Source organism: Streptomyces sp. NPDC050147 (assembly GCF_040660195.1).
Lineage (GTDB): Bacteria > Actinomycetota > Actinomycetes > Streptomycetales > Streptomycetaceae > Streptomyces.
The window spans coordinates 56352-141679 of record NZ_JBFALJ010000027.1 but is presented as its reverse complement, the minus strand read 5'-3'; the positions used below and the strand labels follow the sequence as shown (position 1 = coordinate 141679).

General features: G+C 71.1%; 55 protein-coding genes and 1 rRNA gene (1 of these 56 only partly in view). 32 read left to right on the top strand and 24 right to left on the bottom strand.

Features of this window, described 5'->3' with window-relative positions; translation table 11 throughout:
- Window positions 1–164 precede the first annotated feature (164 nt).
- Window positions 165–281 (top strand): 5S ribosomal RNA (gene rrf, locus AB0I94_RS33445).
- A gap of 95 nt (window positions 282–376) precedes the next feature.
- Here the strand turns inward: rrf and AB0I94_RS33440 are convergent.
- From AB0I94_RS33440 to AB0I94_RS33420, 5 genes are all read right to left on the bottom strand, one after another.
- Window positions 377–1687: a DUF58 domain-containing protein gene (locus AB0I94_RS33440; protein ID WP_363313474.1), complete on the bottom strand. Its 1311-nt coding sequence runs from the start codon at window positions 1685–1687 to the stop codon at window positions 377–379.
- The gene (locus AB0I94_RS33435) at window positions 1687–2667 is read right to left on the bottom strand and encodes a MoxR family ATPase (RefSeq protein WP_363313473.1); all 981 of its coding nucleotides are present in this window, start codon (window positions 2665–2667) and stop codon (window positions 1687–1689) included. Before AB0I94_RS33435 ends, AB0I94_RS33440 begins: the two co-directional genes overlap by 1 nt.
- Window positions 2667–3791: a DUF4350 domain-containing protein gene (locus AB0I94_RS33430; protein WP_363313486.1), complete on the bottom strand. Its 1125-nt coding sequence runs from the start codon at window positions 3789–3791 to the stop codon at window positions 2667–2669. Before AB0I94_RS33430 ends, AB0I94_RS33435 begins: the two co-directional genes overlap by 1 nt.
- 464 nt (window positions 3792–4255) lie before the next feature.
- Entirely contained in the window at window positions 4256–4948 is a 693-nt protein-coding gene (locus AB0I94_RS33425) for a DUF4129 domain-containing protein (RefSeq protein WP_363313472.1), read from the bottom strand.
- A gap of 4 nt (window positions 4949–4952) precedes the next feature.
- On the bottom strand, window positions 4953–6254 hold the full coding sequence (locus tag AB0I94_RS33420) for a glycerophosphoryl diester phosphodiesterase membrane domain-containing protein (protein WP_363313471.1): 1302 nt from the start codon (window positions 6252–6254) through the stop codon (window positions 4953–4955).
- A 140-nt stretch (window positions 6255–6394) separates the two neighbouring features.
- On the opposite strand from AB0I94_RS33420, the gene mtnA reads away from it, so the two are divergent.
- From mtnA to AB0I94_RS33385, 7 genes are all read left to right on the top strand, one after another.
- The gene (gene mtnA, locus AB0I94_RS33415; protein WP_363313470.1) at window positions 6395–7579 is read left to right on the top strand and encodes an S-methyl-5-thioribose-1-phosphate isomerase; all 1185 of its coding nucleotides are present in this window, start codon (window positions 6395–6397) and stop codon (window positions 7577–7579) included.
- A gap of 4 nt (window positions 7580–7583) precedes the next feature.
- Entirely contained in the window at window positions 7584–8273 is a 690-nt protein-coding gene (gene mtrA, locus AB0I94_RS33410; RefSeq protein WP_190080121.1) for a two-component system response regulator MtrA, read from the top strand.
- Between the two features lies 1 nt (window position 8274).
- On the top strand, window positions 8275–10509 hold the full coding sequence (gene mtrB, locus AB0I94_RS33405; RefSeq protein WP_363313469.1) for an MtrAB system histidine kinase MtrB: 2235 nt from the start codon (window positions 8275–8277) through the stop codon (window positions 10507–10509).
- A gap of 85 nt (window positions 10510–10594) precedes the next feature.
- The gene (locus AB0I94_RS33400) at window positions 10595–12352 is read left to right on the top strand and encodes an LpqB family beta-propeller domain-containing protein (protein WP_363313485.1); all 1758 of its coding nucleotides are present in this window, start codon (window positions 10595–10597) and stop codon (window positions 12350–12352) included.
- 228 nt (window positions 12353–12580) lie between these two features.
- Complete coding sequence (locus AB0I94_RS33395) at window positions 12581–13378, top strand: phosphoribosyltransferase family protein (protein ID WP_363313468.1); 798 nt, start codon at window positions 12581–12583, stop codon at window positions 13376–13378.
- 282 nt (window positions 13379–13660) lie between these two features.
- Window positions 13661–14386, top strand: a complete 726-nt coding sequence (raiA, locus tag AB0I94_RS33390) for a ribosome-associated translation inhibitor RaiA (protein ID WP_363313484.1) — start codon at window positions 13661–13663, stop codon at window positions 14384–14386.
- 196 nt (window positions 14387–14582) lie between these two features.
- A complete protein-coding gene (locus tag AB0I94_RS33385) occupies window positions 14583–15326 on the top strand; it encodes a response regulator transcription factor (protein WP_160505372.1) in 744 nt (247 codons plus the stop codon).
- Window positions 15327–15342: 16 nt separating this feature from the next.
- On the opposite strand, the gene AB0I94_RS33380 is transcribed toward AB0I94_RS33385, so the two are convergent.
- On the bottom strand, window positions 15343–16530 hold the full coding sequence (locus tag AB0I94_RS33380) for a crosslink repair DNA glycosylase YcaQ family protein (RefSeq protein ID WP_363313467.1): 1188 nt from the start codon (window positions 16528–16530) through the stop codon (window positions 15343–15345).
- 120 nt (window positions 16531–16650) lie between these two features.
- Window positions 16651–17223 (bottom strand): GNAT family N-acetyltransferase, encoded by a 573-nt coding sequence (locus tag AB0I94_RS33375; protein WP_363313466.1) that lies wholly within the window; start codon window positions 17221–17223, stop codon window positions 16651–16653.
- A 223-nt stretch (window positions 17224–17446) separates the two neighbouring features.
- On the opposite strand from AB0I94_RS33375, the gene secA reads away from it, so the two are divergent.
- The gene (gene secA, locus AB0I94_RS33370; protein WP_363313465.1) at window positions 17447–20290 is read left to right on the top strand and encodes a preprotein translocase subunit SecA; all 2844 of its coding nucleotides are present in this window, start codon (window positions 17447–17449) and stop codon (window positions 20288–20290) included.
- A 179-nt stretch (window positions 20291–20469) separates the two neighbouring features.
- Here secA and AB0I94_RS33365 read toward each other — a convergent pair whose 3' ends face one another.
- Window positions 20470–20955, bottom strand: a complete 486-nt coding sequence (locus tag AB0I94_RS33365; RefSeq protein WP_363313463.1) for an Rv3235 family protein — start codon at window positions 20953–20955, stop codon at window positions 20470–20472.
- A 372-nt stretch (window positions 20956–21327) separates the two neighbouring features.
- On the opposite strand from AB0I94_RS33365, the gene AB0I94_RS33360 reads away from it, so the two are divergent.
- From AB0I94_RS33360 to AB0I94_RS33350, 3 genes are all read left to right on the top strand, one after another.
- The gene (locus AB0I94_RS33360) at window positions 21328–21843 is read left to right on the top strand and encodes a hypothetical protein (RefSeq protein WP_363313462.1); all 516 of its coding nucleotides are present in this window, start codon (window positions 21328–21330) and stop codon (window positions 21841–21843) included.
- Between the two features lie 450 nt (window positions 21844–22293).
- Window positions 22294–22971 carry an HAD family hydrolase gene (locus AB0I94_RS33355; protein ID WP_363313461.1) on the top strand — a complete coding sequence of 226 codons (678 nt, stop codon included), beginning with the start codon at window positions 22294–22296 and terminating at the stop codon, window positions 22969–22971.
- A 76-nt stretch (window positions 22972–23047) separates the two neighbouring features.
- Window positions 23048–25363, top strand: a complete 2316-nt coding sequence (locus AB0I94_RS33350) for a LuxR C-terminal-related transcriptional regulator (RefSeq protein ID WP_363313460.1) — start codon at window positions 23048–23050, stop codon at window positions 25361–25363.
- 267 nt (window positions 25364–25630) lie between these two features.
- On the opposite strand, the gene AB0I94_RS33345 is transcribed toward AB0I94_RS33350, so the two are convergent.
- Window positions 25631–26197 carry a DJ-1/PfpI family protein gene (locus AB0I94_RS33345; RefSeq protein WP_363313459.1) on the bottom strand — a complete coding sequence of 189 codons (567 nt, stop codon included), beginning with the start codon at window positions 26195–26197 and terminating at the stop codon, window positions 25631–25633.
- 540 nt (window positions 26198–26737) lie between these two features.
- On the opposite strand from AB0I94_RS33345, the gene AB0I94_RS33340 reads away from it, so the two are divergent.
- The 3 genes from AB0I94_RS33340 to AB0I94_RS33330 all read left to right on the top strand — a co-directional run bounded on the left by AB0I94_RS33340 (window position 26738) and on the right by AB0I94_RS33330 (window position 35945).
- Window positions 26738–31687, top strand: a complete 4950-nt coding sequence (locus tag AB0I94_RS33340; protein WP_363313458.1) for an NAD-glutamate dehydrogenase — start codon at window positions 26738–26740, stop codon at window positions 31685–31687.
- A gap of 194 nt (window positions 31688–31881) precedes the next feature.
- Window positions 31882–34770 (top strand): bifunctional glycosyltransferase family 2 protein/CDP-glycerol:glycerophosphate glycerophosphotransferase, encoded by a 2889-nt coding sequence (locus tag AB0I94_RS33335; protein WP_363313457.1) that lies wholly within the window; start codon window positions 31882–31884, stop codon window positions 34768–34770.
- Window positions 34767–35945 carry a glycosyltransferase gene (locus AB0I94_RS33330; RefSeq protein WP_363313456.1) on the top strand — a complete coding sequence of 393 codons (1179 nt, stop codon included), beginning with the start codon at window positions 34767–34769 and terminating at the stop codon, window positions 35943–35945. Before AB0I94_RS33335 ends, AB0I94_RS33330 begins: the two co-directional genes overlap by 4 nt.
- A gap of 25 nt (window positions 35946–35970) precedes the next feature.
- Here the strand turns inward: AB0I94_RS33330 and AB0I94_RS33325 are convergent, their stop codons facing one another.
- Window positions 35971–36759 carry an ABC transporter ATP-binding protein gene (locus AB0I94_RS33325; RefSeq protein ID WP_363313455.1) on the bottom strand — a complete coding sequence of 263 codons (789 nt, stop codon included), beginning with the start codon at window positions 36757–36759 and terminating at the stop codon, window positions 35971–35973.
- The gene (locus tag AB0I94_RS33320; protein ID WP_363313454.1) at window positions 36752–37663 is read right to left on the bottom strand and encodes an ABC transporter permease; all 912 of its coding nucleotides are present in this window, start codon (window positions 37661–37663) and stop codon (window positions 36752–36754) included. Before AB0I94_RS33320 ends, AB0I94_RS33325 begins: the two co-directional genes overlap by 8 nt.
- Before the next feature lie 115 nt (window positions 37664–37778).
- Here AB0I94_RS33320 and AB0I94_RS33315 point away from each other — a divergent pair, with 115 nt between their 5' ends.
- Window positions 37779–38399, top strand: a complete 621-nt coding sequence (locus AB0I94_RS33315) for a TetR/AcrR family transcriptional regulator (protein WP_363313453.1) — start codon at window positions 37779–37781, stop codon at window positions 38397–38399.
- A gap of 84 nt (window positions 38400–38483) precedes the next feature.
- On the opposite strand, the gene galE is transcribed toward AB0I94_RS33315, so the two are convergent.
- The 4 genes from galE to AB0I94_RS33295 form a co-directional block, all read right to left on the bottom strand.
- Window positions 38484–39506 (bottom strand): UDP-glucose 4-epimerase GalE, encoded by a 1023-nt coding sequence (gene galE, locus AB0I94_RS33310; RefSeq protein ID WP_363313452.1) that lies wholly within the window; start codon window positions 39504–39506, stop codon window positions 38484–38486.
- 64 nt (window positions 39507–39570) lie between these two features.
- Entirely contained in the window at window positions 39571–41217 is a 1647-nt protein-coding gene (locus tag AB0I94_RS33305) for a glycosyltransferase family 2 protein (RefSeq protein ID WP_363313451.1), read from the bottom strand.
- A gap of 35 nt (window positions 41218–41252) precedes the next feature.
- On the bottom strand, window positions 41253–42842 hold the full coding sequence (locus tag AB0I94_RS33300) for a hypothetical protein (RefSeq protein ID WP_363313482.1): 1590 nt from the start codon (window positions 42840–42842) through the stop codon (window positions 41253–41255).
- Between the two features lie 2 nt (window positions 42843–42844).
- The gene (locus AB0I94_RS33295) at window positions 42845–46336 is read right to left on the bottom strand and encodes a CDP-glycerol glycerophosphotransferase family protein (protein WP_363313450.1); all 3492 of its coding nucleotides are present in this window, start codon (window positions 46334–46336) and stop codon (window positions 42845–42847) included.
- A 168-nt stretch (window positions 46337–46504) separates the two neighbouring features.
- Between AB0I94_RS33295 and AB0I94_RS33290 the strand changes: the two genes are divergently transcribed.
- On the top strand, window positions 46505–48601 hold the full coding sequence (locus AB0I94_RS33290; protein WP_363313449.1) for a bifunctional glycosyltransferase family 2 protein/CDP-glycerol:glycerophosphate glycerophosphotransferase: 2097 nt from the start codon (window positions 46505–46507) through the stop codon (window positions 48599–48601).
- On the opposite strand, the gene AB0I94_RS33285 is transcribed toward AB0I94_RS33290, so the two are convergent.
- Both AB0I94_RS33285 and AB0I94_RS33280 read right to left on the bottom strand, forming a co-directional pair.
- The gene (locus AB0I94_RS33285) at window positions 48586–51438 is read right to left on the bottom strand and encodes a stealth conserved region 3 domain-containing protein (RefSeq protein ID WP_363313448.1); all 2853 of its coding nucleotides are present in this window, start codon (window positions 51436–51438) and stop codon (window positions 48586–48588) included. The genes AB0I94_RS33290 and AB0I94_RS33285 overlap by 16 nt on opposite strands.
- Before the next feature lie 87 nt (window positions 51439–51525).
- Window positions 51526–52572 (bottom strand): hypothetical protein, encoded by a 1047-nt coding sequence (locus AB0I94_RS33280; RefSeq protein ID WP_363313447.1) that lies wholly within the window; start codon window positions 52570–52572, stop codon window positions 51526–51528.
- A gap of 330 nt (window positions 52573–52902) precedes the next feature.
- Here AB0I94_RS33280 and AB0I94_RS33275 point away from each other — a divergent pair, with 330 nt between their 5' ends.
- The 7 genes from AB0I94_RS33275 (at window position 52903) to AB0I94_RS33245 (ending at window position 65068) form a co-directional block, all read left to right on the top strand.
- Window positions 52903–54513, top strand: coding sequence for a hypothetical protein (locus AB0I94_RS33275; RefSeq protein ID WP_363313446.1), 1611 nt, complete (start codon window positions 52903–52905; stop codon window positions 54511–54513).
- The gene (locus AB0I94_RS33270; protein WP_363313445.1) at window positions 54510–55682 is read left to right on the top strand and encodes an acyltransferase; all 1173 of its coding nucleotides are present in this window, start codon (window positions 54510–54512) and stop codon (window positions 55680–55682) included. The genes AB0I94_RS33275 and AB0I94_RS33270 overlap by 4 nt, the downstream gene beginning before the upstream one ends.
- A 78-nt stretch (window positions 55683–55760) precedes the next feature.
- Complete coding sequence (locus AB0I94_RS33265) at window positions 55761–56501, top strand: methyltransferase domain-containing protein (RefSeq protein WP_363313444.1); 741 nt, start codon at window positions 55761–55763, stop codon at window positions 56499–56501.
- Window positions 56502–56556: 55 nt separating this feature from the next.
- Complete coding sequence (locus AB0I94_RS33260; protein ID WP_363313443.1) at window positions 56557–57381, top strand: TylF/MycF/NovP-related O-methyltransferase; 825 nt, start codon at window positions 56557–56559, stop codon at window positions 57379–57381.
- Window positions 57382–57570: 189 nt separating this feature from the next.
- Window positions 57571–61065, top strand: a complete 3495-nt coding sequence (locus AB0I94_RS33255) for a CDP-glycerol glycerophosphotransferase family protein (RefSeq protein ID WP_363313442.1) — start codon at window positions 57571–57573, stop codon at window positions 61063–61065.
- The gene (locus AB0I94_RS33250) at window positions 61062–63890 is read left to right on the top strand and encodes a CDP-glycerol glycerophosphotransferase family protein (protein ID WP_363313441.1); all 2829 of its coding nucleotides are present in this window, start codon (window positions 61062–61064) and stop codon (window positions 63888–63890) included. The genes AB0I94_RS33255 and AB0I94_RS33250 overlap by 4 nt, the downstream gene beginning before the upstream one ends.
- Window positions 63887–65068 (top strand): glycosyltransferase, encoded by a 1182-nt coding sequence (locus AB0I94_RS33245; protein WP_363313440.1) that lies wholly within the window; start codon window positions 63887–63889, stop codon window positions 65066–65068. The genes AB0I94_RS33250 and AB0I94_RS33245 overlap by 4 nt, the downstream gene beginning before the upstream one ends.
- A gap of 15 nt (window positions 65069–65083) precedes the next feature.
- Here the strand turns inward: AB0I94_RS33245 and AB0I94_RS33240 are convergent, their stop codons facing one another.
- From AB0I94_RS33240 to AB0I94_RS33215, 6 genes are all read right to left on the bottom strand, one after another.
- Complete coding sequence (locus AB0I94_RS33240) at window positions 65084–65992, bottom strand: class I SAM-dependent methyltransferase (RefSeq protein WP_363313439.1); 909 nt, start codon at window positions 65990–65992, stop codon at window positions 65084–65086.
- Window positions 65993–66031: 39 nt separating this feature from the next.
- Window positions 66032–68287, bottom strand: a complete 2256-nt coding sequence (locus AB0I94_RS33235; protein WP_363313438.1) for a bifunctional glycosyltransferase family 2 protein/CDP-glycerol:glycerophosphate glycerophosphotransferase — start codon at window positions 68285–68287, stop codon at window positions 66032–66034.
- 171 nt (window positions 68288–68458) lie between these two features.
- On the bottom strand, window positions 68459–69340 hold the full coding sequence (locus AB0I94_RS33230; RefSeq protein WP_363313437.1) for a carbohydrate ABC transporter permease: 882 nt from the start codon (window positions 69338–69340) through the stop codon (window positions 68459–68461).
- A gap of 88 nt (window positions 69341–69428) precedes the next feature.
- A complete protein-coding gene (locus tag AB0I94_RS33225; RefSeq protein WP_363313481.1) occupies window positions 69429–70709 on the bottom strand; it encodes a sugar ABC transporter permease in 1281 nt (426 codons plus the stop codon).
- A gap of 73 nt (window positions 70710–70782) precedes the next feature.
- Window positions 70783–72177, bottom strand: a complete 1395-nt coding sequence (locus AB0I94_RS33220; RefSeq protein ID WP_363313436.1) for an ABC transporter substrate-binding protein — start codon at window positions 72175–72177, stop codon at window positions 70783–70785.
- A gap of 173 nt (window positions 72178–72350) precedes the next feature.
- The gene (locus AB0I94_RS33215) at window positions 72351–75524 is read right to left on the bottom strand and encodes an FHA domain-containing protein (protein ID WP_363313434.1); all 3174 of its coding nucleotides are present in this window, start codon (window positions 75522–75524) and stop codon (window positions 72351–72353) included.
- 419 nt (window positions 75525–75943) lie between these two features.
- Between AB0I94_RS33215 and AB0I94_RS33210 the strand changes: the two genes are divergently transcribed.
- The 4 genes from AB0I94_RS33210 (at window position 75944) to AB0I94_RS33195 (ending at window position 81738) form a co-directional block, all read left to right on the top strand.
- Window positions 75944–77569, top strand: a complete 1626-nt coding sequence (locus tag AB0I94_RS33210) for a serine/threonine-protein kinase (RefSeq protein ID WP_363313433.1) — start codon at window positions 75944–75946, stop codon at window positions 77567–77569.
- Between the two features lie 142 nt (window positions 77570–77711).
- Window positions 77712–78947, top strand: a complete 1236-nt coding sequence (locus tag AB0I94_RS33205; protein ID WP_363313432.1) for a serine/threonine-protein kinase — start codon at window positions 77712–77714, stop codon at window positions 78945–78947.
- 734 nt (window positions 78948–79681) lie between these two features.
- A complete protein-coding gene (gene prfB / locus AB0I94_RS33200; protein ID WP_363313431.1) occupies window positions 79682–80788 on the top strand; it encodes a peptide chain release factor 2 in 1107 nt (368 codons plus the stop codon).
- Between the two features lie 269 nt (window positions 80789–81057).
- Window positions 81058–81738 (top strand): hypothetical protein, encoded by a 681-nt coding sequence (locus AB0I94_RS33195; RefSeq protein WP_363313430.1) that lies wholly within the window; start codon window positions 81058–81060, stop codon window positions 81736–81738.
- Between the two features lie 105 nt (window positions 81739–81843).
- Here AB0I94_RS33195 and AB0I94_RS33190 read toward each other — a convergent pair whose 3' ends face one another.
- On the bottom strand, window positions 81844–82035 hold the full coding sequence (locus tag AB0I94_RS33190) for a hypothetical protein (protein WP_363313429.1): 192 nt from the start codon (window positions 82033–82035) through the stop codon (window positions 81844–81846).
- A gap of 240 nt (window positions 82036–82275) precedes the next feature.
- On the opposite strand from AB0I94_RS33190, the gene ftsE reads away from it, so the two are divergent.
- The 4 genes from ftsE to smpB form a co-directional block, all read left to right on the top strand.
- Window positions 82276–82965, top strand: a complete 690-nt coding sequence (ftsE, locus tag AB0I94_RS33185; protein WP_030788113.1) for a cell division ATP-binding protein FtsE — start codon at window positions 82276–82278, stop codon at window positions 82963–82965.
- A gap of 43 nt (window positions 82966–83008) precedes the next feature.
- Window positions 83009–83926: a permease-like cell division protein FtsX gene (gene ftsX, locus AB0I94_RS33180; protein ID WP_363313428.1), complete on the top strand. Its 918-nt coding sequence runs from the start codon at window positions 83009–83011 to the stop codon at window positions 83924–83926.
- A 78-nt stretch (window positions 83927–84004) separates the two neighbouring features.
- The gene (locus AB0I94_RS33175; protein WP_363313427.1) at window positions 84005–85186 is read left to right on the top strand and encodes a S41 family peptidase; all 1182 of its coding nucleotides are present in this window, start codon (window positions 84005–84007) and stop codon (window positions 85184–85186) included.
- Window positions 85187–85204: 18 nt separating this feature from the next.
- Window positions 85205–85328, top strand: partial view of an SsrA-binding protein SmpB gene (gene smpB, locus AB0I94_RS33170; protein WP_363313426.1) — the 5' portion only. Its footprint extends 398 nt past the window's final position; the window shows 124 of its 522 coding nt (coding positions 1–124); its start codon is at window positions 85205–85207; its stop codon lies off the right edge, out of view.

Sequence of the window (85328 nt, the reverse complement as noted above, 5' to 3'; positions counted from 1 at the left end):
GTTGATAGGCCAGATCTGGAAGCCCGGCAACGGGTGGAGGTGACTGGTACTAATAGGCCGAGGGCTTGTCCTCAGTTGCTCGCGTCCACTGTGTTGGTTCTGAAACCACGAACAACCCCGTATGTCGGGCCACGACTACGGTGCGGTTGACAGTTTCATAGTGTTTCGGTGGTCATAGCGTGAGGGAAACGCCCGGTTACATTCCGAACCCGGAAGCTAAGCCTCACAGCGCCGATGGTACTGCAGGGGGGACCCTGTGGGAGAGTAGGACGCCGCCGAACTATTATTGACGGGAAACCCCCGCACCCTCTGGGTGCGGGGGTTTTCTGCGTTCCAGACCCCCAACCGAGGGCCTTTTTTGTTTCCTCGGCATTCTTCAGAGGCGGCCGGCCGCCTTTAGGGACAGGTATGCGTCTGCCAATGCGGGGGCCAGGTCCGTGGGAGTTGCGTCTACGACTGTGACGCCGTGGCGGGTGAGTTGTTCTGCCGTGCGGTGGCGTTCTGCGTGTGCTTGGGCGGCAGCTGCGGCGTCGTACACGGCTTCTGTGGTTCCTCGGGCCTTGGACATCCGCTCTATGTGCGGGTCCGCGACCGAGGCCAAGAGGACTGTGTGGCGTTGGGTGAGGCGGGAGAGCACGGGAAGCAGGCCCTCTTCGATGGGGGCTGCGTCCAGGCTCGTCAGCAGCACGATCAAGGAGCTGCGGGTCGCCGTGCGGAGGGCCGTTGAGGTCAGGCCTCTGGCGTCCGTTTCCACGAGTTCCGGTTCGAGCGTGGCCAGGGCGTTGACGACCGAGGGAAGTACCTCGCCTGCCGCCTTGCCCTGCACCAGGGCTCGTACGCGTCGGTCGTAGGCGAGGAGGTCTACGCGGTCGCCTGCCCGGGAGGCCAGGGCCGCGAGGAGCAAGGCCGCGTCCATCGAGGCGTCGAGGCGCGGGGCGTCACCGACCCGGCCCGCGGATGTGCGGCCGGTGTCGAGGACCAGCAGGATGTGGCGGTCGCGTTCGGGGCGCCAGGTGCGGATGGCGACGGTGGACTGGCGGGCGGTGGCGCGCCAGTCGATGGAACGGGTGTCGTCGCCGGGTACGTAGTCGCGGAGGCTGTCGAATTCCGTGCCCTGGCCGCGGGTCAGCACGCTGGTGCGGCCGTCGAGTTCGCGGAGGCGGGCCAGCTTGGACGGGAGGTGCTTGCGGCTGGTGAAGGGGGGCAGGACCCGGAGCGTCCACGGGACCTCGTGGCTGCCCTGGCGGGTGAGGAGGCCCAGGGGGCCGTACGAGCGGATGGTGACGCGGTCGGCCTGGTGGTCGCCTCGGCGGGTGGGGTGTAGGCGGGTGGTGAGGCGGCGGCGCTCTCCGGGAGGGATCGTCAGGCGGTGACGGGAGGCCTCGATTTCGGTGCCGGGGTGCCAGCTGCTCGGGGGCCAGGCGTCGCGGAGTTGGGCGCGCAGGGGCCGGCCGGAGGGGTTGGTGACGGTCAGCTCGACGTCCGCGGATTGCCCGAGCCGTACGGAGGTGTCGCCCGCGCGGGTCAGGCCGAGGCGGCGTACGGGAGCGGCCAGGGCGAAGTCACAGGCGCAGGCCAGGGCCAGCGGGGCGTTCACGGCGAGGATGCCTGTCCAGCTGGGGTCCCAGATGCCCACGGGGAGGCTGCCGAGGGCCGCCAGGAGCGCTGTGCGGCCGGTGAGGGCCATCAGCGGGGGACCGGGACGTGGGCGAGGATCGCGTTGATCACGGAATCCGCTGTCACGCCCTCCATCTCGGCCTCCGGGCGGAGTTGGACGCGGTGGCGGAGGGTGGGGAGGGCGAGGGCCTTGACGTCGTCGGGAATGACGTAGTCGCGGCCTGTGAGCCAGGCCCAGGCGCGGGCCGTGGAGAGGAGCGCTGTGGCGCCTCGGGGGGAGGCGCCCAGGGTCAGGGACGGGGAATCGCGCGTGGCTCGGCAGATATCCACGACGTAGGCGGTGATCTCGGGGGAGATCGACGTCTTCGCGACCGCGGCGCGGGCCGCCTCCAGGTCGGCGGGGCCTGCCACCGGGCGGATGCCGGCGGCGGCGAGGTCGCGGGGGTTGAAGCCTTCCGCGTGGCGGGTGAGGACGTTGATCTCGTCCTGGCGGGAGGGGAGGGGGACGGTGAGCTTGAGGAGGAAACGGTCCAGCTGCGCTTCGGGGAGCGGGTACGTGCCTTCGTACTCGACCGGGTTCTGGGTGGCCGCTACGAGGAAGGGCTCGGGGAGTGGGCGGGGGGTGCCGTCCACTGTGACCTGGCGCTCCTCCATCGCTTCGAGGAGGGAGGACTGGGTCTTGGGAGGGGTGCGGTTGATCTCGTCGGCCAGGAGGAGGTTGGTGAAGACGGGGCCCGGCTGGAACGAGAACTCGGTGGTGCGGGCGTCGTAGATGAGGGAGCCGGTGACGTCGCTCGGCATCAGGTCCGGGGTGAACTGGACGCGCTTCGTGTCGAGTTCGAGGGATGCGGCGAGGGCGCGGACCAGCAGGGTCTTCGCCACTCCGGGTACGCCTTCGAGGAGGACGTGGCCGCGGCAGAGGAGGGCCACGACGAGGCCCGTCACCGCGGGGTCCTGGCCGACCACGGCCTTCGAGATCTCCGTGCGCAGGGACTCCAGGGAGGAGCGGGCGCTGCCGGAGCTCCCGGCGTTGTCAGTGGTCGGGTCCATCATGAAGTACGTACCTCTCTTTCGAGGGCGTCGAGTTGGTCGGCGAGGGTGATGAGTGCTGCGTCGTTGGCGGGAGGTGGGCCGAAGAGGAGGGGGGGCAGGTCCTGGCCTGGGGTGCGGAGCCGGGCGGACAGGGCGGGGAGCAGGGTCTCGGGGGCGTGCGCCTGGGTGGGGGACACGCCGATGAGGGGGGCGATGCGGGTGCGGGTGGCCGAGCGGAGGGCGGCGGCGGCGCGGTCGCGGGCGTTGGCCTTGCGGTAGAGGCGGGCTCGGCCTTCGACGGTTTCGGAGGCGCGGATGGCCACGGGGAGGCGTTCTGGGACCAGCGGGCCGAGGCGGCGGGCGCGCCACAGGGCGGCGAGTGCGGCGGCGATGGCGAGTTGCAGGGTGCCCCAGAGCCAGCCGTCGGGGATGAGGTCGAAGAAGTCGCGGTCGGCGGTGTCGCCTTCGCTTGCCGCGTCGTCGGAGAGCGAGGGGAGGTACCAGACCAAGTGGGGGCGGGATCCGAGGAGTTGCAGGGCCAGTGAGGCGTTGCCCTGCTCGTCGAGGCGGTCGTTGAAGAGGATGTCGGGGGCGCCGAGCACGACGGTGTCGCCGGGGCCGTCGGCGGCCGGGAGGCTCAGCAGGCTGGGGAGGCCGTCGCTGAGGTAGCAGGCGTCGGCGTCCGGAGCGAGGGTGTCGTAGCGCAGGCCGCCCACATCGGCGGAGCCCGCGCGTTCTGCGGCGGGCAGGTCGCAGCGGGGGGAGAGCGTCGAGTCGAGGCTGGGGGTGGCGTCCGCGGTGACCCCCGGGGCGAGGGTGCTGACCGAGGGGGTGCCGGGGGCGAGGAGCACGGTGCGGCCTCGGGAGTCCTCGGTGGCCGCGCGGAGGCGGGACTGCTGGCGCTCGGTGAGGCGGTCGGGGGCGGCCACCAGGAGCGTGGTGTCCGGGCCTGCCGCTGACCTGGCCTCTTCGGAGGTGGTGACCACGCGGGTGGTTACGCCGCGGTCGGCGAGGAGTTCGGCGACGGCGCGACTGCCGTAGGGGTCGGCTGAGCGCGGGTCGAGGCGACCGTGCTGGGCGCCGGAGCGGACGGCCGCGATGACGATGGCGGTTGCCAGGAGGAGCACCAGGGCGAGGAGGATGCCGCGGGTTTTGGTCCAGAGCTGGCGGGGGGTGGGGGCTGTGGAGGTGGTGGAGGTGGTCGGGGTGGTTCTGGGGTTGGTGCCGGGGGTGGTCTTGGGGGTGAGGTTGGGCTTGGTCGCGAGTCCGGAGTTGGGGGTGGGGCTGGGGCTGGTCGTGAGGGCAGGTCCGGGTGTGGTTTTGACCCCGGGGCCGGGTGTGGGTGGGGTCTTGAGCCGGGGGCCGGGTGTGGATGCGGCCTTGGGGCCGGGGGCGGGGTCGGGTGCAGGTCCGTCCCAGAGCCCGGGTTCGGGGCCGTTTCCGGGTGCGGCTCCGAGCCCAGGTTCGGGTTCGGACCCGGGGTGGGGTTCGGCCCCGAGTCCAGGTCCGGGTTCTGACCCGTGTCCGGGTTTGGGTTCTGACCCGTGTCCAGGTTCGGGTTCTGACCCGTGTCCGGGTTTGGGTTCTGTTGGGTCCTGGGGGGCCGTCAATTGGGGGCTCCCTGGGGGGTGTTGCTCAGGGTTGGTTTTGTTTGCGTGAGGGCTTTGTCCAGGGTGGTCAGGCGGGTGTACGTCGGCTCTGTGGCTGTGCGGGCGCCGTACGTGACGGCGTCGAAGGACTGGGCTGCCGCGTGGAGTTCCGTGGCGTGGGCCGGGAGCGTCCGGGAGGCCTCCGCTGCCGCTTCGTCGGCTGTGCGGCCGGGGCGGGGGTCCAGGAGGGCGCGTTCCTCCAGGGCGCGGACGATCGCCCGCATGCGTTCCTGGACGGCTTGGTTCCAGTGGCCCTGGGCGGCGTGTGCCTCGGCGGCGGCGCGATGTTCCGCGGCGGTGCGCGGGCGGTCGTCGAAGAGGGCGGGGGACGAGGTGGGGGCGCGGTGCGGGGTGCCGAGCCGCCACCAGAGGGCCGCGATCAGGGCCAGTACGGCGATGACGATGACCAGGAGGCCCAGGCCGCCGCCCGGGGTGACCCCCGAGGCGGCGGAGAACAGGCCGTCCACCCACTCCCAGAAGCGGTCCAGGGCGCGTTGCAGGAGGCTGGGGTCGTTCTCGCGGTAGGCGGGGTCGGACAGTTCGCGCTCGGCCGCCTCTCGCGCGGGGGCGCGCGGGATCGTCACCGGTGGGTCGTCGTCGCCCGTGCGGAGAACGACCGCCGTTGCTCCGTGCAGCACTGCCCCCGTCACCGCATCAGCTCCCGGGGATTCCGGGGGCGTTGGGGCCGTTGTCGCCCTGGAGGCCCGCCGCGCGCGCCAGTTCGAGGTCGAGGGCCTCGCGGCGGATCCGCTGGTCGATGTAGAGGAGCACGGTGACTCCGGCGGTGATCGGGAACGTGAGCATCGAGCCGATGATCGAGCCGACGCCGCTGACGATCAGGAAGGTCCAGCCGAGGTCGCCGCTGCCGCTGTCGAGGAAGCCGGTGACGCCGTCGCCGCTCAGCGCGCCCGCGATGAGGGCGAAGGGGATGACGATGATCGACGCGATGACGTTGGCGATGATCGCGGCGAGCAACTGGATGCCGAACACCCGCCACCAGGAGCCGCGGACGAGCTTCGCCGAGCGGGTCATCGACTTCTTCACGCCCTGCTTCTCCAGCATCAGGGCGGGCGAGGCGAGCGAGAAGCGGACGAGCAGCCAGATGGCGACGACAAGGGCGGCGAATCCGCCGAGTACGGCGAGGCTGACGCCCGCGTCCGACGCACCGGCCGTCGCGATCAGTACGCCGGGCAGGCTGCCGGCGGCGACGACCGCCATGCCGATGAGCGGGAGCAGCAGCGTCAGGCCGATCAGCCTCGGCAGCTGCGGCTTGGCGTCCTGCCAGGCCTCGGCCGTGGTGACCGACTTACCGAGGACGGCGCGGCTGGTGACCATCGTGAGCAGGGCGGTCGCGACGATCGTGCCGAGCAGGGTGATCAGCAGGATCACGCCGGAGCTCAGCAGGGTGTCGCCCAGGGCACGGGTCAGTTCGCCGACGGTCGCGCTCGGGTCGTCGAGGGCGTCCGTGGAAGCGCTGTCGTCGAGGACGAGCCCCTGGAGCAGGATGACGACGATCTCCGTGAACACGGCCACGGCGAGAGAGATGCCGAGCACCGTGCGCCAGTACGTACGCATCGTGGAGACCGCGCCGTCCAGGATCTCGCCGACGCCGAGGGGCCGCAGCGGAATGACGCCGGGCTTGGCGGCGGGCGGCGGTCCCTGCCACGCGCCCCAGCCGGGGTAGTGGCCAGGACCGCCGGGGCCACCGGGACCGGGGCCGCCGGGCCGTCCGCCACCCCAGCCACCGCCGGGCGGAGGCGGCGGCGGAGGCGGGGTCTGACCGGGGGCCGGTGGGGCGGGGGCGGACCACTGGGCGGGTGGCGGCTGCTCCTTGGACCACTTCGAGGCCGGAACGTCGGGCTGGTCCGCGGGCTCGGCGGGTCCGGGCTTGCCGGAGTCCTTGCCGTCGTCGGAGGGGGCAGATCCGGGCGAAGCCCAGCCCGGAGTGTCGTTCATCGTCGCTCCTTCACGGTGCCCGACCGCGGTCGCGGCGGCAGGTTGCCAGCCATCGTGCCACGGCGCACCCGTGCGGGGACCGGGCAGCGTATGGGCTGCACACCTTCAATTGTCCGTCAGGTACGGGGCAGACTGGACGGATGGCTGATCAGTACGCGCAATCAGGCGAGGAAACACGGCCGAACCAGACCCCGAAGAATCCGGTGGAGGAGGCGAACCCGGCGATCTCCGTGATCCGCTGGGCCGAGCCGCCCGAGGGCCCCGTACTGGTCCTCCTCGACCAGACCAGGCTGCCCGGCGAGGAGACCGAGCTGGTGTGCACGGACGCGCCCGCCCTGGTGCAGGCGATCCGTACGCTGGCCGTGCGCGGGGCACCGCTGCTCGGCATCGCCGGTGCGTACGGGGTCGCGCTGGCCGCCGTACGCGGCTTCGACGTGGAGGAGGCGGCGGGCGCGATCGCGGGGGCCCGGCCCACCGCGGTGAACCTCGAACACGGCGTACGCAGGGCCCTGACGGCATACCGCGCGGCGGTCGCGGGCGGGGACGGTCAGGAGCTCGCGGGCGCCGCGGCGCTGGCGGCGGCGCGGGCGCTGCACCGGGAAGACGCCGAGGCCAGTGCGAGGATGGCGGTGCACGGCCTGGCGCTGCTCGACGAGATGCTGCCGGGCGGCAGTCATCGGATCCTGACCCACTGCAATACGGGGGCGCTGGTGTCCGGCGGTGAGGGCACGGCGTTCGCCGTGGCCCTTGCCGCGCACCGGATGGGACGTCTTCGCAGGCTGTGGGTGGACGAGACGCGGCCCTTGCTGCAGGGTTCGAGGCTGACCGCGTATGAGGCGGCGCGGGCCGGAATGGCGTACACCTTGCTTACGGACAACGCGGCGGGGTCGCTGTTCGCGGCGGGTGAGGTGGATGCCGTGGTGATCGGCGCCGACCGCATCGCGGCCGACGGTTCGGTCGCCAACAAGGTGGGGAGCTATCCGCTCGCGGTGCTCGCCCGCTACCACCACGTGCCGTTCATCGTGGTGGCGCCGGTCACGACCGTGGACCCGGACACCCCGGACGGAGCGTCCATCGAGGTGGAGCAGCGGTCGAGTCATGAAGTGACGGAGGTCACGGCGCCGTATGTGCCGATGGCCGGATTTGAAGCGGGAGGCGGGATCGCGGTGGCACCTCTGGGGACCCAGGCGTACAACCCCGCGTTCGATGTGACACCTCCGGAACTGGTGACGGCGATCGTCACCGAGGAGGGCGTCGTTTCGCCCGTGACAGCAGGGGGCCTGGACGAGCTGTGTGCCAGGTCACGCCAGGTAACGATGAGCTAATGGGATGATGTCAGGCATGAAGGGACGAGTCCTTGTCGTCGACGACGACACCGCACTGGCCGAGATGCTCGGGATTGTGCTGCGTGGTGAAGGGTTTGAGCCGTCGTTCGTAGCTGATGGCGACAAGGCGCTGGCCGCTTTCAGGGAGGCAAAGCCGGATCTTGTACTGCTGGATTTGATGTTGCCGGGCCGTGATGGCATCGAGGTGTGCCGCCTGATCAGGGCGGAGTCCGGGGTGCCGATCGTCATGCTCACGGCCAAGAGCGACACCGTGGACGTCGTGGTGGGCCTCGAGTCCGGCGCCGACGACTACATCGTGAAGCCCTTCAAGCCGAAGGAGCTCGTGGCCCGCATCCGGGCGCGGCTGCGGAGGTCCGAGGAGCCCGCGCCGGAGCAGCTCGCCATAGGTGACCTGGTCATCGACGTGGCGGGGCACTCCGTGAAGCGGGAGGGACAGTCGATCGCGCTGACGCCGCTGGAGTTCGACCTGCTGGTCGCGCTGGCCCGCAAGCCGTGGCAGGTGTTCACGCGTGAGGTGCTGCTCGAACAGGTCTGGGGTTACCGCCACGCGGCCGACACCCGTCTTGTGAACGTGCACGTGCAGCGGTTGCGCTCGAAGGTCGAGAAGGACCCCGAGCGCCCGGAGATCGTGGTGACCGTCCGTGGTGTCGGTTACAAGGCCGGACCGAGCTGACATGTCCCGGGACAGTTCCCCCGCACCGCCCGGGGCACCGGGTGGCCGCTCGGGGCGGACTGGAGGGGCCCGGACCGGAGGGGCCCGCGGCTCTGGACCGACGCGGCGCGGCTCGACGTTCGGGCGGCTCCTCGACGGCGGTCTGCTGTTGCAGGACGGGGTGCAGGGCAGCCCCGTCCTGAGGCTCTTCGTGCGCTGGGTGCGGCGTCCGCTGCTGCCCGCCGTGCGACTGTGGCGGCGCAACATCCAGCTCAAGGTCGTCGTCACGACGCTGCTCATGTCGCTCGGCGTGGTCCTGATGCTGGGCTTCGCCGTCCTCAGCTCCGTAAACAACGGCCTGCTCAAGGCCAAGGTGAAGGCCTCGCAGAGCCAGGCCGACGGCGGGTTCAGGGCGGCTCAGGACGAGGCGAACTCCGCTCGTCCGCGCTCCGGGCAGGACAGTGGCACGCCTGACGGAAGGGCCACGCCGCCCACCGCCGTGTGGATGTCCGACCTGGTGGAGCAGCTTTCCAGCGGCGGCCAGAGCGCGTTCAACGTGGTGACGCTGAGTCCGACGTCCACGGCGAGCAGCGGCAGCGTGCGCGGGCCGCGTGCCTCCGGGGGCGTGGACCCGATCCAGAGTGTGCCCGAGGCGCTGCGCGACAGTGTCGACAAGGGCACCAGGGCGTATCAGAGCAATACGCGGATCGTCTTCAACGACGGCCGTGAGGCCCAGCCGGGCCTGGTCATCGGCAAGCGTCTGAACGACCTGAACGGCGATCCCTACCAGCTGTACTACCTCTTCCCGCTGACGCAGGAGGAGGAGTCCCTCGGCGTCGTCAGGACGACGCTTGCCACCGCGGGTCTGTTCGTCGTGGTGCTGCTGGGCGCCATCGCCTGGCTGGTGGTGCGCCAGGTCGTCACGCCGGTACGGATGGCCGCGGGCATCGCCGAGCGATTGTCCGCCGGGCGCCTTCAGGAACGTATGAAGGTCACCGGCGAGGACGACATCGCGCGCCTCGGCGAGGCCTTCAACAAGATGGCGCAGAACCTCCAGCTGAAGATCCAGCAGTTGGAGGAGCTTTCGCGGATGCAGCGGCGATTCGTCTCGGACGTCTCGCACGAGCTGCGTACGCCGCTGACGACCGTACGGATGGCGGCCGATGTCATCCACGACGCGCGCGTGGACTTCGATCCGGTGACCGCGCGGTCGGCCGAGCTGCTCGCCGATCAGCTGGACCGTTTCGAGACGCTGCTCGCGGACCTCCTCGAGATCAGCCGGTTCGACGCGGGGGCGGCGGCCCTTGAGGCCGAGCCGATAGACCTGCGAGAGGTCGTACGACGGGTCGTGGGCGGCGCGGAGCCGCTCGCGGAGCGCAAGGGAACGCACATACGGATCGTCGGGGACAAGCAGCCCGTGGTCGCCGAGGCCGACGCGCGCCGTGTGGAGCGGGTCCTTCGCAACCTCGTGGTCAACGCCGTGGAGCACGGCGAGGGCCGGGACGTCGTGGTGCGGCTCGCGGTGGCGGGCGGTGCGGTCGCGGTCGCGGTGCGGGACTACGGAGTGGGGCTCAAGCCGGGTGAGGCGACCCGGGTGTTCAGCCGCTTCTGGCGGGCCGACCCGGCACGCGCGCGTACCACCGGTGGTACGGGCCTCGGGCTGTCCATCGCGCTCGAGGACGCGCGGCTGCACGGCGGCTGGCTCCAGGCGTGGGGCGAGCCGGGCGGCGGTTCGCAGTTCCGTCTGACGCTGCCGCGCACGGCGGACGAGGCGCTGCGGGGCTCGCCGATACCGCTGGAGCCCGACGATTCGCGGCGCCACCGCGGCCTGAACGACGCGGGGCTCCCGCTGGGTGGCGGGAACAAGCTCGCCACGGTGCCGGCGCAGCCTTCGGCGTCGGTGCGGGTGCCGCCGCCCGTCCCGGCGAGGGCGCCGATCGCGCCGCGGTTCGCACAGGCGGCCACGACGGTGGACCCCACCGCGTTGCCGGGCAGCGGGGCGCGGGTGGTGCCGCGGCGGCCGCCGGACGACGAGATTCCGTCGAACGGCGGGCCCGATGGCTCCGTACGTGAGACGGACCGGGGTTCCGGCTCCGGTGAACCGGCGACAGAGGCCGCGACGGACCTCGCGACGGGCGCCGTCACCGACCCGGATCACGTGAGCGAGACGGATCACGTGAGCGAGACGGAAACGGATTCCGCCAGGGAAACGGTCACGGATTCCGCCAGGGAAGGGGAGGCCTCTCGTGGGCGCTGACCACGATCGCCGCGCTCGTCGGCGTCCGCTGCGGGCCGGTGTGCTGTTCGGCTCCTGCGGGGTGCTGCTCGCGGGATGCGCCTCGATGCCCGACAGCGGGAACCTCAAGGCGGTCGACGCCTCCCAGCGCCCGGACTCGCAGTCGCAGGTCCGGGTCTACGCGATGCCGCCCGGTGAGAACGCCGGCCCCTCGGAGATAGTCCAGGGCTTCCTCGAAGCGCTGACCAGCGACGACCCCGAGTTCGCGATGGCGCGCAAGTACCTGACCAAGGAAGCGTCCAAGAGCTGGAACCCCGATGTGCAGACCACGGTGCTGGAGAGCGGGCCGAGCACGGGTTCCGGCAGTGTCGGGGACGGTGGCGACACAGGTCGTACGTTCCCGCTGACCGGACGCAAGGTCGCCACCGTGGACGGCGAGCACGCTTATCAGCTCGACAACGCCGCGTACAACCAGAGCGTTCACCTCACCCAGCAGGACGGGCCGAACGGCAAGGAGTGGCGGATAGACCGGGTGCCGCAGGGCGTCGTGCTCGGACAGTCCGACTTCCAGCGCATCTACTGGTCCGTCAACAAGTACTACTTCGCTACGCGTTCGTCCGGCGCGACCGGTCGCGGCCAGGAAGGACTCGTCGCCGACCCGGTCTACATACGTCAGCGAATAGACCCCGTGACGGAGACCGTCAAGGCGCTGCTCGACGGCCCCACCACGTGGCTCAAGCAGGTCGTCGGCACGCGTTTCCCGACGGGTACGCGGCTCAAGGCGGGCACCAAGACGCTGGCCCCCGACGACCAGGGCAAACTGACGGTGCCGCTGAACGCGAAGGCCGATTCCATGGGCCAGGAGCGGTGCACGGAGATGGCCGCACAACTGCTCTTCACGCTCCAGGACCTGACGTCGTCCGGCGTCGAGGAGGTGGAGCTGCAGCGTCGCAACGGCTCGCAGCTGTGCGTCCTGAGCAAGGAACGGGCCGAGTCCGTCGCCTCGCGCCGCACCGCGGAACACCCCGACTTCCAGTACCTCATCGACGACAAGCGGCGCCTCGTGCGGATGTCGGCCAACATTGACGGCAAGGCCGATCCGCAGCCCGTGCAGGGGAAGTTGGGCAGTGGCGAGCAGCCGCTGCGTTCCGCCGCCGTGTCGCGGGACGAGGAGCGGGCGGCCGGGGTGTCGCTCGACGGACGCTCGCTCTACATGGGTTCGCTGGTCTCGGCGGCGGCGCTCGGCAAGCCGGAGGTGCGCAGCAAGGCCAAGTCGGAACAGGACGGTCTCTCGACGCCCAGTTGGGACGGCCGCGGTGACCTCTGGGTGGCCGACCGCGACCCGAAGCGGCCGCGGCTGCTCTGGCTCGAGCAGGGCGCGGGCGAGCCGCTTCCGGTCAAGATCGCGAACCTTGACGGGCGGATCGAGGCGGTGCGGGTGGCGGCCGACGGCGTACGGATCGCGCTCCTCGTGAAGAAGGACGGCAAGACGAGCCTGCAGATAGGCCGCGTCGAGCGGACGGGCGCCAAGGGCGAGCAGCCGCAGATCTCGGTGGACGGACTACGCCGGGCGGCGCCGCAGATGGAGGAGGTCACCGCCATGTCATGGGCGGGCGGCAGCCGCCTCGTGGTGGTCGGGCGGGAGTCCGGCGGCGTGCAGCAGATGCGGTACGTCCAGAGCGACGGCTCGGTGCCAGCGGGGGCCACGCTGCCCGGTCTCACCGGCGTGGAGGAGATCGCGGCGTCCGAGGACGAGCGGCAGCCGCTGGTGGCGCACTCGGACGACGGGATAGTGCGGCTGCCGACGGGTGCGCAGTGGCAGACGGTGGTCGAGAAGGGGTCGGCGCCGGTCTATCCGGGGTGATTGTGCCGGTCCGTCCGGGGTGATGGCGCCGGTCCGTCCGGGCTGGCCGGGTCGTGCTCTTCGGGGTGGCCGCGCGGTGTTGTCCGGTGTGATTGCGCCGTGCTCTTCGAGGTGTCCGTGCCGGAGTAACGCCTCGTTCGGGCCGCGCAGTTGTCTGCGGGTGGTTGTCCACAGGCCGTTGTCCACAGGGGTGGTCAGCGGCGCTCGTGCCTTGGCACAGTGGTGGGCATGCCGGGGTGGTGGCAGGACCTCACCGATCTGGTGCTGCCGGCTGAGTGCGGAGGCTGTGGCAGGCCTCGTGCGGCGCTCTGCGCGCAGTGCCGCGACGCCTTGTACGGGGCCGTGCCGTGCCGGGTGAGCCCCTGCCCCCGGCCGCGGGAGCTGCCGGTGGTGCACGCGGGGGCTGTCTACGGAGACTCGGTGCGGGCGGTGCTGCTCGCCCACAAGGAGCGGGGCGCTCTGGGGCTGGCGGGGCCGCTGGGCGCGGGGCTCGCGGGGGCGGTGCGGGCCGGGCTGCGGGAGGCCGCTCGGCAGGGCACCGGCCTGCGGGAGGGTGCCGCTGGGGCGGGTGGTGACGCTCCGGTACTGCTGGTGCCGGTGCCGTCGGCTCGCGGGGCCGTGCGGGCGCGTGGCCATGATCCGGTACGGCGGATCGCGCTGGCCGCCGCGGGTGAGCTGCGGCGGGGCGGGACGCGGGCCCGGGTGCTCGGCGTGCTGCGCCAGCGGCGTGCCGTGAAAGACCAGGCGGGGCTCAACTCCCGTCAGCGGCAGGCGAATCTGCGGGGTGCCCTGGAGGTGACCGCGGGTGGCGGGCGGCTGCTCGCCGGTGGGCGGGTCGTGATCGTGGACGACGTGATGACCACCGGCGCGTCTCTGGCCGAGGCGGCGCGCGCAATACGTGACATAGACACGGAAAGTAGAGGGTCGGCCCCGGTGGTAACAGCCCGTGAAATTACCTGCGAGAACAGGGTCATCGCGGCTGTTGTCGCCTCCTCGCCGGATTCTTTCGGAGTAAACCGGAACTGACTGGGAACTTGCATCGTTGCAGGTAGTGAGAGGGTCAATACACCTGAATGGAGGTATGCGGCGGTAGAGGGTGACGACATCCGTCCGGGCGAGATATGTTCGGTTGTGAGGAATGGCGGACGCCGACCCTCGCATATCGGAATGACGGTCGCTGGGTTTTTCGCAATCACCCGGGCCGGTCGGGGTGGAGATCTTGTTCGCGGGGGAGGAGGAGGTGGAAGTCACCGAGTCCGAGGCTCCGGGAGTCACCGGGGCCTGGTGCAAAAGGGAGATGCTCCGCCGCTGAAGCGGAGCGATCCGGGAACGGAGTTCTGCGTGGACATCGTCGTCAAGGGCCGCAAGACCGAGGTGCCCGAGCGGTTCCGCAAGCACGTGGCCGAGAAGCTGAACCTGGAGAAGATCCAGAAGCTCGACGGCAAGGTGATCAGCCTCGACGTCGAGGTGTCCAAGGAAACCAACCCGCGTCAGGCCGACCGTTCCGACCGTGTGGAGATCACGCTCCGCGGGCGTGGACCCGTGATCCGCGCGGAGGCCTCTGCGACCGATCCGTACGCGGCGCTCGACCTGGCCACGGCCAAGCTCGACGCAAGGATGCGCAAGCAGCACGAGAAGCGCCACAACCGCCGCGGCACCGGCAGGCTCTCCGCCGCCGAAGTCGCCGAGCGGGTACCGGACGCGGCCACTCTCAACGGAGACGGCTCCCTCGTGCGTGAGGAAGAGCCGGACGGCGTGCCCGTCAAGAGGATCGGCTCGCTGGAGATCCAGGGCGAGGGGCCGCTCGTGGTCCGCGAGAAGAGCCACGTGGCCGCCCCGATGACGCTCGACCAGGCGCTCTACGAGATGGAACTCGTCGGGCACGACTTCTACTTGTTCGTCGACTCGGAGTCGAAGGAACCGAGTGTGGTCTACCGGCGGCACGCCTACGACTACGGCGTGATCCGCCTCAACACCGACCCCATGGTCGCGCGGGCCGAGTCCGCCGGCGGGGGCGGTGCGCTCGGCGGCTGACCCCGGTCGGTCGAGGGCTGAGACGGTGCCCCTGGAGCGCGTGTGCGCCCCCAGGGGCATCACCATGCGACCCCTGGGCGCACCACGCGACCGTCCGGGCATGAAATCATGGGCGGAACCGGCCAACCGGTGTGCTGCCGCCACGGGTTGGCGGCAGCAGACGCACAACGGGCCATGGCCTTCAGGGGGAGGAACGATGGCGGACAGCTTCGGACCGATGCGGGATGCCGATGACGACGACGGCATCGGCATCGGCACGGATGCGGGCGCACCGCGCAAGGAGCCGATCAGGGTCCTTGTGGTGGATGACCACGCGCTCTTCCGCCGGGGCCTGGAGATCGTCCTCGCGGCCGAGGAGGACATCCAGGTGGTCGGGGAGGCGGGCGACGGCGCCGAGGCGGTGGACAAGGCCGCGGACCTGTTGCCGGACATCGTGCTGATGGACGTACGCATGCCCAAGCGCGGCGGCATCGAGGCGTGCACCTCCATCAAGGAGGTCGCGCCGAGCGCGAAGATCATCATGCTGACGATCAGCGACGAGGAGGCCGACCTCTACGACGCGATCAAGGCGGGTGCCACCGGCTACCTCCTCAAGGAGATCTCCACGGACGAGGTGGCCACGGCGATTCGCGCGGTGGCCGACGGGCAGTCGCAGATCAGTCCGTCCATGGCGTCCAAACTGCTCACCGAGTTCAAATCGATGATCCAGCGCACCGACGAGCGCAGACTGGTGCCCGCGCCGCGGCTGACCGAGCGCGAGCTGGAAGTGCTGAAGCTGGTGGCCACGGGCATGAACAACCGCGATATCGCGAAGGAATTGTTCATCTCCGAGAACACCGTGAAGAACCACGTGCGCAACATCCTGGAGAAGCTGCAACTGCACTCCAGGATGGAAGCGGTCGTGTACGCGATGCGGGAGAAGATCCTCGAGATCAGGTGAGGCCCGCGGCCCGGGCTCAGCCCAGGGCGCGCACCAGTTCGGCGGTCAACTCCGGCTTGTTCACCCGCTCCACCCGTACGGAATCGCAGTTGACCCAGGTCGCCGCCTCACGCAGGGCCTGGGCCACCGCGGGCACGGACTTGGGGCTGTCCAGCGACGCCTGCTTGGCGACCAGCGTGCTGCCCTCGCGGGCGGGGTCCACGCGGCCGACCAGACGGCCCCCGGCCAGCACCGGCATCGCGAAATAGCCGTGGACGCGCTTGGGCTTGGGGACGTACGCCTCAAGGCGGTGGGTGAAGCCGAAGATCCGCTCCGTGCGGGCCCGCTCCCAGATCAGGGAGTCGAAGGGGGAGAGAAGCGTCGTGCGGTGGCGCCCACGCGGGGCCGTCTCCAGGGCCGCGGGGTCGGCCCAGGCGGGCTTGTCCCAGCCCTCCACCGTCACCGGCACCAGGCCCGAGTCCGCGACCACCGAGTCGAACTGCTCGCCCTTGAGACGGTGATAGTCCGCGATGTCCGCGCGCGTGCCGACCCCGAGGGCCTGGCCGGCCAGGCGGACCAGACGGCGCAGGCACTCCCTGTCGTCCAGGTCGTCATGGAGCAGCGTCTGCGGGATCGCGCGCTCCGCGAGGTCGTACACCCGCTTCCAGCTGCGCCGCTCGGTGCAGACCACCTCGCCGTACATCAGTGCCCGCTCGACGGCGACCTTCGCGTCCGACCAGTCCCACCACTCGCCCTTGTTCTTCGCGCCGCCCAACTCCGTGGCCGTCAGGGGGCCTTCGGCGGTGAGCTGCTTGATGACCGTGTCGTACGCACCGGCCGGCAGGTCGTGGTGCCAGTGCGGACGGGTGCGGTAGGCGCGGCGGCGGAAGGCGAAGTGCGGCCACTCCTCGATGGGCAGGATGCACGCGGCGTGCGACCAGTACTCGAAGGCGTGCGGCCGGGCGGGGCCGGTGCCCGATGTCCCGTCCCAGTACGCCGCCTCGACCCTGCCCCGGCCGACGGCACCGAGACGGGCGTACGGAATGAGCTCGTGGGAGCGGGCCAGGACCGAGATCGTGTCGAGCTGGACCGCGCCGAGATGCCGCAGCACGCCCCGCACACCGGACTTGCGGTCCGGCGCGCCCAGGAATCCCTGGGCGCGCAGCGCGATGCGGCGGGCCTCGTCGGCGGAGAGGTCGATGGCGGGGCGCGGCAGGCTCGTCATGCCGGAAACGATAGGGGTCGGCACTGACACCGCGGGCTGGCCTGCGGAAACCTGCCGGCGGCCGGGGCGGCCGGGGCGGCCGGGGAGTCCAGGGCGGTCGGGGGCGGCCGGGGGCACGTCTCAGTCCCGCGCGGGCAGGTACGGCTGGAGCGACGCCATGCCGAGGTCGCTCGGCAGCAGGGCGCCCACCCAGCAGTCACGGAGCGTCGACTTGTTCAGGAGGGCGCCACGCAGGGTGCCCTCCATGACGAAGCCCGCCTTCTCCGCCACCGCGCGCGATCCCGTGTTGCCGACCTCGGCGCGCCACTCCAGCCGGTTGCAGCCCAGGTCGGCGAAGGCCCACCTGGCCAGGGCGAGAACCGTCTCCGTCATGTAACCGCTGCCCCGGTGCTCCTTCGCCGTCCAGAAGCCGACCTCCCAGGCGCCCGAGCGCGGGTGGTGGAGGCTGGCGGCGGCGACCAGGGGGCCGCCGCCCCGGGGGCGTACGGCGAAGGTGTACTCCGTGTCGTGGCGCCAGCCGTCCGGCACCATGCGTCCGACGAAGCCCTCCGCGTCCGCGCGGGTGTAGGGCGAGGGGACCGTGGTCCAGCGCTGGATGTCGGCGTCCTGGCAGGCCTCGTACGTCTCGTCCGTGTCGGCGGGCGTGAAGACGCGCAGGATCAGGCGTTCGGTGGTGAGTGTGACGGGCTCCATCCGGTGATTCTGCGGGGGTGAGGCCCTGTGGGCCAGTGCTTTCGGCCGAGCTTTCACCCGCATTTCGCCGAGCGCTGATCGGCACAACCCGGCACCTTCCAGGCCCCCCGCCCGTTGACGTATCGGCAGACCTCCCGGCGCGGCCCGCTCCTCGCTTACGATGGCCGTTGCCCTATGAGTAAACCGACCATGCCAGGCCCGACCGGCAAGGAGACCAACCCCCGTGTCCGTCCTCTCGAAGATCATGCGTGCAGGCGAAGGCAAGATCCTGCGCAAGCTGCACCGCATCGCGGACCAGGTCAACTCCATCGAAGAGGACTTCGTCAGCCTCTCCGACGCCGAGCTGCGCGCGCTGACCGAGGAGTACAAGGAGCGTTACGCCGACGGCGAGACCCTTGACGACCTCCTCCCCGAAGCTTTCGCCACGGTCCGTGAGGCCGCCAAGCGCGTCCTCGGCCAGCGGCATTACGACGTCCAGATGATGGGCGGCGCCGCGCTGCACCTCGGCTATGTGGCCGAGATGAAGACCGGTGAGGGCAAGACGCTCGTCGGCACCCTCCCGGCGTACCTCAACGCCCTGTCGGGCAAGGGCGTGCACCTGATCACGGTCAACGACTACCTGGCCGAGCGCGACTCCGAGATGATGGGCCGCGTCCACAAGTTCCTGGGCCTGAGCGTCGGCTGCATCATCGCCAACATGACCCCGGCCCAGCGCCGCGAGCAGTACGCCTGCGACATCACGTACGGCACGAACAACGAATTCGGCTTCGACTACCTGCGCGACAACATGGCGTGGTCGAAGGACGAACTGGTGCAGCGCGGCCACAACTTCGCGATCGTCGACGAGGTCGACTCGATCCTGGTCGACGAGGCCCGTACGCCGCTGATCATCTCCGGCCCCGCCGACCAGGCCACCAAGTGGTACGGCGACTTCGCCAAGTTGGTCACCCGTCTCACCAAGGGCGAGGCCGGCAACACCCTCAAGGGCATCGAGGAGACCGGGGACTACGAGGTCGACGAGAAGAAGCGCACCGTCGCCATCCACGAGTCCGGCGTCGCCAAGGTCGAGGACTGGCTGGGCATCGACAACCTGTACGAGTCGGTCAACACGCCTCTCGTGGGTTACCTCAACAACGCCATCAAGGCCAAGGAACTCTTCAAGAAGGACAAGGACTACGTCGTCATCGACGGCGAAGTCATGATCGTCGACGAGCACACCGGCCGTATCCTCGCCGGCCGCCGCTACAACGAGGGCATGCACCAGGCGATCGAGGCGAAGGAAGGGGTGGACATCAAGGACGAGAACCAGACGCTCGCGACGATCACCCTGCAGAACTTCTTCCGCCTCTACAAGCGTCACGACCACGACGGCAAGGAAACCCCCGGCCTCTGCGGCATGACCGGTACGGCCATGACCGAGGCCGCCGAGTTCCACCAGATCTACAAGCTGGGCGTCGTGCCGATCCCGACGAACCGGCCCATGGTCCGCGCCGACCAGTCGGACCTGATCTACCGCACCGAGGTCGCGAAGTTCGCCGCCGTGGTCGACGACATCGCGGAGAAGCACGAGCTGGGCCAGCCGATCCTGGTCGGTACGACCTCCGTGGAGAAGTCGGAGTACCTCTCCCAGCAGCTCTCCAAGCGTGGCGTGCAGCACGAGGTGCTGAACGCGAAGCAGCACGACCGTGAGGCGCCGATCATCGCCCAGGCCGGCCGCAAGGGCGCCGTCACCGTCGCCACGAACATGGCCGGACGAGGCACGGACATCAAGCTCGGCGGCAACCCCGACGACCTCGCCGAGGCGGAGCTGCGCCAGCGCGGCCTCGACCCCGTGGAGCACGTCGAGGAGTGGGCCGCCGCGCTGCCCGCCGCCCTGGAGAAGGCCGAGCGTTCCGTGAAGGCGGAGTTCGAGGAGGTCAAGAGCCTGGGTGGCCTTTACGTCCTCGGCACCGAGCGCCACGAGTCGCGCCGCATCGACAACCAGCTGCGCGGTCGTTCCGGCCGTCAGGGCGACCCCGGCGAGTCCCGCTTCTACCTCTCGCTCGGCGACGACCTGATGCGCCTGTTCAAGGCGCAGATGGTCGAGCGCGTGATGGCCATGGCGAACGTCCCGGACGACGTGCCGATCGAGAACAAGATGGTGACGCGCGCGATCGCGTCCGCCCAGTCGCAGGTCGAGCAGCAGAACTTCGAGACGCGTAAGAACGTCCTGAAGTACGACGAGGTCCTCAACCGCCAGCGCGAGGTCATCTACGGCGAGCGTCGCCGCGTCCTGGAGGGCGAGAACCTCCAGGAGCAGGTCACGCACTTCATGGACGACACGATCGACGCGTACATCGCGGCGGAGACCGCCGAGGGCTTCGCCGAGGAGTGGGACCTGGACCGGCTGTGGGGCGCCTTCAAGCAGCTCTACCCGGTGAAGGTCACCATCGAGGAGCTGGAGGAGGAGGCGGGCGACCGCGCCGGTCTGACCGCCGAGTTCATCTCCGAGTCCATCAAGGACGACATCCACCAGCAGTACGAGGCGCGTGAGGAGCAGCTCGGCTCCGAGATCATGCGTGAGCTGGAGCGGCGGGTCGTTCTCTCGGTGCTCGACCGCAAGTGGCGCGAGCACCTCTACGAGATGGACTACCTCCAGGAGGGCATCGGCCTGCGTGCCATGGCGCAGAAGGACCCGCTGGTCGAGTACCAGCGCGAGGGCTTCGACATGTTCAACGCCATGATGGACGGCATCAAGGAAGAGTCCGTCGGCTACCTGTTCAACCTGGAGGTCCAGGTCGAGCAGCAGGTCGAGGAGGTTCCGGTGTCGGACTCCGCCGAGGCCGGTGCTTCCCTGCAGAAGAAGGACGCCGTTCCCGCGGGCGGCGGTCGTCCCGAGATCCGCGCCAAGGGCCTCGAGGCTCCGCAGCGGCCCGACCGTCTGCACTTCCAGGCGCCGAACGCCGAGGGCGGGGTCGACGAGGGTGACTTCGAGACCGAGGACGCGGGTGTGCGGTCGGAGTCGGACGGGATGACCCGGGCCGAGCGGCGCAAGGCTCAGAAGGGTGGGCGTCGTCGCAAGAAGTAGTTGCGGGACGCTGTAGCGGTTTTTGGGGGTCGGGCGCCGTGGGCGCTCGGCCCCCTTTGCTGTGGGGTGCTGCTTGTTGCTTCTGCTTGGCGTGGTGCTGCTTGGCTTGGTGCTGCGTGGTGTTGCTTGGCTTGGCTTGCTGTGCGTTGCTCGGCCTGGCTTGGCTGGGCTCGGCGTTGTTACTTCGCCGGGGCTCCTACCTCTACCGCCGTACAGCGCCATCTCTGGTCCGCGCCCAGGTGCAGGCGGAACGCCAGGGCCCTGAGGGCTGGGCCCGCGCCGATCCTCGCGAAGACCTCGTAGACCCCGGGGCGTGGTTCGTAGTGGCCGATCCGGTGGACCGTGGGGCGGCGGCCGTTCACGTTCAGGGGGGTCTGCTCGGCGAGGCGGGACAGGTCGTCGAAGGCGGTGTGGGCGATGTGGCGTGCCGCCCAGTGGACCGGCTTCTGGCCGCTGAGGACCAGGAGCAGCCGCTCGGTGAAGAGCTCTGTGGGGTGCGGTGGGGGCTGCGGCGGCGTCCTGAGGGGGCGTACGGGGCGTGTGGGGGTACGTGGAGTGCGTGGTGTAGCCGACGTGCGTGCTGTCGAGGGGTGGCGGGGGTCTGTGCGGCCCGGCGGGCGGGTGGTCGCCGGGCGGGGGCGGGGCCTGGTCATTACCTTGTGCATGCCGTGTCGCCTCCGGTTTCGCTGTCCCGGTCGTTGTACCGGGGAGTAACTTCCGTCGGAGATCTTGTACGGGGAGCGAGGTGGGGGTCGCAAGGGGCGGTGACGGTGGGGCGGGTAGCCGGATGAGTCACCTATCAGGGGGGTTGGGGGAGCGGTACTCCTTGGGGGCGTTGGGGTGAGGTGGGTGAAGGGTGGGGGTGGCTGTTGACGCGGGGGGTGGGTGTGGGGCGCAGCTCGAAGGGGGACTCCCGCACGTATTCTGGGGGTCTGTTGTGTTGCCTTCTTCGGGGCCTTCCGGTTCTTCTCCTGAGGCTCCGGCTACCGCGACTACTCCGGTTACTTCGACTACTTCGACTGTGAAAGCGGGCCGTCATGCGCGTCTACGTTCCCCTGACTCTGAGCCGTCTCGCTGAGGCGTACAAGGCGGGCGAGCTGGGGGCTGCGGCTGCGGCTGGGGATGGCGCCGGGGTCGGGGGCGAGGGCGGGTCGCTGAGCGCCTATGCCGTGACGCCCGCTCTGCGGGAGTGGTGCGGCTCGGATGACGTCGAGGAGCTGGAGTACGCGGCTCTGAGCCAGGCAGCGGCTGCTTCGCTGCGGCTGATCGCGGAGGAGTCGGGGGGTGCTCGGCGGCGGGTCGTGCTGGCCGCGGATGTGGCGGACGGGGCGCTGGCGGAGGTCGCGGAGGCGCTTGGGGAGGTGCGGGTTGCCGGGGTGTTGCCGTTCAAGAAGGTCGCCGCGGTGCATGTGGACGCGGAGGATGCTGAGGCGGATGTCGCTGCGGCGCTGGAAGGTGCGGTCCGGGGGGATGCGGGCGGGGGCGAAGTCGGGGTCGAGGACCATGAGCTGCTGTGGTTCGCGACGCAGGAGATTCCTGGGTTGATCGGCTGAGGGTTCCCCTGCGGGGCTGGGGCGGGTGCGGGGCCGCCTGTGCGTGGGTGCGGGGCCGCGCCGGTGTGTCCGTCCTCGCTATCGTCCGGTGGCCGTCGGGTTGCTTCGGCTCTGGAGTGTTGCGAGCTGTGCTCCGGGCGGACAAACCGGCACGTCCCCTTGGGTCTCGATGCCGGGTGCGGGTGCGTGCAGGGCTGTGGGGCCGCCTGTCTGTGGGTGCGGGGCCGCGCCGGTGTGTCCGTCCTCGCTGTCGTCCGGTGGCCGTGGGGTTGCTTCGGTGCCGGAGTGTTGCGAGCTGTGCTCCGGGCGGACAAACCGGCACGTCCCCTTCGGTGCGTCGCCGTCTGCGGGGGCGTGTGTGGTGCGGTCATGGGTGCCGGGGCGCGGCTCGGGTGGGGAATGAGTAATTGGCTGGAGTGGGGTGTCGGTGGGGGCGGGTACCTTCTTGGCATGGGGAAGCCGCGGCGCGGGGCGCACATCGTTTGGGACTGGAACGGGACTCTGCTGCATGACATTCATGCGGTGATCGAGTCCACGAACGCTTCGTTCGCGGAGATCGGGCTCGAGCCGATCACGCTCGAGCGGTATCGCGATCTGTACTGCGTGCCTGTTCCTCTTTTTTACGAGCGGCTGATGGGGCGGTTGCCCACGGACGCCGAGTGGCAGGTCATGGACGCCGTCTTCCACAAGCACTACTGGGCGCGCGCCGAGGCCTGCGGTCTCGCCGACGGTGCCGCCGAGCTGCTCGCGGAGCGGCGGGCGGCAGGGCGTACGCAGTCGTTGCTCTCGCTCGCGCCGCACGAGCACCTCGTGCCGATCGTGCGGCGGCACGGGATCGAGGAGCACTTCGTGCGCATCGACGGGCGCATGGACACCTCGCACGCGGGCAAGGCCGAGCGGATGGTGCGGCATCTCGCGGCCCTTGAGGGGGTTGCCGCCGCCGAGCGCATCGTGGTCATCGGGGACGCCGTCGATGATGCCGTGGCCGCCGCGCATGTGGGCGCGCAGGCCGTGCTCTATACCGGCGGGTCTCACAGCAGGACCTCTCTGGAGGCCGTCGGGGTGGGGGTTCCGGTGGTGGACAGCCTCGCCGAGGCCGTAGAGGTGGCCGAGCGGCTGGCTGCTTAGGTGAAGCGGCTTACCGTATGCGGTCGGGTGCGTACGCTGGGTGGGATGGTTTCGGTGCGGGCGTAGCGGGGGCGACATGGGATTCGGCTTCGGGCAGCGCAGGAGTGGTCGGTTACCCGCCGAGATCACCAGTTTCGTGGGCCGGGGTGAGGATGTCGCCGCGCTGGGGCGGGCCTTGGAGCAGTCCCGGCTGGTGACGGTCGTCGGGCCCGGAGGCGTGGGCAAGACCCGGGTGGCGCTTCGGGTGGCGGCGGAGGCCGCCGAAAGGTTTCCCGACGGGGTCTGGCTCGCTGAACTGTCCGCGTTGCGGGACCCGGAGCTGTTGCCGGGGACCCTGGCCACCGTCCTTGGCCTGCCCGAGCAGACCGGCGTACAGCCCCTCGACGCCGTGGTGGACTTCCTGCAGCAGCGGCGGGCGCTGATCCTCCTCGATACGTGTGAGCATCTCGTCGACGCCTGCGCCATGCTGGCCGATGTGCTGCTCAGGGAGGCGCCGGGGACCAGCGTCCTCGCCACCAGCAGGCAGCCGCTCGACGTGCCGGGCGAGAGCTGCTGGCCCCTGCAGCCGCTGGGCGGGGCCGAGGCGGTCGAGCTGTTCGTACAGCGGGCCGGCGCCGTGGTGCCGGGGTTCGCCGTGAGCGAGGGCAACCGGGAGATGTTGGATGCTCTGGTGCGGCGGCTCGACGGTATTCCGCTCGCGCTGGAGCTTGCCGCCGTGCGGTTGCGCGCGGTGCCTCTGGAGCAGCTCGTCGCGCGGCTCGACGCCCGGTTCCGCATGCTCACCGGCGGGCGGCGGACCGCGCTGTCGCGGCATCAGACGTTGCGTACGGCCATCGACTGGTCCCACGAGCTGTGCACGGAGCCCGAGCGCGTGGTGTGGGCCAGGCTCTCGGTGTTCGCCGGTGCCTTCGACCTCGCGGCGGCCGAGCAGATCTGCGCGGGCGGCGACGAGTTGCCAGCCTGCGAGGTCATCGAGCACCTGATCGGCCTGGTGGACAAGTCGGTGGTGCAGCGGCCCGGGGGAGCGGGCGACACGTACAGGCTGCTCGACACCATCAGGGAGTACGGCGCCGAGCGGCTCGCGGCGGACGGCGGCACGGACGAGGCACGGCAGCGGCACTTCACGTACTACGGCGAGCTGGGGCGGCGCTTCGATGAGCGGTTCCTGAGCGCCGAGCAGGTGGCGTTGCACGCGGCGGCGCGGGACGCCGAGGACGATGTGCGGGCCGCGCTCGAGCACGCGTACCGCAAGCCGGGTCTGGAGACCGAGGGGCTGCGGCTCGCGACCCGGCTCTGGCCGCACTGGCGGGCGGTGGGCGCGATGTCCGAGGGGGAGTACTGGATCGACAAGGGGCTGCGGGCCGTGCCCGGCGACTGCCCCGAGCGGGCGGCGGGGCTGCACCGCACCGGTGAGTTCCGCCTGTGGCTCGGTGACCCCGCCGCAGCGCTGGGGCGGCTCACCGAAGCGGTCGGTGTCGCGCGGCGCGTCGGGGAGACGGGCGCAGCGGAGATGGCCGAGGCGGAGCTGGCGGCCACCCGGGGCATCCTGGCGGCGGGCGACGGCTCTGATGTCACCGCTGACGCGCTGGTGGCGATGGAGCGGGCCCGGCTGCGGCTGATCGAGGTCGGTGACCCGGCGAGGGCGGCGCTGCTGTGCCACGAGGCGGCGGCCGTCAGGGCGGCGTTGGGGGAACCGGCGCTCGCCCTCGAACTGTGCGACGAGGCGTTGGCGCAGCTCGCTCCCTTCGAGGACGAGCGGTATCTGCGCGGCGCGACGCTCATGGTGAAGGGCGTCTCCCTGTGGGTCGCGGGGCGCGGCAAGGAGAGCGCGCGGACGCTGCGGCAGGCCCTGGACTCCGTCGGACGGATCGGCGATGCGCTGGCCGCGAGGCTGTGCTGCGCCGGGCTCTCCTGGGCGGCGGCCCAGGAGGAGCGGTGGATCAGGGCGGCCTGGCTCCTCGGGTACGTGGAGGCGGCGCGGAGCCGGACCGGCGACACGTTCGGGATGTTCCCGACGCTGCGAGGGCTGCACGCCCAGGTGCGCGAGCGGGTCGCGGAGGCGCTCGGCGAGCAGGCGTTCGCCCGGTGGTACGGGGAGGGGCGGCGGTTGTCCATGCGGGAGGCGGTGACCGCCGCGCAGGCCGACGCGGACCGGCCGACCGCGGTGCCACCGCCGCGGGGCGCGGGAGCGGGCGGGGGCTGCGGCCTTGACGTGCTGACGCGGCGGGAGCGGGAGGTGGCCGCGCTGGCTGCCCGGGGGCTGTCCAACCGGGAGATCGCTGAGCGGCTGGTGATCTCGAAGCGGACCGCTGACGCGCATGTGGAGCACATCCTGGCGAAGCTCGGGGTGGCTTCGCGGACGGAGATCGCCGCGGTGACGGGGCAGGGGTAGGGCCCGGGAGGCGGGTGACCCCCGAACGCGCGCTGCCTGCCCTCGCCGACGAGGGCAGGCAGCGCGCGTGCCGCCCGAGCGCCGATTGCCACGACAGATGTGGGGGAGCTGACCATCACTGCCCGGCGCCCCGCCTGCCGGTCCGACCGGAAAGCGGCACAGGTACCAGCCTGGCGGCATCCACGGGTGCCCTGCATCCGTACGGCCCCGAAGCCGTATACGCATTTCCCGCGGCCCGGCTCTGATCGGTATACGTACCGCCCCGCCCTACGTCACCGGCGCCTTCGCCCGCAGCACCGTCAAAAACTCCCTCATCCAGCCCGAGTGATCCGGCCACGCGCGGGACGAGACCAGCGTGCCGTCGACCACCACCTCCGCGTCACGGAACGTCGCGCCCGCCGTCTGCATGTCCAGCTCAAGCGCGGGATACGCCGTGACCCTGCGCCCGCTCAGGCCGCCGATCGCCGCGGTCAGGAGCGGACCGTGGCAGATCTGGGCGACCGGCTTGTCCGCGTCGAAGAAGGACTTGACGATCTTGCGGAGCTCCGGGTCGTTGCGCAGATACTCCGGGGCCCGGCCGCCCGGGATCACCAGGGCGACGTACTGGCCCGGGTCGATCTCGGAGAAGGCGAGGTCGGCGGGCCAGGTGTAGCCGGGCTTCTCCGTGTACGTGTCGAAGCCGGGCTCGAAGTCGTGCACCACGAACCGCAGCTTCTTGCGGGCGGGGGCGGCGATGTGGACGTCGTACCCCTCCTCGCGCAGCCGCTGGTAGGGGTACAGGACCTCCATCGACTCCGCCGCGTCTCCGGTCACTATCAGGATCTTGGCTGCCATCGGTGCTCGCTCCCCACTCGTGGGCGGGCCGGTCCGTTCGTCCGTGGGCCGGGTCCGTCCGTCGCGTGCGATCCATCCGTCCCGCTCAACGTGCATCCGCCCGTCCGGTTTGCCAAGGGGGCCCACCGGTTCGCAGGTCGGGTCAGGCGCCGACGGATGGCGCGAAAGTCTCTGTGCAGAGTGTCAAAGTTCCACCCCTGCTTTTGTACACATACGGCTCATGACGACTCCCGGGTGGAGGGCGATAGCCTTGACCCGTGATCAGCGCGATATCCCGCGGGGGCGTGTACGCCCCCGCCCTGCGCCCGGGGAACACGGAGGACATCCGTGCCCGGGACGTCGCTGACGCTTCTTCGCGGTGCGGCCAGCCACATCATCCCTGCCATCGGTCAGCGAAACCGCTGAAAATGGCGGATAACCGCCCGCTCATCTCTCACCGCGGCATAACGTCGACTTCGACCGGAGACCCCGCGTCGTGGCGTTACGTCGGATCACTTCCTTATACGTCACGCAACGGCGCGCGACAGGAGTCAGAGGACAATGCAGACCAAGCTGGACGAAGCCAAAGCCGAGCTGCTCACAAGGGCGGCCCGGGTAGCTGAGAACAGCCCGGTCGGTGGCCGCCTACCGAATGGGGCACCGACCGGGACGAAGGACGACGAGGCCACGACCGACCAGGACACGGCTCTCGCGTTCCTCCAGCGCTACTACCTGCACACCGCCCCGGAAGACCTTGCCGACCGTGACCCGGTCGATGTCTTCGGAGCAGCCTTCTCCCACTACCGTCTCGCCGAGAACCGTCCGCAGGGCACGGCCAACGTCCGCGTGCACACCCCGACCGTCGAGGAGAACGGCTGGACGTGCAGCCACTCCGTCGTCGAGGTCGTCACGGACGACATGCCTTTCCTGGTGGACTCGGTCACCAATGAGCTCTCACGGCAGGGGCGCGGCATCCATGTCGTCATCCACCCCCAGGTCGTCGTACGACGTGATCTGACCGGCAAGCTCCTGGAGGTCCTCAGCAAGGACTTCGGCACCGAGCGCCCGCACGACGCGGTCACCGAGTCCTGGATCCACGTCGAGATGGACCGCGAGACCGACCGCGCGGACCTGAAGCAGATCAGCGCCGATCTGCTCCGGATCCTCTCCGACGTACGCGAGACCGTCGAGGACTGGGAGAAGATGCGCGACGCCGCGCTGCGCATCGCCGATGAACTCCCCACCGAGCCGACCGCGGACGACCTGCGCGACCAGGAGGTCGACGAGGCCCGCGAGCTCCTTCGCTGGCTCGCCGACAACCACTTCACCTTCCTGGGCTTCCGTGAGTACGACCTGACGGACGACGACTCGCTCGCCGCCGTGCCCGGCACCGGCCTCGGCATCCTGCGCGCCGACCCGAAGCACGACGGCGAGGAGGACCATCCGGTCAGCCCCTCCTTCAGCCGGCTGCCCGCTGACGCGCGCGCGAAGGCCCGTGAGCACAAGCTCCTGGTGCTCACCAAGGCCAACAGCCGCGCCACGGTGCACCGCCCCAGCTACCTCGACTACGTCGGCGTGAAGAAGTTCGACGGCCAGGGCAACGTCGTCGGGGAGCGCCGCTTCCTCGGACTCTTCTCGTCCGCCGCGTACACCGAGTCCGTGCGCCGCGTGCCGGTCATCCGCCGCAAGGTCCAGGAAGTCCTCAAGGGCGCGGGCTTCTCGCCCAACAGCCACGACGGCCGCGACCTGCTGCAGATCCTGGAGACGTACCCGCGCGACGAGCTCTTCCAGACCCCGCCCGACGAGCTGCGCGCCATCGTCACGTCCGTGCTGTACCTCCAGGAGCGCCGTCGGCTGCGGCTCTACCTGCGCAAGGACGAGTACGGGCGCTACTACTCCGCCCTCGTCTACCTGCCGCGTGACCGCTACACCACCGGCGTCCGGCTGCGGATCATCGACATCCTCAAGGAGGAGCTCGGCGGCACCAGCGTCGACTTCACCGCGTGGAACACGGAGTCGATCCTCTCCCGGCTGCACTTCGTGGTCCGCGTCGCGCCGGGCGGCGGGCTCCCGCAGCTCACCGACGCCGACACCGACCGCATCGAGGCCCGGCTCGTGGAGGCCGCCCGCTCCTGGGCCGACGGCTTCAGCGAGGCGCTGACCGCCGAGTGCGGCGAGGAGCGCGCCGCCGAGCTGCTCCGCCGCTACTCGGGCGCCTTCCCCGAGGGCTACAAGGCGGACCACAGCCCGCGGGCGGCCGTCGCCGACCTCCAGCACCTGGAGCAGCTCAAGCACGGGCAGGAGGACTTCGCGCTCAGCCTGTACGAGCCGGTGGGCGCGGCCCCCGGCGAGCGCCGCTTCAAGATCTACCGCTCGGGCGCCCAGGTCTCGCTCTCCGCGGTCCTGCCGGTGCTCCAGCGCCTCGGCGTCGAGGTCACCGACGAGCGGCCCTACGAGCTGCGCTGCACCGACCGCACGAACGCGTGGATCTACGACTTCGGCCTGCGCCTGCCCAAGGCGCAGAACGGCAGCGGCGACTACCTGGGCGACGACGGCCGCGAGCGCTTCCAGGAGGCCTTCTCCGCAGCCTGGACGGGCGAGGCCGAGGTCGACGGCTTCAACTCGCTGGTCCTGCGGGCCGGGCTCAACTGGCGCCAGGCGATGGTCCTCCGGGCCTACGCCAAGTACCTGCGCCAGGCGGGCTCCACCTTCAGCCAGGACTACATGGAGGACACCCTCCTCAACAACGTCCACACCACCCGGCTCCTCGTCTCGCTCTTCGAGGCGCGGATGTCCCCCGACCGCCAGCGCGCCGGGACCGAGCTGACCGACGGGCTCCTGGAGGAGCTGGACGGGGCGCTCGACCAGGTCGCCTCCCTGGACGAGGACCGCATCCTGCGGTCCTTCCTCACCGTCATCAAGGCGACGCTGCGCACCAACTTCTTCCAGGAGGCGGAGGGCGGCAAGCCGCACAACTACGTCTCCATGAAGTTCGACCCGCAGGCCATCCCGGAGCTCCCCGCGCCCCGTCCGGCGTACGAGATCTGGGTGTACTCGCCGCGCGTCGAGGGCGTCCACCTGCGCTTCGGCAAGGTCGCCCGCGGTGGCCTTCGCTGGTCCGACCGGCGTGAGGACTTCCGCACGGAGATCCTCGGCCTGGTCAAGGCGCAGATGGTGAAGAACACCGTCATCGTGCCCGTCGGCGCCAAGGGCGGCTTCGTCGCCAAGCAGCTGCCCGACCCGTCCGTCGACCGCGACGCGTGGCTGGCCGAGGGCGTGGCCTGCTACAAGACGTTCATCTCGGCGCTGCTCGACATCACCGACAACCTGGTCGCCGGTGAGGTCGTGCCGCCCGCCGACGTCGTGCGCCACGACGAGGACGACACGTACCTCGTCGTCGCCGCCGACAAGGGCACCGCGACGTTCTCGGACATCGCCAACGAGGTCGCCCAGTCCTACAACTTCTGGCTCGGCGACGCCTTCGCCTCCGGCGGCTCCGCCGGGTACGACCACAAGGGCATGGGCATCACCGCCCGCGGCGCCTGGGAGTCCGTCAAGCGGCACTTCCGGGAGCTGGGCACCGACACCCAGTCCGAGGACTTCACGGTCGTCGGCGTCGGCGACATGTCCGGTGACGTGTTCGGCAACGGCATGCTGCTCTCCGAGCACATCCGCCTGGTGGCCGCCTTCGACCACCGGCACATCTTCATCGACCCGCGGCCGGACGCCGCGACCTCGTACGCGGAGCGCCGCAGGCTCTTCGAGCTGCCGCGCAGCTCCTGGGCCGACTACAACAAGGAGCTGCTCTCCGCGGGCGGCGGGATCTTCCCGCGCAGCGCCAAGGCGATCCAGCTGAACGCCCACATCCGGGAGGCCCTCGGCATCGAGAAGGGCGTCGGCAAGATGACGCCGGCCGACCTGATGAAGGCGATTCTCCAGGCGCCGGTGGACCTGCTGTGGAACGGCGGCATCGGTACGTACGTGAAGTCGTCGGCCGAGTCGAACAGCGACGTCGGCGACAAGGCGAACGACGCGATCCGCGTGAACGGCGCCGACCTGCGCGTCAAGGTCGTCGGCGAGGGCGGCAACCTCGGCCTGACCCAGCTCGGCCGCATCGAGTTCGCGCGGTCCGGCGGACACATCAACACCGACGCCATCGACAACAGCGCGGGCGTGGACACCTCCGACCACGAGGTGAACATCAAGATCCTGCTCAACGCGGTCGTCGGAGCAGGCGACATGACCGTCAAGCAGCGCAACACGTTCCTCGCCGCGATGACGGACGAGGTCGGGACCCTGGTCCTGCGCAACAACTACGCGCAGAACACCGCCCTGTCGAACGCGGTCGCCCAGTCCCCCTCCCTCCTCCACGCCCACCAGCGCTTCATGCGCCGCCTGGGCCGTGACGGTCACCTGGACAGGGGCCTGGAGTTCCTGCCCACCGACCGGCAGATCCGTGAGCTCCTGAACTCCGGCCGCGGGCTCAGCCAGCCGGAGCTTGCCGTGCTCCTGGCGTACACGAAGATCACGGCGGCCGACGAGCTGATCCAGACGACACTGCCGGACGACGAGTACCTGCGCGGGCTGCTTCACGCGTACTTCCCGCAGGCTCTGCGGGAGAAGTTCCCCGAGCAGGTCGACGGGCACGCGCTGCGCCGCGAGATCATCACCACCGTGCTGGTCAACGACACGGTGAACACGGGTGGTTCGACGTTCCTGCACCGCCTGCGCGAGGAGACGGGAGCCTCGCTCGAGGAGATCGTGCGGGCGCAGCTCGCGGCCCGCGAGATCTTCGGTCTCAGCAAGGTCTGGGACGCGGTCGAGGCCCTCGACAACGTCGTGGCGGCCGACGTCCAGACGCGCATCCGGCTGCACTCGCGCCGCCTCGTCGAGCGCGGCACGCGCTGGCTGCTCAACAACCGGCCGCAGCCGCTCCAGCTCGCCGAGACCATCGACTTCTTCCGGCAGGGGGTCACCGAGGTCTGGACCGAGCTGCCGAAGCTGCTTCGCGGCTCCGACCAGGAGTGGTACCAGAGCATCCGGGACGAGCTGACGGGCGCGGGCGTACCCGGCGAACTCGCCCAGCGCGTCGCCGGGTTCTCCTCGGCCTTCCCGTCGCTCGACATCGTGGCGATCGCCGACCGCACCGACAAGGACCCGATGGCTGTCGCCGAGGTCTACTACGACCTCGCCGACCGGCTGCGGATCACCCAGCTCATGGACCGCATCATCGAGCTGCCGCGGGCCGACCGCTGGCAGTCGATGGCCCGTGCGTCGATCCGCGAGGACCTGTACGCGGCGCACGCCGCCCTGACGGCCGACGTGCTGGCCGCCGGGAACGGCGAGGACACTCCCGAGCAGCGGTTCAAGGCCTGGGAGGAGAAGAACGCGGCGATCCTGACCAGGTCGCGGGCGACCCTCGACGAGATCCAGAGCTCGGACGCGTTCGACCTGGCGAACCTCTCGGTCGCCATGCGGACCATGCGGACGCTGCTGCGCACGCACCCGTAGGCCCCTGGCCCAGAGCAAGAAAAGAAGGGGGGCGCCCCGAGCCTGATGGCTCGGGGCGCCCCCTTCTTCTTGCGTGGTGGCTCGCGCGCGACCCTATCGCGGCACTTCCTTGAGCCATTCACACCCCCTCGAAGGGTGCTAAACGGGCATTTGCGATAATTAGTAGGATGAGCTGGCAGCTGACTGGAGGGCGCATGGGAGCGATAGCTGAGCGGGGGACGCCTCAGGCGCGACCCGATGTGTCCGTAGTGGTGATCGTCTACAACGACGCCGAGCGGCTGCCGACCGCCGTCCGGTCGGTGCTCGACCAGACGCTGCACGGCGTCGAGGTCGTCATCGTCGACGACTGCAGCACGGACGACTCATACGGCACGGCGCAGCGCCTGGCCGCCGAGCACCCCGAGCGGGTGCGCGCCTACCAGCTGCCGGAGAACAGCGGCGCGGGCGGGGAGCCCCGCAACGTGGGCATCGGATACACCGTCGGCCGCCACGTGATGTTCCTCGACAGCGACGACGTCCTGGAGCGCAACGCCTGCCGCAACCTCCTCGAAGCCGCCGAGCGCGACGGCTCCGACATCGTCTCCGGGCTCTGCGTCCGTCTTTCCATGGACACCCGCAACAAGAAGCGCGACCAGTGGTACCCCTGGCTCTACGCCACGACCCGCACCCTGGAGTCCGTCACCGAGCTCCCCGACCTCTTCGTCTGGGACACGCTCTCCACGAACAAGCTCTACCGCCGCGACTTCCTCGTCGAGAACGCCCTCCGCTTCCCCAAGGGCATGTTCTACGAGGACTTGATGTTCATCGCCGAGGCCTACCTCGCGGCCGGGCGCATCACCCTCGTCCCCAACCAGGTCTACTACTGGCACGTCCACGAGCGGGCCGCCGCGAAGTCGGTGACCAACCGGCGCCACGAGATGACCAACTTCGAGCACCGTCTTGAGATCCACCGGCGCATCGACGCACTGCTCGCGGAGCGCGGCCTCGACGAGCTGCGGCTCGCCAAGGACGTCAAGTTCCTCAAGCACGACCTGGTGCTCCACCTGCGCGACCTGCCGTTCCGCGACGCCTCCTACCGGCAGGAGTTCGCCGCGCTCGCCCGCGACTACCTCGCCGGGCTCGACCGCGCCGCGTACGACGAGGTGCAGCCCATCCAGGCCATCTGCGCCTATCTCCTGGAGCGGGGCGACTGGGAGAACCTGCTGCCCGCCGTCGACACCCTCACCAACCGCGACAAGATCTCCTCACCGCTGGCCGAGCGGGACGGGCACGTGTACTGGTGCGCCGAACACCTCGACGACCCGCTCGGCCGACGGGTCCTCGACGTGACCGCGCTCGGCTACCACAGCAAGCGCTTCGACCAGATGTTCCTGCGCAACGTCCTGACGCGGTACGAGGAGTCGGCGGGGACCGTCCGCATGGCGGGCCGCGTCGCCAACCCGCTCGGCGTCGTCGGACCGGACGCCGTGCTCACCGCCGAACTCGAGTTCAGCGCGCGCCGCCGCAGCCTGCAGACCTTCCGCTTCCCGGTCTCCGCCGTGCGGTACGAGGGGGACGTCATCGTCTGGGAGGCCTCCGTCGACCTCGCGCGACGGCTGCGTCCGCTCGGTGTCGTCGACGCGGTGTGGGACGTGCGCCTGCACCTGACGGCCGACGGTGTGCGCACCCGCACCCGCATCACCGCGTGCGACCCGGGCCTCGCCGAGGGGAGGCTTCCGGTCCGCCCGCGGCTGACTCGTCTGGTCGCCGATCACATGGAACCCGAGGTATCCCAGCGGGGGCACCTCGCGTTCCGGCTCGTCACGCGGGACGCGGCGGGCGACCGGATCCAGGAGCTGCTGGCCCGCGGGACGCACGGCGCGCCGGGGCGGCTCGCGAAGTCCGGGTTCCGCAGGGCCAAGAAGCTGCGCAAGGACCTCACGTCCGGGCAGAGCAAACTGCGCGTGTACGACGAGGTGTTCAGCCGGCTGCCCGTGAAGAAGGGCACCGTCGTCTTCGAGAGCCACCTCGGCAAGCAGTACAGCGACAGCCCCCGGGCGATCTACGAGGAGATGCGGCGCCAGGGCCTCGCATTCGACGCCGTGTGGTCCTACGCGGGGAGCCCGGAAGGCTTTCCGCGGGACGCGACACTGGTGCGGCGCTGGTCGCTGCCCTATCTGCGGGCCCTCGCGCAGGCCGAGTTCTGGGTCGACAACCAGAGTTACCCGCTCAAGCTCACCAAGCGGCCCGAGACGACGTACATCCAGACCTGGCACGGCTCGGCGCTCAAGCGCATGGGCTTCGACGAGCCCGCCTGGAAGCTGCGCGGCAAGGCGCGGCAGGACGAGCAGCAGCGCGTCCTCGACCGCTTCGACCGGTTCCTGATCCGCTCCGAGCACGACGTGCGGACGCTCGCGAAGGCCCTGCGCCTGAAGGAGAAGGTGCTGCTCAGGGTCGGCTATCCGCGCAACGACGCGCTGGTGCGCGCGAAGCGGGCCGAGGACGCCAGTGGTGTGCGCGAACGCGGGCCGCTGGCAGCCGAGTTGGGCGTCCCCGAGAACAAGCAGGTGCTGCTCTACGCGCCGACCTTCCGCCGGCACGGCGGCCGGCACGGGCGCTTCGAGCTGCCCTTCGACGTGGAGAGGTTCGCGGAGGAGTTCGGCGACCGTTACGTCCTCCTCGTGCGGTCGCACTACCTCAACCACGTGGTGCTCCCGCCGTCCGTCCGCGGTCGCGTCATCGACGTCTCCGCGCACCACGACGTCACCCCGCTCTACGAACTCGCGGACGCGATGATCACCGACTACTCGTCCGTGATGTTCGACTACGCGCTCCTCGACCGGCCCATGCTGTTCTTCGCCTACGACTACGAGGGGTACGTCAACGAAGGCCGCGGCACCTACTTCGACCTGCGGGAACGGGCTCCCGGCCCGGTGGTGGAGACCGAGGAGGAGCTGTTCGGGGCGCTGAAGGCGCTGGACGAGCAAGTCCTCGAACACGCGGCGGCGCGGGCGCGGTTCGTGGCCGAGTTCGGCGAGTACGACCGGGGCGACGCCGCCAAGAGCGTCGTCGATCAGTTCTTTTCGCACTGGAGCGGCAAGTGAGTCGGACAGCGGAAGTGAGCCGGCCGGCCGAGCGTACGCGGGACATATTCTTCGTCTCCAACAGCGTCAACGAACTGGGCGGGATCACCAGTTGGTCCCACCAGATGGCCCGCCTCTTCGTCGAGCGCGGCCACCGCGTGCGGGTCATCGGCATCACGGAACCCGGCGTGCCGCAGGACGTCGGCACGGACCTGCCGTACCCCACCACGACGCTGTACGACGAGCACCCGCCGCGCGTCGGCCCGGCCCGCGGCATCAAGGGGCGCCTCAACGTGGCCGAGCACCGGCTGCGTGCGCGGCGCGAGCGGGGTATGCGTGAGCAGGCCGCCAAGCTGACCGCGCTCTTCGCGCAGGCCGGGCCCGGCGCCGTCGTCATCGTCACGCAGGTGTGGGCGATGGAGTGGGTCGAACTCGCCGACACCGACGGTCTGTTGGTCATCGGCATGAGTCATGAGTCGTTCGCCTACTCGCGGGCTTCCTCGCGCGGCGCGCGCGTGCGCAAGCACTACCAGGGCGTCGACCGGATGCTCGCGCTGACCCGCGAGGACGCCGACCTGTGGATCAGGCAGGGTCTGAACAACGCCTCCTTCATGCCGAACCCGCTGCCTTTCATGCCCGAGGTGCCCTCGCGGCGCACGGAGAAAGTCGTCACCAGCATCGGCCGCCTGCACGACCAGAAGGGCATCGACATGCTCCTCGACACCTGGGCGGAGGTCGCGCCGCTGCACCCGGACTGGAAGCTGCGGATCTACGGCTCCGGCGAGGACGAGGAGACGCTCAAGGCGCAGTGCACGTCCCTCGGCCTCGACGGCTCCGTGGAGTGGATGGGACGCACGAGCGACGTGCCGGGGGCGCTGCGGGACGGGTCGGTGTTCGTGCAGTCGTCGCGGGGCGAGGGTTTCCCGCTCGCGCTGATGGAGGCCATGGCCACCGCCGTGCCGTGCGCGGCCTTCGACTGCGCGCCGGGCGTGCACGAGATCGTCCAGGACGGTGTGGACGGCCTGCTCGCGCGGCTCGGGAACACGGCTGAACTGGCGCGCAGGCTGGACACGTTGATGTCCGACAAGGAGCTGCGGGACCGGATGGGGGAGTTGGCCAGGGTGAACATCCAGCGCTACACGACGGGTGAGGTCGTGCGGCGCTGGGAGGAGCTGTTCGCGTTCTTGGAGCGGTAGTTCCGGGAGAGGCGGCCCGGCCCGTCTACTTCTTGCCGCCCGTGAACCCCTCGTACTCCTTCAGGACGTCCGCCGTCGGGCCGTCCATGCGCAGCTCGCCGTGCTCCAGCCAGAGCACGCGCTCGCAGGTGTCGCGGATCGACTTGTTGTTGTGGCTGACCAGGAAGACCGTGCCCGCGCGCTTGCGCAACTCGCGGATGCGGGCCTCCGAGCGCTTCTGGAAGGAGCGGTCACCGGTGGCCAGGGCCTCGTCGATGAGCAGTACGTCGTGGTCCTTGGCCGAGCCGATGGAGAAGCGCAGCCGGGCCGCCATGCCGGAGGAGTACGTACGCATGGGGAGCGTGATGAAGTCGCCCTTCTCGTTGATGCCGGAGAAGTCGACGATGTCCTGGTAGCGCTCCTGGACCTGCTCGCGGCTCATGCCCATCGCCAGGCCGCCGAGCCGGACGTTGCGCTCGCCGGTGAGGTCGTTCATCAGGGCCGCGTTCACGCCGAGGAGAGAGGGCTGGCCGTCGGTGAAGATGCGGCCGTGCTCGACGGGCAGGAGCCCCGCGATCGCCTTCAGGAGGGTCGACTTGCCCGAGCCGTTCGTGCCGATCAGGCCGATGGCCTCGCCCTTGTGGGCGGTGAAGGAGACCCCCCGGACGGCGTGCACCTTGCGTACGCCGGGGGACTCGCCCCGCTTCAGGATGCGGCCAAGCGCGGCGGTCGCGCTGCCGCGGCCCGCGGTGGCGCCGGTGCCGTGGACGCGGTAGACGATGTCGACCTGGTCGACGATGACGGTGGGGGCGATGTCACTCCTGGTGTCAGCCACGGCCGTACGTCTCCTCTGCCTTCCAGAAGTAGATGAACCCGCCCACCCCGGCGAGCAGCGCCCAGCCGACGGCCCACGCCCACACGTGGTGCGGGAGCTGGCCGGCGCGGAAGCTGTCGATGAGCGCGAAGCGCATCAGGTCGATGTAGACGGCGGCCGGGTTGCACTCCAGGAGGACTTGGAGCGCGTGCGGCAGGTGCTGGTCCTTGAGGACCGCGTCGATGCTCCACATCACCCCGGACACGTACATCCACGTACGCAGCACGAACGGCATCAGCTGGGCGATGTCGGGCGTCTTGCTGCCCAGGCGGGCCATCACCAGGGCGAGGCCCGTGTTGAACATGAACTGCAGGATCAGGACCGGGACCACCAGGAGCCAGGACAGGCTCGGCGGGACGCCGAAGCAGAGCAGGATCACGACCAGCGCGCCCATGGAGAACAGGAGCTGCTGGAGCTGTTGGAGGCTGAACGAGATGGGCAGCGCGGCCCGCGGGAAGTGCAGGGCGCGCACCAGGCCGAGGTTGCCGGCGATGGCCCGGGTGCCCGCCATCACCGAGCTCTGCGTGAACGTGAAGATGAAGACGCCGGTGACCAGGAACGGGACGTAGTCCGGGACGTCGTGCTTGGTGTTCATCAGCACGCCGAAGACGAAGTAGTAGACCGCCGCGTTCAGGAGCGGCGTCATCACCTGCCAGACCTGGCCGAGCTTCGCCTGGCTGTACTGGGCGGTGAGCTTGGCGGTCGCGAAGGCGGTGATGAAGTGGCGGCGCTGCCATAGCTGCCCGACGTAGGCGGGGAGCGTGGGGCGGGCGCCGCTGACGGTCAGGCCGTACCGGGCGGCGAGCTCGGCGGGGGCGACGGCCGGGGCCGCCGTGCGGGGTGGTGCGTCGAGGACCTGGCTCACTTCCGCGGCTCCTTACTCGTTACGTCGGGACGGGCCCGTATCGTCGCAACGTCGAGAGTAGGACTACACGACGTCGGAACGCAACCGTATCGTCGTCACGTTCTATGCTGTCCGCATGACGACGAGCAGGCCAGGAGATGAACAGCCGCGCCGCAGGGCGCCCGCGGGCGCCGCGGTGCTCCGCGAGGATGTGACCGAGGCCATCAGATCCGCCGTCTTCGAGGAGCTGGCGGCGGTCGGATACGCGCGCATGTCCATCGAGGGCATCGCACGCCGCGCGGGCGTCGGCAAGACCGCCGTCTACCGGCGCTGGCGCTCGAAGCTGCACCTCGTGCTCGACCTGGTGTCGGCGATAGCGGTGCAGGGACTCCCGATGCCGGACAGCGGCTCCCTGGAAGGTGACCTGCGGCTGCTGTACGAGGTGACGTCTCGCGCCCTGCGGCATCCCGTGGCCTCGCAGGTGATCCCGGATCTCCAGGCGGAGGCGGCCCGCAACCCGGAGATCGCCGAAGCCTTGCAGAAGGCCTTGCGAGAGGGGCAGCACGGCGTGGCGAACGGCATCGTGCGGGCCGCGGTGGCGCGGGGGGAGGTGCGGGACGGGGCCGACGAGGACCTCGCCCTCGACCTGGTGTCGGGGCCGCTCTACTGGCGGTCCGTGGTGGTGCGCGCGGAGCTGCCCAAGGGGTATCTGGGCAGCCTCGCCACGGCTACGGCGGCGGCGCTGCGGGCGCTGTGAAAGCCCCAGCGCCTCCCCATGCCCCAGGGCCCAGGGGAGGGCCCAGGCCGGGGCCATGACTCGGGGGAGGATTGCAGGAAAGTCTCACGACACGCCGGTGTGGGGTGGGATTGGTGGGACTTTCTCGCGATCGGAGCCGGACGCGAGCGTCCGTACCCACCCCGCCCACGCCGACGTCACCATCTCGCGCACGTCCCGCTTGGCCGACCAGCCGAGCTCCGTGGCGGCGCGGTCCGCCGAGGCCACCACCCGGGCCGGGTCGCCGGGGCGGCGGGGCGCCACGGTGGGCGGCAGGTCGTACCCCGTGACCTCGTTGATCAGGGTGGCCATCTCCAGGACCGAGACGCCCTCGCCGCGGCCGATGTTGAGCGTCAGGTCGGTGCCGCGCGGAGCCGCCGTCAGTTTGCGGGCCGTCTCCACATGAGCCTCCGCGAGGTCCGCCACGTGGATGTAGTCGCGTACGCACGTGCCGTCCGGCGTCGGGTAGTCCGCGCCGAAGACGCGCGGTGCCTCGCCGTCCGTGAGCTTCTCGAAGACCATCGGAATCAGGTTGTGGACGCCTGTGTCCGAGAGGTCCGGGCTTGCCGCGCCCGCCACGTTGAAGTACCGCAGCGACGCCGTGGACAGGCCGTGCGCCCGGCCCGCAGCGCGGACCAGCCACTCGCCCGCCAGCTTCGTCTCGCCGTACGGGTTCATCGGGGCGCAGGGCGTCTCCTCCGTCACGAGGTCCACGTCCGGCATGCCGTACACCGCCGCCGATGAGGAGAAGACGAAGGACGCGACTCCTGCCCGCGTCACCGCCGACAGCAGGGTCCGCAGCCCCTCCACGTTCTCGTGGTAGTAGCGCAGGGGCTGCTCCACCGACTCGCCCACCTGCTTCTTCGCCGCCAGGTGCACGACACCCGTGACGGCGTGCTCCGCCAGCGTGCGGGCCAGCAGTTCCGCGTCGAGGGTCGAGCCGGTCACCAGCGGTACGCCCTGCGGGACGCGCTCGGCGATGCCCGTCGACAGGTCGTCGTAGACCACGGCCCGCTCGCCGGCCTCCGTCATGGCGCGGACCACGTGAGCCCCGATGTAGCCGGCGCCGCCGGTGATCAGCCAGGTCATCGTCAGTCAGCCTTCTGTGTGAGATCGGGTGTGCAGTGTCGCAGAGGTGTGTGTACAGGCAGCGTCAGCGGCCTGCTCCGGCCACCCACCGCGCGAGGCGCCTGCGCGCCACCCCCAGCACGCCCCGCATCCCCGGCGCGAGCCGCACGGCCAGGTTTCCCGCCTGCGTCTTGTACGGCTGGGCCAGCAGAATCCCCCTGCGGGACGGCAGCGCGGTGCGCCGCAGCAGCCCCGGACCCGCCACCGCGCGCGCGGTCGTCTCGCGCGCCGTCCCGTCACCGAAGTGCAGGCGCAGCCGCACGTCCCACACGCCGCCGCCGAGCGAACCCAGGTCGAGGACGGCCTCGGTCAGCCAGGTGCCCATGTCCCCGGCGCCGAACGCCGCCGTGCGGCGCAGCACCGGGCCGTCGCCGCTCCTGGGCACGAGCTCCACGTCGACCGTCGTCGGGCCCGCGTCCGCCACCCGCCCGTACAGCTCGTGCAGCCGCAGCGTGAGGCGGCTCCCGCCCACGCGCGGACGCAGCTCCGCGTCCACCGCCAGCGGCAGGAGGCGGATGGGGCGCACGAGGAGGTGGTCCAGAGTCACCTGGGGGAGGTCGGAGGACCAGACGGGAGTCGTGCCGTCGGCCGACAGCGCGTAGGGAGGCGCAAGGCGCGCGGGGCGGGCCGCCACCTCCTGGAGGCGGGGCAGGTCGCGCGGCTCGGGGGACGCGAGGATCACGCGGGCGATGATGCGGCCCGGCGCGGGCGCCGCGTCCAGGTCGGCCGTGTCGAAGGTCGCGAGGTACGCGCGCGTGGCCGTCCACCACTCCCGGCGGTACTCCGGGCTGCGGGTGGTGAGCTCACGCGCGTACATCCGCAGGCTGTGGTCGATGAACTTGGCACGCGCGGCCCGTGCGAGCCGCTTGCCGGCATCCCCCGACACGCTCCGCGCCTCCCGCAGGATCTCGACGGACTGGCGGTGGGCCTCCAGACGGGCCTGCCAGTTGGCGATCCCGGAGCGGTCCAGGGAGATCGACAGCTTGGCGGCCGTGCGGCGCACGTTCCATACGTAGACGGGGTCCGTGATCAGCGCGATGCGCGGGCCCGCCGCCAGGACGCGGGCCGTGAAGACGAAGTCCTCGTACGTGAAGCGGCCCTCGGGGAAGCGGAGGCGATGCCCGCGCAGGAAGTCGGTGCGGTAGAGCTTGTTCACGCAGAGGGTGTCGTGGACCAGGCGGGTGCGCAGCTCGGGGCGGGCGATGAGACGGGGCTTCGTGTAGAGCATCGGCTGCCAGGTGCTCTCGCGCCCGGAGGGCAGTTCGCGGCGTACGCACCGGCCGGTGACCACCTCGGCGTCGTGCCGCGCGGCGGCCTTGAGGAGGGCGTCCACCGCGCCCGGCGGCAGGACGTCGTCGCTGTCGAGGAACATCACGTACGCGGACGTCGTGGCCTCGATGCCGTCGTTGCGGGGAGTGCCGCAGCCGCCGCTGTTGGCGGCGCGACGGATCGGTTTGACGCGCGGATCCTCCTGGGCGAGCGCCGCGAGCAGCTCGCCGCTGCCGTCCGTCGAGCAGTCGTCGACGGCGATCACCTCGCGGACGGCGGGGCCCTGGGCGAGCGCCGAGCGCACCGCGTCCGTGACGTGAGCGGCGTCGTTGTAGCCGATCACGACGACGCAGACCTGGGATGACGGGGGCGACGGGGGCGAGAGAGACAGGGAGGGATCCACGGGGGAAATGTTAGAGGTTGCCAGTAATTATCCGATTAAGGGGTCTTCTGGCGGTTCGTGTCCTCGTCGCTCGCGTCCGTGCCGTTCCGGTTCGTGTGCCCGTCACCGACCCGCGCAAGCACCTCACCTGTCCGCGGTCCCCACGCCACCACCACCGCCTCCTCGGGCACCTTCTGGTGGCGCGCGAGCAGCAGCCAGCGCACGTCGTAGCGGCGGACGATCCGCGTGCGTTCGGCGCGGGTCGATTCGTCGGAGAGGTAGTCGCGCACCTGCTGGAGGCGGTGGTTGCGCGCCTCCTCCGCCAGCGAGGCGTCCGGCCAGGTGGGGGCGACGAGGTTGACGCCGAACGCCGGGAGGGACCGGGTGGGGTAGTAGCCGTCGGTGAGGACGACGTCTCCCTTGTGCATCCGGCTCACCGCCCACTCGTAGCCCGGCCAGCGCGGCGGCTGGTCGAACCCCACCGGGTCGAGCGCGCGCGGCACGACAGCGCCCGCCTGGAGCGTGAAGAAGCCGATGGCCGCTCCGGTGGCGGCCGCACCCCCCAGAGCCGTGCGCCACCGGCGCCAGGGGCGGGGTGCGGCCAGCTCGACGGCCAGGGCGAACTGGAGCGGGACGAGGGTCAGGCCCAGGATGCGGCCGTAGGTGTAGTGACCGCTCAGCCAGCCGTACGCCACGACGGCGCAGTCCAGGGTGAACATCAGGACCAGCGGATCGCGCCGGTTCCTGTAAAAGCGCAGTGCGAGCGCCGGCAGGCCGATCAGCGCGAGCCAGAACCTCTGCGGCATCTCGGTGTAGAGCTGCCGGTGGATCCAGTCGACGCTCTCGTCACCGACGAGCGAGAAGACGGAGTAGTAGGGCCAGCTCGCCGCGATCACCGCCGCCGTCACGGCGGTCGCCGCCCACTTCCACGCCGCCGCGAAGGGCCGCCGGGCCGAGGCGGCGAAGGCCACCACGCCGATTACCGCCGCCACGGACGAGATCGGATGGACGAGCAGGATCACCCCGCACAGGGCGCCGAGACCCGCGTACGCCACGACGCCTCGCGGCGACTTCGCGAGCGAACCCGCCCACGCCCACGCCCAGAACGCGAGACCGATCGCGAACGTCGACGGGTAGGCGAGGTTGCCCGTCATCGACATCAGACCGAGGTAGCCGCTCCACCACGCCATCCGCGTGCCCCAGAGCACCACCATCGCGAACAGGGCGAGTACGGGAGCCCATCGACGCGGCGTCAGGACCTTCACGAACCGACCGATGCCGGTGAGCAGCACCAGCAGGTTCAACGGCCCCGCCAGCTTCACGACCTCCCACCCCGCGAGCCCGGTCACCCGCGCGAAGACGCCCTGCGCCACCGTGTACGGCGAGTAGTACGGGCTGCCCGCGCCCGGCAGGTCCGCCATCGGGTGGCGCGGGTGCAGCAGGTCCGCCTTGAGCCGCTCGACGACCGCCGCGTGCTGCCCGAAGTCGCAGCACAGCGGAACCCGCCAGAAGGCGAGCGACATGACGATCCAGAACAGACCGCCGAACACGACGTACGGGCTCGGCCGCCACCGTCTGCGCCCGTGCAGGGCCGTCGCGCCGTGCACCTCGCGGCGCGTGAGGGGGCCGGCCCCCCGCGTGGCCATGGTCATCGCATGAGCCTCTCCGCGACACGGGCCGCCGCCCGCCCGTCGTCCAGGTCGCAGTAGGCCTCGCGGAACGCCGCGTACGCCTCCGCGTGCCGGGCCGTGAGCGAGTCCAGGTCGCGCAGCGCCTCGACGACCTCGCCGGTGGAGGCGAGCAGCGGCCCCGGGGCGCTGGTCTCGAAGTCGAGGTAGAAGCCGCGGACCGTGTCGCGGTAGTGCTCCAGGTCGTAGGCGTGGAAGAGCATCGGACGCCCGGTGTGCGCGAAGTCGAACATCAGGGAGGAGTAGTCCGTCACCAACACGTCCGCGATCAGCAGGAGTTCGGCCGCGCGGGGGTGGGACGACACATCGCGTACGAAGGGTGCGCGGGCGCCGGGCAGCCGGCCCGCGGTCAGCGGGTGTTTGCGGACGAGGAGGACATGGTCGTCACCGAGCACGTCCTGGGCCGCGGCGAAGTCGAGCGCGGGTTCGTAGCGGAAGCGGCCGGGGGAGTAGGCGAGGTGGTCCCGGTAGGTCGGCGCGTACAGGACGATCCGCTTGTCCGGGGCGATGCCCAGATCGCGGCGCACACGTTCGGCGACCTTGCCGCGGTCGTCGGAGAAGAACACGTCGTTGCGGGGCGAGCCCGCTTCCATGACCTCGCCCTCGTAGGCGAGCGCACGCCCCAGATGAGGGGTCGAGAAGCGGTTCGGGGAGACGAGCACGTCCCACTGGCGCGAGAGCCTCGGCAGGAGGTCCAGGTGGCCGTGGTCGGCGTAGAGCGTGTCGGTGAGGTCGGTGCCGATGCGCTTGAGGGGCGCGCCGTTCCAGGTCTGTACGACGGTCTGCCCGTCCCGCCTCTCGAAGAAGTCGGGCAGATGGCCCGCGGTGACGACGCGCCGGCAGCGGGCGAGCGCCTCGTAGAAGGCCGTGCTGTGCTCCTCCACGCCCTTCGCCCCGGCGGGCACCCGTGTCTGCTGGTCCTGGGTGACCCACAGGTGCTCGACGTCCGCGCCGCGCCGCACCAACTCCTCGTGGACGGCGCGCGGGGAGTCCCCGTCGAAGTAGAGCACCGCGTCCCGCAGGGGCTCTGTGCGCCGGCGCGGATAGTGCGCCGTACGCAGCCGGTGCTGCCGGTAGGCGCCCCGCTCGCCGCGCGTGAGCACGGACCCGGCTTCGATCAGCAGCCGGTCCCCGAACCGCCGGTCGACGGTGAACTCCCGGCCGTGGACGGTCTGATGGAGCGGGAACGCGGCGGACACGGAGGCGAGCGACCGCACGGGCATGCCGTCCCGCGAAGCGCCGTGCGCGACGGTGTCGCCACCCGCTCGCCCCGCCTCCCGCAGGAACGCGTACCAGCGCCCCTCCCGCAGCGCTCCGCCGCCGGGCGCCACCACCCCCCGAAAGCGCCCGGCGGAACGTTCCACCGGCACGGTCACTTCCTCGTCCCTGCCGCTGTGCCGGAGCACCAGTTCCGCCGCGCCCCAGCTCGCGTCGGACACGGTGCCCTCGATCGTCAGGGTGCCGTCCGTGCTCCACGCCACCCGGTCGGCGATCGGCTGCCGGGTCAGCTCGACGACCAGCTGGCCCTGGTCGTTCGCCGACGCGCACAGTTCGCGGCCCGCCGTGCGTGAGGCGTAGCGGCCGGGGGGCAGGTCCAGGGCCGCCGCGAGGGACTTGAGCTTGCCGTCGGGCAGCACCAGGTTGGCCTGCCAGCGGTCGCCGTGCGGGGGCTCGACCTCTTTGGGGGCCAGGTGCGGGGTCGGCGCGATGTCCTCCAGGTCCGCGAGGCGCACCCGGACGTCGAAGCGGTCGTCGCCCGGCAGCGTCACCGGGTAGTCGAACTCCGCCGTCGAGTGCTTGTGCGTCAGGCGCAGGGCCGTCGGCCGCAGGTGGCTCGGCAGATGACCGCTCAGGACCATGTCGTCGCCGTCCCGGTGGTGGGCGTCGACCCGCGCCACGTACTCCTGGATCCGCAGCACCAGGCGGCCCTTGCTGAAGCCGAGGACGAGGCGGAGCCCGTCGCCGAGTTCGCGTACGACGGACTGGGCGGCCGACCCGTCCAGGGGGCGGACCGCGGCCCTGCGCACCGAACCGTGGCCCGCGACGATCACGCCGAGCAGCCAGTTGCCGGGCCGCCACCGGCCGCCCGTCTTCAGCTGCTCGGGGTCGACGGTCAGCTCGAACCCGGAGAGGTCGTAGCAGTGCAGCTGCTGTTGGGAGTTCTCGGTGGCCTGCGGGGTGGCGACCGTCCGGGTGGGGACCCTCCTCAACCGGGCTTTTCCGCGGGTCGACTTGAGGAGGGCGGCCTTGACGGAGTGGCCGGGACGCGTCGCCTCCAGGTTGCGGACGTACGCGTATCCACGGATGCGCAGCAGCCCGTCCGGGCTCCAACTCGCTTCTCTCACCCGGGAGATGACCGGCAGCTCGCCCCGCCCGAGCCTGGCCAGTTCCTGTGGCACCCGGATGTGCCCGCCGGAGCCGCGCGGATAGGCGGCGCTGCGCCGCACCACCCCGCGGACCTGGAAGGCGTTCTTGTTGTTGCGCTGTTCGAAGGTGAGCAGGTCGATCAGGTCGGCGGTGCGCCCTTCGCGTACGAGATGCCATTTGACCCGCAGGGAAACCGGTAGCCCCGTGACGACCCCCGGATCAGCGCGGCGCAGGAACGCGGCGGCGCCCTTCACGAAGGCGGCGCGGTACTCGGGCCCGCCCATCGGGAGGCCCTCCAGGAAGTACACGAAGTCGTCGCGCAGGCAGGAGGCGTCGTACGTCTTGCGCATCTCGGGCGCGTGTTCGGCGAGGAACGCGCTGACGTGCGCGCACGCCGCGATCCGGTCGCGCACGCCCTTGACGTCCGTGCGCCGCCGGGTGATCGAGCCCTCGCGCACCCGCCAGTAGTAGACGTGGTCGCTGAGCACGTCCACGGAGCCCGCGAGGAAGTGGGCGGGAATCATGACAGGGGTGTCCTCGTACAACTTCCCCTCGGGGAAGGTGAAGCCGTGCCGATCCCAGAAAGATCGCCGGAAGACCTTGTTCCAGGCGACGCGGTCGGCGAGGAGCTCCAGGTCACGGCTGATGTGCGTGCGCGAGCGCGGTTCGGTGAGCCACTTGTACTGCCAGGCCTGCTGCCGGCCGCGTTCGTTGAGCCGCCAGACGTTGCCGCTCGCGAAGTCGGAGCCGGTCGAGTCCAGGCTCCCGGTCATCCGGGCGTACGCGTCATGCGGCACGACGTCGTCGCTGTCGACGAAGGCCAGGTACTCGGCGGTCGGGGTCGCGTGCCGCACACCGGTGTTGCGGGCGGCGCTGAGCCCCGCGTTCGGCTGGCGCACATAGACGAACCGTGGGTCCTTCGCCGCGAACTCACGTGCGATCCGCGGGCTGCCGTCCGTCGAGCCGTCGTCGACGAGCACGGCCTCCAGGTCGGCCATGGTCTGCCCGGCGATCGACTCCAGGCACTCCTCCAGAAACTCTTCGACGTTGTAGATGGGCACGACGACGCTGAGACGGGGCTGCACGGCGACCGGCCTTTCCTACGCTCCCGGTCAGGGGAGTGTGCGAATCATGGGAATACGGGGGTATTCATCCCTTTTGCCCGTTCCCGTCAATCTTTTTGCCTTCCTTCACCCCAATGAGTGAGGGACGGTCTTCGACAGCGCGTGTCCGGGTGACTACCTTCGGTGTTCATGTCGCGCTTCTCGGTCGTCGTCCCCGCCCATCGCGTCCAGGGCTACCTGAGGGAATGCCTGGACTCCGTGCTCGACCAGAGCCTCGGTGATCTGGAGCTGATCGTCGTGGACGACGCGTCGCCGGACGCGTCCGCCGCGATCGCCGCGGAGTGTGCGCAGCGAGACCCGCGCGTGCAACTCGTACGCCTCCAGGACCACGCCGGCCCCGGCCCCGCCCGCAACACCGGTGCGGACCACGCCACCGGCACCTACCTTCTCTTCCTCGACGGCGACGACCTGCTCCTGCCGGGCGCCCTGGAGGCGATCGCCGAGGCCCTCGACACGGCGGACGACCCGGACGTCCTCCTCTTCGGCCACGACCGCGTCGACTGGTGGGAGAACGTGCGCGCGAGCGGCGACGACCTCGCGGGAGACCCCCTCGCCGTCACCGTCGCCCCCTGGAACCGCGTGTTCCGGCGCGCGTTCTGGCAGGAGCGCCGCCTCGCGTTCAGCGACGGCCCGTACGAGGACGTGGTGCCGGTACGGCGCGCGACCCTGACCCCCGGTGCCCGCACCGCCGTCCTCGAACAGAATTGCGTCCGCTGGCGCGAGCGGCGCGGCGGCAGCTTCGCCACGACGCCGGGCCGGGCGCACTTCGCGCTGATCGGCCGGTACGAGGAACTCCTTGCCGCGGCCGACCCCGCCGACCGCGCCCGGCTCGCCCCGCACGCGGCCAGGCACCTGCTCGCCGTGCTCGACGACGCGGGGCGCGTCACGCCGGGCGACCGCCGGGACTTCTTCCGCGGGGCGGCCCGCCTCTACCGGACGTACGGCCCGGCGGACGCGGCGGCGACCCTGGGGGAGCGGGCCCTGGCCACTGCCTCGTACGCGGCCTACGAGGCGCACCGCAAGAGCCGGTCCCGCAGGTCGGGCGTCACCCGGAAACTCAAGGAGCAGAAGAAGAGACTCCGCGCCCGGGCCATGCGCCTCACCTACCGGGCCGACCTGCGCCGCCCCCTCGACCCCCACCTCGCGGTCTACGGCGCGTACTGGAACCGCTCGGTCTCCTGCAACCCGGCCGCCATCCACGCCAAGGCACGCGAACTCGCCCCGCACATCAGGGGCGTATGGGTGGTCTCCTCCCGCAACAAGCACCGAGTGCCACCCGGGGTCGAGTACGTGATCGAGGGGTCACGCCACTACTGGCAGACGATGGCGAGAGCGACGTACCTCATCAACAACTCCAGCTTCCCCGGCGGCTTCACCAAACGCCCCGGCCAGACCTACCTCCAGACCCACCACGGAACCCCGCTCAAGAAGATGGGCCTCGACCAGCGCCGCTACCCCGCGGGCACGCACGGCATCAGCTTCCAGAAGGTCCTCGACCACACCGACCAGTGGGACTACAGCCTCTCCGCGAACCCGCACTCCACGGAGGTCTGGGAGCGGGTGTATCCGTCGACGGCGTACGAGGCCCTGGAGGCGGGATATCCGCGCAACGACGTCTACTTCACGGCGGGTAAGGAGGAAATCTCCCGTATCCGCGAAGAGCTGGGGATCGCGGACGGCCAAAGGGCGCTGCTCTACGCCCCCACGCACCGCGACTACCAGAAGGGCTTCTCGCCCCGCCTCGACCTGGAGCGCTTCGTGCGTGCGCTGGGACAGGAGTACGTGGTGCTGGTGCGGGCCCACTACTTCTACGGCGCCGACGCGGGCCTGCGCGCCCACCCTCAGCTCATCGACGTCACCGGCCACGCGCGCGTGGAGGACCTCTGCCTGGCCGCCGACGCCCTCGTCACGGACTACTCGTCACTGATGTTCGACTACGCCTGCCTGGACCGCCCGATCGTGACGTACGCCCCCGACTGGCAGGCCTACCGCCTGGCCCGGGGCACGTACTTCGACCTGCTGTCCGGGCGGCCGGGGGAGACGCCGGGGGCGGTGGCGAGGGACGAGGACGAACTGGTGCGGCTGTTCCGGGACGGGGCCTGGGACTCGGCGGAGGCGACGGCGCTCCGGGCCGCCTTCCGGGACCGGTTCTGCCCGTACGACGACGGAGGAGCCGCCGAGAGGGTGGTGCGGCGGCTCTTCCCGGCGGATCAGCTCCGCTCGTAGGGGGAGCGGACCGGGAAGTACGCCGTCAGGAACGAGCGGATGGCCAGCGCCATTTCCTCCTCCGTCAGTTCGCTGTTCGGGGACTCGCCGATGCAGAAGGCCGTCTTGTTGCGGCCCTGGAGCAGCTGGCCGAGGCGCGCGTGGTCGGCACGGTTGCCGATGTCCACGAAGTCGTACGCGATTCCCGCGGGCACCGCGCGGCCGGTGAGGTACGCGTAGTGGTGGTGCAGGGACGACACCAGGGCGTAGTCGCCGTTCGAGCGGAAACGGCTGCGCGCGGTCGCTTCGAGCTCTTCCGGGAAGCGTTCGGTGAGCTCCGCGAGCACGCTGCGGTGCAGGGCGTAGGGCGCGTGGAAGAAGCTGTGGGTCGTCGTTCTGCCGAACTCGCGCCGCAGCAGCTCCCTGTTGTTCTTCGCTGCCGCCAAGTACGCCTCGTCGCCCGGCGATACCGGCAGCGCGGGCACCGAAGCCGACGACCAGAAGAAGCGGGCGGTGCCCGAGCTGAGGAAGAAGGTCTCCGCGGTGGTGGGGCGGCCGAGGAACATGTCGTCGTTCAAATAGAGGAAGTGCTCCGACAGGCCCTCGATGCGGTGCAGTTGGCTCTCGATGGAGTGCGAGTTGAAGGTGGGGAGCGCGGCGTCCGGGTCGGCGAAGAGGTCACGGTGGTCGATCACCGTGATGCCCGGGTGGTCCTCGTCCAGCCAGGGCGGACTCTGGCCCGCCGTGACGAGGTAGATGTGCCGGATCCAGGGCGCGTACATCGCCAGGGAGCGCAGCGAGTAGCGCAGCTCGTCGCGGTTGCGGAAGCGGACGGCGCCGTGGTCCGGCGACGCATCGTCCTCGGGCCGGCCGAGAGCCGCGTCCCGGCGGGCGCGCCACTCGGGGTCGGAGTCGTCGACCCAGGTGTAGACCGCGTCGATGGGGAAGTCCACGTCGCCGATGAGGACTTGGGCGAAGACGTCGAGCGTGGGGCACGTGCGGTCGGCCACCCGGAGGGTGGCGGTGGGCGCCAGGGAGGGCAGCTCGGATCCCGCGAGGGTGGTGCCGAAGGGTGCTCGGCGGGCCTCGCTCCCGTCGGCCAGACCTCCATCGACACCGCCGTCCTGCGCGACCCGCGGCCAGAACGCCACCGTGCAAGCCTGCTGGACTCCGTGCCGCAGGGACAGTGTCGTCGTGGTCACCGGTTTGAAGATCTTGACGCCCGCGACCTCGCCGATGCCGTCGAGCCGCTCGGCGAGTACGACTCCGGGAGCCGCGTCCCGGGGGTGGATCAGCTCCGCGTAGACCGGCTGGCCGTGCAGGGACCCGGAGAGGGCCTTGAGCGCTGCCTCGCGCTCGTCGTCGGCCACGGCAAGGGTGTGCGCGGTGCCGGACGTACGGACGAGGACGTACGGAATGTCCTCCGACTCCAGCGCGGTGGCCGCGATTTCGAGGTTCCAGTCCGTCATGGCCGGCGCGAGGATGTCGTCGCGGCGCTCGGCCAGCCGGCCCACGGAGCGGATCAGCAGGCCGCTGGTGTCGGCGGCGGCGATCTCGTCCTCGCGGGCGCGCTCCTCGGTGCTCGGCGGGGCGTCCAGGGTGTACGGCGTGGTCGGGCGGAAGCGGCTGCCCCCGGACGCGACGCCGAGCGCCACCCGGTCCGCGCGGTCGTCGAGCCGCTCGGGGGCGTCGCGCCGCGCCACGAGCCGGGAGTACAGCTCCTGCCAGCGCGCCGTGACGTCGACGGAGGAGAAGCGGGCGTAGACGCCCTCGCGTGCGGCGTGGGCGTAGGAGCGCCTGGTCTCCGGGTCGCCCATCAACTCGCTCATGGCGGCCGCCAGTTCATGGACCTCGCCGGGCGGCACGAGCAGCCCGTCGACGCGGTGCCTGACGATCTCGGCGGGCCCGGTCAGGACGTCGTACGCCACGACCGGCACGCCTGCGGCAAGCGCTTCGAGCAGCACGAGCGGAAACGCCTCGTTGTGCCCCGCGGTCATCAGGGTGAGCCCCGCCTTGGCCCATTCCGCGGCCATGTCCTGGCAGGGGCCGAGGAGCTCGACCCGGTCCTGCAAGGCGAAGCCGTCGACCAGGCGGCGCAGGCTCTGCTCGCGGTGGCCGCCGCCGAAGACGCGCAGGGTCCAGTCGGGGTAGGCGTCGGCGACTTCGGCGAAGGCCCGCACGGCATGGTCGACGCGCTTCTCGCCGGTGAGGCGCGCGGCCATGACGATGACCTTGCTCTCGCCGTCGGCGCGCGGCCGGAAGCCGTCGGGCACGGCGTTCGGGATGACCGCCAGTTCGGGGGCGGTGGCGCCGAGGGACTCCGCGATCCAGTCGCGGGTGCGGTCGGTGAGCGTGACCAGGGCGTCCAGGCGCGGCGCGTAAAGGAGCAGGGGTTCGCCGGAGGGGCCGCGGCGCTGGGTGGGGCGGTGCTCCTGGTGCACGGTGACGACCCTGGTGGGGACGTGTTCGACGGCGGCGGCCATCAGGGCGGGCGTCGTGGTGACCAGTACGTCGGTCTCCAGGGTGGTCAGGGCGGCGGCCATCTCGATGTCGGAGAGGCGGTCGAACGCGGACTCCCAGGAGGGCTTGATCAGTTCGCTGGGCAGCGCGGCCAGGGTGCGGCAGGCGGCCTCGTCCAGGCGCGAGCCGCGCACCGGACGCTCGGGGCAGACCGTGCGGTCGACGAGATAGCGGACGGGGAGACTGCGGGCCTCGGGGAAGAAGGGCTCGGGGCGGGTCCGGAAGACGGAGATGACCTCGACGTCGTGCCGGTCCGCGAGATGCTGCGCCTGGGTGTAGGTGGCCAGCTCGGTGCCGCCCATCTCGTCGCCCCAGCCGAGCAGGTACGTGATCTTCATGAGGTCTCCTTCATGAGGTCTCCTTCATGAGGTCTGGCTCATGAGGTCTGGATTTACGAGGTCTGGCTTGTTCGGGTCTGGCCGGTTTCAGGTCTGGTCCGTGATGTCCCAGCACGTGACCGCGAAAGCGCCGGACCTGGTGAAGTGCGCGTGGGCGCGGACGAGTGAGCCGCCGGGGAGGGCGTAGACGCGGAACGGGGTCGGGTAGGCCGCCGAGGGGTCGCGCACATCGGAGAGCCAGCGGCCGAGCGGCATCGGGGGTACGGCCGCGTCCGCCGCACCGGCTCCGTCCCGCACGACGTGGAAGTCCCACACCCACTGGCCGGGGCTCGCCCCGGCCATCTCCCCGAGCGGCAGCCGGAAGCTGAACTCCGCGCCGTCCCACACCGCGCCGACCGGCACGGTGACCCCGTCCCGCCGCCGCACGGCCTTCGCCCGCCACCGCCGCGATGCACCCGCCATGACGAGCCGTCCGTGTACGACGATGCCGTCGCCGCCGGGCACGAACCGCACGAGTTCGGCGCGGGGCCTGGACCGGGTCACCTGCAGAACGGCGCGTCCGCTGCGGCATCGGACGACGCGGATGAGCGTGCCGGTGCGGGGGTCGGGGGCGTGGCGGACGGTGGGCGTGGGCGGTGGTTCGGCGTCTTCGGCGATGCCGATGCCGCGCCGCCGGACGCGTCCGCGGGCGTCGACGGTGACGACCGTGAGCCGCCAGACACCCTCACCGAGGCGAGGCCGGGCAGGCGTGCCGGGGGCCCCGGGGCCATCGATCCCGTCACGTACGTCGCGTACGTCGCGCAGTGTGGCCGTCCCGGCGAGCAGCGGGCCCCCGTGGGCGTGCTGTTCGAAGGCGAGCGGAACGCGGAACCGGCGGTGGCCGCGCGAGATCACCAGATGGGCTCCCTCGGCCTGCTCATCGGGGAGGGCGGCGACGGCGAGATTGAGCGTACGGCTGTCCCGGATCGACAGATGCACGGGCGCCGGAAGGAGCGCCGGAGCCCCAGCCCCGACACGCCCCGCTCCGACACGCCCCACCCCGACCCGGCCCGCGGCCGCGCGTTCCGCGCGGAAGCGGGTGGCCCGTGCGGTGGCGAGCAGCCGCCGTGCCGCGGGCGGCAGGACCGGGATCATGGCGTGAACCCAATGTGGTGCATTGGGCCACTTTGCCCGTGTTCACCTCAGGGTGGTGTGAGGCCGCGTACGGGTCACCCGCCTGGCGGACGGGAGAGTGACTTGGGGCGATATGTGTACGTTAGCCCCTTAATGATCAGTCCCCTCGCGCAGTTCCAGCGCCGCAAGGAACCATCCGCACCACCGCCGCCGGAGTGCCCACCCCAGGCACCCGCACCATCAGCGTGCCCAGCACCCGCACCACAGGCCGGAGCCCCCTCTCCGGCCCGCCCCCCGACCCCGACCGCGACCGCCGTCGCCCTCTGCCGCCGCTGGGCCGACCCGGCGGCCGTGGCCCTGGCGACTGCCCTGATCGCCTGGCGTGCGAGCGCGCTCGGTCAGTGGATCGTGGACGACGCGGCCATCACCTTCGCCTACGCCCGCAGCATCGACGAGGGCCTCGGCCCCGTGCAGCAGCCGGGCGCCGACCCCGTCGAGGGCTACTCCAACCCCTCCTGGCTCGCCCTGCTCCTCGTCGGCCGCGGGCTCGGCCTCTTCGACCACGGCGCGTTCCTCGGCGTCAGCGACCTGGTGCTCTATCCCAAGGCCCTCGCGCTGCTCTGCACGGCGGGCGTCCTCGCCTGCGTGACCGTGGCGGCGCGGGCCGTGCTGCCGGGCCGGGCCTGGGCGGTGACGCTGCTGACCGGCGGTGTCCTCGCCGCGAACCTGTCGTACGTGGCGTGGTCCTTCTCAGGCCTTGAGAACCCGCTGTACGCGCTGACCGCCGCCGCGACCGGCGCCCTGCTCGTCCACGGAGCCGTGCGCGGCACCCTGCTGCGACCCGGCCTCGCCGCGACCGCGGGGGCCGTCGCGCTGCTCGCCGCGCTGACCCGGCCGGACGGCGCGGTGCTCGCCGCCGCCCATCCGGTGGCCGTGCTGCTGTTCCTGCGCCGGGGCCACCTCGTCCGGGCCGCGCGGGCGGTCGCGCTGAGCTGCGCCACCTTCGCACTGCCGTACGCGGCGTTCCTGCTGTGGCGCCGCGCGACCTTCGGGCTCTGGGTCCCGAACACGGCGGTGGCCAAGGCCCAGAAACCTCCGCGGCTCGATCAGCTCGCGGCGGCGGGCGAGCTGTTGACGTACGGCGGCTGGGCGCTCGCCCTGATCGGCGCGGCCTGCGCCGGCATCGCGCTCGCCCGCCCCGGGCCGCCCCGCAGAGCCCTGGCCGCGCTGCTCGTCCCGCTGGCCCTGACCCTCCTCGCCTACGGCGTGCTCGGCCGCGACTGGATGGCGCTGTACCGCTTCGCGACCCCGGTGTGGGTGCTCGCCGCGACGGCGCTCGCGCTGGCCGCGGGGGTCGTCTGGCGCGCGGAACGCCCCCGCGCGCGGGCCCTCGTCGGCTCCGCGCTCGCGGGCGCCCTGCTGCTCTCGGTCACCGGACAGGCCGCGCAGAACCGCAGGTTCACGGACCGTCCCACCCTGTCGATGTGCTTCGTCGCCGAGCGCTACGGCCACACCTTCAACGCGTACGCCTCGTATCTCGGCCTGCGCGATGCCACCGTCGCCCTGCCCGACCTCGGCGGCACTCTGCTGACCTCCCGGCTGCGTGTCGTGGACGTCGCGGGTCTGACCGACCGCCGCGTGGCCGACGCGTACGCGGCCGGTGACACGGCCGCCCTGCGCCACTACGTCCTGAACGAGGTGCGACCCGAACTCCTCCACGTCCACGCCGCCTGGACCGACAAGACGGGCCTGACGGTCTCCCGCCTGGCGGCCGCGGGCTACGTCCCGCTCTACCGCGAGGGCAACGGCGGCGACTACGTCCGGGCGGACGCGGTGCACGACCCGGCCCGGATCACCGCACTGCGCGAGCGGGCGCGTCCGGCCCTGGACGCCATGGTCGCCGAGATGCGCGCGGCCGGCTGCGGTCCGGTCCTGCGAGCGGGCGAGGGGGCACGGGCATGACGACGGCTCTCCCGCGGCAGCAGCGGCCTCTGTCCGGACCGGACGCCTGCGCCGATCCCGCGTCCCGGGTCGACTCCCTCACCGGGATGCGCTTCCTGGCCGCCTTCGCGGTGTTCGTGCACCACTTCACCGGACTCAGCGCGTACGGCGGTGTCGCCCACGCGCCGCTGCTCTTCCCGTACTCGAGGCTGGGCGCGACCGGCGTCGACTTCTTCTTCGTGCTCTCCGGCTTCCTGCTCACCTGGGGGCACCGGCCCGGCTCCCGCGCCGGCCTCTTCTACTGGCGCAGGTTCGGCCGCATCTGGCCCGCCCACCTGGTCGCGACCGTGCCGTGCGTCTGGGTCTTCTACCTCTGGGGAGGCGTGCCGACGGACGCCCTCAGCTTCGTCGCCTCGCTGTTCCTCGTGCAGACGTGGTTCCCCGGAGTCACCCCGACGTTCCCCGGCAACGGCGTCGCCTGGACCCTCAGCGTCGAGGTCTTCTTCTATCTCCTCTTCCCGTTCGCGATCCGCTACGTGCTGCGCCTGCGCACCCGCACCCTCGTGCTGCTGTCCGTCGGCGGACTCGTCGCGATGTGGGCGCTCAACTGGTGGACGGCCACCCATCTCTCGCCCTTCGCCAGCGAATGGGTCATGCGGCACCCGGTGACCCGGCTGCCGGAGTTCGGCGTGGGCATGGCCTGCGCCCTGGCCCTGCGCCGCGGACACCGGATGCGCCTCAGCCCGCCGGTGCTGTTCGCCTGCTTCGTCGCGTACGCCGCCCTCCACAGCCACCGTGCGGAGCTGTTCGGCCCGTACGCGGCGGGCCAGCTCACCTGGGCCCTGCGGTCGGTCGCGGCCCTCTTCGCCGCCCTGTTCATCACCGCTTACGTCCAGCGCGAGCTGTCCGGACATCGCGGCTGGCTCTGCTCGCGCCCGATGGTGCTGCTCGGGCTCTGGTCGTACGCCTTCTATCTGCTGCACCAGACCCTCAACCGGCTGATCCTCGACACCTGGGGCCGCCCGCAGCCGGAGAACGTCGCGGTGTTCACGCTGCTCGGCGTCGGCGTCACCGTGACGGCGCTGTCCTGGGCGCTCTACACGTACGTCGAGGAACCGGCGAGGAAGTGGTGCGCCCGGCGGACCCCGCTCGTCCTGAGACGGGAAAGGGCGGCGGTGGAGGCGAGTTGACGGTGTGACCCTTTGCGGCGATCGGCGATCGGCGTTGACAGCGATCAACGCGTAGAAGAGACCAATCTTGGAGGACACGTGCACCAGTCCGCGTACGAACAGATGGAACTCTGCGTGCGGCAGTACATGCCCGCGGGGAAGCGTCACCGGGTGGTCGACCTCGGGGCCCGGGTGTCCGACGGGCAGACCCGCACCCACAAGACCCTGCTCGAAGGGCGGGACACGGAGTACGTGGGCGTCGACGTGCTCGACGGCCGCAACGTCGACGCGGTGATGACGAAGCCGTACCGCATCCCCGTGAAGTCCCGCAGCGCCGACTTCGTCATCTCCGGGCAGGCCTTCGAGCACATCCCCTTCTTCTGGGCGACGATGCTGGAGATCGCCCGCGTCCTGAAGCCGGAGGGCATCGCCTTCGTGACGGCGCCCTCGCGCGGCCACGTGCACGACGCGCAGGACTGCTGGCGCTACTACCCCGACGGGTTCCGCGCCCTGGCCGCGTACACCCGGCTCGAACTGCGCGAGGCCTACACGGACTTCCCGCCCATGAACGGCATCCGGCACGCCTACGGCAGCATCGACGCCAAGCACGCCTACTGGGGTGACTCCGTCGGCGTGTTCCAGCGCCCCAAGAACTACCCGAGCCTCACCATGGCCTTCGTGCGCACCACCACCAACTGGTGGGCGAACAGGATCGGCGGGGTCGACGGAGTCCCGCTGCCCGAACCCGTCGAGGGCCGTGCCGACTGCGGCAGGCCGAAGGTGGTGGCGCCGCGCGAGACCGACGAGCACTCCGTTTCGGCAGCAAGTGACATTAAATGACGCCATGTTGACGAAATGTGGCATCAGGGATGCCTTGCGCGTATTGTCCGATCCCATGGCATGGCGACGCGCTGTGAATGGCGCACTGAAGCAACTGACCGGATATCAGCTGACGCGCAAACCGGTGCCGACTCAGCGGGCGGCGGCCTCCCCGCCGCCCAAGCCCGCCCCGGCACCGAAGCCGAAGCCGAAGCCGAAGGCCCTGAACCTCCCCGCCGACTACGACGACGAGGCGAAGGAGATCATCCGTGCGGTGAAGCCGTACACGATGACGTCTCCCGAACGGCTGAACGCCTTCATCCTGGCGACCCGGCACGTGGTCCGGCACGACATCCCCGGCGCCGTCGTCGAGTGCGGTGTCTGGCGCGGAGGCTCGATGCAGGCCTGCGCCAAGGCGCTGCTCGCCGCCGGTGACACCGAGCGCGACCTGTACCTCTTCGACACCTACGAGGGCATGACCGCGCCCACCGAGGAGGACCTGCGCCGCGACGGCAAGTCCGCCGAGGAACTGCTCAAGCTCCAGGGCAAGGACCGCCCGATCTGGGCGGTCGCCTCCCTCGACGACGTCAAATCCGGTTTCGAGAAGGTGCCGTACCCCAAGGAGCGCGTCCACTACGTCAAGGGGATGGTCGAGGAGACCGTCCCGCGCGAGGCACCCGAACAGATCTCCGTCCTGCGCCTCGACACCGACTGGTACGCCTCCACCAAGCACGAACTGGAGCACCTGTACGGGCGGCTGGTCAGCGGTGGCGTCCTGCTCATCGACGACTACGGCTACTGGCAGGGGTCGCGCCAGGCGGTCGACGAGTTCATGGACAAGACGGGCGAACGGCTGCTGCTCCTGCGCATGGACGAGGGACGCATCGCCGTGAAGCCCTGACCCTGACGGCGGAACACGAGCGGGCCCGGCGCCCGGCGGTCTTCGGCCGCCGGGCGCCGGGCCTTCTCTTGCGCTCACTCGAATGGCTCTGGGCGGGTGACCCGGAAGGGCGGTGGTTGTTAACCGGGTGGCCCTCAGCAGGACGCGCAGCCGTGCCCGTCAGCTCTCCGGAAGGAATGTGCGCAGCGCATGACACCCCGACTCGCCGTCGTCGTCCCCGTCTACAACGTCGAGGAGTTTCTCGCTCCTTGCCTCCGGTCGCTGGCCGAACAGACCATGCCGGACCTCGAGGTGGTCATGGTCAACGACGGTTCGACCGACGGGAGCCCACGCATCGCCCGCGAGTTCGCCGCCGAGGACGCCAGGTTCCGTCTTGTGGAGCAGGAGAACGCGGGGCTCGGGGCGGCGCGCAACGCGGGGGTGCGCGAGGCGCGGGGCAGGTATCTGACGTTCGTCGACAGCGACGACGTCGTCCCACGGGACGCGTACGAGCGGATGCTGACCGCACTGGAGAAGTCGGGCTCCGACTTCGTCACCGGCAACGTCCACCGGCTGCGCTCGGGCGGCAGGAGCGAGCAGTCGCCGATGTTCCGCAAGATGATGGGGAGCGACCGCAGCGGCACGCACGTCACCCGCGACTGGGAGCTGCTCGGCGACCGCATCGCCTGCAACAAGGTCTTCCGCAGGGAGTTCTGGGACCGGCACGCCCTCACTTTCCCCGAGGGCGTCCTCTTCGAGGACACCCCGGTCATGATCCCCGCTCACTTCCTCGCCGAGGCCGTCGACGTACTGAAGGAGCCCGTCTACCTCTGGCGCGACCGCGACGGCTCCATCACCACCCGCCGTGCCAGGCCCCGCGCGGTCCGCGACCGCGTCGCCGCCGTCCTCGCGGCCGGCGACTTCCTCGCGTCGAAAGCGGCTCGGGCGGCGGGCACGCCGCAGGCGGAGGTGTTCGCCGAGGCCAAGCGGCGCTACGACACGACGGTGCTCTGCGGGGACCTGTGGCTGTTCATGGAGGCCCTGCCGCACGGCGACGCGACGTACCACGACGTCTTCATGGAGCAGGCCAACGCCTTCGCCGACACCGTCGACCCCGCGGTCCTCGCCGCACTGCCGCTCGCCCTGCGCGTGCGCTGGCAGCTCATCCGCCGGCGCCGGGTCACCGACCTGCTCGCTTTCATGGCGTACGAGAAGTCCCACCCCGACGCCTTCCGGGTCCGCGGTCTGCGCCGACGCCGGGCCGAGTACCCCGGGATCGGGGGACTGCCGCGCGAGACCGTCGCCCTGAAACGTTCGGATCTGCCGCTCCTCGCACAGCTCACGCACATCGCCTGGGACGAACAGGGCCGACTGCGGCTCAAGGGGTACGCCTACATCCCCAACCTGCCGGCGGGCCGTATCGGGGCGCGCGCCAGGGTGGCCTGGCTGCGGGCCGGACGGCGGCGCGTCCTGCCGCTGAAGCTGCGCACGGTGCGGGCGCGCGAGGCGACGTACCGCTCCAAGCAGGGCCTGCACAGCTACGACCGGTCCGGGTTCGAGACGGTCATCGACCCCCGCAGGACCATCACCAAGCGGCGCAGCACCACCTGGAAACTTGAGATGGGCGTGGTCAGCGCGCTCCTGCCACGCACCGGACCGGTCAGGCCGGTCAGCCCGCCACGGCTGCCCGTGCGGTATCTGGAGGAGTTCCTGCGGGTGGCCGTCACCCTCAGCAAGGGGCGGCTGCGGCTGCGCACGGAGCGGGTGGCGGCGCGGCTCGTCGCACACGAGGGCTGCGGCGGCACCGTCCGGCTGCACGGGCGGCTCGCGCCGGGGGAGTCGCAGGCCGTCGACGCCCTGCGGGTGGAGAACTGGGCCACCAAGGAGGCGCACCACGTCCCCGCCCTGGTGAACGGCCGCGACTTCAGCGCCGATGTGCCGCTCGGCCTCTTCCACGCCGGTGAGGACGAGCGCACCGGCGAGCCGCGCAAGGCCGATCCGTGGGGCGTCGCGGTGGTCCGCGAGGGCGGCGGCCGCACACCGCTCGCCGCCTGCCCCGACGTCCCGGCGGGGCGGTACGGACTGCTGCCGGGCCGTGAACTCCTCGTCCTCGCCAACGCGTCGGGGAACCTGGAGCTGCGCGACCAGACCGTGCGGCCGCTCGTGTCCACCGTGAGCTGGGAGGACGAGCTGCTCGTCGAGGGCAGCCACCCGGGCGCGGAGGCCCGCGCCGGGGAGCTGGTCCTCGTGCACGCCGGCCACGGCGACGAGGCGGCGGTGCCGGTACGGATCGCGGGCGGAAGGTTCTCCGCGGCGCTGCGCCCCGAGGCCGTGCCAGGACCCGGAGGAACCCTGCCGCTCGCCGAAGGACGCTGGAACCTCTTCCTGCGCGAGCCGGGCGCGCGCGACCCCGAGCAGTACACCCCCGTGTGCGTGGCACCGGGCAAGGCCCGCGAACTGCCCCTCGTACGCACCAGGTCCGGCCGCGACATCAGCCTGAAGCGCCACGCACACGACGGCCTCCACCTGCGCTCGGGCTCCGCGCTGCCCGTCGCCGACCGGGGCGGCCCGCGCCGGCGCAGGCTGCGCGAGGAGTACGCGGCCCAGCGCGGCCGGCCGCTGCGTGACGCCGTCCTGTACTGCAGCTTCGACGGACGGCAGTACTCGGACTCGCCCCGCGCCGTGCACGAGGAACTGGTGGCCAGGGGCGTGGAGTTGGAGCATCTGTGGGTGGTCCGCGACCAGCAGGTGGCGCTGCCCGAGAGCGCCACGCCGCTCGCCCTGTGGAGCGCCGAATGGCACGAGGCCCTCGCCCGCTGCCGCTACATCGTGACCAACACCCAGCTCCCCGAGTGGTTCGTGCGCGCCGAGGGCCAGTACGTCGTGCAGACCTGGCACGGCACCCCGCTCAAGCGCATCGGCCGTGACCTCGCGGGCCACGCCTCCGCGGACCGCGCCTACATGGCGAGCCTGCCCGGCCGCGCCGACCAGTGGAGCGTGCTCGTCTCCCCGAACCGCTTCTCGACGCCTCTCCTGCGCGGCGCCTTCGGCTACACCGGCGAGGTCCTCGAACTCGGCTATCCGCGCAACGACCTGCTGCACGCCACCGACCGCGCCAAGGTCGCCGCCTCCGTACGCGAACGGCTCGGCATCCCCGAGGGCAGACGCGTCGTCCTGTACGCGCCGACCTGGCGCGAGAACCAGCCCAAGCAGGCAGGACGCTACGCCCTCGACCTCCAACTCGACCTCGACGCCGCCGAACGCGCCGTCGGCGACGACACGGTGCTCCTCGTCCGCAGGCACTACCTCGTCGGCGGCACCGTCCCCGGCTCGGACTTCGTCCGCGACGTCACGCGCCACCCCGACGTCAGCGAACTCCTCCTGATCAGCGACGTCCTGGTGACGGACTACTCGTCCCTGATGTTCGACTTCGCGCAGACCGGGCGCCCGATGCTCTTCCACACCTACGACCTCGACCACTACCGCGACACCCTGCGCGGCTTCTACTTCGACTTCGAGGCGCGGGCGCCGGGCCCGCTGCTCGCCACCAGCGACGAGGTGATCGCCGCGCTGCGCGACCCGCTGGCCGCCACCGCCCCGTACGCCGACAAGTACGACGCGTTCCGCGAGGTCTTCTGCGACCTGGACGACGGGAACGCCGCCGCGGGTGTGGTGGACGCCATGCTCGAAGGAGGCCGCGCATGAGCACGCCGGATCTGCACGACGTCAGCTGCGTCGTGGTCGCGGGGGCGGACGTGGACGCGCTGCGGCAGTCGGTGCGGTCCGTGCTCGACCAGACGATGGGCAACGTCGAGGCGGTCGTCGTCGACCCCGGGGCGGACGGCCCCGCCCGCGACGCGGCACGGGAGCTCGCCGCCGACCAGCCGCACCGGGTGCGCCTGGTCCGCGCCGGGGACGTGCTGCCGGTCGCCGCCGCGCGGAACCTCGGGCTCGACGCGGCACGCGGGCGGTACGTCATCGTCCTGGGCGAGGGCGAACTCCTGGAACAGCACGCCTGCCGCAACCTCTTCGACGCCGCGCGCCGCACCGGGGCCGAACTGGTGGCGGGGCGCTGGACGCGGCTCACGGAGGGCGGCGGCAAGAAGGAGCGGGGCCCCGGCTGGCAGGACCGGCTGCACGCCAGGACAAGGAGTGTCGAGAACCTCTGCGACGCCCCCGAACTCGTGACCAGGGACTCCCTGACCGCCGGGTTCTGCGTCCGCCGCGACGTCCTCGACCGCGCGCGTCTGCGGTACGCACAGGACCTCGACCACAGCGAGGTCCTCTTCGGCGTCGAGGCCGCCCTCGGAGTCCGCGCCCTCACCCTCGTACCGAACCTGATCACCACCCACCGCTCGGCGCCCGCCCCCGCCCACGAGACCCCCGCGCTCGCCGCCGCCAACGACCGCGTCGCCGGGCTCCTGGTGAGCCTGGGCCGCCTCGACCTGGCCGACCTGCGTGAGCGGTCCTTCCTCGTCGACCACGTGCTGCCCTGCGCCCGCACGTTCCCCCGGCTCACCGCCGAGGAGCGGCGCCGGGCCACGGACGGAATCGCCCCGTACCTCGAAGGCCGCGTGGACGCGCGCGCCCTGAACGCCCTCGACCCCGTGGAGCGGGTCTGCGTGCGGCTGCTCGCGGACGGCGACACGGACGGCGTCCTCGCCGCCTCCTACGCGCTCGCGCGGCCGGGGACCGTCGTCTCGGAGCTGACCGAGCGGGAGGGGAAGGTCTACTGGCGCGCGGACGGGCTCGACGACCCGCGCGTACGGGAAGTGCTCGACGTCAGTGAACTTGGGCACCAGCACGAGCAGTTGGCCCAGGTGCGCCTCCTCAACCGCCTGACCAGGTGCGACGTCGAGGCGGGCAAGGCGGTCCTCGAAGGCCGTGTCGTGCTGCCCGGCGGTCTGCTGCCCGACCGGCCGCCGCTCACCGCCTGGCTGGACGTGCGGGCGCACGGCGCGAGGCGGCGCGGCTTTCGCGTACCCGTGGAGGAGGTGCACTACGACGGCGGCACGGTCCTCTGGCGGGCCACGGTGGTCCTCACCGCCCGGTTGTGGAACCTCGGCATCCGCGACCGCGCCTGGGAGCCGCGGCTGCGACTCGCCGCCGACGGCCAGGACGTGACCACCGAACTCGTCGCCGAACCGGAGACCGTGGGGCAGAGCCAAGGGGTCGGCGTCACCGGCGCGAACAGGCTGGAGCTGCGCCTCGCGCCCCGCCACCGCGCCGCCCGCACGCTGCGCGCCGCACTGCACTACGCCACGCACTTCCGCCCCGCGCGGGGGCTCAGGCTGCGGCTGCGCGCCCTGCGCAAGCGGTGGGACGGGCTCAGCGGCAAGGGGGTCAAGCTGCGCGTCTACCGGCGGGCGCTGCGGCGGCTCCCCGTCAGCAAGGGCTCGGTCGTCTTCGAGAGCCACATGGGCAGGTGTTACGGCGACAGCCCGCGCGCCGTCCACCAGGAGATCGTCGACCGGGAACTGCGGCTGCGCTGCACCTGGGCGTACGCCGCCTCGGCGGACGGGTTCCCCGACTCCGCACGCCTGGTGCGCCGTTGGTCCTGGCGGTATCTGTGGGCCCTTGCCCGCGCCGAGTTCTGGATCGACAACCAGGGCTTCCCGCACGCCCTGGACAAGCCGCGCCACACCACGTACCTGCAGACCTGGCACGGCTCCGCGTACAAGCGCATGGGCTTCGACGAGGCGCGCCTGAAGACGCAGAACGCCCCGCAACGCGAGCACCTGCGACAAGCCGTCGACCGCTTCGACCACTTCCTGGTGCGCTCCGAGCACGACGTGAACACCCTGGCCCGCGCCTACGGCATCCCCGACGAGCGGCTGCTGCGCTGCGGCTACCCGCGCAACGACCGCCTGGTCGCGGCGCGCGCCCGCGACGAGACATCGGGCCGCTTCCCCCGGCCGTCCGTGGCCGCCGATCTCGGCATCCCCGACCACAAGACGGTGGTCCTGTACGCGCCGACGTTCCGCGGCCTGCCCAAGACCAACAAGGCGGTCCAACTGCCGCTGGACGTACGCCGGTTCGCGGAACGTTTCGGCGACACCCATGTCCTTCTGGTGCGCGCCCACTACTCGGAGGCGGCGGCCCTCCCGGTCTGCCCGCCAGGGACCGTCATCGACGTCTCGGCGCACCACGACGTGAGCGAGCTGCTCTGCCTCGCCGACGTCCTGGTGACGGACTACTCGTCGATCATGTTCGACTTCGCGCTCCTGGACCGGCCGATGGTGCACTTCGCGCCGGACCTCGACGCGTACGCGGCCGAGCGAGGCAGCTACTTCGCGCTACGGGACGAAGCGGGCGGGCCCGTGGTGGAGACGCAGGAGGAGCTGCTGCGCGTGCTCGCCACGCTGAAGCAGGCCGATCGCGCGTGGGCTCAGCGCCGACGGGCGTTCGCCGCGCGGTTCGGCGCGTACGACCGGGGGCGGGCCGCGGCCGACGTGGTGGACGCGCTCTTCGGGGAGCGGTTCGGGAACGCGGAGCGGTTCGGGTCCACGGCGAAGAGGGACGGGGCATGACCACGACGATCGCGACCAGAAAGATCACCGCCCCGACGAAGAGCCGCGACCTCTTCCTCGTGGCGAACACCGTCGACGAACTCGGCGGCGTCACCGCGTGGGCCCACCAGATGGCCCGGCTCTTCCAGGGCAACGGCCACCGGGTGCACGTCATCGGCGTCCACGAGGCCGAGCTGAAACTGGCCCTCCCGGACGACCTCGGCTACCCCGTGACCAGCCTCTACCGCGAGCATCCGCCGACCCCGCGCCCGGCGCGCGGCCTCGGCCGCCTCAACGTGGTGGCGCGCCGCCGCGAGGCGGCGCGGGTCGCCGCCAAGCGCCGCACCGTCGACCGGCTCTCGGAGCTCTTCCGTGCCGCGCGCCCCGGAGCGGTCGCCATCGTCACGCAGGTCTGGCCGATGGAGTGGATCAGGGAGGCGGACACCGCGGGCCTGCGCATCATCGGCATGAGCCACGAGTCGTACGCGTACACCCGCGCCTGCCACCGCTACCGCGCGGTCAAGCGCAGCTACCCCTCCGTGGACCGCTGGCTCGCGCTCACCCAGGAGGACGCCGACGACTGGATCCGCGACGGCATGCACAACGTCGGCGCGATGCCGAACGCCCTCGCACACCTCCCCGCGGTGCCCTCGCGGCGCGAGGGGAAGGTGGTCTGCAGCATCGGCAGGCTCGCCGACCAGAAGGGCGTCGACATGCTCGTCGACACCTGGGCGCTGGTGGCCCCGCACCGCCCCGACTGGACGCTGCGGATCTACGGGGCGGGAGCGGACGAGGCCGACCTCAGGCGGCAGTGCACGCGCCTCGGCCTGGACGGTTCTGTGCGGTGGTGTGGCCGCACCAGTGATGTGCCCGGCGTGCTCGCCGAGAGCTCCCTCTTCGTGCAGTCGTCCCGCGGCGAGGGCTTCCCGCTGGCCCTGATGGAGGCGATGGCCAGCGCGGTGCCGTGCGCGGCCTTCGACTGCGCGCCCGGCGTACGCGAGATCGTGCGCCACGGCGAGGACGGCCTGCTCGCCCCCGTCGGCGACATCGAGGCCCTCGCCGACCGCCTCCTGCGCCTCACCGGCAATCCGCGGCTGCGGGACGCGATGGGGGAGCGGGCCCGCCAGAACGTCCAGCGGTTCTCCGAGGCGCGGGTCCTGGAGCGCTGGGAGGAGCTGTTCGATCTGCTGGAGCGGTAGCCCGCGCCGGACGCGTCAGGAACGCCCCGAGCGCGCCAGCAGCGACGACAGCAGGCTCCTGGCCCTGCCCCCGGCCCCGGAAGGCGCTGAGGCGGGCTCGGCCGCCTGGCCCGGCGGTCGCGGGTCCGCCTCGTTCGCGTGCCGGGACACCGGATGCTCCGGCGGCCTCGCCTTCTTGCCGCTGATCCGGATCATCGGGTGGCCGGCGACCTCCTCGGCGCCGTGCCACATGTCGTCCCGCTCCTTGAGGAAGGCGGCGAGATCGGCGTGGATCGCGTCGTAACCGCCCCACGTCCCATAGAACTTGGTGGCCGTGATGCACAGCGGTTTGAGCCCCGAGCTCGCCACCGCGCCCCAGGTCGCCGCGGCCACGCCCGGACAGTGCTCGGCCCTGAAGTCGTCCAGTACGACGATCCCGTCCTGCCCGAGCACCTTCTGGGCGGCGGCGATGTCCGCGTGGACGTGCTCGTACAGATGCGAGGCGTCGATGTGCACGAAGCGGCAGCTGTCCGCCTGCACGTGCGCGGTGATCCCCGAGGACGGCTCCTGCACGATCTGCGGTAGACCGTCGTGGAAGGAGCGGTAGTTGGCCTCGAAGGCGCGGCGCGTCAGCGTGGCGTACGAGCGGCCCATCTCGGCGGAGTTGGCCTCGTCGGGGGCGGGCGAGTCGAAGAGGTCGCAGACGGTGAAGGTCTCCTGCGCCCGCAGATACGCGCCCATGAAGATGGCGCTCTTGCCCAGATACGCGCCGAGCTCCAGCAGGTCACCGCGTTGCCCGCGGTAGCGCTGCCGGCTCAGTATCCAGTCGAAGAGCACTTGGTCGACCGGGTGGAACCACCCCTTCACATCGGAGAGTCGGCGCGGTCGCGGGCCGGTGTCCTCGCCGGGCGTGGTCGCGGAGGTGGCGTCTGAAGCGTTCTGCATGTCTGGTCCCGGGGATCGGGGGCGAGAAGGACAGTGCTGTTAGAAGCGCGGGGTGGGCCGGGCGGCGTCCGCCCGCGACGGCGGCGCGTCGGCCACTCCCGCGGCCGGCGCCGGCTGCCGGTCCGCCAGTGGCGCCACAGACGGTAGACCCCCTGTCTCCCCGAGCACCACATGCCTCACAACTCGTTCAGCGGCCCGACCGTCGTCGTACACGCAGAAGCGGTTTCGGAAGGCGGCGCGCAGTTGCGCGGAGCGTGAGCCGCGCCAGTGGCCGGTGGCGAAGATGTCGGTGAGTTCGTCCGCGCTGCGGGCGATCGCGCCCGGCGGGAACTCGCGCACGTCGAAGTAGGTGCCCCGGGCCGCCTCGTACGCCTCCCAGTCGGTGGCGTGCAGGACGACGGGGCGGTCGAGGTTGGCGTAGTCGAACATCAGCGAGGAGAAGTCCGTGACCAGGGCGTCGGAGGCCAGGCAGAGCGATTCGACGCTGGGATGGTCCGACACGTCGATCAGGCGGTCCGACGAGGGTGCCAACGGCGCCCCGTAGGAGTGGTGGGCGCGGGCCAGGACGACGAAGCGGGGGCCGAGATCGCGCAGCAGCCGCTTCAGGTCGAGGGAGCACAGCTGGGTGTGGCGGTAGTCGCGGAGGGTGGGCGCGTAGAGGATGGCCACGGTGCCGTGCGGAATGCCGAGGGACGAGCGCAGGCGGGCCACGTCGGCGGCGCTCGCCCGCTGATAGATGTCGTTGCGCGGGTAGCCGTACTCGAGAGTGGTGTACGCGGCGGGGTAGACGCGCTCCCAGACCAGCGTGGAGTGCCGGTTCGCCGACAGGACGTAATCCCATTTGTCGGCGTTGCGCAGAAGGGCGCCGAAGTCCATGCCCCGCGCGGCGGCCGGACGGTCCTGGAGGTCGAGGCCCATCAGCTTCAGGGGCGTGCCGTGCTGCGTCTGGATCATGACCTGGCCGGGGCGTTTGACGAGCCTGCGGTCGAAGTTCACGTTGTTCACGAGGTACTTGGAGCGCGCGAGGGCACTCCAGTACGCGGCCGTGCCGGGGCGGAGCCCGCGGGTGGCCGTCGGCAGGGTGTGGTGGTGGGCGGGGTCCGCGATCCACGCGGTGCGGATGTGCGGGGCGTGTTCGCGCAGCGCGGCCTCCAGGGCGCCGGGGTTGCAGCCGTAGCCGCGGCCCCAGTACGAGGAGAAGACCGCGCGGTCGGCGCGCAGCGGCAGGCGGAGCTGGACGCGGTAGTGCAGTTGCAGCACGGCATCCTTGGCGCGGCGCCGGGCGGTCGCCGCGTACCGGCCGGCCCTCGACCTGACGCGTAGCGCAGTCCACAGGGTCAGGTAGGCGCGGTGCGTGCCGAGCCGCACCAGGGCGTAACGCACGCGGGTGCGGACGCGGGAGTGTGGGCGGGGGCCCGGGACGCGGTAGCGGCGGTAGTGGGCGCGGGCCTCGCGCAGGAACGCGGCGCGGCTGCCGCGCGGGAGGCGGTCGCGTTTGGTGAAGACCGTCGAGAGGTGGTCGACCATCCGCCTGCACAGGACGGGCCGCCAGGCCGCCGACAGCTCCGGGTGCTCGTCGAGGAACGCGAAGACCCGCTCGTACTGGTCGAAGATCTCGAAGTGCCGGCGCGTCGTGGTGCGCAGGATGCTGCCACGGCGGCGTTGCAGGTAGTGCACGCAGACCCGGTCGAGGGTGGCGATCGAGCCCGCCTTCATCAGGACGGGATACGTCCAGGGCGTGTCCTCGTAGAGACCGGGCGGGAAGGCGAAGGCCTCGCGTTCGATGAAGGCGCGGCGGTAGGCCTTGTTCCAGGCGACCATCAGGAGCCGCAACAGGCCGGGCCGGTCGCTCAGCCGGAACGGGGCCGGGCCCTCCTCCGTGAGGAGGCTCGCGAACTGGTTGCGCACGGCCTCGCCCGACCAGAACGTGCGCGCGTAGTCGTAGATCAGGACGTCCGGTTCGTCGGTCTCCTTGATGCGGTCGGAGATCGCGTGCAGGGAGTCGGGGGTGAGGGTGTCGTCGCTGTCGAGGAAGATGAGGTAGTCGCCGTCCGCGAGCTCCATGCCGGCGTTGCGGGCCGGGCCGAGGCCGACGTTCTCCTTGAGGTGCACGGTCTTCACACGGGTGTCACGGGCCGCGCATTCGTCGATGAGGGCGCCACACGCGTCGGGGGAGGCGTCGTCGACCAGGATCATCTCGAAATCCGTGAACGACTGCCCGAGGACTGATTCGAGGCATGCGTGCAGATATGCCTGCACCTTGTACACGGGCACGATGACACTGAACCGGGGCAAGGCACATCCATGGGTAGACGCGGGCATACTGCCCGAAAACGCCCGAACGTCCGCGCGGGTTACGTCGTATGCGGCATCCGGGGGATGGACGCGAACGAGGCGGCCCGGGTGCCGGGCCGCCTCACTCGTCGAACGTATGCGCCTGTGCCGTGGGTGATCGCTAATTGACGGCTACTTGACCGCGCCCGCCATCACGCCGGACACGAACTGCCGCTGGAACGCGAAGAACACGGCCAGCGGGATCACCATGGAGATGAACGCCCCCGGAGCCAGGATCTGCACGTTGTCGCCGAAGGACCGCACCTGTTGCTGGAGCGCGACCGTGATCGGCGGGCTCTGGGAGTCGGCGAAGATCAGCGCGATCAGCATGTCGTTCCAGACCCAGAGGAACTGGAAGATGCCGAGCGAGGCGATCGCGGGCGCGCCGAGCGGCATCACCACCCGGAAGAAGAGCCGCAGTTCACCGGCTCCGTCCAGGCGTGCCGCCTCCAGGAGTTCGCGGGGTATCTCCGCGAAGAAGTTCCGCAGGAGGAAGATCGCGAACGGCAGCCCGAAGGCCACGTGGAAGATGACCACGCCGATCGTCGTCTCGAAGATGCCGACCGCGCCGAAGATCTTCGACACCGGAAGCAGCGCCACCTGCACGGGCACCACGAGCAGCCCGACGACACCGATGAACCACCAGTCGCGCCCCGGGAACTCCATCCACGCGAAGGCGTATCCGGCGAGGGACCCGATGATCACGACGAGCAGTGTCGCCGGGACGGTGATCATGATGCTGGACAGGATCGAGTCGGTGATCGTCTCGTCCTTGAGGAGATTCGTGTAGTTGTCGAACGTCAACTGCGACGGCGCGCTGAAGACCTTCCACCAGCCGCTCTCCGCCATGTCGGCCGAGGTGCGCAGCGACCCGAGCAGCAGACCGATCGTCGGCACCAGCCAGAAAAGACCGACGACGACGAGGAAGACGCGTACGACGGTGCCGCTCAGGACGGACGCGATCCGCCCGCCGAGCGACTCTTTCGCCTTCACCACTTCGACTTGGGTGGTCATCGCCGAGCCTCCCGCCGAAGTCGCCTGACATTGCTGTGCTTTCCCGGGGGGTAACCCCCGGGCCCCCAGCCGGAGAACGGGTGACGCGTCATCGCCGTCCCTCCCGCCGAAGTCGCCTGACATTGAAGAGCATCACCGGGATCACGAGGAGGAAGAGAAGCACGGCGATCGCGCTCGCCACGCCCGCGTCCTTGTCGAGGAACGCGGAGTTGTAGAGCTGGAGCGCCAGGACGTTCGCGTCGTCCTTCGAGGAGTTCGGCGCGATGATGAAGATCAGGTCGAAGATCTTCAGTACGTTGATCATGAGCGTGACCGCCACCACCGCAAGCACCGGCGCGAGGATCGGCACCGTGATCCTGCGGAACACCTGCCACTCGTTGGCGCCGTCCACCCGGGCCGCCTCCAGGAGTTCACGCGGCACACTGGCCAGACCGGCCGCGATCAGGACCATCGCGAAGCCCACCCAGATCCACAGGTACGAGCCGATCACCGCGGGCGTGATCAGGGACGGGCCGAGCCAGTCCACGCCGTTGTACGGCTCGCGGAAGTTCGACGCGGGGAAACGGAGTTGGGCCCCGTCGGCCTCCTTGGGAAGCGCGAAGGTGCCGTCCGCCGCGGCCTCGGTGGAAGCCACCACCTTGCCGTCCTTGACCGCTTCGACCTTGATCCCGGGATAGCCGAACTCGGCCTTGTCCGGGGCGTTCATCTCGCCGCGGCCCTTGCCGCGGGTGAAGTCCTGCCAGGCCGTCCCGGTGACCTTGTCGGGGTCCGGCTTCGCGGCCGAGGCGGACTCGGCGCCGTCCGGCATGTTGTCCGGCGCGACGCCCGTCAGCGGCAGCACCACCGGAGTGCCCGCGCTCACCGGCTCGCGCGTGATGAAGGCGCCGCCGCCCGCCGACTTCAGCGGTGACTCCGTACTGGGATGCGCCTGCGGGAAGGCCGACGACTCGGCGAAGGTGTCGTGCGCGGTCACGAAGATGGCGTTGGCGACACCCCGGTCGGGATCCGACTCGTACACGAGCCGGAAGATGATGCCGGCCGCGAGCATCGAGATCGCCATCGGCATGAAGATGACCAGCTTGAACGCCGTGCCCCAGCGGATCCGTTCGGTGAGCACGGCGAAGATCAGGCCGAGACCGGTCGCCAGGGTCGGCGCGACCACCACCCAGATCGCGTTGTTCTTGATCGCGGTCAGGATGGTGTCGTCGGTGAAGAGCGTCTTGTAGTTGCCGAACGCCGTGAAGTCGCCCGACTTGTCGAAGAAGCTGCGGAAGACCGAGAACCCGATGGGGTAGAGGACGAGCGCGCCGAGCAGCACGAGCGCGGGTGCCAGGAACAGCACCGCCATGCTCTTGCGTGTGCCGGTCACGCTCTTGCGCGGCTGGGGAGCCGGGGGCAGCGCCGCACTCGGCGTGCCCCCGGCGTTCACGGACGCCACCGCTTCAGTCCTTGTACGCCGCGGCGGCGGCCGTCTCCAGCGCCTTCTGCGTTCCCTCGACGTCCTTCGGGTTCTTCAGGAAGTCCTGCAGCGCCTTCCACTCGCCCTTGCCGGGGGTGCCGCCGAACGCCTGCGGGGCCTGGTCGGACATGTCGAAGCGGATGTCGTCGCCCGCCGCGATCAGCGCCTTGGCGATGTCACGCTGCACGTCGTTCGGGTACGCCGCCAGGTCGAGGTTCTTGTTCGGCGAGACGAACCCGCCCGCCTCAGCCCAGATCTTGGCCGAGTCCGGCGACGCGAGGAAGGTGAGCAGCGCCTGGGCGCCCTTGCTGTCCTTCAGGGCCACGGCCGCGTCACCGCCGACCACCGCGGGGGACTCGCTGCCGACCGCCGGGAACGGGAACACCTTGGCGTCCGAGCCGATCTTGGCCTTCGTCTCCGAGATCGGCAACGAGACCATGTCGCCCTCGAAGACCATGCCCGCCTTCGGCTGGTCGCCGCCGGTGAAGGTCTGCTTCACGGAGGCGGGGAACTCGGTCTGCAGCGCGCCGTCCGCGCCGCCCGCGACGAAGCCCTTCTTGCCGAAGAGCTCGCCGAGCGTGGTCAGCGCCTCCTTCACGGAGGGGTCCGTCCACTTGATCTCGTGCTCGGTGAGGTCGTCGTACTTCTCCGGGCCCGCCTGCGAGAGGTAGATGTTCTCGAACCAGTCGGTGAGGGTCCAGCCATCGGCGCCCGCGACGGATATCGCCGGTACGCCGGAGTCGTACACGGTCTGGGCCGTCTTCATGAAGTCGTCCCAGGTCTTGGGCTCCTTGGCGCCCGCGTTGTCGAAGACCTGGGCGTTGTACCAGACAAGGGACTTGTTGGCCGCCTTGAAGTACACGCCGTACTGCTTGTCGTCGACGGCCCCGAGGTCCTGCCAGCCCTGCGCGTAGTTCTTTTCGAGCTGCTTCTGCGCCTCGGGCCCGACCGGCTTGGCCCACTTGTTCTCCACGGCCTGCTCGACCGCGCCGACCTGCGGAAGCATCGCCACGTCCGGCGGCTGGCCACCCGCGACCTTCGACTCCAGGAAGCTGATGATGGGGTCCTGCGCCGGTACGAAGGTGACCTTGGCCCCGGTCCGCTTCTCGAACTCGTCGAGGACCTTGAGGAAGACCTTCCGCTCCGAGCCGCCCCAGACGGCGGCGACGGAGACGGTCTGCCCGTCGAGCTTGGGCAGTTTCACCGCGGCTGCGTTCTCCTTGCCGCCGCCCTTGTTGCCGCCGTCCCCGTCGTCACCGTCGTCCCCGCCACACGCGGTGACGGTGAGCGCGAGCGCGCCCGCGACGAAGGCCGCGGCGAATTTGGCGGTGGTACGCCGGTGGTGCGGTGCCCTGCGTGTGCGAAGACTGCTGCGCATTACTGCCCCGTTTCTCTGCCCTGCCGAGTCCCGTGCGGTCTGTCTACGCCCGGGCGGGGAGGGGCGGCAAGAGCGCAAACAGTGTCAACCAGGTGATCGTGATGGCGTTGTGACGTGCCGTCACGATCTTCGGGCCACGCGTGGTGCTGAGCCGGAGGGAAGGTGGCGCCGAACTACAGGAGAGAGGGCACCTGATCCGCGGCGACAGATCGGGCGGCCCGCTCCAGAGCACTGGCGAGAAGCGCCAAGTCCGTTGGTCCATTGCCCAGTTCACGCACCGGCCGCCGGGCCGGAGGATCACCCATCCGCTCCCACTCCAGCGGGACCACCGTGGGCCGCACCGTGGACGTACGAGGAATCCGTCCCGTGACGCGCCCCGCCTGGAAGGGATGCACCCGGCCCTCGGCCGTACGGAGCTCTCCCCGGCCGGGGGCGGGCTCCTCCGGTCCCGGAGTGACGGCGTCCAGAACGATCCGCAGTGTCGCCCGCCGCCCCAGCTCCGTCTCCGGGGTCCGCTCGCTGCGTGCGGTGGCGGCGACCAGATGCACCCCGAGCCGGTCCCCGTCCCGGGCCACGGCCTCGAGCGCCCGCACGACGGACCCCGCGGCAGGACGCCCCGGCGACCCGAGCGCAGGCGAAAGCAACGCGTCGAAGTCATCGACGAGCACGACGAGCCGAGGCAGCGGAGGCCCCGGATCCACCGCCTTGCGGGCGGCGACGGGCCGCAGCCGCATCGTGGAACTCGGCGGGGTGTCCAGATCGCCTCCGGCGCCACCCGCGGTCCCGGCACCGACGCCGTTCCTGCCGCCCACACCGGCCGCAGGTGCCTGCGCGTGCCACTCCGCGAACCCGAGCCGCCCGAGGAGCTCGGCCCGCCGCTTCAGCTCGGCGGTCAACGACTGGGCGAACTCCCGCATCCGCACGGGGTCGTTGGCGGCCAGATGCGTCGTGACGTGCGGCAGGTCCGTACAGACGGCGAGGCCCTCGACCAGGCGTACGTTCCCCCCGTTCGTCCCGCTGCCGCCGCTTCCCGTGGTGTCCCGGCCGTCGATCAGCACCATGCCGAGGCGGTCCGGGCGCTCGGCCGCGGCCAGCGAGGCGGCGATGGAACGCAACAGCTCCGTACGACCGCTGCCCGAAGGGCCTTCGGCCAGGACGTGCGGGCCCTCGGTGGCGAGGTCCACGACCACGGGGCCGCGCGGACCCGCACCGAGCACCGTCCAGGCTCGTCCGCCCAGCGCCTCGGAATCATCGGCGGCCGCGGCCCAGCGCGCCATGAGCGACGCGGGGGTGGCCCGGGCGAGGCCCAACTCGTCCAGAAGGCGCGCCATTTGGGGCAGTGGAGCGGACACGCGCGCGTGGCCGTCGCCGGGCGCCCCGTCCGTGCGGAAAGGCGCCAGCGCGCGGGCGAACCGCTCGGCCCAGGCCCCCGACACCGCGTCCACCGCGGCGACCGTGCCGTGCCCCACGGGCCGGCCGTCCACGGTCCGCAGCAGCCGAAGCGCGGTCGCCACGTCACCGCTGAGCAGCGCGACGGCGCCGCAGGCGCGGAAGGCGGGCGACACGGAGCACGCGGCCTCGTACGTGGCCGTCACCGGGGAGGCGGGTGACGCGGCGGGGGTCTCCGCCAGGCAGACGACATGGATCCCGGCAGCGGCCCCTTCCCGCGTGAGCCGCACCACGGCTTCGCGCAGCCCGGCCGACCCGGGGTCACCGTCCACCACGACCACAGTGCGGGGCCCGGCGTCCGGAGCGCCCGCGGCGGCGCTGTCGGCAGCGGTGGCGGACGCCCTGTCCGCCTCGTGGTCCTCCAGGCGCCGCAGCAGCTCTCCGGTGCGCGCGGCAGCCTGCTCACGGTCGTAGGCCAGAAGGAGGCGGCAGTCCTGGCCGTGGAGGGGCCGCAGGTGCGGGAGCCAGCCGAGCCAGGACCACTCGGCGGTGCGCTCCGGTGCGGGCCGTGCGCGGTCCGTGCTGAGCAGCACGATCTCCAGGGCGTCGGGGGAGTGCAGCGCGGCGAGTTGGGCGACGACGGCTCGGGTGAGGCCCGCGAGCCGCTCGCGCGGACCCGCGAGGCCGAGCGCACCCGCCTCCCGCAGGCTGACCGTCACGGGGACGGCGGGCAACAGGCCCCGCTCGTCCGGCGTCGCGCGGTCCACCGTGCCGAGCCGGACCGCGAGCGCCTCGGGGTGGCCGGGCCCGCGCTCCCAGAGCCGGGGGCCGGGACCGAGCGCCGTCAGCAGCAGGGCCGCGGGGTCGGGCCAGGACTCCGGGGTCCGCGCGGCGGCGGCCACCGCGAGGTCCTCCGGGGTGGGCGCCGCCGGTTGCGGGAAACCGGCGTCGCTCCCCGTCCCGTACGCGTCGTCCTCGTCGTCCAGCGGGCCGTGCTCGTCGTCACGGGCGCCCGTCAGCCGCCGGGCCCAGGCCGAGAGGCCGCCCCGCCTGCGGAGCGTGCGCGGCACGGGTGTCCCGCGCAAGGGGGTGCCGACACGGGTGCTCTCGGCGTCCGGGGCGCCGCCCTGCTGCGGCACGAGCGGAACATCGGTGAGGGACGTCTGGCCGTGTGCCCCGCCCCCGCCGCCCTCGCCCGCTGCGCCCCAGCTCGCGGAGCCGTACGCGTGGTGGGTGCCCTCGAAGGGCGTGCGGCCCGCTTCCGGGGGCGCGCCGTGGGGGGCTTCGGCGCTCGCGACGACCCGCACGCGCACATGGCCCTCACCGTCCGGAGCCGTCGGCAGCGCGCCGCCCGTCCCGTCCCCGGCGGTGAACCGCAGCGCGGACTCGCCGAGCCGCAGCAGGGAGCCGGGGGTCAGACGCACCGGCCGGTCGGTGATCTCGAGTCCGTCCACCGTCGTGCCGTTCGTCGACCCCAGGTCCGTGACGGTGACCTGGCCGTCCGGGGTGAGCGTCACCGCGCAGTGCAGCCGCGAGACGTCCGGGTCGTCCAGCGGGACGTCCGCGTCCGCCGAGCGGCCGACGCGGATCTGACCGCCGTGCAGGAGATGCACACCGCCCGCGTCGGGGCCCGCGACCACGTGCAACTGGGCGGTGGCTCCCGCGAGTTCGGGGCCGGGTTCGGCGGGGGAGCCGAGCGAGAGCACCGCTCCGTCTATCAGTGGTGGCTCCCCGAGGGTGCAGCGCTGGGCGTCCAGGCGCTCCGACTCGGCGTACAGGACGGCGGGGCCTTCGCCGCCCGCGACGGCGGCGGCGAGACCGGAGGCGACGGTGGCCAGAGCGGTCCCCGCGGGGGCGGTGACCAGCACGTCGCAGGCGCCGCGCGGCGCGACGGGGCGGCCATGGGCCTCGGCGGTCTGGCCGCTGCGCGGCCCGAGGACGGTCAGCCGGATCTGCATCGCCGTCAGCGGTCCCTTCTGCCCTTGCCGCCGGGCACGGGGACTCGCGCTGTGATTCCCCCCACCGCACACGGCCACGTCGGCCAGTAACAGACAAGCATCCTCGCACCTGCCACTGACAACACGCCCGGCGGCCACCCGTATGTGATCTTGATTGGTCGGCTCTGCTCGGAAAAGTGCCTGCTTGGACCGTTGCGATCGTCCGTCATTCCAACGTGACGAAGGTCAATTCGACGCCATCCGGCAACCAACGGCCCCCATGAGGCGTCTTTCCACCGAACAGCTGGCCGGTCACCCGGCGGCCGGCGTGGAATGTGACCGGCCGGTGCCCCGTTCGGCGGCACTACAGTGGGTCGGAACACCTTCCGGCGGGCAGCCGGGTCCGGACAGATCAGCCAGATCAGCAGGGAGCGCATGACGTGCGGCCGGTAGGCAGCAAGTACCTGCTCGAGGAGCCGCTCGGGCGCGGCGCCACGGGCACCGTCTGGCGAGCCCGCCAGCGCGAGACCGCGGGTGCCGAGGCGGCCGTTGCCGGCCAGCCCGGCGAGACCGTCGCGATCAAGGTCCTGAAGGAAGAGCTCGCCAACGACGCGGACATCGTGATGCGGTTCCTGCGCGAGCGGTCCGTCCTGCTCAGGCTCACGCACCCGAACATCGTGCGGACCCGTGACCTGGTCGTCGAGGGGGAGCTCCTGGCCCTCGTCATGGACCTGGTGGAGGGCCCCGACCTGCACCGCTACCTCCGCGAGAACGGCCCGCTCACGCCGGTCGCGGCGGCCCTCATGACCGCCCAGATCGCCGACGCCCTCGCCGCGAGTCACGCGGACGGGGTCGTGCACCGGGACCTGAAGCCCGCGAACGTCCTGCTCAAGCAGGATGCCGACGGTGCGATGCACCCGATGCTCACCGACTTCGGCATCGCGCGTCTCGCCGACTCCCCGGGCCTGACCCGCACCCACGAATTCGTCGGTACGCCCGCGTACGTGGCGCCCGAGTCCGCCGAGGGCCGCCCGCAGACCAGCGCGGTCGACATCTACGGCGCCGGCATCCTCCTGTACGAGCTCGTCACCGGACGTCCGCCGTTCGGCGGCGGCTCGGCCCTGGAAGTCCTGCACCAGCACCTGAGCGCCGAACCGCGCCGTCCCTCCACGGTCCCGGGTCCCCTGTGGACGGTCATAGAGCGCTGCCTCAGCAAGGACCCCGAGCGCCGCCCCAGCGCCGAGAACCTCGCGCGCGCCCTGCGGGCTGTCGCGGACGGCGTGGGCGTGCACGCGTCCAGCGCGCAGATCGCCGCCGCGGAGGGCGTGGGCGCCCTCCTGGCGCCCGACCCGGACCCCACCACGGTGCCGGGGACGGCAGGCGCCGCCGATCCCACCCAGGTGCTCCCGAACAACGCGGGTTCGTACGACCCGAACGCGGCCACGAGCGTCATGCAGAGCACCGGCTCCGGTCCCGGCGCGGGAGGTGCGGGCGACCACGGAGCGGCCGACCCGACGGCCGTCATGCCGCCGGTGCCGCCGAACCAGCCGGGCGCCGACCCGAACGACCCGCACCCCTGGCAGAGCCAGATGCGGGCCGCGCGGGACCGCAACGACCAGACGCAGGTCCAGTCGTACCTGGACCCCAGCGAGGACCCGCTGCGCCGCCGTCGGCCTCAGCGCCAGGTGCAGCAGCCGCAGCCGCAGCAGCGCCCCCAGCAGCACGCGCAGCAGCAGCGCCCGCAGCAGTACGCCCCGCAGCCCCAGCAGCGTCAGCAGTACGCGCCGCCGCCGCAGCAGACGCCGCCCCAGCAGCCGCCCGCGGGACGGCCGCCGCGCGAGCCCAGGCAGCCGCGGCAGCGCAGCTCCAACCCGATGAAGATCCCGGGTCTCGGCTGCCTCAAGGGGTGCCTCTTCACGATCATCATCCTCTTCGTGGCGAGCTGGCTCGTCTGGGAGCTGAGCCCGCTCCAGGAGTGGATCGGCACGACGAAGGGCTACTGGGAACAGCTGACGGACTGGTACGACACCGTCTCCGGCTGGATCGGAAAACTGGGCGGCAATTAGCCGCCCGGTGGTCAGTGATGGGCGAATCCCCTCCCGACTCTGGGGATTTGTCGACACCTGCGGGGTGATTTCTGCTCCTGGAGTGAAGGTTGGCTTCGAGGCCGCGTAGTTTTGTCGCCAACACGCATCCGTAGGAGCAGTCTTGGCACGCAAGATCGGCAGCCGGTACACCGCCCACCAGATCCTTGGTCGGGGCAGCGCCGGCACGGTGTGGCTCGGCGAGGGGCCCGAGGGCCCCGTCGCCATCAAGCTGCTGCGCGAGGACCTGGCGTCCGACCAGGAGCTGGTCGGCCGCTTCGTCCAGGAGCGCACGGCTCTGCTCAGCCTCGACCACGCGCGCGTGGTGGGCGTCCACGATCTGGTGGTCGACGGGAACGACCTCGCCCTGGTCATGGACCTCGTCCGGGGCACGGACCTGCGCACCCGCCTCGACCGTGAGCGCCGCCTCGCCCCGGAGGCGGCGGTGGCGATCGTGGCGGACGTGGCGGACGGCCTCGCCGCGGCACACGCGGCGGGCATCGTGCACCGTGACGTGAAGCCGGAGAACGTCCTGCTCGACATGCAGGGTCCACTGGGCCCCGGAGGCTCGCACCCCGCCCTGCTCACCGACTTCGGCGTCGCCAAACTGATCGACTCACCGCGCAGGACCCGCGCGACGAAGATCATCGGTACGCCCGACTACCTCGCCCCGGAGATCATCGAGGGCCTGCCGCCGCGCGCGGCGGTCGACATCTACGCCCTCGCGACGGTCCTGTACGAACTTCTGGCGGGCTTCACCCCGTTCGGCGGAGGGCACCCCGGAGCGGTGTTGCGCCGCCACGTGACGGAGACGGTCGTCCCCCTCCCCGGCATCCCGGACGAACTCTGGCAGCTGATGGTCCAGTGCCTGGCGAAGGCCCCGGCGTCCCGCCTGCGCGCCTCCGAGCTCGCCGCGCGCCTGCGGGAGCTGCAGCCTCTGGTGGCGGGGATGCCGCCGCTGGACGTGGACGAGCCGGACTCGGAGCCCCTTCTGGAGGAGGCGGAGGAGGAGCCCGCGCCGGAGCCGTCCGCGGGCGCGCCCCGGCGCGGGGCGGTCCCCCTCGTCCCCGGCTCGTCCCCCGACTCGAACCGCGACACCCACACCTCCATGCGTGTCCCGGGTCCGGACGAGCTCGCCGGGGGCGCCCGGGGCACGGCCCGCGCTCCCCGCGCGTCCGGAGCGGCCCGCCCCGGCTCGGCCCGCCACCGCGCCTCCGCGCGCCGCCGCAGGATCACGCTGGGCGTGGCGGGAGCGGTCCTGGTGGCCGCGGCAGGCATCGGCACCTGGGCGGCCACCAGCGGCGACGACGCGGACGCGAAGCCCCAGGACACGCACAACTCGTCCCCTTCGGCGCCATAACCCTCCCCCTCCCGGGGCGGTCCCTGCCGCTTCGCGAAATCCCTCGGGGGCGCCACTTCCCGGGGCACCGCTCCTGGCCTGCCTACGCGGACTCCCACTGCCCTGCGGCTTCACGGGAACTGACTGACCCGCCGCTCCGCGCCGGATATTCCCCACCCGAGCACCCGGCGCCACGTCGGCGTGGGCGTTGCTGACCTGGGGGGCCCAGTCCCGCCGCTTCGCGCCGGATGGTTTCCCGCCCACCCACCCGAGCACCCGGCGTCACGTCGGTGCGGGCGTTTGCTGACCCGGGGCACCCCCGTCCCGCCACCTCACGCCGGATCCCCACCCGCCCCCCCCGGGCAATCGGGTGGGTGGGAGGGAAAAATCCGCCGCGAAGCGGCGGGACAGGGACGCCCCGAACCGGGCTGCAGGGACCCCGCGGCCCCAGCCGCACAGAAGGCCCGCCAGGCAGGGGCACCCCGCAGCCCCGCAGCCCCGCAGCGCCGCGGCCCAGCGCCGCACGGCCCCACCCGCACAGAAGGCCCGCAAAAGGAGCGGCACCCCCCGCCCGCCCGGGGCAGCAGGCGCCCCTGCCCCGGGCCCGGACCGGCGGTCAGCGGGCCGTGGGGGCGGGGCCATGCCGAGGTCAGGCGGCTCCCGGGGGCCCGCAGGGCAGGCCCCCGGGAGCCGCGGAGATCCGCCCCCCAGGCCGGGAGGCCAGACCGCTTGCGCCCAGCCGTTAGGCTGGACCCGTGGCAGTCGTCGATGTATCCGAAGAGCTCAAGTCCCTCTCCTCGACCATGGAGTCGATCGAGGCCGTCCTGGACCTCGACAAGCTGAGGGCAGACATCGCCGTGCTCGAGGAGCAGGCGGCCGCGCCGTCCCTGTGGGACGACCCTGAAGCGGCACAGAAGATCACCAGCAAGCTGAGCCACCTCCAGGCGGAGGTCCGCAAGGCCGAGGCGCTCCGTAGCCGGATCGATGATCTCAGCGTGCTCTTCGAGATGGCCGAGGAGGAGGACGACTCGGACACCCGCGCCGAGGCCGAGACCGAGCTCACGGCCGTCAAGAAGGCGCTGGACGAGATGGAGGTCCGCACCCTCCTCTCCGGTGAGTACGACGCCCGTGAGGCGCTCGTCACCATCCGCGCGGAGGCCGGCGGCGTCGACGCCTCCGACTTCGCCGAGAAGCTCCAGCGCATGTATCTGCGCTGGGCCGAGCGGCACGGCTACAAGACCGAGCTCTACGAAACCTCGTACGCGGAAGAGGCCGGCATCAAGTCGACCACCTTCGCCGTCCAGGTCCCGTACGCCTACGGCTCGCTCTCGGTCGAGCAGGGCACGCACCGTCTCGTCCGCATCTCGCCCTTCGACAACCAGGGACGCCGCCAGACCTCCTTCGCCGGAGTCGAGATCCTCCCGGTCGTCGAGCAGACCGACCACATCGAGATCGACGAGTCCGAGCTGCGTATCGATGTCTACCGTTCGTCGGGCCCCGGCGGCCAGGGCGTGAACACGACGGACTCCGCCGTCCGCCTGACGCACCTGCCCACCGGCATCGTCGTCTCCTGCCAGAACGAGCGCTCGCAGATCCAGAACAAGGCGAGCGCGATGAACGTCCTCCAGGCCAAGCTCCTCGAGCGCCGCCGCCAGGAGGAGCAGGCGAAGATGAACGCCCTCAAGGGAGACGGCGGCAACTCCTGGGGCAACCAGATGCGTTCGTACGTCCTGCACCCGTACCAAATGGTCAAGGACCTGCGCACGGACTTCGAAGTGGGTAACCCCGAGTCCGTGTTCAACGGCGAGATCGACGGTTTCCTCGAGGCCGGAATTCGCTGGCGCAAGCAGCAGGAGAAGTAAGCGCCGCTTTATCGACAAGGCAACTGCCGCTCTTGAGGCGGCAGTTGCCTTTTACGTCACAGTCACATCTCCGTAGGCCGGTCAACTGCTGCTATTTCAGACATCGCGCGCGCAACGACCTTGACGTTGCTGTGGAAACTGGAAAGGCTACCGAGCGGCATGCGTATCTCTGGGGCGCGTGCGATCTGTGGGGGCCGATCCAGCGCCCCGACGAACGCAGTCCCGGACGCTGCCTCACTGACGATTCAGCTACTGGGGGTAGCAGCCAGATGACCAAGAAGACGCGGATCCGCGTAGCACGCATAGCGGCCGGCGCGGTGATCGCCGCAGGTGCTTCGCTGACCGCCGCCGGTGCCGCCTCGGCCCTCGACGTCGGTGTCGACCTCGGCGGCGCGAGCGCCAGCGCCAGCGCCGACGAGAACGGCATCGGTGTCGATGTCGGTATCGGCGAGGACGCCGAGGAGCCGACCGAGGAGCCCACGGAGATTCCGGAGCCGACCGAGGAGCCCACCGAGGAGCCGACGGAGCCCACGGAGGAGCCGACCGAGCCCACCGAGGAGCCCACGGAGCCGACCGAGGACCCGACGGACCCGGGTACGCCCACCGAGGACCCGACGGACCCCACGGACCCGAGCGAGCCCACCCAGGGCCCGAGCGACCCGGGTAACGGCAACGGAAACGGCACCGGCGGCGGCAACGGCACCGGTGGCAACGACAACGACCCCGACGGCGGCTCCAACCCCGTCGAGCAGGGCAAGGGCAAGGACAGCCTGACCGACACGGGTTCCACCCCGGTCGAGCAGGGTGACAAGGCCGACAAGGGCGAGCTCGCCGAGACGGGTGCCGCCGAGACCACGTTCCTGCTGATCGGCGCCGCGACGATGATCGCCGGCGGCATCGGCTTCCGCATCCTGCCGCGCTTCGCCGGCAACCGCGGTGCCGCTGCCTGACGAAGGGCGGGCATCGCGTCACTGACGCGTCGCACGACATGACAGAAGGGCCCGGAGCGGATGGCTCCGGGCCCTTCTGATGTCCTGGCGCGCGCCCTGGGCGCGCTAGGCGGTCTGGTGAGCCAGCAAGGCTACGGCCGCGATCAGCACGACGAGCATCCCTATCAGGGCCGCGGGGCTGAGACCGCCGAACGGTCCCTCCTGCTGCAAGCGCTCGCGGCTGGCCCGGCATACGGGGCAGCGGCCCTCACTCACGGGCCCCGCGCAGTTCGCGCATACCAACCTGTCATGGGTCATGCGCTTCTCCTCCCGCACAGTTACAGCCTGCCCAACGCTAGAGGGAACCCAACCGTTCCCCCTACCACTGTGCCAGCTTCCACGGATTCCGGCGCGGCCCGCCCGTCCTCGTCGGTTTCCGACTGGTACGTTCCGTGGTATATGCGCGACAATTAGTGCAACTCAGGACGCTGACTGCGCTCGCACACCGGCTTCGCGTATGGTCACGCTCACCTACCCCCGGCGACCCGTGGTGCATCCGTGATCCGATTCGACAACGTCTCCAAGGCCTACCCCAAGCAGACCCGGCCCGCCCTCCGGGATGTCTCTCTGGAGATCGAGAAGGGCGAGTTCGTCTTCCTGGTGGGCTCCTCCGGCTCCGGAAAGTCCACCTTCCTGCGGCTGGTCCTGCGCGAGGAGCGCACCAGCCACGGCCAGGTGCACGTCCTCGGCAAGGACCTCGCACGCCTCTCCAACTTCAAGGTGCCGCACATGCGGCGCCAGTTGGGCACCGTCTTCCAGGACTTCCGTCTCCTGCCGAACAAGACCGTCGGCGAGAACGTCGCCTTCGCGCAGGAAGTCATCGGCAAGTCCCGCGGCGAGATCCGCAAGTCCGTGCCCCAGGTCCTCGACCTCGTCGGTCTCGGCGGCAAGGAGGACCGGATGCCCGGCGAGCTCTCCGGTGGTGAGCAGCAACGGGTGGCGATCGCGCGCGCCTTCGTCAACCGTCCGAAGCTCCTCATCGCCGACGAGCCGACCGGCAACCTCGACCCGCAGACGTCGGTCGGCATCATGAAGCTGCTCGACCGGATCAACCGGACCGGCACGACCGTCGTCATGGCGACCCACGACCAGCAGATCGTGGACCAGATGCGCAAGCGGGTCATTGAGCTGGAGAAGGGCCGTCTCGTCCGCGACCAGTCGCGCGGCGTCTACGGCTACCAGCACTGACGACCCGTACTGATCCACTGCACTGATCCACTGAAAGGGAGCCATGCGCGCCCAGTTCGTCCTGTCGGAGATCGGCGTCGGTCTCCGCCGGAATCTCACGATGACCTTCGCGGTCGTCGTCTCCGTGGCCCTCTCGCTCGCCCTGTTCGGCGGCTCGCTGCTCATGCGCGACCAGGTGAGCACGATGAAGGGCTACTGGTACGACAAGGTCAACGTCTCGATCTACCTGTGCAACAAGGGTGACGCCGAGCAGGACCCCAACTGCACCACCGGCGCCGTCACGAACGAGCAGCGGCACCAGATCCTCGGCGATCTGAAGAAGATGCCCGTCGTGGACACGGTCCAGCACGAGACGGCGGACGAGGCGTACAAGCACTACAAGGAGCAGTTCGGCGACTCCCCGCTGGCCAACTCCCTCACGCCGGACCAGATGCAGGAGTCGTACCGCGTCAAGCTGACGGACCCGGAGAAGTACAAGGTCGTCACGACCGCCTTCTCCGGACGGGACGGCGTGCAGTCCGTGGAGGACCAGAAGGGCTATCTGGACAACCTCTTCGAGCTTCTGAACGGCCTGAACTGGGCGGCGCTCGCGGTGATGGCGCTGATGCTCGTCGTCGCGCTGATGCTGATCGTCAACACGGTGCGCGTCTCGGCGTTCAGCCGCAGGCGTGAGACCGGCATCATGCGGCTTGTCGGCGCGTCCAGCTTCTACATCCAGATGCCGTTCATCATGGAGGCCGCCGTCGCCGGGCTCATCGGTGGCGGTGTCGCCTGCGGCATGCTCCTTGTGGGCCGGTACTTCCTCATCGACCACGGCCTCGCGCTCTCCGAGAAGATGAACCTCATCGACTTCATCGGATGGGACGCGGTCCTGGCCAAGCTGCCTCTGGTGCTCGCCATCGGGCTGCTGATGCCCGCGCTCGCGGCGTTCTTCGCGTTGCGCAAGTACCTGAAGGTGTGACAAAAGCCGCCTGTTCCGAAGGGCGCTGTACGGTTCAACCGACCGTGCGGCGCCCTTCGTTGTCCTAGACTCACCGGCATGTCAGGCCCCGACCGGTTCTGCGACCGCCTCTCCCGGCCCCGCCGCATCCGCCGCGGGGCGACCCTGACGTTGGTGTTCGCGAGCGTGCTCGCCACCGGTGCGGCCACCGGGTCCTGGAGCGAGGCGAGCGGCGAAGGCCGGAAGTCGCCCGCCCCGTCCGCCCGTTCCGTCGCCTCGTCCGGCGACGCGGCCCACGAAGCGGCCGACGCCGCGGCCGAGGCGATGGCCGACGGCAAGTCCGGCAAGAAGGCCGCGGAAGAAGCCGTCAGCCGCAGCGGTGACCGCTGGGGGTCGGTGTACTCCCCTGGGGAGTACCAGGAGTTCGAGCAGGCCCTCGACGGCGCGTACACCGGCGTCGGCCTCTGGGCCAGGCGTGCGGCCGACGGACGCATCGAGGTCTCCCGGGTCCAGCGCGGTGGCCCCGCCCAACAGGCCGGCATCCGCGAGGGCGATCAGCTCCGCAGCATCGACGGCAAGCGCGTGGCGGGACTTCCCGTCACCGAGGTCGTCTCCCTGCTGCGCGGTGCCCGCGCCGGCACCCCGGTCGAGCTCGGCCTGGAGCGGGGCACGCGCGCGTGGAGCGAGACACTGCACCGGGCTCGGCTCTCCACGGACTCCGTCACGGTCACACGGCTCGCGGGCGGCGCCGTCATGATCAAGGTCGAGGCCTTCACCAAGGGCGCCGGCGAGCGCGTGCGGTCAGCGGTGCGTGACGCACCCAAGGGCGCCGGAATCCTCCTTGACCTGCGGGGCAACTCCGGGGGCCTGGTGTCGGAGGCGGTCACCGCGGCCTCGGGGCTCGTGGACGGCGGTCTGGTGGCTACGTACGACGTACGCGGCCGGCAGAAGGCCCTGCACGCCGAACGGGGCGGTGACACCACCAGGCCGGTGGTCGCGCTGGTCGACGGCGGCACGATGAGCGCGGCGGAGCTGCTCACGGGCGCTCTGCAGGACCGTGGCCGCGCGGTCGTGGTGGGCTCGAAGACTTTCGGCAAGGGTTCGGTCCAGATGCCGAGCCGGCTGCCCGACGGCTCGGTCGCCGAGCTGACGGTCGGGCACTACCGCACTCCTTCGGGGCAGGCGGTCGACGGCCGGGGCATCACACCCGATCTGGAGGTCGAGGACGGGGCCGAGACGCGGGCCGAGACAGTATTGACTGGCCTCGGACCCCCCTCGTAGTGCGAAAATGGCCGCACTATGGCGAAGGAAAAGGTAAAGCGCAAGGCCGCTAAGGCCGCCGAGAAGGCACCCAGCAAGAAGATCGTGGCGCAGAACAAGAAGGCGCGGCACGACTACCACATCCTGGACACGTACGAGTGCG

Coding starts and splice junctions, on each gene's coding strand:
- AB0I94_RS33375 (WP_363313466.1), bottom strand. CDS start 17,223: ATGGAGCCCGTCACACTCACCACCGAACGCCTGATCCTGCGCGTCTTC.
- AB0I94_RS33270 (WP_363313445.1), top strand. CDS start 54,510: ATGACGACGGCTCTCCCGCGGCAGCAGCGGCCTCTGTCCGGACCGGAC.
- AB0I94_RS33195 (WP_363313430.1), top strand. CDS start 81,058: ATGACCAAGAAGACGCGGATCCGCGTAGCACGCATAGCGGCCGGCGCG.
- AB0I94_RS33420 (WP_363313471.1), bottom strand. CDS start 6,254: ATGAACGACACTCCGGGCTGGGCTTCGCCCGGATCTGCCCCCTCCGAC.
- AB0I94_RS33230 (WP_363313437.1), bottom strand. CDS start 69,340: ATGACCACCCAAGTCGAAGTGGTGAAGGCGAAAGAGTCGCTCGGCGGG.
- AB0I94_RS33350 (WP_363313460.1), top strand. CDS start 23,048: ATGGGATTCGGCTTCGGGCAGCGCAGGAGTGGTCGGTTACCCGCCGAG.
- AB0I94_RS33380 (WP_363313467.1), bottom strand. CDS start 16,530: ATGACGAGCCTGCCGCGCCCCGCCATCGACCTCTCCGCCGACGAGGCC.
- galE (WP_363313452.1), bottom strand. CDS start 39,506: ATGACCTGGCTGATCACCGGCGGCGCCGGCTACATCGGGGCTCACGTG.
- AB0I94_RS33440 (WP_363313474.1), bottom strand. CDS start 1,687: ATGGCCCTCACCGGCCGCACAGCGCTCCTGGCGGCCCTCGGCAGCCTC.
- AB0I94_RS33240 (WP_363313439.1), bottom strand. CDS start 65,992: ATGCAGAACGCTTCAGACGCCACCTCCGCGACCACGCCCGGCGAGGAC.
- AB0I94_RS33285 (WP_363313448.1), bottom strand. CDS start 51,438: ATGAAGATCACGTACCTGCTCGGCTGGGGCGACGAGATGGGCGGCACC.
- AB0I94_RS33365 (WP_363313463.1), bottom strand. CDS start 20,955: ATGCACAAGGTAATGACCAGGCCCCGCCCCCGCCCGGCGACCACCCGC.
- AB0I94_RS33335 (WP_363313457.1), top strand. CDS start 31,882: ATGGGAGCGATAGCTGAGCGGGGGACGCCTCAGGCGCGACCCGATGTG.
- AB0I94_RS33175 (WP_363313427.1), top strand. CDS start 84,005: ATGTCAGGCCCCGACCGGTTCTGCGACCGCCTCTCCCGGCCCCGCCGC.
- AB0I94_RS33315 (WP_363313453.1), top strand. CDS start 37,779: ATGACGACGAGCAGGCCAGGAGATGAACAGCCGCGCCGCAGGGCGCCC.
- AB0I94_RS33245 (WP_363313440.1), top strand. CDS start 63,887: ATGACCACGACGATCGCGACCAGAAAGATCACCGCCCCGACGAAGAGC.
- AB0I94_RS33220 (WP_363313436.1), bottom strand. CDS start 72,177: ATGCGCAGCAGTCTTCGCACACGCAGGGCACCGCACCACCGGCGTACC.
- AB0I94_RS33280 (WP_363313447.1), bottom strand. CDS start 52,572: ATGATCCCGGTCCTGCCGCCCGCGGCACGGCGGCTGCTCGCCACCGCA.
- AB0I94_RS33355 (WP_363313461.1), top strand. CDS start 22,294: ATGGGGAAGCCGCGGCGCGGGGCGCACATCGTTTGGGACTGGAACGGG.
- AB0I94_RS33255 (WP_363313442.1), top strand. CDS start 57,571: ATGACACCCCGACTCGCCGTCGTCGTCCCCGTCTACAACGTCGAGGAG.
- mtrB (WP_363313469.1), top strand. CDS start 8,275: ATGTCCCGGGACAGTTCCCCCGCACCGCCCGGGGCACCGGGTGGCCGC.
- AB0I94_RS33360 (WP_363313462.1), top strand. CDS start 21,328: ATGCGCGTCTACGTTCCCCTGACTCTGAGCCGTCTCGCTGAGGCGTAC.
- AB0I94_RS33190 (WP_363313429.1), bottom strand. CDS start 82,035: ATGACCCATGACAGGTTGGTATGCGCGAACTGCGCGGGGCCCGTGAGT.
- mtnA (WP_363313470.1), top strand. CDS start 6,395: ATGGCTGATCAGTACGCGCAATCAGGCGAGGAAACACGGCCGAACCAG.
- AB0I94_RS33300 (WP_363313482.1), bottom strand. CDS start 42,842: ATGGCCACGCGGGGGGCCGGCCCCCTCACGCGCCGCGAGGTGCACGGC.
- AB0I94_RS33340 (WP_363313458.1), top strand. CDS start 26,738: ATGCAGACCAAGCTGGACGAAGCCAAAGCCGAGCTGCTCACAAGGGCG.
- AB0I94_RS33215 (WP_363313434.1), bottom strand. CDS start 75,524: ATGCAGATCCGGCTGACCGTCCTCGGGCCGCGCAGCGGCCAGACCGCC.
- AB0I94_RS33260 (WP_363313443.1), top strand. CDS start 56,557: ATGGCATGGCGACGCGCTGTGAATGGCGCACTGAAGCAACTGACCGGA.
- AB0I94_RS33395 (WP_363313468.1), top strand. CDS start 12,581: ATGCCGGGGTGGTGGCAGGACCTCACCGATCTGGTGCTGCCGGCTGAG.
- AB0I94_RS33385 (WP_160505372.1), top strand. CDS start 14,583: ATGGCGGACAGCTTCGGACCGATGCGGGATGCCGATGACGACGACGGC.
- AB0I94_RS33250 (WP_363313441.1), top strand. CDS start 61,062: ATGAGCACGCCGGATCTGCACGACGTCAGCTGCGTCGTGGTCGCGGGG.
- AB0I94_RS33290 (WP_363313449.1), top strand. CDS start 46,505: ATGTCGCGCTTCTCGGTCGTCGTCCCCGCCCATCGCGTCCAGGGCTAC.
- ftsX (WP_363313428.1), top strand. CDS start 83,009: ATGCGCGCCCAGTTCGTCCTGTCGGAGATCGGCGTCGGTCTCCGCCGG.
- AB0I94_RS33400 (WP_363313485.1), top strand. CDS start 10,595: ATGCCCGACAGCGGGAACCTCAAGGCGGTCGACGCCTCCCAGCGCCCG.
- AB0I94_RS33435 (WP_363313473.1), bottom strand. CDS start 2,667: ATGGACCCGACCACTGACAACGCCGGGAGCTCCGGCAGCGCCCGCTCC.
- mtrA (WP_190080121.1), top strand. CDS start 7,584: ATGATGTCAGGCATGAAGGGACGAGTCCTTGTCGTCGACGACGACACC.
- AB0I94_RS33345 (WP_363313459.1), bottom strand. CDS start 26,197: ATGGCAGCCAAGATCCTGATAGTGACCGGAGACGCGGCGGAGTCGATG.